We start from the raw sequence: 115343 nt of genomic DNA on the forward strand, positions 1-115343 counted from the left end.
AGTTCCGGTAGAACGAAGGTAATTGAGGCATTCGTTCTGTATAGCTCTGTATAAATAAGCGTTTAAAGACGTGTGAATATCGATGTTCTCACGCTTTTCCCAGAAGCGGAGGAAGACGTTTTGTAAGATGTCTTTTGCGTCTTCCGGGTCGGGGATAAATTTCCGGCAATGTATATAAAGTTGGAGATAAACAGACTTGAACAGGGTATTAAAGGCGGTTATATCTCCTTGTTTGATCAATTCGATTATTTTGTTGTCAGATGCCATTTTATTCCCGTGTATTATTAGAAAGGTGGAGCGTATAGGCAAGGAGAACATTCCTTGGGCCTATACGCTTACTACCTGTCAATTAATGCTAATCCCTATTATAAGATTTCGTTTGCGGTTTTATTGAAGTATTGGATACATTCTTTAATGTCTGGTACTGAGTTTTCCCAGTTGTATTCATACTCGATAGAGAATACTCCCTTGAAATTCTGGGATTTGAGTTCTTTCAACATTTCCTTTACATCTAGGATGCCTGTGCCCCAGATTACGTCGTGTTGCTCTTTCTCTCCTGCTTTTTTCGGAGCGATGTCCTTGAAATGCAAAGAGATGATCCGGCCTTTGAGCTGTTTTAAGCAATCGATCTGGTTTAATCCCTCCCGGCGCCAATGGCCTACGTCGGAACAAGAACCAAGCGATTGACTACGTCCGGAGATGGCTTTCAGCAGGTTCTCCGGTTTCCAGTAGTCGGAAGGCTGCGGGTGATTATGGACGGAGATCTTAATGTTGTATTGCTTAGACAATTTTTCTACCAAGTCCCAGTCACTTAAAGCAGGTTCGCAAGTAATGAACTCTAGGTCCATCGCTTTCGCGAACTTGAACATCTTTTCCCAATCGGATGACTTTTCGGCTACATACACCCCGGTTCCTACGATCTTGATGCCTTTGGATGTCGCTAGCTCCTTGATCTCTTTCTGGGTTTGTGCGTCAAGATTGAAATCGAATACTTTATCCCCCCATTTACCTCCGAGCTTATGGCCGGGATAGATCTCGATATACTTCAATCCGAGTTCTTGCGTCTTGTCGAGAGCTTCCGTCAAAGGAAACAGATGGAAACTATAGGATTGCATACCTAGACGCCATCCGTTCTTCTCGGCTTTCGTTTGCGCTTCGGTTGGAATAGCCAATAGGCAGCAAACGAGCGCTATCATTATTTTATAGATATGTCTTATCATATTCGGTTGTTATTAAAAGGTTTATCTTGGCATATCAGGCAAAGAGAAACCGTTGTTATACGTATGCTTGATCCATTCGTTGGCCATCTCCGCAGCGTTAAACTCGGCGAAGCGACGGTCGAAACGCGGATCTCCGTCAATTACCTTGAAATCATCCACCGTGACGATCTTGATCTTATCGTTCGGGGAGATGTTCGTAAACCGCATGTTCTCTCCATCCCATTGCAACTCACGATGCAAACCTTGCAGTCCGGAGAGGCGAACGGCCAAGACTCCCATCACGACCATCTCGTTGAACGGACCGGAGAACTGGAAGTTGGATGAGGCTTCCGTACGATTTTCCGGGGATTCCTTACATGCACGGATCCAGTCTTGCTCATGGGCGTTGGTAGACCATATGTCTCCATTGCCGCCTTTCACTCTCGGGATCGTAGGTTTGGGCTGGTTGAAATGCTCCATGTCGGAAACCGGTAATAAGGTCGGGTTCATTCCGTAACAGCCTGTCATGATCTTTCCTTTCGTTCCGATGAAGATGATACCGCCGTTCTCGTCGCCCATCATCTGCCCGTCTTTCAATTCTTCCGGACGGGGAGGCATCAAGCCACCATCGTACCAATAGACTTTTACTTCCGGCATCTTGACATTTCCTTTGGGCGGACGTGCGGGGAATGTATACGTTACGATCTGTGCGTGAGGTGGGGAGTACAGGTTACTCAAAGTCGAGCTGCCGATTACGCTGGTCGGATATTTTAAGTCGAGTGCCCAATACAACGGGTCCATGATATGGCAAGCCATATCGCCCAAGGCTCCGGTTCCGAAGTCCCACCATCCACGCCAGTTCCAAGGGGTATAGACCGGATTATAAGGCCGCTTTTGAGCCGGGCCGATCCATAAATCCCAATCCAGTGTCTTCGGGCACTTCGGGGTATCGTTTGGCTTCATCAAGCCTTGGGGCCAGATGGGGCGGTCTGTCCAACAATGTACCTCATATACATCGCCGATTACGCCAGACTGTATCCACTCTGCGATCTGCCGGCACCAGTCGAATGAGTTACCTTGGTTACCCATTTGGGTGGCTACCTTATATTTCTTCGCCAGTTTGGTAAGCAAACGTGATTCGTAAACGGAGTGGGTAAGCGGTTTTTGCGTATAACAATGCTTGCCTAGCGTGATTGCGTGGGCAGTCACGCCGGCATGTGTATGGTCCGGGGTGGCTACCATAATCGCGTCGATGGATTTACCCATCTCATCGAACATGACACGCCAGTCTTTAAAGCGTTTAGCCTTCGGATAGTCCTTGAAGGTCTTGTCCGCATAATGCCAATCCACATCGCATAAAGCTACGATATTCTCCGTGTTCATGTTGGCGAGGTTACGACGTCCCATACCGCCGACACCGATACCCGCGATATTCAGTTTGTCACTAGGAGCTGTATAGCCAAAGGATTTACCGAGCACGGAACCCGGAACGATCGTTAGTCCGGCTGCCGCTACGGCTCCGGTCTTGAGGAAACTTCTTCTCGAAATGTTTTTCATAACTATTAAATTTTAAGAAAACGATATACTATAATGTTTGTAAATGAAGGTTGCGCCAGAGAACCTTGATGCCGCCACCATCATGTATTTGTAATGCGATACGTCCTTGACCGGCTCCGATCTTTTCATCCCGGATGTTTACCATCTCCTCTCCGTTGAGCCAAGTTTGTACATTATCTCCTTGTACCCGGATACGCATCGTGTTCCACTCTCCTTGTTTTAGGATGTTCTCCTTCTCGTCCGGGATCTGTATCAACCATCCTCGTCCGTAGGATTCGTAGATACCGCCCGTGTCAAAGCCTTTGGGGGCGACTTCCACTTGCCAGCCGTTTACCTTTACGTCTTTTTCTTCTACAAAGGAACGAATAAATACGCCAGAATTACCATCTTTTTCCTGTTTAAATTCCACGGTAAGGTCAAAATCGTCGTAATATTCCCGGGTAGCTAGATAGCCGTATTGTTTATCCGGGCCACTTTCGCATACTAATAAACCATCTTTTACATACCATAATTCTGTACCGTATTTATCCCAGTTCGTAATGTCCTCGCCGTTGAATAAACGAGCCTCTCGTGTCTTGCGGGGAAGTTCCTTGATCTTGATATTACGGAACCATGCGGGATAACCGTGGTCTTGCAAACAAATCAAGCCTTTATGCGCTAATCCGTATTCGGGAGCGTTCGCCCATTTACCGCTGTTCTTGCGGGAGAACCAATCATCAGACCATGCATCGAACTCTACGGTTTTGTGCCCGTTCATAAAGTAGGTGACATGTCCGTTGTCAAAAATAATCTTAGAGTTGTTCCATTCGCCGGCCGGATGTACTTTTATCGTGTTGAAGTCCGGTAAATACATCGCGTAATCCACTCCGCAACGTTGCCAATCTTCCAATGGCTCCGCGAAATTGATATCATCAATCAATTGATACTCGGGACCGGTAACGTAGGGAACCGGGAATTGAGGACGTTCTACCACATGATATAATAAACCGCTATTTCCTCCTTTCGAGATTTTCCAGTCCCACGAAAGCTCAAAATTCTCATAAGCCTTGTCGGTGACGATGTATCCGCTGGCATCGCTACCTTGCCCGTCCGCTTGGATGGTTCCGTTTACAACTTCCCAAGGTCCGGTCAAGGCGGTTCCGTTATAATCCCGCCAGCCATCCAAGGTTTCCCCATCGAATAGAAGTTCCCAGCCTTCCGCTTTCTCTTGTTCGGTCAATGTGTTATGCTTCGTGTTATCACAGGAGATTAAACCGAAAGCGGCTACCATTGCGAACGATACGATTGTTATTTTCATGTACGTATAGCTTTATTGTTAATACAAATTTGTCGGTGTTTTATATATGAGACAACTCTGGGGCAAGGGATACGTAAGCTCTTTTCCCTTTTTTATTTATTTTAACGGAAGTGTATGGCAATCGGTCATTTATTAGTCGGCAAACGCAGTAGTACTGACTTTGCCAAGTAATATATACAAACATCGCCAACGCAGTATATCTGATTTGGATACACTAAATACATTATATGATGTAGCCAAATGTTGCTGTAATAGTTATGGTATCAGTTACAATAACTCTACTTTACAGAGCTTTGTCATAAAAGATATCGCCGACATTTATCGAGTGAGTAAGAAAAGGTTGAAATGTGATAGCAAAAGGCGTTGGGGTACCATGAAAATTTACTACCACCATTCTATATGTACACTGTAAGTCCGTATAATATATGGAATAGCGGTAGTAATTGTAACAAACGAGAGTAAAAACGCCCGTTGTTTTTGCTGGATTTATTTGATTTGCTTAAACGCTTTTCCGAGCATATCCGTGATGTCGCTGGCGATCATGCTCTCTTCCGAGCGGAAAGCGGCGGCGAGATCACCGGCTGTACCGTGCAAGAATACTCCGACTACAGCGGCAGTTTCCGGAGAATAGTCTTGCGCCAATAAGCTGAGGATGATGCCCGTCAGCACGTCTCCGCTACCGGCGGTTGCCATGCCCGGATTTCCGCAACTATTGAAATAAATGTTTCCTGCCGGAGAACAAATAGCGGTATAAGCACCTTTCAATACGATACAAATCTTATGTTCGGCGGCGAAAGATTGCGCTTTCATCAAACGGTCGTATGAGTTCGTGCTTTCACCCGCTATCCGATCGAACTCCTTCGGATGGGGAGTGAGGATGCTCCGTGGCGGGATCTTATTGAATAAGTCCTTGTTGGATGCCATTATATTAATAGCGTCCGCATCGATAACGACTGGTTTTGTGCTGGATTGCAGGATACGTTCGATCGCTGCTGCGGATTCTAAATGCTGTCCGAGTCCCGGTCCCATACCGACAGCGGAGTAACTACCTATCTCGGGAACCGTAGAGAAATAATCAGGATTTGCGTCTAGACTTAACATCGCTTCCGGGAAAGCGGTCTGGAAGATTGATTCGCCTCGGGTCGGGATATGCACGGTCAATAGTCCGGCTCCACTCCGTAAGCATGCCTTCGCGGATAATAGGGCGGCTCCCATTTTTCCTTTACTTCCGGCGATCAATAAAGCATGTCCGAACGTTCCCTTATGGGCGAAACGTTTGCGAGACTTTAACGAATAGGATATATCTTCTTCCGTAACCAATGAGTAAGGGGAAGCCGTCTCATAAATTGCGTCCGGATGGATTCCGATATCCAGTATTTTCCACTCGCCTACGTATTGTTCATTCTCCGGAAAAAGAAACGCCAGTTTCGGGAAGCCGAATGTCAAGGTTAAGCTGGCCTTGATGATCGCCTCCGAGTCATTCTTACGATTATCTTCCCCGAATAAGCCGGAAGGAATATCGATCGCTACGACTTCCGCCTCGGATTGGTTGATATAATTGACCATAGCGGCGAAACCTCCGGTGAGAGGACGGTTTAATCCCGAACCGAACAAGCCATCGATCACCACGTCTCGGTCGGTTAGCGTCGGCGGCTCAAAGTCACGGACCACTTCCGTAAATTCGATCCGTTCCATGTCGAGCAGACGCTGCTTGTTTTGCTCACACTCTACGGACAGATGCTCTGTCGGGTTGAATAAATACGTCTCTACCCGGTATGATTCCTCGTTCAAAAGGCGGGCGATGGCCAAAGCGTCGGCTCCGTTATTGCCTTGACCGGCGAAAATCACGATGCGGACCTGCTTGGAGTAGCGCCGGCAAAACTCATGGACGAACGTCGTAGCGGCACGCTCCACTAAGTCGATCGAACTAATTGGCTCGTGTTGAATCGTATATTGGTCGAGCTCCTTTACCTTGTCTGTAGCGAATATCTTAATCATAATTCTAGATGTCTGGGGTTTTATTCTGCTTACAAATGTATAACAAACTTTGGTATGTTGCTACACTTTTTTGTGCATCGCCGAAAAAGTTGTACATTTGTCCCCTCGAAAACCGAAAGATTTATGGACAGAATTCGTCTAAAAGACAAAGAATTTGAACTGTTTATTCCGGAGTCGGATATTCAGGCGGCTATCGCTAAAATGGCCGTTCAGATTAAAGCGGATGTGGAAGGGAAAAATCCTCTATTCGTGGGTGTGCTAAACGGGGCTTTTATGTTTGTCGCCGAGCTGATGCGTGAGCTGGATGTTCCGTATGAGCTGACATTCGCTCGTTATTCCTCGTATCAAGGAACTTCCAGTACGGGCATATTGAATGAGATCATGCCGGTGCAGGCTGATATTCGCGGACGTATGGTGATCTTATTGGAGGATATTATCGATACGGGCTTTACGATGAGCTACGTGATGGAGAAGCTTCGGAGCGAGGGTGCCGCCGATGTAAGATTGGCAACGATGCTTTTCAAGCCGGAATCCTTGAAATGCGAGTTGACTCCGGATTATGTAGGCTTACAGATACCCGCTGATTTTATCGTGGGACATGGTTTGGATTATGATGAGTTGGGCCGCTCATATAAGGATATCTACAAGGTTGTGGAATAAAATAGTATACATTATATATAATAAAGGAACAATAGTATGTTGAACGTGGTTATTTTTGGTGCTCCCGGTTCAGGTAAGGGAACACAAAGTGAGTTGATTATTAAAGAATACGGTTTGGATCATATCTCTACTGGCGATGTATTGCGTGGCGAGATGAAGGCTGAGACAGAACTGGGCAAGATCGCTAAGGATTATATCGAGAAGGGACAATTGGTTCCGGACGAGTTGATCGTTGATATGTTGGCGAATGTATTGGATAGCAAGAAGCCGGCTAAGGGCGTAATCTTCGATGGTTTCCCTCGTACGATCCCTCAAGCGAAAGCCTTGAAGAAGATGTTGAACGAGCGTGGAACAGACGTTTCCGTTATGTTGAACCTTCAAGTAGAGGAAGAGGAGTTGATCAAGCGTTTATTGGAGCGCGGTAAAGTATCCGGACGTTCTGACGATAACTTGGAGACGATCAAATCCAGACTGGATGTTTACCATACTCAAACAGCTCCTTTGGCAGACTACTATGTAGGTGAAGGCAAGCACGTGGCCATCAAAGGGATGGGAACAATCGAGGAAATCTTCGGTCGTATCAAAGAGGCGGTTAATAACGTAAAATAATTGAAATAAACCAATATGGCTGAATCGAACTTTGTAGATTATGTCAAGATCTATTGCCGCTCAGGAAAGGGTGGAAGAGGGTCTTCTCACTTCCGTCGTGAGAAATACATTCCGAAAGGAGGTCCCGACGGGGGCGATGGAGGGAGAGGAGGTCATGTGTATCTCCGTGGTAACCGGAATTACTGGACGCTCCTTCACTTGAAATATGAGCGTCATATCATGGCCACCAATGGTGAGAGTGGTAGCGCGAAGCGTAGCTCGGGTAAAGACGGGGAGGATCGAGTAATCGAGGTTCCTTGCGGTACGGTTGTTTACGATGCTGAGACCGGAGAGTTTATTTGCGACGTTACGGAAGACGGTCAGCAAGTGATGTTGCTGAAAGGCGGTCGTGGCGGTCTGGGGAATTTTAACTTCAAGACGGCTACCAATCAAGCGCCCCGTTATTCGCAACCGGGTGAGCCGGCATTGGAACGTACGGTGATTCTTCAGTTGAAATTGCTGGCCGATGTCGGTTTGGTAGGCTTCCCGAATGCGGGTAAATCTACCTTGCTTTCTGTCGTATCCGCCGCTAAACCGAAGATCGCTAATTATCCTTTTACTACGTTGGAGCCTAATTTAGGCATCGTGAGTTATCGCGATAACCGTTCGTTCGTAATGGCCGATATACCGGGTATTATCGAAGGAGCAAGCGAGGGAAAAGGTTTGGGACTTCGTTTCTTACGTCATATCGAACGTAATTCATTGTTATTGTTCATGGTTCCCGCAGAGGCGGATGATATCAAGAAAGAATACGAGATCTTGCATAATGAATTGGTGAAGTATAATCCGGAATTGCTGGATAAACGCCGTGTATTGGCGATTACCAAGAGCGATATGCTGGATGAGGAATTGATCGAGGCTTTGTCGCAAGACTTGCCGGAGGGAATTCCGTATGTCTTTATATCTTCTATCACGGGACTGGGTATTGTCGAGTTGAAAGACCTTTTATGGAAAGAGCTGAATAAGGAGAATTTCCATGAGGCAGAGCGAATTGTCCATAAGAATATAGATGTAAGCACGTTAGAATTTGAGGACGACGACGAATACATCTTCCCCGTGGACGAGGACGAGGATGACCCGGATGAGGAATACGAGGAATACTGGGACGATGATGAAGATGAAGATACAAGAAAATAAGCAAATAGAGGTGTCGCGGTTCTCCGGGTTAAGCGGATACCGCGACATTTCTCATTTTACGACAACACGTCATGGCGGCGTGAGTACGGGAACGTACGCTTCGATGAATCCGGGCGTTTATACCGAGGATGATCCGGGCTTCATCCGGAAGAACTTGGAACTTCTTTCGGATGCGGTCGGGATTTCCCTAGAGAATATGGTTATACCTCATCAGACCCATGAGGATCGAGTATTGGCGATCGACGCATCTTTCCTTTCGCTGAATGATAAAGAGCGGAAGCAGCGTTTGGAAGGCGTGGACGCTTTGGTGACGAATGTTCCGGATGTATGTATAGCCGTATCTACGGCGGATTGTGTCCCTGTCTTGTTATATGCGCCAGATCGTAAAGTGGTAGCTGCCGTCCATGCGGGTTGGCGGGGTACGGTTTTACACATAGCTCGTAAGGCGGCAAGCTTGATGATCGAGGCATACGATTGCGATCCTACTCAATTGGTTGCCGGAATAGGTCCCTCTATCAGTCAAGCGGCATTTGAGGTGGGAGAGGAAGTCGTAAAAGCTTTTCAAATGGCGGGCTTCCCAATGGAGCGGATTCTTCGACGTAATGCGGAGACTCAAAAAGCGCATATCGATCTATGGGAAACCAACCGTTTACAATTGTTAGAGGCAGGATTGCTCTCCGAGCATATAGAGATCGCTGGCATCTGTACTTATATTCGGTATGAGGATTATTTCTCCGCTCGTCGCCTCGGTGTCAAAAGCGGCCGGATCCTTACCGGGATATGCTTGAAAAAATCTTAGTTATATTGGCTCAAACTTATAATAGACATGATTTCAATCACTCTTTCATCTGAGATATCGGAGGCTTGCCCCGATCTTCACGTGTTGGCTATCGCCTGCCAAGTAAAGAACACGGAGCCCGATGAACGACTTTGGGAAGAAATAACCCGTGTTGAGGAGGACATCCGTTCTACCTGTAAGATAGAGGATATTAATAAGTGGACTCCTATTTTCGCTACCCGTCAGGCTTATAAACGTCTGGGGAAAGACCCGAATCGGTATCGCCCTTCCGCCGAGGCGTTAAGACGGCGGATACTTCGCGGGCTTCCTTTATATAAGATAGATACCTTGGTGGATATCGTCAATCTGGTTTCTATCCGTAGCGGTTATTCTATCGGAGGATTTGACGCGGATAAGATTGTAGGCGGATTGGAACTAGGTGTCGGAAAAGAGGGGGAAATTTATCACGGTATCGGACGTGGTAAATTGAATATCGCCGGTCTTCCAGTCTACAGGGATGGAGTAGCGGGTGTCGGAACGCCTACCAGCGATGAGGAACGTACCAAGATTGAAATGTCGACCACTTCATTGTTAATGATTCTGAATGGTTATTCCGGTAAGGAGGGCTTATTGGAAGCGGGTGGTTACTCGGTTGACTTATTAAAAAGATATGTCTCAGCGGTAAACGTGGAAGCGGAACTGATATGCCGAGAAAACAGAGGAAAAATAACGTTATAACCGTGTTAATATTGTTTACAAAGCGAAAAATGTCCATCTTTTATGCTAAAAAACATCTATAATCTTTTGTTTTAATCATTTAATCTATAAATTTGTCCCCAGTAATCAAATGTTATCATAAAATGATTGAATTAATTGGTACAAACGCCGGCCTTGTATGGAACGTTTTAAATGAAGGCGGTAAAATGAGTTTTAAGGCAGTGAAGAAAGCCACGAAGATTAAAGCGGAAAAAGATATGTACGCCGCTTTTGGTTGGTTGGCGAAAGAAGGTAAATTAGCTTTCGAGGAGATTGAAGGTGAAATGTATGTTTCTTTAGTGTAAACAAGAGGAACGTTTACAAGAATTAGGGAGGGCTGTTCGATTTTTTTGGACGGCCTTTTTATTTGTCCATACGTTTTCTGTCAAAATAATTAAGTCTACAGTTGGTTAATTCAATTCAAAAACTTACTTTTGTGTAGAATTTGGTGTGAAATGACCGAAGATCATAAGAGATTGTTAGCTGTATTTGAGGTTAGAGTTCGTGATTTGATGGCGTTATGCGATCAGCAGAAACGTAGAATTGACGAACTTACAGCTGCTTTGAGCCTTAAAGACGAGGAGTTGCGGCAGGCGAAGGATATGATTGAAGGATTGAATGCCAAATGTGATAACATGCTGACGGCGCGAATTGTTTCCACGAACGAGGAAGAGATGAAGAACGCCCGGATGCGGTTATCAAAATTAGTGCGGGAAGTAGACAAGTGCATCGCACTTTTAAATGAATAGAAGCGATGGACGAAGAATTTCTTATAAATATAGTGATAGCCGGAAAGAAATATCCGCTTACGATCAAACGTCATGAGGAAGAGTTGGCGCGTGCCGCCGCTGATCAGATCAACAGCAAGATTCTTCAATACAGGCAGCATTTCGCGGTCGAGGTGGATACGAAAGATTTGTTAGCCATGGTGGCTTTTCAACTCTCGATGCATAATCTGGAGTTGGAAAAACGGAATGATACAAATCCTTTTACGGATAAGATACAGGAGCTTACAACCGAGTTGGAAGGATATCTGAAGAAATAACATACATATTGTAAGAAGAGAGTTTCCGCACTGCTTTGCACGGTGAGACCGTGTGATGGTAGTGCTTTTTTTGTATATAAATAAATGAATCTTAAATTATTAGTTAAATGGTTGGAATGTATATAATCATACCGGTAGTAACCTTCATCATTGGTGGGTTGCTTGCGTGGCTGGGCATGCGTTTCCTTCTGAAGTCGAAGTACGACTCCGTGCTTCAAGAGGCGGAGAAGGAGGCCGAGGTGATAAAGAAGAACAAGATGCTGGAAGTAAAGGAGAAGTTTCTTCATTTGAAAGCGGACTTGGAAAAACAGGTATCACAGCGTAACGCTAAGATCCAGTCTGTCGAGACTAAATTGAAACAAAGAGAACTGACGATGAATCAACGTCAGGAAGAGTTACAGCGTAGGAATAACGAGGTAGAGGCTGTAAAGGAGAATTTATCTTCTCAGTTGGAGTTGGTGGAGAAGAAGAAGCAAGATTTGGATAAACTTCATCAGAAGGAAGTGGAGCATTTGGAGGCTATCTCCGGGTTGTCCGCCGAGGAAGCCAAAGAGCGTTTGATCGAGTCCTTAAAGGATGAGGCAAAGACGCAAGCCGCTTCTTACATCAACGAGATCGTCGAGGAGGCGAAGATGACCGCTAATAAGGAGGCGAAGAAGATCGTGATCCAGTCTATCCAACGGGTAGCGACGGAGACGGCTATCGAGAACTCTATTACCGTGTTCCATATTGAATCGGACGAGATCAAAGGCCGTATCATCGGTCGTGAGGGACGTAATATCCGTGCTTTGGAGGCCGCTACCGGTATTGAGATCGTGGTGGATGATACGCCTGAGGCTATCGTTCTTTCCGGATTCGATCCGGTTCGCCGTGAGATCGCTCGTTTGGCCTTGCATCAATTGGTACAGGACGGACGTATCCATCCGGCTCGTATCGAGGAGGTGGTAACGAAGGTGAAGAAGCAAGTGGAAGACGAGGTCGTAGAGACTGGTAAGCGTACCGTGATCGATTTGGGTGTGCACGGTTTGCATCCGGAATTGATCCGTATGATCGGTAAGATGAAGTATCGTTCTTCTTATGGACAAAACTTGTTGCAACATGCTCGTGAGACGGCCAACCTTTGTGCCGTGATGGCTTCCGAGTTGGGCTTGAACCCGAAGAAAGCGAAACGTGCCGGATTGTTACATGATATTGGTAAAGTGCCCGATGATGAGCCGGAATTGCCGCACGCTATCTTGGGTATGAAGCTTTGCGAGAAATATAAGGAGAAACCGGATATTTGCAACGCCGTAGGCGCTCACCACGATGAGGTGGAGATGCAGACGCTGTTGGCTCCGATCGTACAGGTTTGCGACGCTATTTCAGGTGCTCGTCCGGGAGCACGTCGTGAGATCGTAGAGGCTTATATCAAGCGTTTGAATGATTTGGAACAATTGGCTTTATCGTATCCGGGTGTCGTCAAGACTTACGCTATCCAAGCGGGTAGAGAGTTGCGCGTCATCGTTGGCGCTGATAAGATTGACGATAAGGACACCGAGAACTTGTCCGCTGAGATCGCTAAGAAGATTCAGGATGAGATGACTTATCCGGGACAGGTTAAGATCACGGTGATCCGTGAGACTCGTGCGGTAAGCTACGCTAAGTAAGAATATTATTAATATAAATAAAAAAGGCCGGCTTGTGTAAGTCGGCCTTTTTTATATCTGTCGTTATCGATTTCCCAGATCGTCGTATAAAGTTTGTAATAGGACTTTTCCTTTCTCCAAGCGGGTCTCGTTTCCGCTTTCAGGTTCTTCTACTAAAATCTTGTTCCCTTCATTGTCGTATACGGAAACACCGGATTCGTCTATAAAGCCAAATCCATTATTGAATGTATAAAAGGCGTAATGCGGGACGCAAGGATTCAATATATCTTTGCTGAATGAGAACTCATCTGTGGGGAGACCCATCTGATTTAATAAGGTGGCTGCCAAATCGGTCTGGTTTGCGTACGTATCGATCACTTTAGGTTCAGCGATCGCTCCACCTAGCCATAGCATAGGTATGTGGAAACGCAAAGGTCCGTACTCCTGCATGTTTTCAGGGTAACGGTATCCGTGGTCGGAGACAAAGATGACTACCGTATTTTTCCATGCCGGCAGTTCCTTGAACGTATCAATGAAATTGCCGATACAGCTGTCCGTAAATGCGACGGAGTTTAGATAGGGATGCTCCAAATGGTGAAACGGGACCTCGAAAGGCTCATGGCTACTTAATGTTAGGAATGTACTTAACCAAGGTTTGCCGTCGACTGGTCTTTGCTTGATATCCTCGTAAAGATGCGAGAACGTGATATCGTCGTTTGCTCCCCATTTACTCAGACGGCTACTCAAGGGAAAATCACGGTCTGCCGTTATCTTGCTGTAGCCGGAACTATAGAAATAACTTTGCATATTCGTGAAATTGATATCACCTCCATAGAGCATATCTGCCGTATATCCTTCTTTGTTAAGACTCTTTGCGATAGATGGAAGGGTCTGGCTTTTCACCGGATACTTCATGATGGAGGTGGTGGGTTGGGCTAAATAGCCGTTCAATACGGAGACTAAGCCTCGATCGGTACGGAACGAGTTGGCATATAGGTTCGTGAATAATACACCCTCTTTGCTCAGCCGATTCAAGTTCGGCGTAATTCCCGGCTCACCGCCAACAGCCTCGATAGCATTTGCCGTGAAACTCTCCATGATGATAATGAGAATATTGGGACGAGTCGTTGTCAATAGCTTGACAGGCTCTGTAGGTATGGAATCTCCCGGGCATAAGGAGTCTTGGGCTTGAATGAGCGTATCGAATAAGGCTTTCCGCTTTTCCTCCGGGTAGAAATCGAATTGCGAGGCAAAATCCTGTTGCTTACTCAATGAGGCTATCAGACTGAAACACGGGTTGATCGCCGAATGATTCAAGAACTGGTTCTGGCTGAAATAAACCATGCCGACATTCGCCGTAGACGTAGTTACGCCTCCCCGGATCGGAATAAACAATATTCCCCCCGCTAAGAGGATGGCGAAAGTACTTCCCAATTGTTCCAATCCCGTAGGTGGAAAGCTAGGCTTTACTGGTGCGAACCGGAGGATGAAGGTGAACCAAGCATAGATACCTAGCGCATATGCCACGAATACCAATAATTGGATAAAGAACAATCCCAACGGAACACTCGCCATCGCATCGGCAGGCGATTGCAGGTAGAAGAATAAAGTAGCGTCCAACCTGAATCCCCAAAAGCTGTATAAAGCCACATCTACGGAGAAGATCGCAGATACCAGAATTCCCATGATCAAGAAGTACCCTTTCAATACCTTCTTCAACCAAGCGCCCGGAAGCCAAACTGATACTAGAGTCAATAGGAGAGGGATGGCCGTAAGGTATCCCGCTATCGTACAATCCAGCTTCAGCCCATGAAGCATAACCTGTAGGAAGTCCGTGAAGGTACAAGCCTCGGACAACGCATGCTGATAAAACATAAATACCGGTTTTTGAATAACAAAAACCGGTAGCCATGCGATAAAAACGATTAGTATGAATAATAATCTTTTTTTCATTTCGAATATAACTTTTCCCGTAACTCCGCGATAGCCGGATCTGTGATGTAATCATCGTAATCCATCATCTTATCGATGATACCGTTAGGAGTCAGCTCGATGATACGGTTCGCCACGGTCTGTATGAACTCGTGGTCATGACTGGAGAACAGGATATTTCCCTTGAATGTCTTCAACGTATTATTGAAGGCTTGGATGGATTCCAAGTCCAAGTGGTTGGTCGGAGTATCCAAGATCAAGCAGTTGGCGTCGGTGAGCATCATACGTGAGATCATACAACGCATCTTCTCACCTCCGGAAAGTACGCTTACCTTTTTCATAAGCTCCTCGCCCGAGAACAACATACGTCCGAGGAAGCCTTTCAAGAATACCTCGTTAGTATCCGGCGAGAACTGGCATAACCAATCGAGCAGGTTGATATCTGTATTGAAATATTTGGAGTTATCGAGAGGAAGATAAGAGGTCGTGATCGTCTGTCCCCACTGATACGTACCGGCATCCGCTTTCTCCTCACCGTTGATGATCTGGAACAAGGCGGTCATGGCACGAGGGTCGTGACTGATAAATACGATCTTGTCATCCTTCTCCACGAAGAAGTTCAAGTCCTTGAACAATACCTGTCCGTCGATACTCTTCGACAATCCTTTCACCTCTAGGATCTGGTTGCCCGGTTCGCGGTTAGGCGTGAACAAGATTCCCGGATAGCGGCGTGAGGACGGTTTGATCTCCTCGATATTCAGCTTCTCCAACATCTTCTTGCGACTGGTGGTCTGCTTGGACTTCGCTACGTTGGCGCTGAAACGGCGGATAAATTCTTCCAACTCTTTCTTCTTCTCCTCGGCTTTCTTATTCTGGTTCTGCTGTTGACGAAGGGCTAACTGGCTAGACTCGTACCAGAAGCTATAGTTTCCGGCGAATAATTGTAATTTACCAAAGTCGATATCCACGGTATGCGTACAAACGGAGTCGAGGAAGTGACGGTCGTGGCTAACAACCAATACGGTATGCTCGAAATTAGAGAGATAATTCTCCAACCAAGAAACCGTCTCAAGGTCCAAGTCGTTCGTCGGCTCATCCAATAATAGGTTATCGGGCTGTCCGAACAAGGCACGGGCCAATAAGACACGTACTTTCTGCTTACCGCTCAAGTCCTTCATATACATATAATGCAAATCCTCCTTGATGCCTAGTCCGCTCAATAGGTTGGCGGCGTCGCTCTCTGCGTTCCAGCCTTCCATCTCTGCGAATTTCTCTTCCAGTTCCGATACGCGGATACCGTCGGCGTCGCTGAAATCAGGTTTCTCGTAAAGGGCGTTTTTCTCGCTCATCACCTCCCATAAGGTCGTGTGCCCCATCAATACGGTATCCATTACCGTATATTCATCGAACGCGAAGTGATCTTGGCTCAATACGGAAAGGCGTTCGCCCGGTCCTAGGTTAACGCTACCTCTGGTAGGGTCCAATTGCTTGCTGATTACACGAAGAAACGTAGATTTTCCGGCCCCGTTAGCACCGATAATACCGTAGCAATTGCCCGGTGTAAACTTCATGTTCACATCCTGAAAAAGGATGCGTTTTCCAAACTGTACGTCCAGATTGTTAACTGTTATCATATTTCGTATACCTATTAAATTGCGATTGAGGATGCAAAGGTACGAAAAATATTGTTTATCTTATCATTGGATGTCATACATCCCGCTCGTTCTCTCCCTTTTTTAGGCTAATTATCTTTTGGGCGTTGAGCGGTGAGATAACGCTTTTCCCGGTTTTGGCTTCCAGCTCTAATCGGGCGTTACGAGCCACCTCGCCTCCTTGTTGGGCGACATTTATGTGCTCGCTAAAGGTGTCTGGTTCCGATGCTTCTGATATTTCCTTGGTAGATAACTCGGCCAGCATGTTTAATACAAGCTCTTTGTTTGTCATATTATCTCGAAGATTCTCTTTTCTTAATCCTTTGAATCGTTTATATTCCTTGGAGGTCATGTCGGACCATGACTTATAGATTATGTCGGTTAATGTAGCGAAATGGAGGCCTTCTTCCAGTCCTCTCTTCTTCCATTCGTCTGTTAGATCTTTCCGTATCTCGATGGATTTCAATCGTTGGTTGATCCAATTATCCGAATAGCCCAATCGTTTATAATCGGCCATGGCTTGCTCGATAGACAATTCCGGGTCTTGCATTTGATCCAAACGTTCCTTCGCTACTTGGGCGATCCATAACTTAAAAGGTTCTGCTTTTGGAGATGGTACTGATTGGATAAGGCGGAAGAGTTGCTCGGTATTGGCTACGTCGGTTAAATATTTCTTGCCATCAGCGGCCTGCATTTTCAGTTGACTACAATTTGTAGTCAACTCGCTACCTTCTCTTTTCAATCTGGTTTTTAATACACTCCAGTATTTTCGAGGGTTGGGGCTATCTGTTAAAATAGATATAACATCAACGATCGAGAAATACCATTCCTCTTGTTCGTCATCCCATATGGCGCGAACTTTTCTTTCTTCGAATAAGCGGATAGATTCTTTTTGTGTCATTTGTAGTTGCTTTGAGTAGTTATAGACAAAGGTAAATGAGAATTTAGTATATCCATAGTTTAATAGTTTGATTAAAAGTTTATTTATCGCAAAGTAAGTATATTAATCTCATTTAAGCAAACGATACGCGGTTTAAATGAGAAGGTACGAAAAATATTGCTTATCTTTGCATTATACATTAATATCCAATTGTGTAATGAATAAACAATCTGTCATATCTCTTCTTCGGAAAGCAAAGCAGCCTTTGTCGCAGAGTTGCGGTGTAAAGCAGTTGGGGCTTTTTGGCTCTACTGTTCGTGAGAGCAATACGGAAAGTAGTGATGTGGATATATTGATCGACTTTGAGGATGATAAAGAGACTTATTCCAATTTCCTTTTGGCTTGTGAGATATTAGAGAAGCTTTTTGACAGATTGAAAGTGGACATAGTCACCCTTAAAGGGTTAAGCCCTTTTATTGGCCAGCAGATATTAAAGGAGGTAGAATATGTGTAAGACCCCTATCGCTTATTTGCTGCATAGTAGGGCTTTATGCGATTTTGGCTGTGTGCGACCTCTGTTTTATGGGAGAACCATGGTGCCGATACCTGCATAACGTGGGGATTATCGTGGGGTGCGTGTGCTTTATCAGCCTCACGGCGACCTGTTTGGAGCGAGGGCTTTGTCGGGTAAGCGGTTTTCTGGCGGGGAGCAGCTTCTTTGTTTATGCTTATCATGGGATGCCGTTGGCGTTGGCTATCAAGGTGGTGGTTCGGTATCTCCCTCCGGGGTCTGAGTTAGAGGTGATAGGCTTGTATTTGGGATCTGCCTGTGTGGTGATAGGGATCGGACTCGCTTTGTATGGCGGGATGAGGCGGTGTGTCCCTTCCTTTTTATTGCTGATTACTGGTGGACGATAGTTCTCATCACTAAAATGGCTTGTCTGCGTAATTCGCTTATTCGTGGCTTTTTGCTTGGGATGGGCGCTTTTCGCTGACAAGCCATTCCTTTGAATAGACTGAAATAGCGGGAATAGAGGGGAGAAAAGAGAGGATTTGGTTGTCTTTTCATGCTGCGGATAGGCATTGTAAGGTTGTTACGATCCAGTTGTAGGGTGTTTACGGCGGCGTTGTTAGTTGCTTTCGACTACGAATGCTATTGTTTTCGAGTGAAAAGTCTATTGTTTTCGAATAAGAAGTCTATTGTTTGTATGTTTGAGGGTGATAAGAGACGGGAATCCTCGCTAGAATAAAAGCTCCAAAAACGATATATCCTTGGAAGATAACTAATTGCGGATTTTTATTCTCAAATATGGAAACCGACTGTACTCTGGGGCGAAATATTCGATTCTCTGGAGCTTTAGAATACAAAATGTCAGAATGTCAAATTGGGCGATCTTCTATTATTAACAAAGGAAATCTCATTATCTTAGGGCAATGTCATATGTTGTAGAGACGGGGCGTGCCCCGTCTCCCGTATCATGTGCGATGGATTCATGTTTCTTTGGCTATGGATGAAATTTGGTATGGTTGCCTTGTTTTTATCTGAATAATAAGGCTGGATTGGAAATAAATATCTACTTTTGTGCTCTAAAACATTAAAGTAAACGAAAATAGAAAGATGGCTGCAACGAAACGAATGAAACGTGCCTTGGTCTCTGTGTTTCACAAAGACGGGCTGGACGAAATCCTAAAGAAATTGCATAGCGAGGGTGTGAGCTTTGTATCAACAGGTGGTACTCAATCATTTATCGAGTCATTGGGTTTGCCTTGTGATGCGGTAGAGGACTTGACTTCTTATCCGTCTATTTTGGGCGGTCGTGTGAAGACGCTTCATCCGAAGGTGTTCGGTGGTATCTTGGCTCGCCGCGAGAACGAGAATGACCAGAAACAATTAGCCGAATATGAGATCCCGGAGATCGACTTGGTTATCGTTGACCTATATCCTTTCGAGGAGACTGTCGCTTCCGGCGCTGAGGAACAAGCGATTATTGAGAAAATAGATATAGGCGGTATCTCTTTGATACGTGCCGCCGCGAAGAACTTCAAGGATGTGGTAATCGTAGCTTCCAAGGCTCAATACCAGCCGTTGATGGATCTTTTGAACGAGAAGGGCGCTGAGACAAGCATCGAGGATCGTAGATGGTTCGCCAAAGAGGCGTTCGCCGTTTCCTCGGGTTACGACTCCGCTATCTTCAATTATTTTGATGGCCGCGAAGGTTCCCATTTCCGTGCAACGGTAGATAGTCCGATGCATTTGCGTTATGGCGAGAATCCTCATCAAGCCGCTAAGTTCTATGGTAAGTTTAACGATATGTTCGATCAAATCCATGGAAAAGAGATTTCTTACAACAACTTATTGGATATCGACGCTGCCGTGAACTTGATCGATGAGTTCGACGAGCTGACGTTCGCTATCTTAAAACATAATAACGCTTGCGGTATCGCTTCCCGCGGTAATGTGGTTGAGGCTTGGAAAGAGGCTTTGGCCGGTGACCCGGTTTCCGCTTTCGGTGGCATCTTGATCACGAATACTACGATTAACAAGGAAGTGGCCGAGGAAATCAACAAGATTTTCTTCGAGGTGATTATCGCTCCGGCTTACGACGCTGACGCGCTGGAGGTACTTCAACAGAAGAAGAACCGTATCATCTTGATCCGTAAGGATTGCAAGACTTGCCCGATGCAGTTCCGTTCTTTATTGAATGGTGTCTTGATGCAGGAGAAGGACTTGAGCATCCAAGGTAAGGCTGATTTGGAGCCTATGACGGATAAGCAGCCGACAGCCTCGGAGGTTGAGGACCTGTTGTTCGCCAACAAAATCGTGAAGAACAGCAAGTCCAACGCGATCACCTTGGTGAAGAACAAGCAGCTTTGCGCCAGCGGTATCGGGCAGACCTCTCGTGTGGACTCTTTGAGACAAGCCATAGAGAAGGCTAAATCATTCGGCTTCGACTTGAATGGCGCCGTGATGGCTTCCGACGCTTTCTTCCCGTTCCCCGATTGCGTTGAGATCGCAGACCAAGCAGGTATCACGGCCGTAATCCAGCCGGGAGGCTCTATCAATGATAAGTTGTCTGTCGAGTACTGTAACCAACATGGTTTGGCTATGGTGAAGACAGGTGTTCGTCATTTTAAACATTAATAATAAGACTAATGGGATTGTTTTCTTTCACACAAGAAGTTGCCATAGATTTGGGTACCGCCAATACCATTATCACGTGTAATGATAAGATGGTGGTAGACGAACCTTCGGTGATTGCTTTGGATGCTCGCTCGGACAAGGTGCTGGCTGTCGGTAAGGTGGCCCGTGAGATGTACGAGAAGACGCACCCGAATATTCGTACCGTACGACCGCTTCGTGAGGGAGTTATCGCGGATTTTTACGCTGCCGAGCAAATGATTCGCGGCTTTATCAAGATGGCGAGCGGAAGGAAGCGCTGGTTCGCTCCGTCCTTACGTATGGTGATCGGTATCCCTTCAGGTAGTACGGAGGTAGAGATACGTGCCGTGCGAGACTCTGCCGAGCATGCCGGTGGACGTGATGTGTACATGGTTTTTGAGCCGATGGCTGCCGCTATCGGTGTCGGTATAGATGTCTTGGCCCCCGAGGGTAATATGATCGTGGATATAGGCGGTGGTACTACCGAGATCGCTGTCATCTCCTTAGGTGGTATCGTGTCGAATAAATCAATCCGTATGGCGGGTGACGATTTAACGGCTGATATCGTGGAGTATATGCGTCGCCAACACAACGTGAAGGTGAGTGAGCGTATGGCCGAGCGTATCAAGATCAACGTGGGTTCCGCGCTTACGGTATTGGAGGACGCTCCGGAGGATTACGTGGTTCACGGCCCGAATCAGATGACTGCCTTACCGATGGAGGTACCCGTCTCTTATCAGGAGATTGCCCACTGTTTGGATAAGTCTATCTCGAAGATAGAGGCGGCTATCTTGAGTGCCTTGGAGCAAACCCCTCCCGAGTTATATGCCGATATCGTGAAAAACGGTATCTATTTGGCTGGCGGTGGCGCTATGCTTCGCGGTTTGGATAAGCGCTTGCGGGATAAGATGAATATCCAGTTCCATATCGCCGAGGATCCGTTGCATGCCGTGGCGAAAGGTACGGGAGTCGCTTTGAAGAATATTGAGAAGTTTAATTTCTTAATCCGATAAGAGTAAATAATTGAGAATTGAGAATTGAAAGTTGAAAATTAGCAAGCCGATAGGTCTGGTTCTTTTCAATTTTCAATTCTCAACTTTCAGTTTTCAATTCCTATGCGTAAGTTACTAGAATTCCTGATCGGGAAGAGGCATTGGTTTTTGTTCATTCTGCTTGAGGCTGTTTCGTTGATGTTGGTCTATCGTAATAACGCGTACCAACGGAATATTATATTCAGCTCAGCGAATGTCGTGACAGGATATATCGCCTCGATATCCGGATCTGTCACTTCTTATTTGAATCTTCGGGATATCAATAAGGAGTTATTGGAGCGTAACGGACAGTTGGAATTGCAAATGCTGGATCTGCAAGATCAGTTAGATGCGCTGATTGCGGATACGGTTAGTTTTAAGGGATTTGCGCCGGATTCGACGGAGCAATTTCCTTATTCGTTTGTCGTGGCGGATGTAGTGAACAACAGTGTCACGCATTTGTCTAATTATATTACCGTGGATAAAGGGAAGCTGGACGGGATCATGCCCGATATGGGAGTTGTCTCGGAACGAGGTGTGGTGGGTATCGTATCGACGGTTTCCGATCATTTCTCCGTGATCATTCCGTTGCTGAATCCTAAGTTCCGGTTGAGTTGTAAGGTATTAGGTAGTAGTTATTTCGGGTCATTAAGCTGGAATGGACGCAATACGCTGTACGCCAACCTCGATGAGTTGCCGCGCCATGTGGAGTTCCAGAAAGGCGATACGATCGTGACGAGCGGTTACTCAGCCGTATTCCCCTCGGGTATTATCGTAGGTACGGTCGCTGATTTCGAGAAACAACACGATGATAATTTCTATTCATTACAGGTAGAGTTGGCTACGGATTTCCAAGCGTTGAACAACGTGCGTATTATCAAGAATTTCCGTCAGACGGAGCAAATTGGTGTAGAACAAGAGGCGAAAAGAAATGATTAATAATTTACTGCGTGGTTTCATATATTTCGTGGTGTTTGTGTTGATTCAGGTCTTGATCTTGAACAACATTCATTTCTTGCGGATCGCTACCCCGTTTCTGTATCTCTATTTCATTATTAAGATGCCGGTCGGTAGCTCACGGACGCAAGTCGTTTTCTTCTCTTTCATAGCCGGGGTGGTTATCGATACATTCAGCAACACACCGGGTATGCATGCGGCCGCCTGTACATTGGCGGGATTTTGCAGGGAGCCGTTAATCCGTGTATTCATGGGGAAAGATTTGCCGGAAGGTATTTACCCGTCTTATAAGACCTTTGGTTTCGGAGGCTTTTTCCGATATGTGTTATCGTTTGTGTTGATACAACATACGACTCTTTTCGCGATTGAGTCGTTGACTTTATTTGACCCGTTGTTTCTGGTTGTCCGTATCCTCTCGAGCGTGGTGATGACAACCTTATTGATTTGTACGGTAGAAGCATTCAATATAGAGTCTCAGAAAAGTGGAGAATAATACCAAGTATGAGTTTGAGAACAGGCGCTATGTCTTAGGTGGGGCGGTGATCCTGTTGGTTATCATCTTTATTATCCGTTTGTTCATCCTTCAGGTGGTCGACAACGATTATAAAGCTTGGGCGGATAGTAACGCTTTCTTGAAAAAGACCTTATATCCTTCCCGAGGCATGATGTACGACCGTAATGGTAAATTATTGGTCTATAACCAGCCCGCTTACGACGTGATGCTTATCATGCGTGAGATACAGCCTTTCGATACCCTCGATTTCTGCGATGTGCTGGGCATCACGAAAGAGCAATTCCTCAAACGTATAGCGGATATTAAGAACCGGCGGTTAAATCCCGGTTATTCTTCCTATGTCCCTCAAGTATTTATGAACCAGCTTTCCGCGCAGGAATATGGCGTGTTGCAGGAGAAGTTATACAAATTTCCCGGCTTCTATATACAGAATCGCACGATCCGCCAATACGAGTATCCCAATGCCGCTCTTGTGCTGGGAAATATCGGCGAGGTAAACCGGAAAGATATAGAGAGTGACTCTTATTATACACAAGGCGATTACTCCGGCAGGACCGGGATCGAACAATCGTACGAGGAATATTTGCGGGGCGTGAAGGGTGTCGAGATCCTGTTGCGTGACGCTCACGGACGTATCAAGGGGCGATACGAGGAAGGCCTGCACGATATCCAGCCGGAATCCGGCAAAAACTTGAAATTATCCTTGGATATGGACTTGCAGGCTTATGGGGAGAAGTTAATGCAGAATAAATTAGGGGGTATCGTGATGATAGAGCCGGAGACAGGGGAGGTGCTTTGTATGGTTTCCGCTCCTACATATGATCCGAGTATCTTGATCGGGCGCCAGCGGGGAAAGAACTACGTGGCTTTGCAGAAGGACCCGTTGAAACCTTTATTCAACCGCCCGCTCATGGCGCAATATCCTCCCGGATCTACATTTAAACCGACTCAAGGTTTGATCTTCTTGCAAGAAGGGGTGATTACTCCGGAAACTCAATATACCTGTGCGCATGGATATACCTTCCGGGGAGGTAAGCCGGCTTGTCACGGGCATCCGTCTCCTCTGAATCTGGTCGGGGCGTTGGCGACCTCTTGTAACTCTTTTTTCCCTTGGGGACTGCATGATATGATCGACAGCCGGAAGCGATATCCGTCGGTACAGGAGGCTTTTGAGGTTTGGAAGAATTATATGGTTTCTATGGGGTATGGCTATAAGCTGGGAATCGATCTTCCGGGGGAGAAGCGAGGGTTCATTCCGAATAGTAAGTTCTACGATAAGGTGTACCGGGGACGTTGGAATTCCAGTACGGTTATCTCGATCGCTATCGGTCAGGGTGAGATATTGGCTACGCCTTTGCAAATCTGTAATTTGGCGGCTACTGTCGCTAATCGGGGATATTATATTACTCCGCATGTCGTGAAAGAGATTCAAGACACTCCGCTGGATACATTATATAGTAAGAGGCATTATACATCGGTGGATACGCATTATTATAGTTATATTGCCGAGGGTATGCGAGGGGCTGTTACGGGAACCGCTTATGGTGGAACCTGTCGTGGGGCGGCTTTACCGGATATCGAGGTTTGTGGAAAGACGGGAACGTCGGAGAACCCGCATGGTAAGGACCATTCTATTTTTATGGGATTCGCTCCTTATCAAAAGCCGAAGGTCGCCATTGCCGTGTTTGTGGAAAACGCCGGATTCGGTGCTACCTATGCGGTGCCTATCGGTAAATTGATGTTGGAGAAATATTTGAAAGGAGAAATATCCGAGGCTAACAAGGCGACGGAGGAATATATTATGAATGCCGTAATACTACCGAACAATGCGCTATAGGAAAACGGAAATATGGAAGTCGGTAGACTGGATTACCATTTTGTTGTATTTGATTATGGTAATCGCCGGTTGGTTTAGTATTTGTGGGGCGAGCTACGAGTTTGATAACGTTGGCTTGTTCGACCCGTCGGGTCGTCCGGGGATGCAGATGATTTGGATCGGTACCTCACTCGCCCTTATTTTCGTCATATTGATGCTGGAAAGTGACTTCTTCGATATATTCGCCTATCTGATCTATGCGTGCGTGATCGTATTGTTGATCGCCACTATATTTTTAGCACCTAATATCAAGGGATCGCATTCTTGGCTCGTATTGGGACCTATCCGTTTGCAACCAGCGGAGTTGGCTAAGTTCGCTACCGCTTTGGCCGTGGCGAAGTTTATGAATGGCTATGGCTTTAAGCTAACGACGGTCAAGAATTTCTCAATCACTTTGTTCTTGATCTTCTTGCCGATGGTTTGTATTCTTTTACAGAAAGAGACGGGGTCGGCATTGGTTTACTTGGCATTCTTCCTGATGTTATACCGGGAAGGAATGACTGGATATATTTTGTTGATAGGAGTTTGTGCGGTCGTCTTTTTCGTTACGGGAATGAAATATTCAGAGGTGATGGTGGGTATTACCCCATTGGGTGAATTAATCGTCTCTTGCCTTGTCTTATTAATAACCATGGGATTAGTTGGGAGTGTCCGTAAGGATTATATAAGCGTTAAGATCATGCTTGGGGGAATTGCTTCGACATTCTTGATCGGGTATGTCGTTTCTTTGTTTGTCCCGGTAAACTTCGCTTGGATATCGATAGGCTTGGTAGGAGCCGCGTCAATCTATTTATTCTATTTATCCATTCGAAACTGGGTATGGCATTATGCGTTAATCGCTCTGTTCGCTTTAGGTTCTATCTGTTTCCTATTTTCTGTGGATTATGTGTTTAATGACATATTGGAACCTCACCAACAAATTCGTATTAAAGTCTCTTTAGGCTTGGAGGATGATCCAAGCGGGGCGGGGTATAATGTGAATCAGTCCAAGATCGCTATCGGTTCCGGAGGATTATCCGGAAAAGGATTCTTGAATGGGACGCAGACCAAATTGAAGTATGTGCCGGAACAGGATACGGATTTTATCTTTTGTACGGTAGGCGAGGAGCAAGGCTTTTTGGGAGCCTCTGCCGTATTGATCGTATTCGGACTTTTTATTCTTCGTCTGATTGTATTGGCGGAGCGGCAAGATAATGCTTTCGGGCGAGTCTATGGCTATAGCGTAGCCTCCATATTCTTTTTCCATCTGGCGATTAATGTCGGCATGGTGACGGGATTGACTCCGGTTATCGGCATTCCCTTGCCTTTCTTTAGCTATGGAGGTTCCTCGCTTTGGGGATTTACGATCTTATTGTTTATTTTTCTTCGTTTGGACGCTTCTCGGAAGGAGCGTTAGTGGAAGAAGGTAAGACCCGTAAGCCGATTTCCTGAATGCCCGGAAGTTGGTCGTTACGCATCCCCTGCCGGAAGCTAAAGGTATATTGCCCTTTAACGGGGAAATAGTAAGCAGACCGTATCGGGAAACTGGATTGAAACAGGGAGATCCCGTCCCCATACCATTTCCCAAACTCATCAGCTAACATACATTCGATCGTATCCCTTTTTAAAGGACCTATCGGAAGTTCCTCGCTGCAAAATACCCATAGGTTCTGATACGGATACATATTATTGTTCCGTACTTCCAAGGTTAGGTCGTACGGAACCGATATATCCTCAATCAAGAAAGTGAAATAGTACTCCTTATTCTTCTCCCACGAGGTGTTCTGGATAGCTTGATACTGATCGTATACAGCTTCATTCTCGCAAGAGAAGCATAAGAAGCATGTTACACAGGCGGCAATGAACTTTTTAAGCCTCAGGCTTTGTCTCTGGCCTATTCTCCGTTTTATCAGGTCTGGCCTGTTTGATCGGTTGCTGAGGTTTGTCATTATTCGCAGGCTTGTCATTGTTGGATTGCTTATCGTTATTAGCTCTCGGCCTTTGTTTCGGGCGATTGTTTCGGTTGCTCTCCCTGTTATTATCACGGTTGTTCTCCCGATTCTCCCGACTGTTTTCCCGGCTATTATCTTTGTTATTCTCCCGGTTATTCTCTCTGTCCCGGTTATTCTCACGATTGCTATTCCTATTATTTCCTCCGTTGCGGCGATTATTGCCACCGGCTCCGTTTCCTCCGTTGTTCTTATTCTCAGAAACAGGTGCGTCGGTGTTGGTAACTGCCGTCGCGGTGGTGTTAGCTCCGTTCCCGTTTCCATTGTTCTCGCCATTATTCTTGTTGGCAGGACGTTTTTTCTTTTTCTTTTTAACAGAGTCGAAACGTGTGACGCTTTCTTGCCCAAGAATATCTTGAGCGTCTCGTTTCGGTGGTTGTGGCTTCGTATCCGCCTCTAGAGATATCGGCTTCATGCCTTTCTTATTCATGTTAATGACATCGAAAGCACGGCTTGCCGGAATCGTGATAAGATTAGCCGCAAATGATTTATCCGTAGAATAGGTAATTTCCCGTTTGAAAATATCCGTCTTGAAATGATAGTAATTATTATCTTTGGTCTCCAAGACAATTTCCCGGGAAGGAAGGCGTTTCTGGGCTTCCACATATGTATCTACCTCATAATTGATACAACATTTCAATTTAGCGCATTGTCCGGCCAATTTCTGGGGATTCATGGAAATATCTTGATAACGGGCAGCTCCGGTAGCGACCGATACAAAACTTGTCATCCAACTGGAACAGCAAAGTTCTCTACCGCAAGGGCCGATACCACCGATACGTCCGGCTTCTTGACGAGCACCGATCTGCTTCATCTCGATACGAACACGAAAAGCCTCCGCTAGCACTTTAATTAGTTGACGGAAATCTACACGTTCATCCGCTATATAATAAAAGATCGCCTTATTACCGTCACCTTGATACTCTACATCACCGATTTTCATATTCAATCCTAAATCGGCCGCGATTTGCCGCGAGCGAATCATGGTGGCATGTTCCTTTGCTTTTGCTTCCTCATATTTCTCGATATCGGTCGGTTTTGCCTTTCGGTAAATCCGTTTAGGCTCGGCTTCCGTGCGCACATTGTTCTTCTTCATTTGCAGCAGAACCAATTTACCCGTTAAAGAAACCGTACCGATATCATGACCGGGACTTGCCTCTACGGCTACTATATCACCTTTTTCCAAAGGTATTTTAGCACTATTCAAGTAATACCCTTTGCGGGTATTTTTAAATTGAACCTCTACGAAATCAGTCGAGCCTTCCGCGTCGGGTACATCGCACAACCAATCATAGGTATTCAGTTTATTGTTTTGCCTTTTGCTGCAACCTTTGCAGCCCATGTGGCTACTTCCTTTATCTAATATGAAATCCATTTATTTTTAATTTGTAAGAGGGCCATCGACATAACCACCCAATTTATCTAAATATGCAAAAATAGTGATTTATTCCCATTCAAAATCATAGTTATGATTTTTTCAGTTATAAAAAAAGACCCGAAGATAGGTGTTATACCTAACCTTCGGGCCTTTTCTTATATATTTACACGATTAGTCTACCAACCCATGGCTCTTGAATACCTTGTGGATTGTCTCCAAAGCGTAATCTAGTTGCTCTTTCGTGTGGGTAGCCATAAGGGAGAAGCGGATCAGTGTATCCTCGGAAGCAACTGCGGGAGCTACTACCGGGTTTACGAAGATTCCGGCCTCAAATAATTCTTTTACGATAAGGAATGTCAAGTCGTTGTCACGGATAAACAACGGGATGATCGGGGTAGAAGTATGTCCGATCTCACAACCCATGTTACGGAAACCATCCAATGCGTAATGAGTCAAATCCCATAAATGTTGGATACGTTCCGGTTCGCTTAACATAATATCTAATGCCGCGTTCGCTGCGGCAGTAGCGGCAGGCGTATTGCTTGCGCTAAAGATATAGGAACGGGAGTGGTGACGTAAGTAATTGATAACCGGTTCGTCTGATGCGATAAAACCACCGATAGAAGCGAAAGACTTACTGAAAGTTCCCATGATCAAATCAACATCGTTCGTAACGCCGAAGTGATTACAAGTACCGCGGCCATGATCACCGAATACACCGATACCATGAGCCTCGTCAACCATTACACTTGCGTTATATTTCTTTGCGAGAGCTACGATTTCCGGTAATTTAGCGACATCACCTTCCATGCTGAAGACACCGTCGATAACGATAAGTTTCACCTTGTCTGGCTCGCATTTCTGGAGTTGTTTCTCCAAGGAGTCCATATCGTTATGCTTGAATTTCAATTTCGTGGAGAAAGAAAGACGATGTCCTTCGATAATGGATGCATGATCCAACTCATCCCAAAGGATATAGTCCTCACGTCCGGTGATACAGGATACAACACCTAGATTAACTTGGAAACCTGTAGAGTATACGATGGCGTCTTCTTTACCAACAAATTCTGCTAAACGTTTTTCCAACTGGAGGTGTAAGTCCAACGTTCCGTTTAAGAAACGTGAGCCGGCACAACCTGTACCATACTTTTTAATGGCCTCGATCGCTGCTTCTTTTACTTTAGGATGATTGGTTAATCCTAAGTACGCATTAGAACCAAACATCAAGACTTTCTTCCCGCTGATTAGAACTTCCGTGTCCTGATCGCTCTGGATTTCCCTGAAGTAAGGATAGATTCCCATTGCCATGGCTCTTTGAGGAGCGTCGTACTTTGCTAGTTTCTCTTGTAAAAGTTTCATATTATTATAAAAGAGAATGATTTATCTCGCTATTTATTTATTCTAATAAAGAACACAGGTTCGCCGCGTACATAATCCTATGTTTCGGCAAATCCAGCCGCAAAAGTAGTAAAAAAATAACTTATAGTAGTCGAAATGCTTTAAAAGTTTTATAAAAGCATTATTTTTGTCCTCTCAAATAAAAAAGAAGAAGTGAGGATGAGCGAACGGGATATAAAAGTACAAGCTATCATAAACCCTATATCAGGTGTAGGGTCGAAGCGCAAGATACCTAAGATGATCGAAGGGATCTGCTCGAAAAAGAACTGTTCGTTAAACATTTCTTTTACAGAGTATGCAGGCCATGCCAGCGAGTTGACTCGGCAAGCCATAGAGGAGGGAGCTGAATATATTTTGGCGGTAGGCGGTGACGGGACGGTGAATGAGATAGCGAGAGCTATGATCCATTCGAACGCGATCTTAGGTATCATCCCGAAAGGTTCGGGCAATGGCTTAGCTAGAGAATTGCACATACCGATGGACGTGAAAAGAGCTATCGATCTGATCGCGAAAGGGCATGTTACGACGATAGATTGCTGCCGGGCGAACGGACAGGTCTTTTTCTGTACCTGTGGAGTCGGTTTTGATGCCGCCGTCAGCCAGAAATTCGCGAATGAGAAACGGCGCGGCTCTCTTACTTATATAAAGAATACGATAGAGGAGTATCTGAGCTATAAGCCTGAGCCTTATGAATTGGTGGTGGATAATCAGACGATCAAGGAGAAGGCGTTTCTAGTCGCTTGCGCGAATGCTTCGCAATATGGTAATAATGCGTTTATCGCTCCGCACGCGAATATACAGGACGGACGGATGGACGTTACGATCTTATCCCCTTTTATGCCATTGGATATCGCTCCTTTGGCCATTCAATTGTTTACCAAACAGATTGATCGGAATAGTAAGATTAAGACGATGAAAGCCCAGCAAGTCACGATTATTCGCCAACATCCGGGCGTGATGCACTTGGATGGAGAACCGATCATGGCAGATCGCCGTATCGATATTACGGTGGAACCAAAAGCCTTACATGTGCTGACTCCGGAGGTTGTGTCTTTCACCAAGGAGGTACATAATTTATTTGACGAGGTAACTCGCTTCTTCGATAAAAAGCTTCCTTACATTTTCAAGTAAAAGTCTTTAGCTATAGCGGTGAATTCTTCGCTATATCGATGTCGCTCGATTTCTAGGGTCAGATGAGACGACTTGGGCTTTGCTACCGGCGTCGCTGAGAGTTCTATTAATAAACGCTTAGGAGGGGCGTCCGGTATGGGAGAAACGTGGGCTTCTCTCGATGGAGACAAAGACTCTTCTCGAGCGATGTCTATTAAAGACTCCCGTTGCTCGAAGGGAAGCACCAAGGCGATATTTCCTTCGGGTGCCAACAGTTTGCGGCTATCACGCAATAAATCCGGGAGAGATAGAGTATCCGTATGCCGGGCTAGATTACGTTTAGTATCCGGGCATTTCAATGAATCAATAAAATAGGGTGGGTTGGATACGATCAAGTCATATTTGATATTCTCATCCGGCATATATTCGGAGAGCGAGGTTTGATAGACTTGTATCCGGTTGGCGAAAGGCGATTTTGCGATGTTTTCCCGAGCTTGTAAACATGCGTCTAAATCTATATCGATAGCGTCTAGGATCGCGGTGCTACGCTGCGCCAGCATGAGGGCGATCAGTCCGGTTCCGGTTCCCACATCCAAAATCCTCTGACATCTCTCTGTGCTAGCCCATGCCCCAAGCAAAACGCCATCCGTTCCGACTTTCATGGCACATTTATCGTGCCATACCGTAAATTTCTTGAATTGAAAATAAGGATTTGCCATATCTCTATCGATTGTATGCCGCGAAATTAGTAAGAATTGAATGAAAAGCTGTAACTTTGGCACGTTTATTGTATTAACATATACAATGATGAATGTATATATGAAAGAAAAGACGAGAGTATTTTGCCAGAATTCGTTTGATGACTTGGATGACAATATTGGTATCGTAATGCCAATTCTTACAGAATGCGATGTAGATGAGGATTTCACAGAAGGAATAGAGAAAGTTGGAGACACTATACCCATTCTTCCGTTAAGGAATATGGTACTCTTTCCGGGTGTTGCCTTGCCGGTGATTATCGGGCGTCCTAAATCGATGCGCCTGATTAAAGAGGCTGTACATAAAAAGAGTTTGATCGGAGTTGTTTGCCAGAAAGAGATGGGTACGGAAGATCCTATCTTAGAGGATTTATATACAACCGGGGTAATCGCTGACATCGTTCGTGTCTTAGAGATGCCGGACGGTAGTACTACTGTTATTCTTCAAGGTAAGAAACGCTTTGAATTGAATGAGTTGACCGAGACAGATCCGTATCTTTCCGGTAAGATCACCGTGTTGGAGGACACGAAGCCGGACAAGACAGACCGCGAGTTCGAGGCTTTGATCTCAACGATCAAGGATTTGACCATCAAGATGCTTGGGGCCGTGGCTGAACCTCCCCGGGATTTGATCTTCTCGATCAAGAATAATAAGAATGTCTTGTATGTGGTCAATTTCTCTTGTAGCAATATACCGAGTGGATCGGCCGAGAAACAGCAATTGTTATTGATCGGGGACTTAAAAGAGCGTGCGTATCGGTTACTTTTTATCTTGAACCGCGAGTATCAGCTGGTGGAGTTGAAAGCTTCCATCCAGATGAAGACACATGAGGATATCAATCAACAACAAAAAGAATATTTCCTTCAACAGCAAATCAAGACCATTCAAGAGGAATTGGGCGGGAATATCAATGAGTTGGAGATAAAAGAATTACGGGAGAAAGCCAGTCGTAAGAAATGGCCTGCCGAGGTAGCGCAGGTCTTTGAGAAGGAATTGCGAAAATTGGAACGATTACATCCGCAATCTCCGGATTATTCCGTACAGACGCAATATGTCCAGAATATCGTTAACTTGCCGTGGAACGAGTATAGTAAGGACAATTTCAACTTATCTCATGCCCAGAAGGTCTTAGATCGTGATCATTATGGTTTGGAGAAGGTGAAAGAGCGTATTATCGAGCATCTGGCGGTATTGAAGCTGAAAGGGGATATGAAATCTCCGATTATCTGTTTGTACGGTCCTCCGGGAGTCGGCAAGACTTCATTGGGGCGTTCCATCGCAGAGGCTTTGCGCCGTAAATATGTACGTGTTTCTTTAGGTGGATTGCACGATGAGGCCGAGATCCGCGGACATCGTCGTACCTATATCGGCGCTATGTGCGGACGTATCATCCAGAATATACAGAAGGCGGGAACATCGAACCCTGTCTTTATCTTAGATGAGATCGATAAGATCACGAATGATTTCAAGGGGGATCCGGCATCCGCTTTATTGGAGGTCTTGGACCCGGAGCAGAATAATGCGTTTCACGATAATTATCTGGATATCGATTACGATTTAAGCAAGGTGATGTTTATCGCTACCGCTAATAATTTGAATACGATTTCCCAGCCATTGCTGGATCGTATGGAACTGATCGAGGTGAGCGGTTATATCATGGAGGAGAAGGTAGAGATCGCAGCGAAGCATCTCGTGCCTAAGCAGATGGATGTACATGGCTTGAAGAAAGGTTCCGTGAAATTCCTCAAGAAAACCTTACAAGTGATCGTTGAAGCCTATACACGCGAGAGCGGTGTCCGGGAATTGGATAAGAAAATCGCCAAAATCATGCGTAAGCTAGCCCGTAAGGTCGCTAGCGACGAGCCTATCCCGACGAGCATTAAGCCGGAGGATTTGTATGAATATCTAGGGGCGGTCGAATATTCCCGCGATAAATATCAAGGGAATGACTATGCCGGCGTGGTTACGGGATTAGCTTGGACGGCTGTTGGTGGTGAGATTCTTTTCGTGGAGTCGAGCTTAAGTAAAGGTAAGGGGTCAAAGCTTACTTTGACCGGGAATCTGGGAGATGTGATGAAAGAGTCTGCCATGTTGGCACTTGAGTATATCCATGCGCATGCGGCTCAGTTTAATATCAACGAGGAGTTGTTCGAGAACTGGAATGTGCATGTCCACGTACCGGAGGGGGCGATCCCGAAAGACGGACCGAGTGCCGGAATAACGATGGTGACTTCTCTTGTCTCCGCCTTTACTCAGCGTAAGGTGAAAAAGAACTTGGCTATGACCGGCGAGATCACGTTGCGTGGCAAAGTGCTTCCCGTAGGTGGTATCAAGGAGAAGATCTTGGCGGCTAAACGTGCCGGGATCAAGGAGTTGATTCTTTGCAAGGAGAATGAGAAGGATATCAATGAGATTAAACCGGAGTATTTGAAAGGCTTGGTGTTCCATTATGTGAGTGACATTCAACAGGTGGTGGATCTGGCGTTGCTGAGAGAAAAGGTGGATAATCCCTTGTTCTGATAACGACTTTTTAGGCATATATAGGTGTGGGCTTATACGTATATACGTGTAGGCCCATATTAGTATCGGCGTAAGCCTATACGTATATACGCGTGGGCCTACGCCGATATAGGTGTTTTTAAGGGAAGCGTATACTTCTATTTAGAGTATTTCCGTAGGAATTCCAAGCTGTTGCGTATCTCTTGGATATCGGATTTGAAATCATCGTATTCAATGGAGATAAGCCCGTTGAAATGCTGACGCTTCAGCTCGTTGACGAACGCTTTTACCGGTAAGATCCCGGTTCCCCATGTGGCGTCTTCCATCTTGTCGGTGAGGTCTTTCAAATGCGCCACCTTGATGCGTCCGGATAATTTCTGGAGATTCTTGAGCGGATCTTCACCCACCCGTTTCCAATGGCCGATATCGGCGCATACTCCCATCAAGGGAGAACGGCCTTTCAGCGCTTTCTCTACCACCTCGGCACTTGCGTAAATGCATGGACTCGGATGGTTATGGATCGCTACCTCCATATCGTACTTCTTGGCGAGGGATTCGATGTAGTCCAACTGGTTTAACTCCGGTTCGACAGTCACGATATGTGCGCCTATTTTATGAGCGAATGCGAAGAACTTATCCCATTCCTCGTTAGTCCCATAAGAGGCTACACCAAAGGCGATCGGCTTGATTCCCCTTTTCTTGAACTCATGGCGTAATAAAGCGCAGTCATCATCGCTCAAGTCGTAATTCAGATAGGTCTCTTTTGGGAACGGAGCACCCAATTCTTGGAAAAAGAAAGCTTCCGCATACCCCATGCCCAGTTGTTGAGTCTTATCCAAGGTCTCCATCAACGTAAGATTGTGGAAAGTCCAAGTCTGTATACCCACCTTCCAGTCCGCTTTTTGCGCCGCCAGCTGTACGGCCTGCCCAAGGAGCATGACCGTACATAGTGCTAATATAATATATCGTTTCATACTTATACCGGCATTTCCGGAAGGCTCCAGCCTTCACGATAGGTATGTCTGATATATTCGTTGGCAGCCTCTAGCGCATTGAACTCCGCGTATTTCGTATCGAAATAGGGGTGACCGTCTATCACCTTGAAATCATCGCTGGTTACGATCTTCAATACGTCGGAAGAGGATATGTTGGTGAAACGCATGTTTTGGGCGTCCCACATCAATTTCTTGTTCAAGCCTTGCAGACGGATCGCCAATACGCCTAATAACACCATCTCGTTGAATGGTCCGGAATAAGCGAAGTTGGAAGTTCCTTCCACACGGTTCTCAGGAGATTCTTTACAAGCACGGATCCAGTCTTGCTCATGGAAACCGTCGAAGTATCCGGTAGCGTTCGGGATACGGCGCAAATAAGGGGTTACTTGAGGTACACGGCCGGATAATAACCGGGAGTTGAAACCTCCGCAATCGCAGATCAACGTATCTTTAGTACCTACGAAGATACATCCACCCAAACCGTCACGCATCATATCTACGCCATCCGGTAATAAGTCCGGACGCTGAGGAAGCATACCGCCATCGTACCAATATACTTTCACTTCCGGCAAGGCTACCTTTGGAAGATTGTCACGAGCCGGGAAGCGGAATTCTACCACCTCCGATTGAGGAGCGGATTCCGTATTGATCTGGGTAGAACGGCCTTGTACGCGATCCGGATAACCTAACTTCAAGGATTGATAAACCGGGTCGAGCACGTGGCAAGCCATATCTCCGAAAGCTCCGGTTCCGAAATCCCACCATCCACGCCAGTTCCAAGGGGTATAGATCTCATGGAACGGACGCATGGCGGCCGGGCCGATAAATAAGTCCCAATTCATCGTCTTCGGACAACGTTGTTTTTCGGTTGGGCGCTGTAATCCTTGCGGCCAGATCGGACGGTTGGTCCATGCGTGTACTTCTTTTACTTCACCGATCTCTCCGTTCCAGATCCATTCGCATAATTGACGTACACCATCGCCGGAGTTCCCTTGGTTACCCATCTGGGTCGCTACCTTATATTTAGCGGCGAGTTTTGTCAATAAACGGCTCTCGTAAACGGAGTGGGTAAGCGGCTTTTGGCAATATACGTGCTTCCCCATTGTCAAGGCGGTGGCTGCGATCGTGGCATGAGTATGGTCCGGAGTAGCTACCATGACACCGTCGATTTGGTCGCCCAACTCATCGAACATCTTTCGCCAGTCCCAATAACGTTTAGCGTCCGGGAATTCCTCGAAGCAGTTCTTCGCGTATTTCCAGTCGATATCGCAAAGCCCGATGATGTTCTCGGTTTTCATGCCGACCAAGTTCGGGTGGCCTTTACCACCGATACCGATACCGACAATATTCATTGTATCACTTGGTGCCTTATGGCCTAATCCAGCGATCGTTTTAGAGGGGACGATTGTTAGACCAGCTGCCGCTACGGCTGCTTTTTTCAGAAAATCTCTTCTTGATTCCATGTTGTATAATTTGTTTTTTAGTAGTTACTGTTAGAAATTGAAACAGGAGGTTACCATTCTATGATCCGAAGGGTAAGGGGAGACTACCACGTCCGAGGTGGCCTCGCTTTCGCCTGTGATAAATGAGTCTGTTACCTTACATCCGGAATATAGTACGAAATCCAGACGGTCTAGTATTTCTTGTTCGCTAGGAACGGGAGTCCATGTATAGCCGGGTGTGGAGACCTCGTCCGGATGGATTGTCCGGTAGGAGTCGTTCATCCCGATCTCAGAGAAAGCCTTGGTTGCCGGCCACTCCACCTTGATCTTGTGGATACCGGCATCGGCGGCCCGTTGTGTCCAGTCCAAGAAAGAAGGCTCATTAAAATCTCCTGTTAAAAAGACAGGATAACCTTCTTTCATGACTTGCTGTATATCCTTTTGATAACGAGTTACTTCTTCACGCCGGGCCTCGTTGGCGAACCAGACAGCTTCCTCCTCGGTATCGATAAACGGATAATCGCCATAAGGAATCCCATTCAATTGATAAGGCTGATACGGGATATAATATAGATGGCAATTAAACATCCAGCAGAATTTGTCTTTGCCTACCTGTATCTTCACCCCGTAGCGGGAAGCCGTACTGTCGACGACCGGATAACGAGATAAGATATAATGTCCCTCCCCTTGGTTGAAAAGGTGGAAACCTAGGGATTCCGCGATTTCCGGCACATGATCGTGCTTGATGCCGTCTTCTTCATAGATATGCCCTTCTTGGATTCCTACGATATCCGTCTGGCTAGCCTCGATCACTTTCGCTGTCTGGCTAGGGGGAAGCTTTCCCCCTAGGGTATTCAACCAAATATTGAAACTACTGACTTTTACCGTTGCCGGCTTGTCGCTACATGCGCTCAATGCACAACAAAGTATGGCTACGCAGCATAAAATTTCACTTATCTTCCTCATGTTTCTCTGGTATTTACAGGAACAAATATATTAAATGTCCCGTTCTTTTCACTACTAAGACTTCTTAATTTATTTTACCATCGGCCAAGGAAACTTCGATACAAGTTGGATGCGTTGACCTGTAGCTTGTGATTTTCGGGCGGCCTCGATAATCTCTAATACGTGTAACGCATGCTCGACATTTATACGTGGTTCCGTGTTTAATGCCATGTGTTTGCTGATATCGGAAGCACCTTCTTGCCAAACATAGCCATTGGTGTCCGGAACGAAACGCTGGGGTACCGGATGATCCATCGTCGATAAGTCCACCCCGTTCGGTGCCCAGTCGTAACCTACCATATGCATATTGCCGTGTGAACCGTATAAGGAGATCGTCGCTTTCTCCTGTCCTTTACCTAAATGTCCGTATGGATCGAAATAGTTGAAACCACACTCGATATGAGAAAGGACTCCCTTTTCGTGTTCCATGATAATCATGGCATTATCTTCTTCTCGAACTTTGATTTTGCCCTTATCGTCTACGGTTCTCTCCGGGGTTACGATTGTAGTCATGGCAACAACGGATTTAGCCGGTCCCAATAATCCGGTTAGGGTAGCGATGTTATAGACTCCTAAGTCGGGCATACTGCCACCTAGCGGTTCGTAGAAGAAAGCGGACCAAGAAGGGCCTTCATGTCCGTAATGTCCGTGCGCACATGCCAGATTACCTAGGGTTCCTTTATTGATTTGTTCGGCCATAAAGGCAAATTGAGGACTGTTTACAACAGCGGGCGCACCCCAGATACGAAGTCCCTTGCTCGTAGCGAGATCGTATAATTCTTTGCCTTCCTTATAGGAATTCGCCAAAGGTTTCTCGCTCCAGACATTTCTTCCCGCCATCAAAGCCTTACGGTTCAACTCTCCGTGAACCTGCATATCGGTCAATGTAAGCATCAAGTCGAACTTGGAACCACTAAGCATATCATCGATATGCTTGTACCATTTAGGTATATTATATTGCTTGGCCGCCTTTTGAGCACGATCCGGTTTGATATCGCAACAAGCTACGATTTCTACATACGGGCACTTCGATATATGGGGAAAATATTGGGTAGATACACTTCCGCAACCGATAACGGCTACTTTCACCTTTTTACCTTCCGATTCGAATTTCTCCGCATAGGCGAAAAGGGGTGATAGTAGTGACGCGAGACTTGCCGCGGCCGATACTTTAAAGAATTCTTTTCTATTCATGGCATTGATTTCTTAATACAATTAGTCTAAATCCTTAATCTTCACATTCTTGAAATATACTTTACTTCCATGGTCCTGAAAACAAAGTTTACCGGTGGTAGAGATACCGTAATCGGGGAAAGCTTCCCATTTACCGCTATAACGACGCATCTTCCAATCTTCGGACCCTTCTTGGAAAGAGAAAAGTTTTTCTCCGTTCAGCCAGTGCTCAACATATCCATCCTTGTAAAGTACCATAGAGGAGTTCCATTCTCCCGGAGGGTTCACCTGTTTGGTTTCCGGTACATACATAGCGTAGTTGCAACCCGTTTTCTGCCAGTCTTCCAATCCCTCTTTTCCGGTCTCGCTGACCCAAGGATAGTTATCGTCATCGATCAACTGGTATTCCGGGCCGGTTTCAAAAGGAGCTTTGTACTTAGGCCCTTCTTGTACGTGATATAAGAATCCTGAGTTTCCTTGCGCCCCGATTTTCCAATCCCATTTGATCTGGAAGTTATGGTAATTCTTAACGGTAACGATATCGGTACTTACCTTGATCGTGGTATCCGCTATCACGTCACCACCGTTTCCGTAGCCGACGATCACCCCGTCTTCTACCTGCCATCCCTTGACATCACCCCCGTTGAACATTTTCCAACCGGTAAAATCCTTGCCATTGAATAACAAGGTGTAGCCTTCCGCTTTTTCCTCCTCAGTCAATACATTATCTTTTACTTCCGTGGATGAGGAACGACTTCCACATGCAACCATACACATCCCGTAAATGGTTACTAGAAAAATAGATACGATCTTTTTCATATATTAGAATATTTAGTTTAATTATCTCCTTATGATAACGCCATTTGATATGGTTTATTTGTTCATTGGCAAAAATACTGTACATAAAGGATTTGGATAATAGAGTATCTAGCTAAAAAAAATGGATTATCTTTGCGTTATTCAGTAACCATCTAAAAGTTCTGGTTTATGGCGAAAATAAAGCATGGTTTTTCCGGTCAGCGGTTGATTGTCTATCCTTTCTACGTTATAGAACAAGCGTTGAACAACCCGTTAGTCGCGGACTTGGTCGTACACTCTATGGGGTATTTTCCGAAGGCGGAAAGCCATTATATTGATCGTGCGTCCGGTTGTGGAGAGTACCTTTTAATTTATTGCACCAAAGGAGAGGGCTGGTACGTGTTGGATGGAAAACGATATGTCGTACCCGAGAATCATTTTTTCATCCTCCCGGCAGAGAAGCCCCATCAATATGGTTCGAGCGAGCATGATCCTTGGTATATTTATTGGGCACATTTTAAAGGGAAAAAGGCGAAGTATATCAGCGATCAACTGCAAGGGGTGATCCCGATCGACATGGATGATAATTCCCGTATCGGCGATCGTATCGCCTTCTTCGATGAACTATTGAATGTGTTGGAGAGTGGGACGGATGAGGCTACGGTTAATTACGTCAATTTAAGTTTCAATCATTTGATCGCCTCTTTCCTCTATGTGAAGACGTATAGGGAGGCTAAATTCTCCAAAAGCAAGGCGGAGAATACGTTCTTTATTAGTTTGGCGACCCACTTCATGACGGAGAATCTGGAGAATAAATTGACATTAAAGGAATTGGCCTCTCATTTCGGCTATTCGGAATCTTATATGTACAGGCTTTTCTTCAAGGAAACCGGTTATGCTCCGATGAATTATTTCTTGCATATGAAAATAGACCGGGCTTGCCAGCTATTATTACATACGAATATGAAGATCAATCAAGTCGCCTTGAAACTGGGCTTTGACGATCCCTACTATTTCAGCCGTATCTTTAAGAAGATAGTAGGTACATCGCCCAAGGATTACCGGCACTCGTTGCCGAAGTGAGATATTTACGATGAACCTAAACGGGAATTTAGGGCTGCCCTAAACGAGGGCTTAGGGATACCCTAAACGGGAGCTTAGGGCTGGCGGTATTTATTCCGGTCGGCTTCCGTTATTTCCCGGATTACACGGCAGGGATTGCCGGCGGCTATGACATTGGCCGGAATATCTTTGGTTACGACGCTTCCTCCGGCGATTACCGTGTTATCGCCAATGGTCACCCCCGGAAGGATACAGGCTTGCGCACCGATCCATACGTTATCGCCGATAGTCACGGGAAAAGCGTATTCCAGACCTTCATTACGTTGCTTTACGTCAAAAGGGTGGCCGGCGGTATAGATGCCTACGTTCGGGGCGATGAACGCGTTATTGCCGATACGAACTTTCGCTCCATCCAAGATAACGAGATTCACGTTGGCGAAGAAATTATCCCCAATCTCGATATTATAGCCATAATCGCATTGGAAAGGGGATAGGATAACGGTGTTCTTCCCTTTCTTGCCTAGAAAAGAGGTTAGGATCCGATCTTTTTCTTCCTCTTGGTCGGGGGGCAATTGGTTGTATTTGAAAAGGACGCATTTCGCTCTTTTCATCTCATCTTGAAGCTCACTATCATGATTCGCATTGTATAATAGACCTTCCGCCGCTTTTTCTTTTTCTGTTTTCATATGTCTCTTACTAAGATTTATAAAACGATGATTTGCGCGAAGATACTATTTTATTGGGAGGAGTTTATCCTCCGATTCGTATTTCCAAACCCATTTTTTCCCCCATCTCCTTAAAGGGGAACAGCTCTTCTTTGGCTAGCATTTGCTCGCAGGGATAAGGATAGGTGAGACCTAATTGCTCGTATTTATCTTTTCCCAATGTATGGTAGGGAAGCAGGTGTACGCATTTGATACGATTTTCTTTCGCCAGCATGAATATTTCCCGAAGCGTATTCTCATTGAAATTGAAACCGGGGATTACCGGTACACGGATCGTTACTTTATTAGCGCTCTTACTGGATATATACCGTAAATTCGTGAGGATCGTATCCAAGTTCGCTCCGGTTTCTTTCTGAAGTAAATCCTTGTCCGTATGTTTGATATCGAACAAGAACAAATCGATAAGCGGAAGCGCTTGCTTTATCTTATCAAGATTCACTTGCCCGCAAGTCTCCACGGAGGTATGCAGTTTCTCGTTCTTGCATTGGATCAGCAAATCCATCAATCCCTCGAATTGCGTGAAAGCTTCGCCACCGGAAAACGTAACCCCTCCACCGGAATTCAGGTAATAATCCCGGTCACGTAAAAGGATTTCCATGATCTCGGATGAGGTAATAGATTCACCGACAAACTTAATGGCGTTCTGCGGGCATATACGCTCGCAAGCCTTGCAGGCTACACAGGCCTGACGATTAAACACCGGAAAATGGTCTTGGATGGCGATATTGCCCCGTGGACAAATCGCCTCGCAACGTCCGCATCCGATACATTTATTCTTGACATGGAGCAGATGCGGTTTCCTTTTCTGGGATTCCGGATTGGAGCACCATGGACAATGTAAAGGACACCCTTGAAGGAAAACGACGGTCCGGATGCCCGGGCCGTCGTGAACGGCGAACCGTTCGATCTCCATGATTGATAACCTATTCTCGCTAACCTTATATTTATTTATCATACAATACCCTGCTTAAAAGTTCCTGTTGAATATTGGGAGATAAATCGACGAATACCGCGGAGAACCCGCTTACCCGGACGATTAGGTCCGGGTAATTTTCCGGGTGCTCTACCGCGTCTTCTAAAACTCCCTTATCTACTACAGTCACCATCAAGTGGCAACCCCCTTTCGCAAAATAAGTCTTGAACAGGCTCTTGATGACAGCCCTGTTCTCGTTGAACATGGAAGGAGAAAACTTAATGTTTTGTACCGAGCCTCCATGATACTTGGCGTCGAACTTCGCCAAGGAATTCAGCATGGCCGTGGGGCCGCTTTTATTCGCTCCCCCTTGCGGATTATTGGCAGGATTCATATACATGCACGATAATCGTCCGTCGGGTGAGGCGGCGGTCCGGTTTCCCCATTCCGTGTTTAATTGATTATTGCTGATAACGATCAAGAAGTATTGCATACCGATGGCGATACCGCGATTGCGTACGCCTTTCGCTACGAACTCGTACAAATCGTTGGCCATCGTATCAGCAGTCTCAAGGTCGTTACCATATTTATCACAGTTCAGGCAATCTTTTCGTAAAGCCTCATAGCCGTTGAAATTAGCTAGCATGGCATCATTCAATTGCCGTAACGTGTATTTTTTTTGATTGAATACCAGATCCCGGATTACCCACAGGGAATCGGAAGTGTTGATATTGCCATACGTCTCGTTTGTCCCGCCTAGATAACGTACGCCTCCGTCCAAAAGCGCTTTTCCCCGTGCGATGCAATCATCGGTCAATAGGCTGGTAAACAAGAAACTTACGTGCTGGTTCATCACCTCATACGAATGGTATTGGGCTTTGACAGACAGATCCAGATAATAATCGAGTAAAGCCTTGTAACCGTCATAGAATTCCTCGAATGTCTGATACTCCTCTAATTTCTTTAGAGGTACCGGCCCGGATTTACGTTTACCGTCAATCGGGTCAATACCATCATTCATATAAATCGTAAGTAGTTTTAGTAAATTGATGCAGATGTTGGGCGTACCCGTACTCTGTCCTTGTATCACGAACTCGGTACAACCGAAAGGCACGTATTGTTCCGCCGTTTTCTCGTCTACACGCATTCCGTACATGACGGCCGGGACGTTTACATCATCATTGTAAAGGGTCGGGTAAGTAGCTCCCGCACCCAAAGCGTCCAACGCTTCGTCCCAGATTTCCTCGGAGGTCTCTTTATCGAAGCGCAAGGTGAATTGCGGCTCTACATATCTGCAATTTTTCGCTACTTTCATGGCGATATGCAGGAATACGTCGGCCTCTTTCGGGTGTTTGCGTCCTTTACCGCCTACGATGATACGTCCGTTTACGGTGGTACGGCGATTCTCAATCATGGTCCAAAGCGAGTGGATATATCGGTATGCCTCTTCGTCGGTCAATCGCCCGGACTCAAGGTCGGCTACTAAATAAGGGCCTAGATAATCATCCAGACGACCGTAGTTTATAACACCGGCCAACAAGGCGAATAACCAGAATAACTGCATCGCTTCATGGAACGTACCGGGTTTCTTCTCCTTGATGTTCTCTAGGGCTTGGCAGATACGCTCTAATTCTTTTTGCCTTTTCTCGTCGGCTGAAGCCATTTGATCTCTAGCGTCTTGCTGGAGATGAGAAGCACAATCTACAAAAATATCCAGACATTGGATGCCTGCTTTGTAAAAGTTATTATCGGGTTGCTCTTTGAGTTTCTCCTGTAAATCAGAGCGAAGGCCACCGATGCCCTTATCCAATAGTTTCGGGTAATCCAGCATCATTCCAGATAGACGTGCGGTAGCGATCATCGGGTACTCGCAGTCGATGAACATACCCAATGTATCCTCGGTGAGGACCTCCTTGTTGAATTGGGTCTTTAAATCGTGATCCAACCAATAATCATATAACGCATCCACCCGTTTTCGTTCAGTTTCATCCAGTTGTAGCTGGAAGGCACGGAGTTTCTTGAATACGCAATAATGCCCGACACCCCCTAATGAGGTTACGCATCCGAACCCGATCGGTAGGAAGTCCGTACGTCCGGCGATCAAGTCTTGATTCGTGATCTTGCGAAATAGCGTGGGGTATAAAACTTTTAGGCATTCCACTTCACGTATCTCTTTAGGTAGGGCGGCACAGGCTTTATGGACTGCCGTATACCGCTCCATGATCTCCAGTTGTACGATCAGAGGTTTCTCGCAAGGTATTTTCTTGCTGATCTCTACGTTTTGCGCCCCTTCTACATTGAAATTTGCCATATGATTATTGTTATTAATATTGTGTAGAGACGGGGCATGCCCTATCTCTACAAGCAGATGATTTTTTAATGTTTGCTTCTTTCGGCTTCCCGCCAGTTATTTTGGTAACCGGTTAGTAAGTCCGTAAAACGTTTCGTGATCAAGTGCGGACGGGTGATCGCGCTGCCTACTACTACGGAGTGAGCTCCGAGGAAGATACATTTCATGGCATCTTCCGGCGAGTAGATATGCCCCTCCATAATGACATAGGCTTTATCTTTAAAGTCACGGCACATACGGGCGAATTCCCGTAAATCCGGTTGCTCGATATGCTTGGTTGCTTCCGTATATCCATATAAGGTAGGGCCAACGATATCGGCTCCCATTTCTACGGCACGTACGGCTTCCTCATAATTAGAGACATCCGCAAAAATGATAGCTTCCGGTATCTCTTTCTTGACGATTGGTAGCAATTCGTATGCAGGGCGGCCTTCATGGGTTATTTGGCTCGTACAGTCCAAGGCGATAATCTCGGCTCCGGCTTCCCATACGGCTTTAGCGGCCTCTAAGGTTGGGGTGATAAACACATCCGTGTCATCGTGCCAGATTTTCCAAAGCCCGATTACTGGTAAATCCACTTCTTTTTTAATCGCCTTGATCTGCTCTGGGTCGTTGGCACGGATACCCACGGCTCCTCCCCATTGGGCGGCTTTTGCCATTTTTACGACAAAGTCTACTGAAAAAGTCGGATCATCGTGTTGTACTTGACAGGATACGATCAGTCCTCCCTTGAATGAATCTAAAAGTTCTTTCTTATTTGTTTTCATATTTTTTTTCGTTACATCGTTTTCTCTAAAAGCGCGGCGCCGATTATTCCGGCGTCATTTCCTAATTCCGCACGGATGACTTGAGGGATACCTATTTCCTCGGCGGCGAAGGTACAAGTATGTAGTTTCTCGTTTAAAGGTTTCAACAGCAGGTCACCTGCATGTGCGATACCCCCCCTAAGATGATTACTTGCGGACGGAAGATGGTTATGAACGTGGAGATTCCGGCGGCCAGTTTACTGATATAGTCATCGACGATCTGTTTAGCGAGGGAATCCCCTTGTTTAGCGGCCTCGAAAAGGATTTCTCCATTGACTTTATTTTCGTCTTCGCCGCAAAGTTTCCATATCAAGGTGTCCTTATTCTCTTGTAAGGCCTCTTTCATGATGCGGATTAATGCGGTAGATGAGCAATAAGCTTCCAAACAGCCTTTTTGCCCGCATGTGCAACGTTCGCCATTGTATACCAATTTGGTATGTCCAAGCTCTGCTCCCATATTATCGGCTCCGGAATAAATCCTCTTACCCATGATAATTCCGCCTCCGACTCCCGTTCCTAGCGTTAACATGATGGCATCGGTATATTGGCTGGCCGATCCGGCCAAGACCTCTCCATAGGTCGCGCAATTGGCGTCGTTGGCTATATAAGTAGGCAATGAGATATGCTTCTTTAAATAGTCGTAGATGGGGACATTCTTCCATCCGAAACAATTGGCATGTACCAAAAGGTTCGTCTTTGGATTTACGTAACTGGGCATGCCGATGCCCCAAGAAGAGATGTCTTCCATTTGCAAGCCTGCTTTGAGAACCGCTTTTTTGCTGACTTCCGCCATGTCGGTGGTGATCTCCTCGATCGTGCGTCCGGCTTGTGTCGGTATACTCTCCTTTGCGATAATCTGGTGATTCTCATCTACTACGCCAGCGACCATATTGGTACCGCCAACGTCCAGACCGAGATAATACTTGGTGCTTTCCATCTTTGCTCTTTATTTTATGAGGTCAATAGAGTGAATTATTTGTTGGCAAAGATAGAGGAGTTGTCTGCCCTAGACAATGTGAGGTTTAGCCTAAAATAATGGACTATTTTTGCATAAGTGCTCTTGTTGGTTAATGTGGCAATATAAAAAAAGGACCGGACGATGGGTATCGAACGGTCCTTTCTTTAATCTTTATGTCGTATGCTGTTATTCAGCTTCTTTTTCAGCAGCTTCCTTTTCTGCCGGAGCATCTTCCGGGGTGAAGTCAGTGATACCTGCGTTGATCAAGATGTTATACCAAGAGAGTAGTTTCTTGATGTCGCTTGGATAAACACGCTCACGATCATAGCTAGGCAATACCTCGGCAAAGTACGCACGCAATTGGTCTGTCGTGGCTTTGGAAGGTACCAAAGAGGCGGTTTTTCCCTCTTCCTTGTTCTTTACGCTAGTCAATACCTCATGCAAAGGCACTTCTGTTTCATCCGTATAGATTGCGATATCGCCTAATGAGATTACTTTATCTTTTGCGTATGCGGGTACTCTCTTGTTATCAGTCAGCGATTCAACGATCAACATGTTTTTTCCATGGGAAACCAGTTTATACAGACCGGGTTTTCCCGAAATAGACAAAATAGTCTTCAACATAATGTTTTTATTTTCTATTAGTGTTAAACTTCGAGGTGGCAAAGGTAATAAGAAAAAGTGGAATTCTTCCGTCATGAGGACAGTTAACTTCGTTGGAGAAGTATCTTAGGTGCATCGACAAAGTATCTTAGGTTCGTTGACGAAGTATCTTAGGTTCATTGGATGATGAAGGTAAGATACTGTAAAAGCCACTCGTCCCGCTATCGGTGATTATTGGGATTGAAGCCAACATAACAGTTTGCCTACTTGCGGTATAAGGGCCTGTCTGTTGTCATTATAGATAACGTAATCGGAGCGATCTTTCTTTTCCTCGTCCGACATTTGGCTGTTGATTCTGCGTTCGATTTCTTCTCTCGAGGCTGAGTCCCTCCCCAAGGCTCTTTCGATGCGGAGTTCTCTTGGGGCATAGACCATCAAGCTTATGTCTACCACTTTGTAGAAACCGGATTCGAATAATATGGCGGATTCGATGGCACATAAAGGGGAAGTCTGTCTCTCTACCCAAGCCGAGAAATGACGGTTTACCTCAGGATGAATGATCTGGTTGACCTGTTGTAATTGTTCCGGATTATTAAAGATGTGGGAGGCTAGAAGTTTCTTGTTCAATCCCTCATTCGTATAAATCTCCGGACCGAAAAGGGCTGTTAATTTCTCACGGATAACCGGGGAGTTATTTGTCAGCCATTTACTTTCCTCGTCCGCTATGTATACGGGTACACCGGATAACGCTAATAAAGAGGCTACGACGGATTTGCCGCTCCCGATCCCTCCTGTAATACCTATTTTAATCATGCTTATTGTTGTGTTCCAAAATAAATTCTACCTTATCTGGCAATAAGGTTGCCGTATGCACCCAGTCTGGTTTCTTGGTGAGTTTGACGGGTAGGGTACCAGATACGTTTTGCTCCAGATCCTCAAAAGGTATATGAATCGAGAACATATCTTCCGAAAGTCCTTTGAATCGGGACAAGGGCACACTGCAAGTCACTTTTACGACCGCCGGAAACATACGTACCGTATAATGTGGCGGTATATGACTGCAAGAGACAGGTATTTCCAATGTCTTCTCCGTGTACTCCTCTATCGGAATCGTGATGGATACACTTTCCGGATCGAAGTTAACGCCGTCTACCTTGATCAGTTGTACGGTTCTCGTAATGTTTTTATTCGCCTTTTTAACCTCGGTGAAGACCGTCTTAACCGAGGTCAGTGTATCCAAGATCGCCGCGGTGGCATAAGCGTTGATCTTTTGAGGGGTGATTCGGATATCCCCGGATAGTTGAAAGCCGGCTTCCAGATGAATATCGCCATTAAAGACGACCGGTATTTCCTTATGGACCCGCTGACTGAAATCCATATCTATTTGTTGCGGATCAAAACTTTGTAATGCCGTAGTGGCTATCAATTGTTTTTGAATATCGTTCTCGATCTGCCTTTTACTTACTTGAACCGAACCATTTTTCTCCTTCGTATTCTTCATGTTCACTTCAATCGGAGCAAACGATCTTCCAAAAGTATAGTTGAGTAAAACGCTACCCTTGTCTTTTACCTTTGCGGTAATCGTTTCCACCTCAGGGACATTAAACGCTATATCGACAGGTACGTTCTTATACTTAACCGGAAAAACAAGTTCTATCTCATATTCCTGCTGCAAGCTTTGGAGTAGCCAGAAACCGAAAGCCAAAAGGGCGAAAAAGAAAAAGACCAAGACCTCTTTCCATCTGTCTCCGTGGAAAAAAGCCTTAGTCTTTGCTTGGATAGACTTGAAGGAATTTTGTATGTTCTCAAGTCGTGACATATTCTGTAGTTAGATTATTTCTGCTGCTGAGCGTCTTCCGCTGAAGCGAAAATAGAAGTTTTATCTACACGGATACGTACTCCATCCGCTACCTCGATTAGCATATAAGTATCACCGATCTCTTTGATCTTTCCATAGATACCTCCGGCGGTAATCACTTTATCGCCTGTTTTCAACGCCTCACGTGATTTCTGGATTTCTTTTTGTTTCTTTTGTTGCGGACGGATCATGAAGAAATAGAAGATAGCTACGATAACTACCATCATCAAAATACCGGACCACTGACTTCCTCCAGCTGGAGCTTGAAGTAAAATACTGAGTAAGTTCATACTATAATAATCGTTTTACAAGTTAATATCAATAATGATATGCACAAATGTAATGATAATAATTAATCTTTGAGCAATAACTTCTCTTTTTTTAATTCGTTGACTATTGAATCCAGAATTCCGTTAATGAATGTTCCGCTTTTAGGTGTACTATAATACTTTGCGGCATCGATATATTCATTTAAGGTAACGTTGATGGGAATGGTCGGGAACGATAAAATCTCGGCTAAGGCGACTTGCATGATGATCAAGTCCATATTGGCGATACGTTCGGTTTCCCAATTCTTCATATGTTTGTCGATGCGTTCACGATATTCCTTACCTTTCAACAAACTTTGACGGAATAACTTGATTGCGAAAGCCTTGTCTTCCAAATCCTTGAACATTGGCAATAAGGCTTGTTTACTACCTTTCTTCTCCTCGAATTTCTTGATAGTCTTCAAGGCGAAAGTCTCTACGATCTCGATATCGTCGTTCCAGTAGATGCTTTTGTCTTCCAGATATTCCTCTATCATCTCGTTCCCACAGATTACTTTCTTGAAGATCTGGCGCCAGAACTCACGATCCGTCTCGTACGAGTCTTCTTCGTTTTTCAAGTATTCGGCGTAAATTTCAGAGCTTAAGATCGTATCCAATACGTTTTTAACAAACTCCTCGTCGTTACTCCATGAGAGACCTTGCTCGTCCACATACTTTTTCAACGTATCGTTTTCCGCTAATTGAGCGACAAAACGATTGTCTACGAAGCGTGTATTCGGGTTTAACTCCTCATCGGTAGGCATGTATTTGCACTTCCGGGTGTCAAGGATCCTTCTTTGCAGGTTGGTAACTTCGATAATTAGGAGTAAGAAATAATAATATAAGTCATATGACTTCTGAAGGCTGAAAAGCAATTCGTTTTCCGCAACTTTGAGGTCACCGTTTCCGTTTTGATAGTAAGAGTATACTATCTGTAAAACTTTAATGCGGATTAAAATTCTGTTGATCATCGTTTGAAGGAACTTCTTATTATAAATTAGGCTGCAAAGGTAGTCGTTTTTTCCATAAAAGAATCCGGATTTACTTAATTTTATATGTGTTAGATGATATTTTACAAATTTAGCCTCAATGGGCGTATTTTCGATCGTTAAAATAGTTGCTAATTAAAAAAAAATGCACATATTTGAAGCAAGTTCTATAAAGTGGGTGGGTTTTTAACGAATGTTAGCTGTCATGGAAGAATCAAGGAATAAAAAACATGTTGAAGGTGGCGACAGGGAGATTCTATACTCTAAAGCCATTAAAGCGGGAAAACGGATTTATTATCTGGATGTGAAGAGGAATTTGAAAGATGACCTATTCGTTGCCGTTACGGAAAGTAAGAAAATTCAATCAAAGGATGGTTTGCAAATCTCATTTGAGAAGCATAAGATTTTCCTTTATAAGGAGGACTTTGAGAAGTTCATGGAGGGAATGCAAGATGTAATCAGTTATATCAAGAACTCAAATCTGAAGAAATCCGCGGAAGACGTGGTGGAACCTGAAGAGGAGGAAACGATTCATGGCGATTCCCCAGAGGAGGATATGGCTTCCGGTGCTATAAAGTTGGATATTGAGTTTTAATGTAACACGAAGAGAAAAAGATAACGGGCTGTTTTACTCATGGAGAGAAACAGCCCGTTATGTGTTAGGAGCTTTCCGCAAAGGAAAATCCTATTCTTTGCTGCGAATTATTCAGCCGGGTGGATAGCCTCTGTAGGACATGCGTCAGCGCAAGTTCCACAATCTGTACACATTTCAGGGTTGATGCTGTATTTATCACCTTCTGAAATTGCTCCTACCGGACACTCATCAATACAAGTTCCGCATGCAATACAATCATCGCTAATTACGTAAGCCATTTTTTTAAACGTTTAAATTGATAACTATTAGTAGGTGCAAAAATATAGCTTTCTTTCTATTTAAAAAATATCTACTGGCTTATTTTCTTCAAAAATCTTCTTTTTTGCAATATCTTTGTCGGGTTTTCGTTATTAAACAAAATAGGTTGAGATTTGAGACGATTATTACTTATATTATATGTGGTAAGCTTGGCTACCATGGGAGCCATGGCTCAAAAGGAAAGGGTGAGGAATCAGCCGTACGCTGATTTGAAATGGCTTCATCTGGGGTTTCATGTGGGTATTCACTCGCAGGATTTGTTATTGACCCATACCGGTGTCATGACCAATGGAGAGACTTGGTTCGCGGAGATTCCTTCTTACTCACCCGGCTTTAGTGTCGGGGTGATCGGAGATATGTATATGAATCCTTATTTCAATTTACGTTTCACGCCTTCTATCCATTTCGGAGATAAGAAATTTAAGTTTCGGGAACAGGCTACGGGAGAGGAATTCATCACGAACGTTCGTTCCAGTTATCTGAATTTCCCCTTAGACGTTAAATATACGGCTTTACGCTTGAATAATTATCGTCCTTATTTGATCGGCGGTATCTATGGCTCCGTGGATATAGGCCGTAAGAAAGGTAATCCGATTTTATTGAAAAGCACGGACTTCGGATTTGAGTTTGGCTTGGGATGTGATATCTATCTACCCTACTTTAAGTTATGCCCGGAGCTGAAATTCTGTTTCGGATTGGTTAACCTATTGGAGAAAGATCGTCCGGACTTGGTAGATCAAGCAAATATCAAATATACGGATGCCTTATCGAAAGCTACATCCCGTATGGTGATCCTGACATTTAATTTCGAATAAATAACTCGATATAGATATAAGCGGCCGGAATAGCCATCATTACGCTATCGAAGCGATCCAGCATGCCTCCATGTCCGGGTAATACATGCCCGGAATCTTTCACGCCTAACGTACGTTTCATCAAAGATTCGATCAAGTCGCCCCAAGTCCCGAATACTACGATCGTGCCGGCTAATCCAAGCCATGTGTACCAGTTCGTGGCCGGCATGAACCAAGCGAATATTTGGGAGGTTATTAATACGAATGCCAACCCTCCGTAAAAACCTTCCCAGGACTTCTTGGGAGAGATACGTTCGAACAATCTTCTTTTTCCAAGCATAGATCCCACTAGATAAGCTCCCGTATCATTTACCCATACGAAAACGAAAATAGCCAAGGCAAAATAGGGGATATGTACGATCTCGCCCGGCGTATTAGGTACCGATGTAATAAAGTTTAGCAGAGAGAAAGAGCCTGCGCAATAGATTTGACCGAATAAGGTCAATGCCCAGTTATTGATTGGATTACTGGCTTTATCGTAAAGCTCGGTGATCATGGTATACATTAAGAATAAAAGATAGGGGAGAAATATATTGCCTCCAACCAAGCCATTGGCGTAACCGAATGTGGCGGCGAAGAGGTAGGCTCCCCCCAAGGAACTGACAAATCGTTTGATGGCGGCATTCTCATAATGTTTGACCAATCCGTAGAACTCCCATAGAGAAAGTCCGGTAATGAGTCCAAATACCGTAAGAAAATAATAGGAGTGGAAATAGATCGCACCGACCAATACCGCGACGAAAATAATGCCAGTCAATGCACGTGTAATCAGATTTTTCAAAACAATAGTGTTTTTGCTTGTTTGTAATTTTGGCTGCAAATATAACTAATAAATTGATAATACAGCAATAAGGAAGGCTGGATAGTAACTTTTGATCAAAGATACGCCCCAGCCTTACTTGTTATGAATGTCTTGACTTTGGTCAAGCTATTTTCCCTGTCTTGTTTTCTTCGGTAGGAGTATCGGTTACGTTTTCCATTGTTGCGTCCGCTTTCGCCTCCTTATCCGCATTCTCCTTGTTCTTTCCGTTAGCCTTTTCCTGCAACTCCAGAATCTCTTGGGAACGGGAGATCCAGGCTCGTTTCCCGAAGATATGCTCTACATCTTCCGAGTAGATTACCTCACGATCCAATAATACCTGCGCAAGTTTACTATGTCCTTCCTTATTCTCGGATAATATCCGTTTTGCCCTGTCGTATTGCTCATTGATGATCTTCTGTACTTCCGTATCGATCAATTTCGCAGTCTCCTCACTATAAGGCTTGGTGAATCCCCAATCCTGTCCGGTGGAGTCGTAATAGTTCAAGTTTGGAAGTTTATCGCTCATACCGAAGTAAACGACCATCGCATATGCTTGTTTCGTGACACGTTCCAAATCGTTGGATGCGCCTGTGGATATTTTTCCCAAGACTAATTCCTCTGCGGCACGTCCTCCTAAAGTAGCGCACATCTCGTCCTGCAATTGCTCGCGGGTGGTGATCTGTCTCTCTTCCGGCAAATACCATGCCGCACCTAATGCCTTACCACGGGGAACGATTGTCACCTTAACCAGCGGATTGGCATGTTCCAACAACCAACTTAACGTAGCGTGACCGGCCTCATGGTTCGCGATACATTTACGTTCTTCCTCCGTCGTGATCTTTGAACGTTTTTCAAGACCACCGACAATGCGGTCTACCGCATTCATGAAGTCTTCTTTCTGTACGAATTTCTTTCCGTTACGGGCGGCGATCAAAGCGGCTTCATTACAAACATTAGCGATATCAGCACCCGAGAAGCCCGGAGTCTGCCTTGCTAGGAACTCAGCATCTACGCTTTCATCTATCTTGATCGGACGCAAATGCACCCCGAATATCTCTTTACGTTCATTCAAATCCGGTAATTCAACATGGATTTGTCGGTCAAAACGTCCGGCACGCAACAACGCTTTATCCAAAATGTCCGCACGGTTTGTAGCGGCTAAGATAATAACACCACTGTTAGAGCCGAAACCATCCATTTCGGTCAACAACTGGTTCAACGTGTTCTCACGCTCATCGTTGCTATTCATATTCGCGTTCTTCCCACGGGCACGACCTACCGCATCGATCTCATCAATAAAGACGATGCAAGGAGATTTTTCCTTCGCTTGGCGGAATAAGTCACGCACACGGGAGGCGCCTACACCGACAAACATCTCCACGAAATCAGAACCAGACAAGGAGAAAAACGGCACATTAGCTTCTCCGGCAACAGCCTTCGCCAATAATGTCTTACCGGTTCCCGGAGGGCCTACCAATAATGCACCTTTGGGTATCTTACCTCCTAATTCGGTATATTTTTCCGGATTCTTTAAGAAAGAGACGATTTCCTCTACCTCTTGTTTCGCTTCCGCCAATCCGGCGACATCCTTGAATGTCACCTTACGGTCATTATCTTTATCAAAAAGCTGAGCTTTTGCCTTACCAACGCTGAACACGCCACCCGGACCTGCGCCGGTACCACCGGACATACGTCTCATCAAGAACATCCATACACCGATCAATAAGATAATCGGGCCGAATGAAACCAAGAAATTCCAGATAGCGTCATCGCCTTCCTCGAACCGGACTTGTGTATCGATATGACTATCGGCTACCGCTTTGTCATAGAAATCGGAAAACTTGTCGGCTGACGGGATCTTTACGTATACTTTCGGAGAAACCCCGATTTTAGAAACGTCCATATTCCCAAAGACCTGTTCTGTCTTTCCATTTTTCACTGTAGCCTCCACCAAGTTCTTCTTGTTGTAGACTGTCATTTTATCGAATACGTTTTCCTGCGCTAGTTTCTGGAACTCTGTCCAGCCTAGCTCTTTCGTTCCCGAAGAATCATTTGTCATGTATAGGGCAACAAGCATGATGAAGATCAACCCGTACATCCAATACAAATTAAAGCGGAACATCTTAGGTTTCCCGCTCTTCGGTGTTTTATTAAACATGTCGTTTTTATTTTCCATAAGAGATTATCATCAAATATTTAGACCGGCTTAATCAATGTTAGGTACTTGTATAACCTTCGAGTCTGCCCAAAGGTTCTCCAAGTTATAAAATGCACGTTGTTCCGGCAAGAATATATGTACAAGAACCGTGCCATAATCCATGCCGATCCATTGAGCGCCCTGTGTACCGTCAATAGACAAAGGCTTCTCATTTGCATTCTTGCGTGCGAAATCCCATACGGAATCGGATAAAGCAGAAACTTGGGTAGGAGTGTTTCCCTCACAAATAACCATATATTGACAAATGGCACCAGAAGTCTGGCTTAAATCTACTGTTACAATATTTTTGCCTCTTTTTTCTTGAAGGCCTTCAACAATCGTTTTTACTAATTCTTTTGTTTGATCCATTTATTTCTATTGATATAATTTTCCAAGTCGCAAATATACTTCTTAATTCGTTACATACGTCTTTTTCTTTCATTAATATATGTGTAATAGCTTGTTTGAGACTATCTCCTCGATTGTTATAAGCTTTTAAAAAAACACGTACGTCTTTTTGAGAAAACATGTACGTGTTTTATCCGAAAGACGTACGTGTTTTTTCTGGACATTTTTTTCGAAGGTTTATTTGCAAATTTTGAAAAAGTATATACCTTTGCACTCGCTAACAAGAGAGTTGGTAATTTGTTAAATATTGTTCTATGGTGTAATGGTAGCACAACAGATTCTGGTCCTGTTTGTCCTGGTTCGAATCCAGGTAGAACAACGTTTAAAGTTTACTTGACAATCTTGTAGAGATTGTTCTATGGTGTAATGGTAGCACAACAGATTCTGGTCCTGTTTGTCCTGGTTCGAATCCAGGTAGAACAACATAAAAAAGCCTCGTTATTCGATAAGAGTAGCGAGGCTTTTTTGTTGTAGATATCATGTTTTTATTTGTAACGAAGCCATTTGGACATCTCCTTTATACTGGGTTTCTTACCATACATGAGAATGCCTACACGGTATATTTTGGCGGAAAACCAAGTGAAACCGATGGATGATATATACAAAAATCCAATGGAAAGTAGTATTTCCCACAAAGGCACCTCGAATGGCACCCGGACCATCATCACGATCGGAGAGGTGAAGGGGATCATGGAGCACCAGAAAGCTAATGGTCCGTCAGGGTTTTCCATGCTATAGATTCCCGCATAGAGGGCGAAAACTAAAAGGAGCGTGACTGGTAGCATGAATTGTTGCGTGTCTTCTTGGCCGTCTACAGCTGATCCGATAGCGGCGAATAAGGAAGAATATAATAAGTAGCCGCCTATGAAATAAGCGATAAACAAGATGCCTATCTCGGTGAAGTTAATCGTATGAAGCATTTCTATCCATTCATTTCCCGGCTGCTGGGCTGCGATAACCGTCATGTTAGGGGTTGTGTTAAGTGCCATGCTTGATTGCAAGATCTCGCTTTCCATACCTCCTCCCAAAAAGAAAGTTCCCCCGGTGATGAGAATAAAGGTCATAACCGCCCAAAGGAATACTTGCGTAAGCCCGACAAAACCGATTCCTATAATTTTACCCATCATTAAGTCGAAAGGTTTGACGGACGAGATCATAATCTCGATGATCCGGTTCGTCTTTTCTTCCATAACCCCTTGCATGACCATTCCTCCATAGATTAGGATGAACATATAGATAAGCATGGTGAAAATTACTCCGGTTATGGATGCCACTACGGACGAGGATTGCTTTTCGCTTCCGTCATCCCCCCATTTGATCGTTTGTATGTTGAAATCTACTTTACTTTCTTTTATGATCTCTTGTAGATTGGGGATATTGAATGTTGCCAGTTTGTCACTCTCTATCTGCTTCTTTAATGTCATATTGACGAGTCGGCTCAAATCCGCCGGGATTTGTTTCTTGGAATAGAGGGTTGCGTTTTTCGGATTTTTCTGCAAGTCGTCGGAGATGTTGAGAAATGCGAATATCTCCTTTTCCGACATTTGCCTGTACTTATCCATATCTTTGTCGCCGTTGATAAAACGATAGCTTTCCGTATCCTCGAACAACGGGGCGTATTTGCCGGTGGCGTCGAGTATGGCGACTGTATGAACCTCATCTCCCTTGATGGAAGAGAGCCATAGGGGGACGAACGCAAGTGCAGCGAATAGAAACGGTGTGAGGAACGTGAGCAGGATAAATGACTTTTTACTTACTCTCCGGAGATATTCCCGTTTGATGATTAATCCAATTTTGCTCATACTTTTGATGTGTTTGTACCGGAAACGGTGTTGATAAAAATGTCATTCATAGAAGGGATCTCCTCCGTGAAGGAAAGAATCTCATATTGGGACGCCAGCCGGGTAAGCCAATCGGAGTTACTGATATTTTCTTCCTTGCGTATCCTTAACTCCTCAATACCTCCAGTCTCCTTGCGTACATTTAATATATAGGTATTACTCTTAAACCGTTCCCGTACCTCCTTGACATTGCCGGACAGGACGACCTCAGAGCGATTGATTAAAGCAATCTCGTCACAAATCTCCTCAACGGAGGACATGTTGTGAGTTGAGAATATAATGGTATGTCCGGTCGCCTTCAACTCCAATATCTCTTGTTTAAGGCGATCGGCGTTGACCGGATCGAATCCGCTAAATGGCTCGTCAAAGATCAATAGCTCGGGTTCGTGTATCACGGTAATGATGAACTGCACTTTCTGCTGCATACCTTTCGACAGCTCTTCCAGTTTGCGATTCCACCAAGGCATGATGTCAAATTTCTCGAACCAACGGGTCAAACGACTGCGTGCCTCTGGGTAGGAGAGACCTTTCAATTGTGCCAGATAGATCGCCTGCTCCCCGACTTTCATCTTTTTATACAACCCTCTCTCTTCCGGCAAGTAACCGATCTGGTAGATGTCTTCCGGGCTGGATTCATGGCCGTTGAAGCGAACGATTCCGCTATCCGGTGCCGTAATCCGGTTGATGATCCGGATCAAGGTCGTCTTGCCCGCCCCGTTAGGCCCCAGTAATCCAAAGATTGTTCCTTGAGGAACTTGGATACTTACCTTGTTTAGCGCCAGATGTCCGGCGTACTGTTTTACCACGTTTTCTGTCTCAAGGAAATTCATAGATGTTTTTTTATTACATTTTTAATACGATACGCTCACCTAGCTCTTTGCAGAGCACGTTCTTGATCTCGTTGAGGTGGGCGTTCTGTTTCATTAAATCAAAGATCTGTTCCATGTCACCCTTGTTTTGAGCCTCTTTGATTTTCGCTTGGATATCCTTTATCTTATAGAGGATATAGGCATCTTTCATGGAATAGATTTCCCGGGGTACCAAGTAATCCAATTTATCTTCTTCTTGCTCCAGTTCCCTGAACTTCGTATGATATTTACTAAGCTGGTACTTATCGCTGATAAGGTTGGCGGCAAGCCGGCTGATGTTCGGGTCCGGATGGGCAAGGAAATAACGACTGGCCATAAAGCCCTCGTTTTGACAATGTTCAGCAGCTTCGTCCAGCATTTGTTTGAAGGCTGGCGTATAAAACGTAAGGTCATCACGTTCCAGATCGAAACGGATATAATCGGCGACCCTCATGATGACATGCTCGTTGGTCTCCTCATCTACGTAGTCATAGAGGACACGTTCGCCATATCGTACGATATAGCGCAGAAGAGCCAACTCATAAGCCTCAAAAGGAGAACGTTTCGGTTGGACCTGTATGTTGGGAGCCGTCGGAACCTCGTAGGGAGGAGTAGGGGGCGGACCCGCTTCCTTTTCCGGAATATAGTCCTCGGGCGGTGGAGGCGGAATATTTTCCGGAGGAAGGGTATTCGCCTCTTCCTGTGTATACGGTTGGTAGCCGGGGAAATCCGGATACTCCGGAATCGTATTGACGGGAGATTGAACGGGCGGTGTATTCCTTACGGATTTAGCCGCTTGGTTCTCTTCCTTGTTGAGACGGATCTTATTGACCTCGTTGAGTAAGACTTGCTCGTCTATCTCCATGGTCGTACTACATTCCCGGATATACACGGAGCGAGCGATATTATCAGGTATGATCGCTACCGTACGGATAATATCCGAGATCAGGGCGGAACGTTTGATCGGATCGCTCCCCGCTTCCGCCAATAGTAACTTTGTCTTGAAACGGATGAAATCCGTCTCGTTCTGGCTGATAAACTCGGCGAACTCGCTCGCGCTATGGCTACGGGCAAACGAGTCCGGATCTTCTCCCGCCGGAAGAAGCACGACCTTGACGTTCATCCCTTCTTCCAATAACATATCGATACCCCGGAGAGCCGCTTTGATTCCGGCGGCGTCTCCATCGTATAATACCGTGATATTATTCGTGAAACGATGTATGAGCCGGATTTGCCCTTGCGTGAGCGCCGTACCCGAGGAGGCAACCACGTTTTCTACGCCCACTTGGTGCATACCGATCACGTCCATATATCCTTCCACCAAGAAACAGCGATCCTGTTTCATGATTGCTTGCTTGGCGAAATAGATGCCGTAAAGCTCGTTGCTTTTATGATAAATCTCGCTTTCGGGGGAGTTTACGTACTTCGCGGTCTTCTCGTCCTTTTTCAATACACGTCCGCCGAATGCCACGACCTTTCCGCTTAACGTATGGACGGGAAAGATAACACGTCCTCGAAAACGATCGTTCACGTTTCCGTTATCATAAGCGATAACTAAACCGGTTTTCTCGAGGAATTCCTTTTTATAACCTGCTTTTATAGCGGTTTTGTATAAAGCATCCCGCTGGTCCAAGCTATACCCAAGTTGGAATTTACGGATGATATCTTCCCTCAATCCTCGCTCGGCAAAGTAACGCATACCTACGCTTTTCCCTTCAACATGCTCATGTAATAAAGTAGAGAAGTATTGTCCCGCCCAACTATTGACGATAAGCATACTTTCCCGGTCGCTACGGATTTGTTTCTCTTTCTCGGTAAGTTCCCGTTCCTGTATCTCTATATTGTATTTTTTCGCCAAAAAGCGTAAAGCGTCGAAATAGCTGAGTTGCTCATGCTTCATGATGAAGTGAACGGCGGTTCCACCTTCTCCGCAAGCGAAACACTTACAGATATTCTTTGAGGGGGATACGTAAAAAGACGGTGATTTGTCCGAATGAAATGGGCATAATCCTACATAGTTGATCCCTCGTTTCCGAAGAGTCACGAATTCAGAGACAACATCCACGATGTTCGCCGCGTCCAATATCCGGTCTATGGTAGGTTGATCGATCATTTTAAATTACTCCTTTTTTAGCGAACACAAATGTAGTGAAAAATAACTAAACACAAACAAGGCTTGATGTTTGCTTGTGTTTAGTTATTTTTCACTATATTTGCAGCGTGAAACGAATGCTACTCGCCAAGTACGCCTTCCAACTTATAAGACTATATTTTGTAACTGATTGGATATTAATAGAATATACATCCTTTCAGGACTAGAAGAATTATCCATCATCCTGTGGAACATCCTTTGACAGACAATTGGTTCGTATTGCGAGACCTGACCCGTCCCAATAAACGCCCGGCCTATAGGTTGCTAGAGGAAAAGGGTATTGAGATTTTCACTCCTATGCGTTGGCGGTTGGTCGAGAGGAAGGGTAAGCGGATTCGTGAGGAGGTTCCTCTTCTGCACGATTTACTTTTTGCCCATACGACCTGTGCGTGTATGGATCCAATCGTAGAAGAGATCAGTACTCTCCAATATCGTTATTTGCGTGGTGGCTACCGTAAGCCGATGACGGTAGGCCATGCGGAGATGAACCGTTTTATCCGTGCTGTCCATTCCGATGATTCCCCGCGTTATTTCTTGGTTGAAGAATTAACTCCAGCGATGTACGGTCGCATGATCCGCATCGAGGGTGGCCCATTGGATGGCTACGAGGGACGCTTACTTTCTATACGGGGTTCCCGAGTGAAACGTTTGATAGTGGAGATCCCCGGTCTGTTGGTCGCCGCTGTGGAGGTCGATCCTGTATATATTCGATTACTATAACATAGATCCCCTATATTCTACGGGAACGCATTGGGTGGCGTTTGAGCGGTCTGTTTATCAGCTGTTGCGTTTGTCACCCCAAAATCATAGGGCAATTTCAATTAGTTGACTTGGAGGATTCAATTATTCTTTATATTTTTGTCTTTAGAACAAAAAGAATGAGCCTATGAAGTCTACAGAGGAATACTTAAGTATATTAAGGAGCGAAAAAGAATCGTTGTTTCGTAAATATCAGATAAGTAATCTTGGTTTGTTTGGCTCGGTGGCTCGTTATGAACAAAGGGAAGATAGTGATATTGATATATATTACGAGAGTTCTCATATGAGTTTGTTTACATTATGTCGCCTAAAGTCAGAACTTGAGAAACTTCTAGGTTGTTCTGTTGATTTATTCCGTAAAAGAGAGTCATTTGCAGGAACTCGTATGGAAAAATCCATAAATAAAGATTTGATTTATGTATAAATGGAAAGATTCGGGACGAATTTTGGATTTAATAGACATGATGATTGATTCAATTCATGTTATATAAGTCCGTACATCTCATATTAAGGATGGCAATGATTTCTTATTGACTCCTGATGATATGTTCGTTTTGGATGGTGTTTGTATGAAATTGATTTTTATTGGTGAAAGTGTAAAAACTATAGATAAACTTTCAGAAGGAGAACTTTTCCCTTTATATCCTGTAATTCCTTGGAAGGAGATTATGAAGTTGCGGGATGTGATACTCATCATTATCTTAAAATAGATGTTGATATTGTTTATTCAACAATGAAGGAGGACTTACCCCTTTTGCAGGCAACCTTATTATCGATGAAGCAAGCTATTCTATCATAAACCATTCATCAATAATCCGTTCTCCACATGGGTCAGCAGGATACGCTCATTGAGTACTTCTGCCCCGCTGACAATTATGGGAAAGGTCTCTTGTATCATTGTTGTCTAGGTTTAAAAGAGAGAGACGCAAGAAGATATACCCAAAGCCGTCAAAGCGGCGATTAATGAGGAAAGATGTTTGGAGATTTTTTGAATAGGGGTAAACACGGACAGCTTGACTTTGAGAATATAGATGACTTGGAGGACGGAACTCCGATCGTTGCTAGATATAATAATAGGGAATTTCAGTTTGGTATTTACGGGGAAGGTTATGTTATCTATCAAGATTGCTGGCAGACGAAAGCCGGAGTTCTTGTGTTCAGTTTGGAACAAAGTTCCATTGAAGGGTTTTTCGAGGATTCAACAGTCTATGAATATACGCCCGATTTTGAATTTGATAAAAAGAAAGCGTATTATAATGCAAGACGCAATTTCTCGGAGCCGGGAAATAGTGTATGGGGATGATTTCACGCTCATGTGTATGCTCGACAGCATCGAAACTCATCACTTTCGTCACTTGGTTCTTGCATATGCTTGTTCCTTTGCGATCTCATGCCTGAAATGATCCGAAAATAACCCCCGAGGAGATGGTCAAAGAGCGTTTCATCCGTACCCGTATCAACGATGCGTGAAGCAGTCGTCTCAGACACCGCTCAACTGGCCGTTTTTGAGAAGATATACTGCATGTGCCCGAGGATATATACTGCGTTAGGCAATTAATATATACTTCACAGGGCAATTAATATATATTTCGTCTTCCATATCTACGGTTGCAATGTGCAGATCGTGCCCAATGCAACCCATGCGATCCAAATCATCCACCATGGTGATGGTACGATCTTGCGGACGGAAAGCTGTATTACGCCCGCCGCTTCGGGACGCCACGAGTCACAGGCACCGCCGTTGGGAAAAGTTAGGGCATTGAATATAAAACAAACAAAATACAAATGATGGATTTTCATAAGGGCAGATGGCGATTGGCCTTAGGCCGTCTAGTGAATTTGCGGTATATCAACCGTTGGATCATTTTTAGTGCGGACCTTTTCGTCTCGCTCTCCGTATCGTTGCTGGGCGTACTAGGAATGTTCTCCATTCTGCATATACGTATTGGAGAGTCTGATGTGCTGAAAGTGGGCCTCTCCTCATTTGTGGCCAGTATCGTTTCGTTCTTGCTGTTCAAAGCATATCATGGGGTTATTCGCCATTCCACGCTGCGTGGCTTGTGGCGGATCGGTGGTGCTGCGATCGGCAAGTCGCTCTTGATGTTCCTGCTGCTTTGGCTGTTGAAAGCCCGTTTCAGCCCTTCTATCTATTGGTTGGGTGGAATCATGGACAGTACGTTGACGATCGTGATGTTGGTCACGTTGCGTGTCTTCGTGATCAATGTCTATAACAGCGTCCTCCTGCAACTCGGCAAGAAACGCAAGCGGGTACTGGTCTTTGGCACGGAGGAGGAAAGCGTGATGATCGCTACCTCGGCGAACCGTCAGGTATTCATGCAGAATTATAGCATCATGGGCTTCCTTTCCTTTGGTAATTCCAAGAAAAGCATCCGGATTGCGGAGTTGCCAGTCTACCAGATCGAGAACGTGGAGGATCTGTATCGCTTGATCCCTCGCAACAGCTTGGATGGCGTTCTCTTCCCGAATATAAAGGTTGCCCATCAGGAGCGTGACCGTTTGATCCGCTATTGCGAGCAGGCCTCATTGAAGACGTTGGTAGTTCCGGAGATGGAGGAGCTACGTGGAGGTGAGGTGAAGCGTTCGGTCCGTGAGATCCGTATCGAGGATTTGTTGGGTCGTGAGGAGATCCATATTAATCTGGACGAAATCGGCAATCTGTTGGAAGGGAAGACCGTGCTTGTCACGGGAGCCGCCGGCAGTATCGGTAGCGAGATCTGTCGCCAGCTGGCTCATTTCCCGATTAAGAAGTTGGTTTGCTTCGACTCCGCTGAGACCCCGATGCATAATCTCCGTCTGGAATTGGAAGAGAAATACAAGGGACTAAACTTTGTCCCAGTAATCGGCGATGTCCGTAGTCCGGACCGTGTGGATTATGTGTTCCGCAACTGGCACCCCCAAGTAGTGTTCCATGCGGCGGCCTACAAGCATGTCCCTTTAATGGAGGAGAACCCCTGCGAGGCGATCCGAACAAACGTGTTCGGTACTCGTGTGATGGCGGATGCCGCTGTAAGCTATGGTGTGGAGAAATTTGTGATGATCAGTACGGATAAGGCGGTGAACCCCACGAACATCATGGGCTGTAGCAAGCGCTTGGCCGAAATCTATGTACAGAGTCTGAGCCTTGCGATCGAGCGAGGAGAGGTGAAAGGCGAGACGCGTTTCATTACGACCCGCTTTGGCAATGTTCTAGGTAGCAATGGGTCGGTTATCCCCCGTTTCCGTGAACAAATCGCTCAAGGAGGCCCCGTGACGGTTACCCATCCCGATATCATCCGTTACTTCATGACCATTCCTGAGGCTTGCCGTCTGGTATTAGAGGCCGGTACGATGGGCAAGGGTGGTGAGATCTTCATCTTCGACATGGGAGAGCCGGTGAAGATAGCGGATTTGGCGAAGCGCATGATTGAACTGTCCGGGTTGCAGGTAGACAAGGATATCGAGATCAAGTATACTGGTCTTCGCCCCGGCGAGAAACTATATGAGGAGCTATTGAACAACAAGGAGAATACGAAAGAGACTCCTCACGAAAAGATCCGGGTAGCGGCGGTTCGTGAGTATGACTATAAGGATGTAGTAGAGCACATCCGTGTATTGACCGAATTATCCCTCCGTGTTCAGATCCTCTCGATGGTGAGGGAGATGAAATCCTTCGTGCCTGAGTTCAAGAGCCAGAACTCCCGGTTTGAGGAGTTGGATTGAATGTATTGTTATAATTGAATATTTATTTGTTTCTTTGCCATTATCCTTAGCAAGACAGATCGTCTGAAAAGCAATCAATAGGAGGAAGGAGGTATGGTAATAGAAAAGATTGGTTACATAGTGATGCTTATCACAGAGTTTGCCAAACCTTATCATTTGACACCGCAGCAGGCATATCGTTATATCGCTAGATATAAGGAATAGAGGTCTGTTTTGAGCATTATGGTATAATGCATACTTTGTCGTTGGATGATAATTTGATTAGCTTCGCTCTTTTTGGAAAAAAACTATTTCTAAGCTTCAAGTAATTTAAATGATGGAAACTGCAGATGTTGAATTTATGATGAATTGCCTCTGTGTGATATACTGAGTACTCTTGTTGAGGAACGAGGAATGGTAATTACAGTGGCTTTTGAGATACTATACAATTCTGATACTTATCAAAAACTGCTGAATCCTACTTCTGACCTTTATTTCCAAAGTCCACGCCATGTCTTGTTTTATTTGGATAAAGAATTCACTCAGGGGAAATTGGAAAGTGCTTAACGATAGGACGGTTAATTTGATAAACATTGTAAACACTCAAATTAGGGCTCAATATTAGAAGACTTATCTTTGCTGCGTAAATTTTAAATTTAGAATTATGTGCAGTAGCGAAGATTTAGAAGAGTCTTTAATTTGATACAGTTCCATTTCCCTTAATATATGTAAGAGCAGAGTTTATGGCAAGATGGATTTAGGGATTCAGATAAGTTCTAAAGTGATTACTTGCAGTTTAAAATCCCGATTGCTTTGTTCTATTAGTCTAAAGAAAACGTTTATGTTCGATTGATATGTCTTCTCCTTCGATAAAAAAGAACTTTATTTATAAAAGTATACTGACCCTATCTACTTACTTAATTAATCTTATGATATTCCCTTATGTATCAAGAGTATTAGGTGTGGAATATGTTGGCTTGGTTAATTTCGTGGATAATACAGTGAATTATTTTCTGTTATTTGCGACCATGGGTATGAGTATATTAGGGATACGTGAGATAGCTGCGGTAAAAAATGATTACCAAAGGAAAAGTCAGGTATTTTCCAATTTGATGGGTATGAACATCGTGTTTACATTATTTACATTAATCGTTTATCTAATCTGCATAGCTGTTGTACCTAAATTCAACCAATATGAAGAATTGTTTTATATAGGAGCAGGTAAGATACTATTTTCCGCATTTCTGATAGAATGGTTTTTTACCGGAATTGAGAACTTTCATTATATAACTTTGCGTAGTTTGTTTATTAAATGTATATATATCATATCCATATTGTTCTTGATTAAATCTCCTGCTGATTATCGGCTCTATTTTATCTTGACTGTGGGTGTTGTAGTGATAAATGCGTTGATTAATACCGTATATGTATATCGTTTTATTGATTTTCAGTTCAAGGATTTATTTTCCACACGGTTTTATAGGCAAAACTGTATGCTAGGACTTTATGCGATCATGACATCTATGTATCTTACGTTCAATGTGATGTATTTAGGTCTTGTGTCTGATAATGTGGAAGTAGGTTATTATACCACGGCGTTTAAGCTCTATTATGTAATATTGGGTTTGTTCTCAGCTTTTACCAATGTGATGCTGCCACGAATGAGCGCATTGATTTCAGAAGGAGAGGGACAGCGTTTTCATGAACTGATTGGTCGTTCGTTTATGGTAATAACGATGTTTAGTATTCCGATGATAGCCTGTAGTATAGCCTTGGCTCCTCAGATGATTTTTATTTTGGCGGGAGCAGGATATGAGGGAGCTATATTGCCTATGCGAATCATAATGCCCGCGATATTATTTGTAGGGATTGCGCAAGTGTTGGCTATTCAGGTTCTAATTCCTATGAAGAAAGACAAGATACTGTTGAAAGCTTCTGTTATAGGTGCTTTAGTTGCTTTATTAGTAAACTTAACAGTGGTATATCGGTTGGAAAGCGTAGGATCTGCTTTGGTATTGGTGGCATCTGAGACGGTGGTGACATTATTTTATATTTTATATACATTTCATCATAAGTTAGTTCATTTACCTTTGAAATACCTTGGACAAAGTATAGTTTGTGCTATACCAAGTCTCTTAGTTTGTTTATTATGTGGTAATATGATAGAAAATCCATCCCTGTCTTTTTTAGTAGCTCTTTTTGCTGGGGGGACTTGTTGGTTAGTGTCCTTTTATTTTATGAAAGGAAGAAATATTATAAGATATAAACCTTAATATATCCTCTGATGATTTATGCGTTTATTGTATTCCTGATGATTTTGTGTATCTACATTTATGATATACATAATAGCACTCGCTATAAATATACTTCTTTTTATTCGATTATATTCATCCTTATCCTGCTGAATGTGTTGAGTTATAAGATTGGTGGAGACACAGAAGTGTATATGTATCGTTGGAAGTATGATTATAGATCAATTTTTAATGTACCTTTGGCAGATGAAATAGATATTCGTTCAAAAGAAAGGCTTGGCTGGATATTATTGACATCATTTCTAAAAGGAATATGGGATAATTTTATCCTGTTAAGAATTGTCCTAGCTTGTTGGATAAATATGGTAGTGGCTTATTTTATTAAGAAAAACACTCGGTATATATTTACTGTGTTGCTGATCTATTTTGTAGTTTCTTATTTTAATTATAATTTTGAAATATTGCGTGAAAGCATTTCTATATCGTTTTTCTTGTTGTCATTCTCTTATTATCTAAATAAGTCATGGTTGAAGTATTTTTTGTGTTTCTTAGTTGCCTTCATGTTTCATGAGTCATCTTTGGTTTTACTGCTTCTTCCATTTTTTTATCTTGTTAATAAATTGAACTCTAGTAGTTTGTTTCTTCTTGTGTCTGTTCTGTATATATTTTTGAGTTCTTTGGATCTTGTAAATATATTGCTCTCTATAGTAGGATCTGATTTCGCTTTTTATGAAAAGTTGATAATTTATATGAATTCGGATATATATGGAGAAAATACAAGGGTTAATCCTTATGCATTCATTGTTGCTTCTGTTTTAACTCCTTTTATATCGTTGTTTATTTTAAAAAAACAACGAGGAAAAGAGTATTTAGTGATTTTTATATTGATGTCGATACTATTTAATATTTTGACATCAAGAGTGTATATATTTTATAGATTTACCAATTATATACTTTTGCCACTTGCAGTGGCTTATGCGGAAGTAATACATGCATTTTCTTCAAGATTTGTTGTTGGGAAACGGAAGAATATATTTGTTATACCTGTTTTGCTGTTCTATTTGTCATATAAAGTGTATAATATTTATATGGGCGATGGAGGAACAGATGGTAAATTTTATGATAGATATTTCCCCTATAGTTCTATAATCGATAAAAATGTTTCCAGTTATAGAACTCATATCTTAGATCAAATATCTGCTCGTCAGATGTGATAATTATGAATTATTTGCGAATTAAATAAAATTTATGGAATATCAAAATAGAAAAGCTCGTGTTATAGCCTTTTATCTTCCTCAATTTCATCCTATACCAGAAAATGATAAATGGTGGGGTAAGGGATTCACTGAATGGACGAATGTAGGAAAAGCTAAGCCCTTGTTTAAAGGTCATTATCAGCCACGTGTGCCTGCTGATTTAGGGTATTATGATCTTCGGATGCCGGAGGTACGTGAGGCTCAGGCGGAGATGGCTCGTGAAGCAGGGATCGAGGGCTTTTGTTATTGGCATTATTGGTTTGGTAATGGAAAACAATTATTGGAGCGTCCATTCAATGAGGTTCTTGAAAGTGGAAAGCCTAATTTTCCTTTTTGTTTGGGGTGGGCAAATCATACTTGGACAACTAAAACGTGGGCAAATGGAAGGATGGGTCAATCTACAGGAATGATTGCTGAACAAAAGTATTTAGGAAAGGAGGATTATATGATGCATTTCGAATATGTACTGAAAGCATTTAGGGATCCTCGATATATTTGTGTGGATGGAAAGCCTTTATTTGTTGTGTTTGATCCCTATGCTTTACCTAATGATTTTATCCCATTATGGCGTGAGTTAGCGCAAAAAAACGGACTTAAAGATATTCATTTTGTTGGATATACTCAAAATACGAGTGCTCATGGATTAAAAGATGAGCTAGGTAATGATATAGCCAAAGGATATTTCTCCCTTGATGAAGCAGGAATATATTACCAATATTTAATCGATAAATTAGGTTTCGATGCAGTTGCTTCTTTTGGCACTTGGCGTGCTGAAGTGCAACTTAAAAATAGAATATGGTTTATTATTCATAGAGTATTATCTTCTAGGTTTCATATTTCTTCATTAGATAAGTATGACTATTTAAAAATTATTAAACATTACTATGTTCCTGAGGATAAGTGGGATAATGTGTATCCTTCGCTTCTGCCTCAGTGGGATCGAAGCCCTCGTTCAGGAGTAAATGGCATTTATGTTAATTCCACACCGGTGAATTTTAAGAAAATGATTTACGAGGCTTTGAATCTTCTAAATAATAAGCAAGATGAACATAGAATTTTATTTCTTAAATCATGGAATGAATGGGCTGAAGGTAATTATGTTGAGCCTGACTTAAAATATGGTCATGGCTATTTAGACGTATTACGAGAATGTCTAGTAAATGATAAATAGGATTATGTTTATAGCATTAATATCTCGTGGTGTTCCTTCTAAACGTGATCCTCAATGGGGTTGTTTTGAAAAAGATCAAGCGGAAGCTCTTGTGGCAGTCGGGCATAAGGTTGCCGTGATTAGTGTGGATAGCCGTTTCCGGCTCTATTGGCGAAAACCTGGTATTTCTCATTATCGCTTGAATGGCATTGATTATTATGATTGTTTTTGGGTACCAGGAATTATCACCCATAGATTATTTGGAAAAAAAGTTGATTTTTCAATTAAAAGAATTCAACTTAAGAGGTTGTTTAATCGAGTGATTCGGGAACATAGCCTGCCGGATGTACTTTATTCTCATTATTTGACAAACTCATATGCTGCACTTATTTTGAAAAAGATGTATAATTTGCCATTGGTGGCAATTGAGCATTGGAGTCAGCTTAATAAGGATGTTTTATCGGATTATGCTGTTTGGTTAGGACGGGCAACTTATTCAGATTGTGATGCCGTGATTTCTGTTTCAGAATCTTTGAGGCAGCGTTTACTTCAACATTTTCAGATAAACAGTATTGTTGTGCATAATATGGTTGGATCAGAGTTTTGCTATAATTGTTCGAGAGGTAGCAAGGATGGTAAGATTCGTTTTGTTTCAACAGGTAGTTTGATTCATCGTAAAGGATATGATTTGTTAATCTCTGCTTTTGGTCAGCTCAAACTTCCTTTGGATAAATGGGAGTTGGTTATTATAGGTGAGGGGGAGGAGCGTGTGAATTTGGAACAGCAGATTGATCGGGCAGGCTTGAATAGTAATGTTTATTTGTTAGGAAGGAAAGGGAAAAAAGAGATTGGCTCTATATTATGTAATAGTGATGTTTTTGTCTTGCCGTCGCGATCTGAAACTTTTGGTGTTGTTTATGTAGAAGCAATGATGATGGGATTACCCGTTATAGCTACAGTTTGTGGAGGTCCTGAAGAATTTGTGCAAAAAACAGATGGCTTACTTGTTCCTTGTGATGATGTTGAGGCGCTTTCTTCTGCAATAAAGGATATGTATGAGAATTGTCATCAATATGATCACAAAAAGATTTCAGCTGATAGTCGTGCTCGATTTTCTCCAAATGTAATAGCTTCTCAACTAATCAACGTATTTCAAGAAGTAATGTGTAAATAATGAAGGATATTGCTATTTATGGGGCTGGTGGTTTTGGTCGTGAAGTAGCCTCATTGATAAAACGAATAAATCGTATAGAAAATCAATGGAATTTTGTTGGTTTTTTTGATGATGATTTTAGGAATAAACCAAAAGGAAGTTCAAATGAATATGGATCTTTATTGGGTGGTATTGATGATTTGAATACTTATCCGTCAAATTTATCCTTGATTCTTGCTTTTGGAAATCCTAAAATATCGTATAGAGCTTATTCGAATATAAATAATCCTTTAATTGATTTTCCTAACATTGTTGCGCCCGAAGCTTATGTTTTAGATTGGGATAATTTTTTGATGGGAAAGGGTAATATTATCTGTAGTTTCGCTTCAATGAGTTGTAATGTTAGATTAGGAGATTTTAATGTTTTCAATAACAGGGTTTCTTTAGGACATGATGCTAAAGTTGGAGATTTCAATTCTTTTATGACAGCCGCTAGAATTAGTGGAGATACTCAAATTGGAACATTGAATTTTTTTGGTGTATCTTCTGTGGTTTTACAAGGTGTCAAGATAGGAACAGGTACGACTATTGGTGCAAATAGTGTTATAATGCGAAAAACAAAGGATAATAGTGTTTATGTGGGTAATCCCGCAAAAAAGTTTGATTTTATTTAAATATAATAATATATGGAATTACAAGATTTTATCAACAAGTTTTCTGAACAATTTGACGATACAGAGATATCTGTATTTAAGCCTGATACTCATTTTAAGGAGTTGGAAGACTGGTCATCGTTAGTAGCCTTATCCGTAATTGCTATGATTGATGAGGAATATGATGTATCTTTAAAAGGGGATGACTTGCTAAAGTCTGATACTATACAGGAATTGTTTGAACGTATAAAGAAGTGATAGATGGCGACTAATTTGGAAAAATTACAAACCGCTTTCTTTAAGGGTTTAAATCTGTCTTCTATAGACCAAATTCCTGCTCTTAAGTTAAAAGAATCTCCGAATTGGGATTCTGTTGGACATATTACGCTTATTTCAGAAATAGAGGATGCTTTTGACTTAGATTTGGAAGCGGATGATATGTTTGAGATCGATACGTTTGACTCGGCCATTAAGGTCTTAGAAAGTAAATATAATCAAAGATTCTAATGTTTGATTTCTCCTCTTTTCTATCGAATAAGGCTTTTATTACAGAGGATCATCATGTGTATACGTATGCTGATTTGCTGGGATTGTCTGAACGATTTTCTGAGCATCTAGTGCCACGATCATTGATTTTTATCGGCTGTGAGAACTCATTGGAGTCAATTGTGGCTTATGTCTCGTGTTTGCGATCGGGGGTAGTTCCTTTGCTGCTGAGTCGGGATGTTCCGGATGAGACCTTGTATCATTTGGAGGCTATTTATCACCCTCGATATTGTTGGTTCCCTAGTAGAAGAGATCTGCTTGTTAAGGGGAAGGAAAAATATTCATTGGGGGGATATTCTTTGATTCAATATGACGGAGATTCTCCTGTTTTACCTGAGGGGTTAGCTTTGCTATTAACTACATCGGGTAGTACAGGATCTCCTAAACTTGTTCGCTTATCGCATGACAATTTAAAAAGTAACGCATGTTCTATCATTGAATATTTGAAAATAACCTCTTCCGAGAAAGCGATCACATCTTTACCGATGTATTATTCTTATGGTTTATCTGTACTGAATAGCCATTTATTGGCAGGTGCTACCTTGTTGCTGACTGATAAATCGTATGTGCAGCGAGAGTTTTGGAAATTTGTTTTAGAAGAGAAGGCGACATCTTTTGCAGGTGTTCCCTTTACGTATGAAATTCTTAAGAAAATGCGTTTTGAGAAATTCTTGCCTTCATCTGTTAAGGTTATGACGCAAGCTGGTGGTAAATTGAATTCTTCTTTAATTAAGTATTTTTCGGAATATGCACGTTTGCACGATATACGTTTTTATGTAATGTATGGGCAGACAGAGGCCACCGCAAGAATGAGCTACTTACCTGCTGAGTATACTTTGAATAAAGTAGGGAGTGTAGGGGTCGCAATACCGGGTGGGCATTTTTCTTTGATTGACGAGGATGGTATGCGGATAGTGTCTCCTAATGTGGAAGGCGAATTAGTATATGAAGGCTCTAATGTTTTTTGGGGATATGCCGAATCATTAGATGATCTGTTTAAAGGTGATGAGAATAAAGGGATACTTTATACTGGCGATTTAGCTTATGTTGACTCGGAGGGATTTTATTATATATCAGGGAGAAAGAAACGTTTCTTGAAATTATATGGAAACCGAATAAGTTTAGATTTTGTCGAATCTATCGTGAAAGATCATTGCCAAGAATGTGCTTGTGTTGGTAGCGATGATAAACTAATTGTTTATGTTACAGATTTGGATAAAATTGATTCTATAAAATCGGTTTTGTCAAACCGAGTATTAATAAATCCTTCAGCTTATGAGGTTCGATTTATTGGCAAGATACCAAGGACTGATTCGGGTAAGATTATCTATTCTGATTTATCAATTATCTAATAGGGAAAATGAGTCATTTAAAAATCTCAAATGTAAAGATTGCGGGAATTACGTCATGTGTTCCTAAAATGATTGAGGAAAATAAGGAATTGTCTTTTTTTAAAAAGGGTGAGGCTGAAAAAGTGATAGCTTCTACAGGCATTGAGCGTAGACGTATTGCGGATGTGGATACGACTTCTGCGGATTTATGTTATGACGCAGCTGAAGATTTGCTCATGGGGCTGAACTGGAGACGGGATGAGATTGATTGCCTGATATTCGTGACCCAAACTCCGGATTATATATTACCCTCAAATGCTTGTATTATGCAAGGACGTTTAGGCCTAAAAACGGAATGTTATACATTAAATTCTTATCAATTTGATGGATTAATTTGAAAGACAAACGCTTATGGAAGTTCTGAAAAGTCTAAGGTAACGATTTGGAGATTGTGCTAATTTCAGTATTTTACAGTCTCATACTCGTGAAACAACTATTCTTTAAACAAAGGTAAGAATATTTTTTGATTAAAGAAAAAATCTCGAAGGAAAAATAAAAAATGTTTGGGAAGAGGATTGGAAAAAATTCAAGAAAGGGAGGTTGAGGGATTAAGTGAGGGAAATTGCATAATCAATTTGTGGTTACCGAAAAAAGGTATATTCGGAATGCCTGCATATTGCTTCTACCAGCGATTGCACGACCAGTAATTATATTAAAAAATTACCCCAATCAAGAAGAATTTTACGTTTCTCGGTTGGGGTATAAAGGTTATTTGAATTGTAACCATACCTCATATATTCAAGCTGGCTTCATTCAAAAGAAAGTCGAAGATGTTTATTATTATTCCTCCATTATTTTGACAGACAAAAGTCAGGGCACTGATAATAATTATCTTTGGAGAACCGTTATTTATATGCAGTGACGATTTCATTCCAAAAAGATTTCAGTCATCTTGTCCTTGTCGCAATACCGGTACAATTGATGGCGGATCGTATGGATGTAATTTTTACCCAAAATGGATTTGATGATGGAAGCCCGCACCAAGGACGTGAACTCTCCTTCAACGGTAGTGTGTAATGTTTCCCAAAGGGATTGCTCTTCTTCAGTTCTTAGACCGATTCTTCGTGAGGAACATAACAGGTTTTCCAAACGTTCCTTCTCTTTAGTCGTATATCTTTTCTCGGCAGACAATATGGACAAAGCGTCTTTGAGCATCATGTTTAGCAGCCCGTTCCAACTGATATCAATGCTGCTGTCGCTCCCTAAATTGATTCCGGCACCTACAAACAGGACAATCTTTTTTTTGTCCTTCAGATCCTGTCTTAAGGATTCGATATTCGCCTGATAAGTATCGTGTTCGAATATCAGGTGTTTGGATTTGTCTATCTGTCGTTCCATATCCATTCAAAACGTTCTACATCTGATTCCACAAGTAGCTCTCCTGACTGTACCTCGATGAATGTCAAGTCGGAGATAGCCCTGACTGTATGTTTAACACCTTTCTTGATCGTAACCGTATCGCCTCTGCTAACAACCGACCTGATATCATCGAGTACCAGTACTCCTTCGCCGTCGATAAACGTCCAGACTTCATTGCGATGGCGGTGTAACTGATAGCTGATACCCTTACCGGATTTGATTTTCAGTTGCTTGGTAAGGGATTTGTAACCGTCGGAAAACTCGGCGGTATTGACTACTTTGTATTCACCCCAACGACGTTCCTCGAACATCGGCCGATATTGCAGAAGGTCGGCGTAGGTCTTGATGTTCTCGCTTTTATTCTTGTCCGAAATCAGGATTCCGTCATTCGATGCCGCAATGACCAGATTCCGTGTGCCAATACACATGATTGGCAGTCCAAGTTCGTTGATGACGTGGGTATTCTCGGATTCTTCATCCATGATAACATTGCCCATGGTGTGTTCCGATAGTTCATCAGTCAACGTATTCCATGTACCAAGGTCTTTCCACTCTCCGGCAAAAGGTACGACGGCTACCGACTGCGCTTTTTCAGCGACTTCGTAGTCAAAACTGATTTTCGGAAATTCCACATAGCGAGAACGGATCTCCGCAAATGTGTCGGCTTCAATGTACCGGGCTACGATATCCGTCATATATCCCAACCTGAAAGCGAATACGCCTCCGTTCCAGAAAGCACCCTCCGAAATAAGTTTCTCAGCAGTCATCATATCTGGTTTTTCCGTAAAGCGTGATACTTGAAATGTTCCTTTGTTTTGTACATCATTGGCTGGCACTACATATCCGTATTTTGCTGACGGATATGTGGGTTTAATTCCCATCAATACCAGTTCGGCTACATTGTTTTTCACTGCATCCGCTATCCTGCGAATCGTATCAAAATAACCAGCTTCAGTATAAGGGTCGCAAGGCATGATGATTACAATCTCATCGGTGGAACATTTTCGTTCGTAGGCCAAATACGAGCTTGCGAGAGCGATAGCTGGGAATGTATCACGACGCTCCGGTTCCGTAACTACAGGAATCTCTTCTCCAAGCTGGTTGATGATGACATCCCGCTGCAACTGGCTTGTTGCCACGGTAATCGAATCACAGATGCCGGTTTCCCGTAATTGCCGTACCACCCGTTGCACCATCGACTCTTTCGAGCCATCGGGCGCAGTCAGCAGTTTAATGAATTGCTTTGACCGTGTATTATTGGAAAGCGGCCACAGGCGTTTGCCCGAGCCGCCGGATAACAGTATGATTTGCATATAGATCTTTGAAAGCTATATCAGTAAATGAAAAATGAAGGATTTTTTTGGTGGGATCCTTCAAACCCACTGGAAGATTAGATTTTCCAAACCTCAAGTAGTTCATCCTGTTCTCGCTTACTTTTTAAGTTATCGTATAATCCATATACATTCAACTGTGCAGCGAACCGCTCTGTTTCATCCTATGCGACATAGGACTAATAGACATCATAAGACATCTATACAGTAGCAAGGGTAAGAAGTATTGCTACCATCCATTCTGACAGCCTCGTCCTCCAACGTGAGAGGCTGCCCTAATTACTAAAAATATTTTTCATATTTCAGATACTTTACTATTAATAAAAAAGAATTATCTCTCTTTGGCGATTACCTACTCTTCCACTAAATGTAGTACCATCGGCGCAAATAGTCTTCACTTCTCTGTTCGGAATGGGAAGAGGTGTATTCCCTACCGCTATAGTCACCACTTTATGTTATTTTTTATCTCTCCGCCCGCATCGGATTATTCAAAAAATCCTCGTAGGCAAGACGTATGCCGTTTTCCAATTCAGTTTTGTAAGTCCAACCTAAAGCGGTTGCCTTTGACACATCGAGTAACTTTCTCGGTGTTCCATTCGGACGGGTCGTATCCCAACGTATTTCACCACTGTAACCGATAATTTTGGCCACAAGTTCAGTAAGGGCTTTAATAGTCAGTTCCTTTCCTGTTCCTGCGTTTACGGTCTCATTACCGCTGTAGTTATTCATCAAGAACACGCACAAGTTGGCAAGGTCGTCCACATACAGAAACTCACGAAGTGGACTGCCATCACCCCAACAGATCACATAGGGAAGCCTCTGTTCTTTAGCCTCATGGAAACGGCGGATCAAGGCCGGTAATACATGACTATGTTCGGGATGATAGTTGTCGTTAGGCCCGTAAAGGTTAGTGGGCATTACACTGATGTAGTCCGTATCATATTGACGGTTCAAGAACTCACAATATTTCAGGCCGGATATTTTGGCTAGTGCGTATGCCTCGTTGGTCTTTTCCAGTTCGCTTGTCAGCAGACAACTTTCCGTCATGGGCTGCGGAGCCATACGGGGGTAGATACATGACGAACCGAGAAATTCCAACTTTTTGCAACCGTTTTTCCAAGCTGCATGAATGACGTTCATTTCCAGAATCATGTTCTCATACATGAAGTCCGCCAATGCAGATTGGTTGGCTATGATACCTCCCACCTTGGCCGCGGCAAGAAACACATATTCTGGCTTTTCCTCAGCAAAGAAACGCTCTACTGCTTCTTGGCGTGTCAGGTCAAGTTCCTTGTGCGTCCGGGTGATGATGTTCGTGTATTCCTGAAGTTCCAGTTCACGTACAATGGCAGAGCCGACCATTCCCCGGTGGCCTGCCACATAGATTTTTGCGTTCTTTTCCATCATTTTACGATTCCTTTCTCCAGATATTCTTCCAAGTTGGTGCGTACATGTTCTCCGGCACGCTCCACGGCCACCTTGGCCATGTCCGCATCTACCATGATTTTAACAAGTTGCTCGAAAGTAGTCTTTTGCGGATTCCACCCCAATTCTCGTTTAGCTTTTGCCGGATTCCCCCATAAATTCACTACATCGGTTGGACGGTAAAAGTCGGGAGACACTTCTACCAGCACCTTGCCGGTTTTCGTATCTATGCCTTTTTCGTTCTCTCCCTCTCCTTCAAAACGCAGTTCTATTCCGGCATGCCGGAAAGCCAATTGACAGAACTCGCGCACGGAATGCTGCTCACCGGTAGCTATCACGAAGTCCTCCGGCTTTTCGTTTTGAAGAATCAGCCACATGCACTCTACATAGTCTTTGGCATATCCCCAGTCGCGCAATGAAGAGAGGTTTCCCAAATACAATTTCTCTTGCTTGCCTTGCGCGATACGTGCGGCAGCGAGGGTGATTTTCCGGGTGACGAAAGTCTCTCCACGGCGTTCGCTCTCATGGTTGAACAGGATGCCCGAACAACAAAACATATTGTAAGCCTCCCGATATTCTTTCACAATCCAGTAACCATAGAGCTTGGCCACGGCATACGGGCTATAAGGGTGGAAGGGGGTGTTCTCATTTTGAGGGACTTCCTCCACCTTGCCGTAAAGTTCTGACGTTGAAGCCTGATAAATTCGGCAAGTATCAGTCAGGTCGCATTGGCGCACAGCTTCCAAGATACGCAATACACCAGTCGCATCCACATCCGCTGTAAATTCCGGTGAGTCAAACGACACCTGCACATGGCTTTGTGCGGCCAGATTATAGATTTCATTCGGTCTTACTTTTTTCACTACTTGCAGAATACTCATGGAGTCGCCTAAGTCTGCATAATGCAGGTGAAAATTGGGATGTCCTTCCAAATGGGCGATACGCTCACGGAAGTCTACCGACGAACGCCGTATCGTGCCGTGCACGTCATAACCTTTTGCTAAAAGAAACTCGGCCAAGAAGGAACCATCCTGGCCGGTGATGCCTGTAATAAGAGCTTTCATTTTAAATTATATCGAAATATGTTATTTATTTTCGTTACAACGATTTCACACACCTTGTAAGGATAACGCATACACAGGAATAGAGGATTAGAAAACACCCTATTTTGCTTCAAGGCTCTTAAATGATCACGCATGATTTGCCTATGGCTATGAAAGCCAGAAGAAGATGCACCTCCTATACGCATAGTTACAAAATCTTTGGCTATATAGCGGGTGCGGATGTGGTGTATGAATATCAGGCGCAACAGATTTTCAAAATCGGCAGCGACTTTATACGATAAGTCGAAAGTTCCAAATTCCTCATATATTGAACGTCGGCAGTAGAAAGACGGATGTGCCGGCATGAAACCAAACCGCATCCAACTTCGATGGAATGGCCGGGATGTGTAATAACGGACGCATTTATTCAAATCACAATCGTTCACATAATGAACATCTCCAAATACGGCATCTAAATTTGTATCAGACATTGCTCTTGCTACCATTGCCAAAACATCAGAAGAAGTGTAAAAGTCATCACTATTAAGTATGCCCACAATGTCACCTGTAGCCATTGCAATACCTTTGTTCATAGCGTCATAGATGCCACGATCATGTTCACTAATCCATCGTAACCTTCCTTTATAGATTGGCTCATACTCTCGTACTATGTCAATCGTGTTGTCGTTTGATCCTCCGTCAATTATCAGATGCTCAAAATCCATATAAGTTTGTCCTAAAACACTTTCAATGGTGTTACGGAGGGTGGAACTGCTATTGAATGTAGCAGTTATAATGCTGATTTTCATAAAGGATATATATTGATTTAAAAAACCGTTCTTATTCTGATTTTTTTAGCAGGATTTCCTTGATAAATAGAATAAGATTCCATGTCGTGATTGGCAACCGAAGCCACTCCTAAGACAGAATGCGAGTGCAAAGTAACACCAGGACAAACAATGGAGTGTGCCCCAATCCAAGTGCCGTTTTCCAATGTGATATTTCCAATGATTAAATCAAAAGTAGTTTTCTTGTAATTGTGATTTCCGCAAAGTAACATAGCTCCTTGACTTATGCAAACATTATTTCCAATTTTTACATTTGCCAAATTGTCTATCCACGCGTTTTCACCGATCCATGTGTAGTTCCCGACTTCCAATCTCCACGGGTATTTTATGTTTACTTTAGGCTTAATAACTACTCCTTTTCCGATTTTCGCACCAAATAATCGCAACAGTCTTACTTTTATGCAGGAAAATGGATTCAGAGGGTTTATAAAAAACAGGACGTTTATAAAATACCAGACAATTCGTATGAATCCTCCTTTTCCCGGATTATACCAAGAATTATCATAGTGGGATAAATCAGTATTCATACACAAAATTGGGTTTTTCTGATATATGGAGAATATATTGATATAATTGGCTCATTTTATCTCCGAGTACAGTTACAGAATAATTTTCTTGAATCATTCTTTTACCATTGAGGCCCATTTGTAGACGTTCATTAGGTGGCGTTTGGATAGCCTTGAGTAATGTTTGGTTTATAGTTTCTTGGTCATTACTAATCCACCAACCACAATGGTATTTTTCCAGTTCTTGCCATGGCATACCTTTGGAAGCAATGACTGGTATTCCTCTCACTAAAGCCTCTGTGACAATATTTCCAAAATTTTCAAAGTCGCTTGGTACTGCCAAATAAGTTAATGAACTTATTGCGTTGTCTTTTTCTACACCCGCCAAAAAACCTGTAAAGCGGACATTTGTCAATTTAAGTCTTTTGACTTCATCTTTCAAGAATTGCTCATATTGTTCATCATCAGCACCAATGATAAGTAATTCGGTATCTTGCATCTCTTTTCGTAATATGCTGAATGCGTAAATCAATCTTTCAATACGTTTGCGTGGATGTACTCGTCCTAAATACCCGATTCTTATTTTATCACTTTGGACAATAGGGCGTTCAATAATTCCGTCTGTTTCTATTGGATTGGGTAAAACTGCTACAGGGTTAGTGAAACCCATATTACGGTAATGGTGCATTTCTTCAAGACAAGTAGCTTGTATGCAGGCTGCTTTTTGTAAATCTTCCCGTTGATACAACAACAAAGACAGTTGTTTTATCTGTTTAGAGTGCGCTAAGGCCTGCGGATAAAGCATCCCCCTTAATGTAATGACATAAGGCTTTTTCTTTTTTCGGGCAAAATTTGCAACTCCGTGTCCAAGATATAACCATAGCCCTTGTATATGGTATAAATCATATAAGGGCATATTTTCCAATGAGGTCTTTAGATATGGAATGTATCCAAAGCGAGTTTCCAAAGTAGGTGAAGTATAATGTATCTTCACATCATTGGCTATTAAATCTTTCTTGTTGGTTAGAGGGGCCATAAGCATTTCTGCATTTACCTGATTAGCGTGTAATCCTTTTATGGTCAGATATGTGCTTAATGCTGGCCCTCCGTATTTTATATCAAGAGTTCCTGAATGAAGTATTTTCATCATATGCTTAAGAGAGAAAAAATATTAATCTAACTGCGAATGGCAAAAGAATACAAAGGAGGCAAGTAGTGAACCTTGGAGTTTACAGAGATAGAGAAAGAATAGATCTTTCTTAAAAGGCGATGAAACAAGCATATCTAAAGGATCAACTTAGTCCTCATATTCTGTATTATAATGGTATGATTGAAATGCAATGCCTATAAAAGGAAGCATACCTATCAGGATACTTCCTCCCATCATTGAATACATGAAATTTCCAATCATTGTGCAGCAGCCTATGACTATAAAATAGAATGATATATCATTGGATTTGGATTTCTTATATAAAGTATATACTTGATATAGCAAATAAAAGAAAAACAAATATCCAATGAGGCCAAAATCCACTAAGTTCAGGACCAATCCCGATTGAACTGGAATATATCCGCCACTGAATGTTAGATTTTTGCTATGGAAAGAATATTGTCCCGGCCCATATCCGAATAAATAGTAAATAGGATTATTGGATTCTATAAAATCTTTTGTTATTAAAACCTCTGACCGTCCATCCTCGATTTCATTTTGGGCACGTCCAAAAGAGCGTTCATAAAAAGAATTAATAAAAGAGATTTCGGTTTTAGCATTAGTTGGTTGCGTTTTTTGAATTTCTGAAAGGAATAGTCCGAAAGAGCCTATCACTAATACGGTACTGATAGTCAGTATTGCAACTAACTTATTAGTTCTTGATAATATTAAAATCACTACACCAATTAGTCCAATCGCAAATTCAATAAAAGCGGCAGAAGAAAACGTGTTTAATAAAATAAATAATCCCAAAGCCAATATAGTTGCCGCTTTCAGATCCAATTTCTTTTTGTAGAGGAAATTTGTTATTAGAAAAAGTACAAATGGAGTTAATGCGAAAGCCATATTCTTAGGTTCTCCACAAAGGCCATATATGCGAAAGACTGTATCACCTCCAAAAAAAGTGGCTGCAACAGCATTGGACGTACCTACATCGCGAATGATGGGAGCAAATGGAATGCCTGCTTTAAGAAAGAAATAATGTACAAACCCTATTCCTATCAGTGTACAGATGGCATACGTGTACCACTTTATGACCCTTTGATCAAAATCTCTTGGAAGCCGGTTCATGAATAATAATGGAACGACTCCTAATATGTAAGTGGCATCTTGAACCAATAGGCGAATCAAAGTGCGTGTTCCAACATTTTCAGGAGGCATGAGTAACGAAAACAGATTACTAAGTAATAGCATGATAAAAAAGTATGCAACAATCCTTTTAAGTACATCCGAAGTCCGACTGTTTGCTGGGTGAAACAGTATGCAAAAAAGCATACCTATGGCAACGACCTTGTACGGATTCCATGTAGTTATAAGATAAAAGGCACAGTTTTGAAATGGAAATGTAAAGAAATACAACCATAAAAGATACTCATGTTTCTGCCTATATACAAAGAAGCATGTCAGACATAAAAACAAGGCAAATATTCCATAACGTATAATTTCCCAAATCATACCATTTTATTTATCAATTTATTATAGGCTTCTGCGGCTTTCTTATATGTAAATTGCCGGGCATACTGGATCAACAAAGGTGAATTGCTTTCTTTGTTAAAATTCAATAGATGAAGAAAAGCCTCTTTGATTTCTATTCGATTATTCGGGTCAAATAGAAAGCTGAAGCCATTTGCAATTTCGGGCAAGGAAGTTACATTAGAACAAGCGACAGGAACACCTTGTGAGTATGCTTCAATGACAGGTAATCCAAATCCTTCGTAAAAAGAGGGAAATATAAGTCCTTTACTGTTTTTTACTAATGTTTTGAGCACATATTCTTCCTGGAAAGGCAAATGGATAATCTTGGCATTTCGTTCCATTAGGGGAGTTATCTCTTTTTTAAGATGCTCCGCTATATTTCCGATGATAAGCATATCTGGAACCTCACATTTCTCTTTCACCAATTCCTCATACGCTAATAACATATTGATCAAATTTTTTCTGCGGGACATGAATCCCCACCAAATAAAATAGGCTCGATTCTGGTATTGATTGGTAAGACTGTTTTCGATATAGTGATTGTCAAACCAAAAATCATCAATACCATTATAAATTACATTGATACGGGTATTTACTCTCTTGAAATATCTATGAATATCCTGCTTCGTGTATTCAGATATAGAAACCACATTCAAATCTTTCAATCTGAAATAGAAAGATTTTGCAAATTTGTTTTGTAACTTCCATATTTTTGCATGTGGAATAGATGCTTGGGAATGGAGTATGGACAAATCTGTTATATTGGCTATTTGTACACCTTTGAACGCTCGGACATATTCCAAATAGCTTGGATTTATAAAAATATCGTAACTGTTATCTATTGGAAAATAGTTTGATAGAGTAAGGAAACGCTGTAAACCTACGACATATCTATTCCATTTAAAATAGCGTGTTTTTACATTTGGGAGTGCATGTAATTGCTCAAAAAAAGACTTTAACATTTTAGGTCTTGGCCTTTGAGTATAAAATATGATAAATAAATCATCTTGACGTTGTTTTATTAGTTCAAGCAGCATACCTCTGACAGGATATGCACTAGTAAAAACACTCAAGCAATCTCCAGATATTGCGATTTTCATTTTTGTTTCTATTTGGGGGTTATCTTACAAGTTTCATTTATCTTCCACCATTGAGTAAACTACAGAATTGTGGGCATAATTTTTTTAACACGTAATAAGTAATAAGACTCAATATAATGGTTGTTAATATACTTAGCATATAAGTCATAACAGCTACGGTATTTGATGTCGGTTGTAAAGCGAGACAAAGTCCCTTTCTCAAAGGTGCTACAAACAGGCCATGCAAGGCATATACAAAAAATGTTGTCGAAGCGAAATGTTCTATTAAAATCGTAGATTTTCCGATGCTTAGTCTTAGGATTAAATCAGCACATATAAACATTACAATCATGCCTGTTAAAATGGTGATATTATGTAGCAAATAATGATAAGTTTCCCCACGGGTAATCATATCTGCTATAATTACAATGACAAAAAGAAACATAGTTGATATTTTTGCTTTTCTTGATTTAAAAATATCAGCTAAATCAACCTTGTTCATAGAAAAATAACCGCCTAATGTGAAAAAGAAAAATCCAGTCATATCTATGCCACAAAACTCAGGGTTAAAGCTCAGCCAAATACCCCCGATTAATCCTACTAATAATCTGCCACACTTAATGAGCCTGTATAATAGAGGTGAACAAAGTACTACAATCATCAAATCTCTTACATACCACAAGGGGAAATCTATAGGCATGGATTTAGATTCTCCTAATCCTTCAAATCGAAATTCCCAAAATGATTTTAGAAAATTTTCAAACGAAATTGGAATTTCCGTGATTCCTTGAAAAACGGGACATAGGGGGGGTAATGCTTCGCTATGAAAAATAAAAAGGCTATCAGATTCCATAAAAGATAGGGTATAAGAAGTGTGTATAGTCGATGATGTAATTTAGATGCATACTCATTGTGTGTTAGTGTTCCATTCCGATAGAATAAAAATCCTGAAATTAAAAAAAACATTGGTACACTAAATCGACCTATTATATTGCTAAAGAAATACATTACATCTTGTGCCCATTGCCCACGTAACTCAGGCACAAGCTGGTCGGATATGTCGCAATGAATCATCACCACACCCACCATTAGTGGAAACCGAAGTAAAGTAAAAAACTTTAATGTATTTGTAGTCATTTCTGTATGTAAAAAGATTATTTTAGATTCAGTCGAGTTTTAAACTTTCTGCCTAACAATGCGGTGGCTATTTTAAATATTGCATCTTGAATGGCAGGTGTGAAATGTAAATAGCAGAATAAAAACAATTTTCCATTTAAAGAATTAGGAACGTAAAATTGTTTGAATATTTCGACATGTTTTTTTATCATTCGTAATACATCTAAACGATGTTTTTTAGTGAACGATGAAAAATAGAGTGAAAACACACCCATTACCATTTGGTTTAGACCAAATTTTTGAATACAGAAGCGTTTATATTCGTTATCTGAAACTGTGATGTCATATTGGTAATAGTCCAATAATAATTCTGATGCAAGAAAATAGGCATCAGTTGACTGTAATCTTCGAGAAAGGGATTGTTCTCCATAATGCATATAGTGATAACCCGCATATGAGGAAAAATCAAACTGCCTTGCATATTTCAAGCATTCATAATAAAATACATGGTCTTCGTGCAAACGTAACCGCTCATCAAATCGAATATTATGCAACTTAATGATTGGTGTAGCAAACATTTTTCCCAAAATAGCCCCTAAGTGTAAAATTCGGCCTTGTTTAGGGATTTCCTTTGTTGACTCCTTCGCTACTGCTCCTACATAGTCCATGAAATACCCTTGAAAGACTATTTGGTCATCTGCATATGGAAATTCCATAAAGCGTAAAAGATAGCTAGGTTCTACCCAATCATCGGAATCAATAAATGTAACATAGTCGCCTGAAATTTTGTCTAATGCCTTGTTGCGAGCTACAGATACTCCGCCGTTTTTTTGATGATATACTTTGATTCTAGTATCTTTCTGTGCATATTCATCACAGACATCTCCACTTCTGTCGGTAGAACCGTCATCCACAAGTATCAACTCCCAGTGGGAATATTCTTGTTCGATAATTGATTCTATCATTTTGCAAAGATGTTTCTCTGAATTATAGACAGGAACGATAATGCTTATTTTCCGCTGACTTAGTTGTTGCATAATTTACTCTTTTGATATAATCCTTCGTATAGCCATTAAATTTTCAAAACCTAAAATTTTGCTTACGAACCTTATCCGGGGCGATTTTTTCCTCAATTGAAATCCAACCCCTAAGTTCTCCACTTGGTCTTTCGCTTTCTTATATAGGGCTGGATATTTGTTGCCATATAGATAAATAAAATACGTGAAGTTATAACTCAATGCTTTACGTACTCGTAAATTATCTTTATGAATGAGTGCGTTTTCTTTATAACTGATATAGCTATCAAGTAATGACACTAATTTATTCTCACTGTTTGCTTTGCTTACTGTGGAGTATTCGCCTATACGATAATAAACTTTAGCATTGGATATAAAATATGCTTTTGAGGCTATCATTAATATGCGCGAAAAAAAATCACCATCTTGGTTCATGAGTAGATTTTCTTTCCAACCTCCTGATTCGTAGACAAGCTGTCGGGATACCATGTAGCATGATGTTTGTAACATACTACCTGTCTCCCATAAATCAATCAAAAGTTGGAAAGGGTCTATATAGTCTTTATAAAAATGCCGAGATGGGAATGTCGTTTCTGCTATAGAAGATCTAAATTTATCCCATTTCCCAAAACTTATACATCTTTCATTTGCATCGCATAGGCGTATGATATGTTCCTCTACAAAGGAAGGATTAATAATATCATCAGCATCTAAATAAACGATATACTCACCGGAACTTTTACGGAAAGCATAATTACGTGCAGCACAAGCACCGGAATTATCTTGTCGATACACTTTAATGATATTGGATTCAAAACTTTTTGCGATTGCAAATGAGTTGTCGGTTGAGCCATCATCAACGACAATTATTTCGATGTTGCGATAAGTTTGAGCGAGACAACTATCAAGAGTTTCTGCAACAAATCGCTCTGAATTGTAACAGGGAATAAGTATTGAAACTTTTGGTGACATGTAATAATTTATATGATAGATAATTCTATTTTTTGTACTACTGTTTTATTCGTTGGAATATGTTTCCCCACTAATGTTGTATTGTATCCGACTATCACATTGTTACCGAGTGATGTACCTTTCAATATGGATGATTTTTCACCAATCCAAACATCATCACCTATTATAACAGGTGCTGTTTTGGGCTTTTCATATTCAGCGCCAAAATTTGGGAACTTCTCACGTGTTAATTTTCTTCTTTTTTCAGAAGGATAGATGCAGTGTGTATTTGTATCCCAAATCCTAAGATTATAAGAAAGCATACAATAACTACCTATTTCTACTCGCTCATCGGAACGGATTTCACTGCCGTTATTTATATTTGTATATTGTCCGATGTGAATAAATCCCCCAAAACGGATCCACAGTCTTTGAAGTCGTAAATAAACATGATGATCCACTATTAGTTTCCCTTGGCTAATTGTGTACAATGGACATGCAATATTATTTCCCTGACTTAGGCAAGAATACTCACTGATATGAACATGCGATCCTTTTGTTACAAAAATTTTTACGCCAATTAATTGAACATGACTATCTAAAATTAATTCAGAAGTACTGTCTACATAAATGGTACTCTTTTGAATCCTTACATTTTTTCCGACCCGGAAAATTCCTCCTGTTTGTATTCTTACTTGTGAATGTTTTTTTCTATAGGACCAATGAGTTTCCACAAGTTTGCGATAAATTTTGCAAAGTAGATTCATCATTTCTTATTTTTAGCCACTGTGTTTTTGATTAAAGTTTGGCAGATTACATATCCATTGTTTTTCGCCCACATATTATATCCTACATATGTGCATAAAAAATAAATGGATTTCAAAAAAATGTCAATAAAATGATTCCTACTTGAATAGTCTATAATCTGCCATAGTAATATAGCAAAAATGAAAGGTGCCACATATCGTACAATAGTGTATATTTGTGATGCTACAGGTAATTGTATGCAGGTGTTTGCTGCAAAAAAGTAAGGAATTAAATTAATTCCTGATGCAATTGATACACTCCATATATAAGCATGAAAACCATAAATAATCCCAAAGGGTATGGCTATTAATAAAATCATATTCCGAATAATTCCTATCCATAAATATAAACTCATACGATTTACTACTGAAATAATAGCATCATAGACTACAGGGAGGCAAATTGTAATAGAAAACAAGCCTAAAATCTTAAATATCTCAATTGCTCCTTCCCATTTATTTCCATAAAGTATTATAATTAAATCGTCAGCGCACATATACATAAGACCTGCAAATAAAAAGGTCAGGAATGAAATCACATGAATGAGCTTTATAATGCTATTACGTAACAATTCCACATCATTTTGAAGTTTGCTGAATGTTGGTAACATTGTACTCCGGATAGCAGAAAAAGAACATTCTATAACCAAATTATTTAAAGACTTAGCCCGATTGAATAGACCCAAAGAGGCCGCACTGTATAATTTACCAATGATAAATGTGTCTAATTGTCTAAATACTCTATTTATAATAGTGGTCAATGTCATTTTCCATCCAAAATTCCAAAGTTCTTTGACTTGAGAAGGTTGAAAAAGCATTTTGGGATGCCAAGAAGAGATTATCCATAGTATGGTCGAATTAAAAAGCCAACCTGCGGTATTTGAAAAAACTAATGCCCATACGCCAAAATCTAATAAGGCCAATATTATACCTCCAATTCCTGAAATAAGGCCAGAAATTAGTTTTGCAATAAAGGGGGCTTTAAAGTTTAACTTTTTCTGAAAAAGGGCTGTTTGTAAAGTTCCAAATGAACTGATAAGGAAAGAAAAGGAAGTAATTCTTACAATATTACCTAATTGTGGCATTTCAAAAAAGTACTCAAAGAGAGGGGCTGAAAGAAAAACAGTCAATGTACAAAATCCTCCTAACAGAATATTAATCCAAAAGACTGTGGATAATTCCGTTTCCGTAATTTTCTCTTTGCGTATAACTGCATTCCCTAATCCAAAATCAACGATAGAGTCAAGTATGGTATTTAAGACCAACGCCATACTAATCAAACCGAAATCAGAAGGCATTAGTAATCTGGCGAGAACCAATGAAACAATAAAGTTTCTCGTTTGGTTGACAGCCATATTCAAGAAATTCCAAGCACTACCTTTGAGTCCTTCTTTTTTTAAAACGGAAATGTCGCTCATGCTAAAAGTTTTTCATCCCACACATCAAAACTTATCAATCCCTGCTAAAAATATCTCTTGTATATACTTTCTTTTTTGCACTATTCAAACAATCATCGTATCTATTGGCTATAATAACCTGAGATTTTGATTTAAATAGTTCAATATCATTCACGACTTTACTTCCAAAGAAAGTACTACCGTCCTCCAGCGTGGGTTCATAAATAATGACTTCTGCTCCTTTTGCCTTAATACGTTTCATTACTCCCTGAATGCTGCTTTGTCGAAAATTGTCACTGTTGGACTTCATCGTTAGGCGATAGACTCCAATAACGCATCGTTTCTCGTCATTAGGATTAAAATCTCCACGGTTATAGTAGTCATAGTAACCTGCCATATGTAACACACGGTCAGCAATGAAATCCTTGCGGGTACGGTTGCTCTCTACAATGGCTTGTATCAGGTTCTCTGGTACATCTGCATAATTGGCAAGTAGTTGTTTGGTGTCTTTGGGAAGGCAATAACCTCCATAACCGAATGACGGGTTGTTGTAATGAGTACCGATTCGTGGGTCAAGGCTTACCCCGTTGATGATGGCCTGCGTATCCAGCCCTTTTATCTCGGCGTATGTATCCAGTTCATTGAAATAACTTACACGCAAGGCCAAATAAGTATTGGCAAACAGCTTTACCGCTTCCGCTTCGGTAAGTCCCATGAAAAGGGTGTCTATATTTTCTTTGATTGCGCCTTCTTGTAACAAAGCAGCAAAAGTATGGGCTGCTTCGTCCAAGCGTTTATCTCCTTCCGGTCGACCGACAATGATACGGCTGGGATACAGATTGTCATACAAAGCCTTGCTTTCGCGCAGGAACTCCGGTGAGAATATCACATTTTCCGTATCCAGTTTCTTGCGTATATTCTCGGTATAGCCAACCGGGATTGTACTTTTGATAACCATAATGGCACGAGGATTCACGCTTTTCACCAGTTCTATGACTTCTTCCACATGGCTGGTATCAAAATAGTTTTTCACTGGGTCGTAATTGGTCGGAGCGGCTATTACCACAAAGTCTGCATCTTGATAGGCTGTTTTACCATCAAGGGTAGCTGTCAGGTATAATTCCTTTTCAGCCAAGTATTTCTCTATATAGTCATCCTGTATAGGTGATTTTCTCTGGTTGATAAGGGCTACCTTCTCCGGAATGACATCTACCGCCGTTACATGATGATGCTGGCTTAATAGCGTAGCAATACTTAATCCGACATAGCCTGTTCCAGCTACTGCAATCTTATAAGTTTTCATATATTCTATTATTTAGAAAGGTCTTTCAATCGTTCCAAGATATTTTTTTGCATTTTCTTTCTTATCATTTCTTCGTAAAGAGCAAGGCGATGTATATCGCTACCCATTAAATTATAAAAATCGTTTTTCAACAACCATTCGGCTTTCTTTTTTGTTTCCACGCCGTATGCACCGACTAAAGAAAAGAGATTGAGTTGAAACTTCACCCCTATGCCTTTTAATTGTCGATAATCCGATTCACCCATATAAACATACCGCTCCGGATGAGCGAGAATGGGATAGTAGCCTTTGGCCTTGATGCGGAGCAGAATGTTGTTTAATCCCATTGGAGGGCTGAAGTAAGAGGTTTCCACCAGCAGACGGTCGCCGCTCTCACCCAAAGGCAGCAGGTCGTTCTTTTCCAACCGTTCCTCGAAGAGGTTGTCGAGCATATTCTCGGAGGCAAGATGTAGTTTTATCCGTCCGCTATAGGCGGCTTGAAGTTCAGCGTAACGCTCCCTGAGATGCGTTGTGGTGTTGGGCATATCTTCCATGATATGCGGTGTAAGCCATATGGATTTTATGCCCAACTCTTCATACAGGCGCAGTATTTCCAACGCTTCTTCCACAGTCCGCACCCCGTCGTCCACACCCGGCAGGATGTGCGAGTGCCAGTCGGTAAAACCCTCGAATATGCCGCTATCTTTCAGCGGGATGCGTTTTCTGAAAGGCCACACAATGATATGAAGATTTTATTTGAAATACTTATTTGATAATTATTTGACAACCAACTGTTTATCACCCAACACCAACACGTTTCTCATCGGAGCCGTAGTGGTATCCCGAGCCGTAGCCGTAGTGGTAACCATACCGATAGCCGTAACGGTATCCGTAGCGGCCACCGCTTCCCTCGGTTCCATTCAGGATCAGGGACATGTTCTTGTATTTTTTCTCCCCGTAGATCTTCTCCAATTCAGCAAGCATACTCCGTTCAAGTAATCCTGCACGAACTACGAAAATGGTACGGTCTGCCAGCTTCTCGATAATCTGCGTGTCTGCCACTAATTCGATGGGCGGACAGTCGATCAGCACATAGTCGTATTGCCCCCTTACGGTATCTATCACCTGCTTCAGGCGTTCGTCGAACAATAGTTCCGTTGGGTTGGGAGGAATCGTTCCCACGGGTAGTATATCCATAGATTTATGCCTAGGATCGGGTACGATAATCTCATCCAGATTGTCGATACGACCTCCCAGATAGTCGCTCAATCCCTTGGCAGGAGAGTCGATATAGGATGACGCAGATCCGTGGCGCAGGTCACCGTCGATTACCAACACTTTCTTCCCTTTGATGGCAAAGCTCACGGCGATGTTCATGGTCAGGAACGATTTGCCACTGCCCGGATTGAACGAGGTCATGATGATGACATTCGATGTCTTGTCCTTGCCGGTCATAAACTCCAGATTGGTACGCAATACACGGAACGCCTCGTTGATGATGTCACGGCTGCCCTCCTTGACGACAACGGTCTTGACTTCCTGCGGCTTTTTCCCGAATATTCTTTTCTTCTTTCTTGTAAACAGCGGAATTTCACCGATGAACGGCACGGTCACACTCTCCAGGTCTTTCCTTCCCCGTACACGGGTATTCATATTCTCGCGCATGAAGATAATGACTATCGGAATGAGCAGCCCCAGAGCAAACGCGGCCATAAAGATGTTTTTGCGTACAGGAGATGTCGGCAACATGCTACCGTGCGGCGGGGTGACAATGCGGGTATTGTAAGCCGTGAATGCCTGCGAGAGTTCATTTTCTTCACGTTTTTGCAGTAAGAACAAATAAAGAGCCTCCTTTACCTTCTGCTGGCGTTCCACCGAAAGCAGGTATTTGGCCTGTGTAGGGTTGGCCGCTATACGTGATGTTGTCTGTTGCTCCGTCTGCCGCAAACTTTTTATCTGCGAATTCAAGGTTACTATCTGATTGTCGATAGACCTGATTATCGCCCCACGCATGGATGCCAGAGCCTGATCCATATCCATGACCAGCGGATTTTCTGCGCTGCTGTTCGCAACCAGGCTGTTACGCTGCAACAGTTGTTTGTTGTATTCGGCAATCTGCGATTCGATGTTGGCACTCTCTATACCGGAATTGGCCGGAAGCAGTTGGGTACGGTTGGCATCGTTGGCTAAATAGTTCCGGATGTAACGGGTCATGTAAAGCTGGTTGTTCAAGGCCAGGATCTGTGCGTTGGTCGCACTGCTTTGGGCCATGTACATGCTCGATGCCGCCTGCACGTCGGGTAACAGGTGTTCTGACTTGTAGGAGGAAATATCCTCGTCCACGTTCCCCAACTCCTGTTCGATTACGCCCAGACGCTCATTGATGAACATTGAGGTACTGACAGCGATCTGGTTCTTATCCTTCACCCAGTTCTCGTTATAAACGGAAATCAACATGCTCAATACATCTTCAGCCCGCTGTGTGGAGTTATCCTTGAATGACAAGTCTATAACCGACGCTTTCTCGTTATTCAATGAAACGGACAGATTGGATGAGCAGGAGTTTACAGCGTTATACAAATTGGATTTGCCTACATATAATGTATATGCCTTGCCTTTCACGTAATTGGGTGTTGTATTGATAATGATTTTTCCCAATGGTGTAGGAATGGAGTCGAACAAGCTTCCCTTTATATCCTTTTCGTCAAGATCCGTCCCGTTACGTATAAAGTCAGACAGGAATAATGTGCCGTCCGGCTGCACTTCCAACGTAAAACCGGCTGATTCATTTTCAGGCAAGTCATTTATCGTTACATCCACTGGTAATGTCAGCCCATAGGCCACCTGACGGTGGAATTTTCCCGGAACGAAGTAATTCATATCCAAACGCAACCGTTTAACTACCTCGGTCATTAAAGCCGGTGACTGAAAGGTGATGAGCTCATTATTCACATTTGTACCGGATTGGAACAACCCGAACTCCGAGAAGGATTCCAAATCCGAGGAAACCGACTTGCCTTTGGAATCCTCCTTGATCAATACCGAAGCGGTGCGTGTATATACAGCAGGAGTACGCAACAGATAGACGGTAGCGACACCGATCGTTGCCACTAAAGACAAGACGAACCACTTCCACCTTGCGAGACACAGATACAACAGATCCTGTATCCGCAGGAAATCATCCTGCTGTCCCGGTTTTATATTCTTTTGATTTATGGCCATATCTGATTTTATATTTATTTCACAATTAACACGGTAATGGTAGTCAGCAGCGAGGCCAACGACATCCAGAAAGAAGCAGAACGGACGTTATTGCCGTTGACAGTCGCCTGCCGTGCTTTCATTGAGTTAGGTTCCACATAAACTATATCGTTCTGCTGTAAATAATACACGGGAGAGGCATAAAGGTCGTATCCTGAATTCAGGTTAACCTGATACAAGGTCTGTTTACCGTTTTCCTCCCGTTGTACCAGCACATTCTCCCGTTTCCCGTAGACGGTAAGGTCTCCGGCCATGCTTAAAGCATCCAAAAGCGTCAGCTTGTCCTTATCAATATTGAAGCGTCCGGGGCTAGCAACCTCACCCAACACGGAAACGGTCAGGTTCATGAACTCAACTGTAACGACAGGGTCTTTCACGAGATTCTTCGAAACCAGTTCCTCTTTTATATACGAGGCGATTTCCTCGCGTGTCATTCCCGCCACATGGATATGCCCCAACACTGGAAAATCGATATCTCCATCCTTGTTGATCGTATATCCTGATATCCCCTGGCTATTGGATGTTCCCGATGTCGTACCGATCTGTCTGGATATGATCGGAAGGTTGAAAAGGTTCATCAACAAGGGGTCCTTGCTGTTGACCAGTATTGAGATCTTGTCTTCGGGACGCACCCGGATTTCCAGCGGGTTCAAGACTTGTTCTGCGGTACCCCGTTTCAGGTCCGTGAAATAAGCGACTTTCGGCGTGGCACATGATCCCAGCAGGAAAGCCACGGTCAATAAGAATAAAATGTATCTGATTTTCATATTTCATTGATTTTTATTTGTTGGTTTTCTGTTCCGATTGAAGTTGTCCGATAGATTTCGTCAGCCTGATGTTGGCAAGAGTCCATATCAGGATATCGCCCAGCACGATCCAGTTCACATTGAGATAAAGGGACAGAAGAATATTGAGCAGTATGAATATTGTTGATACGGAAACAATGATAATCATGGCATTGCGCTGCTTTATTCCGAGAGCAAGCAGCTTATGGTGGATGTGGTTCTTGTCCGGCAGGAACGGGTTCTTCCCGTTGCGTACCCGATACAGGTAGACCCGGACCACATCGCAGCATGGAACCAGCAAGGGTGAGAAGGCCAGCACCATCGGATGTACATTTCCTGTATTATCGTCTAGACCGCACATGGTCAGTTTGAGACTGAGGAAACAGAGCATCATGCCAACGGTCAAACTACCTGTGTCACCCATGAAGATCTTCCTTCCGTGCTCGGCGTTCCCGAAAACATTGTAATAGAAGAACGGTACCAACACTCCCAATGTGGCGAACGCCAGCATGGCATAGACATGCTGGTGGAGCATGAAAAAAGTCAGACCGTAAAACAGGCAGACGACACTGCATAGCCCGGAAGCCAACCCGTCAATGCCGTCGATCAGGTTGATGGCATTGATGATGAAGACCACGATTAAAATGGTCAAAGGATACCCCAGCCATAACGGAACCGCATGAATACCTAGGATGCCGTGCAGGTTATTGATATATATTCCACCGGCGATAAGCATCACGCCACACAGGATCTGGATGACAAACTTGGCACGATAACGGATACCAATTAGGTCATCGGCCATGCCGACCAGATACAGTACCATGATGGAGCAGAAAGCAAAAGCTAAAGGCCGTACATTGTTTCCGATTTCAGACAACATTTCCGAATGCCCCAGTGCCATATTGATTCCCAGCAACAAAGCTATGGTGAAAAACACGACCGGTTTGAACGCGATACCACCCAATCGTGGCACCGCACAATGATGTATCTTCCGTTCATCGGGAAGGTCGAACAGCTGTTTGCGAAAAGCGATCAGCAGAATCTGGGGAATGACGATACCCGCACAGAGAACACAAAGCAAAAATGCCAGTGAACAATTTACAATCCAAAAATACATATATTCAGATATTGTTTTTTATTTGCGTAAAACCGTGAATAAGGATTCCAGACTTTTCCATATCAGGAAATGACTTCAATCAAATCGGGATGAACCTCAGCCGATATCCCCATAATCCCCTCAAGCATCACGACCACCCGGCGGTTGCGTTTCCCTTTTACCCGCATAAACACACCCTTAACTCCATCAAGCTTGCCGCCGTGGATACATACACGGGTACCTTTCCGTACGTCGATTTCATCCGGCTTATAATAGGCCGTATCCTTCTCATACAGGGAAGCTATTTGGATGAAACTGTCCATCTGGTCGTCTGGCACGGTGATATATTCCATACCCGTGCTTTTTTTCCACATGGCGAATTGCAGGAAGTTGTACCGTTTCTTGAATTCGGTGATCTGCGAGTGGCTGGCGTGGACGAAAACCAGACTCGGTATGACCGGCACCAGCCTTGTCGACTTCATCCCGTGATAGGTCTTTACGGCGTAATGTTTCGGAATGAAATATTCCAGACCGTATTCTTTGTCCTTCAGCCTGTCCTCCGCCATTTTCTCATTCTTGTAGGCGCGCATGACGAACCAGCGGACCTGCTTTTTTTCTTCCACCGTAGAAAAACTCATACCCATATTGCCGGGATTATTTTATAGGTGAGGATATACCCCTAGTTCATGCCAATTCGTATATTGGTATGTATTACAACGGATTACATTTCCTTTATTCATAATATCCACTATCAGTCCCATACTTTTGACAAAGTGTACAGACCTCATTTCCGAGGCTTCTGCCGCTACTTCTCTTGGCAAGAGAAATATTACAATGCGCAAAATTACGTAAAATATTGAAAAAACAATAGAAAACGGGTGATAAAATTAACCAAAACATTCATACAGAGTGTATTTGCTTAACATATGTTGGATAAGTACCATAATGCCGTTCCGTATTTCTATCTGTTCGTCAACCAGTTACGTGAAATATGATCCCCGGATATTTCTCTTGCCAAGAAAACGAGCCATATGCTCAACAATTTTTATTGTATTACAAAACGCCTTCAAAAATCCTTTTTTAAAAACATCCGGTTTTAAATTGTCAATAAGAATATCTCCAACGGTATCCTGCCGCTATATTGACAGTTCATGGATCTTTTCTGGTACTTTTCTTTTTAAGAGAAATACCGGAAAGGGATAGTTCTGATAATCAGATGCTATATATGAAACCTGACGAGGATTTGTTTGACAATTAAACCGGAATTTGAAACATTTTCTTTCGAAGAAAACTGTTTTTTATCATACAAGTGGATATTTTCCTATATTTTACCTATCTTTGCAATGTGTAATATTTCTCTTAAAAAGAGAAGCAGGAACGGCACAGCCTTTTGTCCGATATTCTGCGTGCCGCATCCGTTCCCGTTATAAGGATTTGAGTATGATGTCGTTTGCCTTGTCCACCTGTGAAGTGTCCAGCGAGGCGAGGTAGATTCTGGTCGTGTTTTCCGAATCATGTCCCATTGCCTCGCTGATGGTTGCCAGCGGCACATTCTTGCTTCTGGCAATACTCGCCCAGGCATGGCGCGCTACATACATGGTGAGCGGCATACCGAGCCCGAGCCGTTTCCCGAGTTCCTTGAGTTTTCCGTTGATGAAATGCGCTGCGCTCCTGTACTGCCGCACGGCATCCTTGGCCGTATCCCTGATGACCGGAAAAAGGTAGGGGCTGTCATTGTGGCCATACCTGTCCAGGATCTCCTGCATGGGCTTCTCCCATTTAATGGACAGACACCGGCCGGTCTTCCGCCTGCGGTAGGTCAGCACGCCGCCCTTCAGATCAGCCTTTTTCAGGTAGGCGATGTCGACGAACGACATGCCCCGGGTATAAAAGCTCAGCATGAACATGTCCCTGGCGTATTCCATGCCCGGGGAAAGGCGCAGGTCCAGGTCACGTATCATGCGGACCGCTTTCAATGGAACAGCACGTTTTACGGTCTTGTCTATTCCGGTGTAGACATGCTTGAAAGGGCTGCGCTGTACCGTCAGTTCCCTGTCCACCGCACGGTTGTAGACGGCACGCAGGTTCCGCATGTAATAGGAGGTGCTGTTCGGACATATCCCCTTGTCCTTCAGCCATGCCTCGTATTCCAGCATGAGGGTGGAGCCGATATCCTCCAGCGGGATGTCGCCGTCCCTGCCCCGAAAGTGCGTGAAGCTGTTCAGTACGGTGGTGTACCTCTCGGCGGTGCGCTTCTTGCCGACACGCTCCAGTTCCTCCACGAGCCTCTTTCCGAAGGCCATGAAATTATGGCTGTCCTCAGGGGGCGGGTTGTGAAAAAGTTCGACAACCCTGCCGGCGGGATAGGTACCGCCGGAACGTTCCAGTCCGGCAATGATACTTTCCAGACGGCGGATGTCTTTTTCCATCCGCTCCTTTAACGCAAGCAGGAGGCTTCTTCTGGAATCACCGGATACCGGCAGTATGATTTCCGACGTGCGTCCGTCCCATTCCGAAGGGAACAGCCTGTAACCGGTGTTTATCTGGCGCGCCATCCTTTCGTGGATGACCTGGAAATAGAGCGTCCCCTCCCTGCCTTCCACGGACGAGGACCTGAATTTGGTTTTGATTGTTGCCATAGTGCAGTCATTTTGAATTAGGATTGTCCAGTTGCTTCCTGATTTCCTGTGCCTCCTTGAACAGCCGGTGCGCCAGACTGTCCTTGTAGGCCGCCATTTCATGGTTACGGATGCGGTTCCTGACCGAGTCCTCAAAAGCGGTCACCAGCCTTTCCACACGCCGGATCTTTTCCTCGTCCCGCTCGATGGTGAAATGCTTCTCCAGGAAGGCGATGTCGGGATCATCTCCCGGCAGGCAGATCCTGATGGCTCGGTATTTCAAATCGGCATCCTTCAAAAGCCGGTTCGTGCGGTACTGGTTGCAGTTGGTCCAGACGGAAACGACCAGTGCCAGGATCAGTGCTGAAGCTGTCGTTACCACCGCCTTGGATGCGCTTTCCAGACGGTAGGTTACCAGTTTGTGCTCCGGTTCCTTTTTTAACAGGACCATTCTCTCATCCAGCCGTCTTACCGTTTCCTTTACCGCCTGGCTGTCCTGCTGCAGGCAGTCCCTTGTCTTTTCCATTTCCCCGGCAAACGTTTCGGCAGACAACGGCCTGCCTTCCGACAACCGGGCGGTATGGCTACGTACCGCTGCTATTTCCGAACTGTTTTTCTCCACAGCGGATTGCAGGCGTTCCAGACGGATTTTCAGTTCCGCAATCCCTTCCGGGGAACTGGTTCGGTTTTCAACTGCGGGGCTTATGCCTTCCACGGGCAGCGCCTCCACTTTCTTCTCGATCCTTTCAAGACATCCGTAGATGCCTTCCAGATAGTTTTCCTGTTTCATCTTTCAAAGTTTTTTCGTTATACATACTAGTTTACAAACTCCTTCCTTTCCTGCGCTTCTTCTTTCTCCGCAGGCGTTCCGCCTCTTTCTCGTCCTCCGTCGGTGGCACCGACGGCATGAACACGCCACCCGTACCGGTGACTTCGACCAGGTTATCAATAACAGAACCATGACTTTGTTCATGGTACGGTTGCTTTCGGGAAACGTCATTTTCCAGGGACGTGACATGGTTATGCTCCAATGCCGCATCCAGCCTTGACCAGCTGAAACTGCGGTCAATCTCACTTCCCTTGAATGACAGACCGTCCTTTATAAAGCGGATGCCCTGCACGTCATTAGTGTTTCCCTTGTACTTGAATTCCATTTCCACGCCCATTTTTAAGAGCCTATTTTGAAATTCTTTCCATGTATCTGCACTCCTCAAAGCTTCCTTGACCGCACGGTATATCTCGTATTTCACCCTCTCGGAAGCGTGCAGCTTTTCCGTTTTAACGGACTGTTTGCCTTCGGAATAGGTGAGTGAATACTTGTCCTTGAGCATTTTTGTCACCCTCTCGTTACGCCTGAAATCGTTGCTGTCGGAAATCACCTTCCCGTCGAAGTCCACCCGGTTGAAGACGATGTGGCAGTGCGGGTTGTCCGTCCCGTGATGCCTCACCACGATGAACTGCGTGTTCCGTATCCCCATCAGTTCCAGGTATTCCTCCGCCAGACTTGCCATAAAGGCGTCGGTCAGCCTCGGCGTGTCCTCCGGCTTGAAGCTGAGCGCGATGTGCCCCACCGGTTTCGTCACGTCCGGATTCAGCAGGCATTGCCACCGGAAACTTCGCGCCATCTCTTCTGCCGTTCCCAGCAGCACACCTTCCGAGGCGATGATTTTCGCGTCGTCCTTCTGCGTCACGTAGCGTATGCAGCCGCCGAACGAGCGGCCTTTCCTGATCTTCCCTATCATGAGGCTATCCTTCCTTAGGTCTGTAATCATCCATGATCCGCTTCAGCTTTTCCAGCAGCCCCTCTATCAGCAACCTTGTCCTGTAAAAACCTGTCTGGTGCGAGAGCTTTGTCAGCCGGTTCAGGTTGTTTGCCATTCCCGCCAGGCTGCGCAGCAGCGCGTTCTCTTCAGGCGTATGCCTTGCCGTCACGGTGGCCGCCAGTGCCGCCTCCCTGATATAGACCGCCAGACTCCGGCCGGACTTCCCTGCCCTGAACCTGAGAGCCTCGTAGCTGACAGGGGAGAACTTCACCGTCACGCCTTTGGTCAGCTTCCGCGTCCTGCCCAGTGCCGGACGGCCGCATTTTTTCTTCATCCCATTCACATCCTTTGTCATATGTTTTTTCTTTTTCGTCCGTACTTCTTTCATTCCAGAATCTGCGACCGGCGGGAGTGGATTTGCCCTCCCTGCAACCGCCGGGAGCGGGGAGCAAGGGTTTTCGGGAATCCGGAAACATACCCTTGCTCCCCCCACAGAAAAATCCCCCCGCATTTTTCACATTGAAGCGGGTACACAGGGGACGGTGCATACATCGGGTACACTCCACGCCCGGTTACAGGCTGTCAGATTTTTCTCCACTGCTCGATGTCCCCACGGTAGGCGGCAAGATGCTCCCTGGCAAGGTTCTCCAGCAGTCCGGAAACGCTCATGCCACGCCCGCCGAGCCTGCGGACGACGGCGTCCAGTTCGTCCCTCACATCCTCACTGACGAACACCGTCTTGCGGTTCCTGATCTTCGGGACGGTGAGGTATGTTTCCCGGTACTCCTCCAGCGAGGCCCTGCGCTGCCTGCCGCTCGTCCTTCTTCTCACGGGGTCTTCCGGTTCCGGCGGGGTGTCCTTTCTTCCCGCCTCCCCGGACACCTCCTCCGCATCAGTCCCGGATGGAATCACCGGTTCCGCATCCATACCGGTGGATTCCCCCGGACCGGGTTCCATCATGAGTCTTTCCCACCACCCGTCGTGGCCGGGGCTAGGACTACGACCGTTCTTTCTGTCTGTGGTTTCGGATGCCGCCGTTTTCTTTCCTCTTGGTTTTTCAGTCGGTTCACTTTTCATTGTACATGGATTTTAGATGGTTGATACTGTGGGCACGGTCTACCCGTTTGCCCGGTTGTCGGAAGCAAATAAAACGATAATAACAAGTGCTGTGAAACGGACGGGTCCGATTGGCGGGGTTTGCCGTGTTATTCATATTGTTGGATCGGTCTGACGGTGATGACTTCACAAATATACGCACCAGAAATTCCAAAATTCCCCGGGAACGGATCTGAACGTAGTACTTCTTAGCTTACTGAAAAGTGATGCGAAAGTTTACCAAAAAGTGATTAATCAACTTTACCAAAAATGCTGTTTTTAAATTTGCCTATTACATCTGAACGCTTGTTTACTGAAAGCAAATGAATGTTAAAATCAGATTCCAATGACATCTGATGACATATAATGACATCTGATGAAGGGCCGGAACCATATCCGGGAACAATCATTTACTTTGCGGATGAAACAAGTACGCATATGGTGTCAAAGGTAGTCATCCTGTCTTGAAATTCAGGATGTTCCGCCGGAATTCACTAAATTGCGGCACGGAATCCGGATCCGAAAAGAGAATGAAACAGATGTCAAACCTGAAATTACATTAATTATGGAAATAGTGAACATTGAAGCAAGGACCTTCGAGGCGATGCTCTCGGCCTTCCGGACGTTCGCGGACCGGCTGGACACCCTTTGCCGGCTGTACGGTGACATGGAAGAGAAGAAATGGCTGGACAACCAGGAGGTGTGCCTGCTGCTGAAGGTCAGCCCGAGAACCCTGCAGACCCTGCGTGACAACGGCACGCTGGCATATACACAGATCTGCCACAAGACTTATTACAAGCCCGGGGACGTGGAAAGCATTATCCGGATAGTGGAAGAGCGCCGCAAGCGGGCTGAAAGCATGGGAAAATCAATTTGAGAAGCCATGGGAAACGAAAGGATGATACTTTCTCCCGACAGTCTGGCAGGCGGCTGGGAAAGTCTGGACGGCAGTCCCGATTTCTACATCTTCAGGGATTCCAGCGGGGACTACCGCCTGCTGGCCTACAGCCTTGACGCGGAGTACGGGCGTGGAAGCTTCTCGCTCTACAGGATAGACGGGGACGGGGAGGGATGCCATATCCGTATCGGTACGAAAGAGTGCCGGTTCATGTCGGAGGGATGCCCCCACACCCTCCATGTCATGGGGTGGGGCCGATATATGAGAAACTGAAAGAGTAAATGTCAAACCAACAAACAGATGAGATTTATGATGAACACCGATAACCGTCTGCTCACCCGTGAGAGCAGCGAGCATATAAGAGAGTTCTTCTCCACCGTCGAACGTCTCTCCGTTTCCATGGAGCGTCTCTTTGCCGGCAGGTCACCGGCGATGGCGGGCGAGAACTTCTATACGGACCGCGAACTGGCTGAAAAGCTGAAAGTGAGCCGCCGCAGCCTGCAACAGTACCGTGACAGCGGCCTGCTTGCCTTCACCCGGCTGGGCGGCAAGATACTGTACCGTTCCTCCGACATCGAGAAGCTGCTTGACAGCTGCTACCGGGAGGCGAGAACCAGGCCGGAGGAACTTTAGGAAAGTTCCGTACGGGATCGTGAACGAAGGGGCGACCGGTATGACAACCGACCGCCCCTTCGTTTTCTTTCCACCGGATGAACGACTTTAATTTGCTCGTAAAGTATTTATACACAGATCGTTTTTCTTTACGAATTATGATCCGGTGACAACATTGGCATAACATGGCGGGACATGGAAACATTTTTCCGGTATGGCAATAAGATACGGGGATTCCATTATAAAAAAAGACCCTTGTTTTATTATGTCATTATGTTATTCTGAATTGGGGCGGGCTGTCCGTATACCGGTAGAACGGTCCGTTCCCGTAATGGTGACACATCCCGTACCGGTATCATTATCCGCCGGCAATGCCGCTTCCCGGTCTTGCCGGAGTGACCTTATGCCGGCCGGTGACAACCGCATGTCCGTGCGTAAACATGGCGGCGCATAAAAACAGGCACATCCCCCGGGCTCCTGTCCCGTCGGATGCGCCTGTCTCCGTCATGTCATATACAGCCGGACTCCTCCGGCCCATGCCTCTATCTCAGTATCGGGTTCGAGAGCAGTATCTTGTAATAGGCCACCCCGCCAATCTCTACCGGCATCCTCGCCATCATGAACTGCACGCTCTTCCTCTCCACCTTCGCCTGCCGCATGAGCCTCTGCACGATAAACCCCGCCGAGAACCTTGCGCATCTTTTGTCCTTCCAGACGATGAACCCCTCGCTGTCGTCGGCCCGGCAGATATACCAGTCACCCGTCTCGTCGTCGTGGGCGAAGTTCACCCGTCCGCCGCCGAGGATTCCCAATTCGATTGACATCGTCTTTGACAGATAGACAGTCCCCCTGCTGTCAAGGTTGATGGTCCGCTTACCCTTGTATGTGACTTCCTGCGGACGAGAGTTTTCCCTGTTGTATACTATCAGTGCCATAACTTTCTTACTTTTCCGTTAAACAATTTTTTCAATACATGAAGCTTTCCACCGCCAGCATCTGACTTCTCCATGCGAAACCGCTGTGGGTACGTACCGCGTCCACTATCCTGCATACTTTCTGCGATATGGCCGATGCCGAGATACCCATGCATTCCGCCAGTGCCTTGAACGAGAACTGTGCCTCATAGAACCTGAGCATGAACATCCGGTATTCCTCGTAGGAGAACTTCTGCCTTACGAAACGCAGTATGTCTCTTACCAGCCGCTCGCACCCGTTCAGGTCATCCTCGGAAAGGAATTTTGCCTCCTCGCCACATCGGAGAAAGAAATCATCTTCAGGGTGTGCATACCGGTTCTCCCTTTTAATCTTTACCAGGGCCGCCTTTTTGTAGCATCCGATGAAATACGCGTCATAGTCCGTTATGTCCTTTCCGGGAACCAGCACCTGCCTTCTTACGAAAAGGTAGGTGTCATGGAAATTGTCCTCGTCCAGCATTCCGTACCGGCGTAACGTCCCTCTCAGCCTGTCATAGGATTTTGTGAACCACTCGTTGAACAGTCTTTCCTTTTCTGCGCTCTTGTCTGCCATAGCCTTATATTTTTTTGAGTTATACATGGCCTACACGGGTAGGCATTCTTATTTCTTGTGCTTCCTCCAGTTTGTTTTTCGGCGGTCTCCGGCAAGGCTTGCCGTGAAAAAATACGCTCACGCAAAGCGTGAGGAAGATTTTTTCACGAGCAACCAGCCCGAAGGGCCGCCTTGCGGGACCGGCCTGAAAAACAACTATTTTTGCCGCAAGAAATGAGGATGACGGATTACTTCCTTCTATCTATTGTCTGTCCGGTGAGAATTTAAAATTCCATGCAGCTTTTCTGTCTTCGGCATGTTTGGAGAAATATTCAAGGATGTGGAATGAGAACGGCAATATGTGATATTGCGGAAGGTGCGGAAATGGGATTGGAAACAGGAAGCGTGCCCGGGCTTTCATGCAGTTTATACGGCGGTGTTGATTTTGGGGAGGATTACAGGGAAGTGACAGGCAGGTTGGCCGTTCCGGAGAAATTGTATGTGTACGTTGTTCCTTCCGAAATACGGAGTCCTTTAAAATCATGGAAGACCTCATTCGGGAGTGTGTCTCGATATTTGCCTGAGACAAAATTATAAGTCGCCTATTCATGGATAAGTATTTGGAATATATCAACGACATGCTACGATGCGATAAAGAGCATCGGAATGACAGACTGAAACTCGCAATCAGCTGATAATGCGGACTATTCTAAAACAAGTGTGGAAAACTTGAAGGCATCCGCCGGAAAACCTTGGAAAAAGAAGAACCGGACAAAGTCCCCGCCTTCAAAATAATGCTCTATTATGCCACAGGTGCGGCATTACTTGTCATTCCGGATTGGCTGCCCATGAAATCCACCGCCCGCCATCAAGAAAACGGCCGGTGCCATATGGCAGGCAATCGTAGCGGTAGCCCGTCTTGGGAACCCGTTGTCACCCCAAAGGATTTTACTGATATATTATTATGTCAGTCCTTTTTCAAATCAAAATACAGCAAACGGGTTTTCAAAGGTTCATCTTGCGGAATATCATAATATTGCTTTTCTATCACGTCTGTCTTATAGAGTGGAACGAAACCGTTTCTTTCATAATACCTGAGAATCTTTTCCTCATTGTATGCATCCACCACGATAAAACGGCATCCTGTCTTGTTGTCCTCATGACGGAACCAGTCTTTTATGAAAGCCATCAGTTGCCGTCCTACGTGGCTTGATGTACCCTGATATTCCAGGTTGACCCCCAGTCTTCCTATCAGTACGGCCGGATAGCTGCGTCCACGTTTAGGATTTACAATATTGCGTTGCAGCCTGTTTTTATCATTGGGGGATATTAATCTGGTCTTGATACTGTCATTGGACAAGGTAAACAAGGCCACAATACGATGCGGGATTTCAGCCGTCACCCAACAATATGTTTTTCCAAGGAGTTCATCCGCATACAGATCGGCATCATTGAGAAAAAAATCATCAAGGTCATTCTCGCCACAAGTGAAAGGAAGGCAATTCCTCCGTACTTCCTTGTTATAGGCAAGCATGACACAATCATCATATAAAGAAATACCGTCCATTGCTGTTAATTGAACCGGAATGAACGGGATTTCTCCAATACTTTTCTCAACCGTTTCTTTGCCTCCACTGATAACCGGGGTGTTACCTTTGCGGCGTTCTTGTCTGCACTGCGTACGAAATCTTCCGCCGTAGTGCCCTCCAAAACCGGAATGTTCTTGATAGTTATAGCCATGATATTATTTTTTGCAAAAATACAACTTTGTTGTTATACAGCCAAATAATAGCCCGTCTTCCACTCTTTTTTCCGGAATGTTCCTCCATATCCGGAAAAGTTTGTGTCACGCCGCCTGTTGCGACAAGCCGTTTCTACCAAGGAAAGGGCAGGCAATACCGGCTGACGTGGATACAGGCAAAACAACCCGCATATGCAATGCAGAGGGAGCAGGAGAGCCTTCACCACAGCCGGAGAGGAAAGCGGTCTCATGCCGGGGTACGGCATGAAAAGGGGCGCCTAGACAGTTCTTTTCCTTGTCGCACATGCACTACGTCGGTCGCAGTTTTCGCCTTCTGAATCCCCCTCACGTTCGTCCCTGCGCTTTCGGAGCGTTTTTCCGGTAGAAAATTTCACCATGCGGAAATTTTCTACCGGAAACCGGAGGGAAAACGCGGAGTCCCGCAGGGACGGACGAACTTTGATGAGGAAGGGGAAAATCGTCCGTTTCGTAAATACCATTTCCTCAGATGGCATCGCATATCTCCTTCTCCATCTTTTCCAGCTTGTGGGACAGGATTTCCATGTCGCTGCTGATCTTCTGGTTGGTTATCCGGGCATATATCTGGGTGGTTTTCAAATCTGTATGCCCCAAAAGACGGCTTACGGTCTCGATGGGTACACCGTGCGAGAGCAGCACGGTGGTGGCGTTCGTATGCCGGGCCACATGATAGGTCAGCCGTATCTTGAAACCGCACTGCCTGCCAAGTTCCTTCAATATGGTGTTGCATCTGCCGTTGCTCGGTACCGGAAATACATGGTCGTCCTTGGACAGCCCCTTGTACTTCTCTATGATGCGCCTGGGAACGTCCAGCAGGCGGATGTTGGACTCGGTGTTCGTCTTGCGCCGGCGGGTGATGATCCAGAGGTTGCCGTCGAAGAAGGTCTGGAGCCGGTCGGTCGTCAGCGCCTTCACGTCCGCGTATGCCAGTCCGGTGAACACGGAGAAGATGAAGAGGTCGCGTACCAGTTCGCAGGTCCTGCTTTTCACCGGGGCCTCCATCAGCGTCTGTATCTCACGCTCCGTCAGGTAGCCCCGGTCAACGCTCTCGGGGGAGTTGATGTACCCGGCGAAGGGGTTGAAGGGAAGCGCACCGCTGTTGCGGGCGATGGAGATGACGTGCTTGAGCCCGATCATGTAACCCCATACGGTATTGGTGCGGCATTTCTTCTCCGTACGCAAGAAATACTCGAAGTTGTTGATGAACGTCAGGTTGAGTTCCTTCAGGGGGATGTCGTCACGGCGGTATACTTTCGGGACGAACTCGCAAAGGTGCCTGTATATGGTACGGTAGCGGTTGTATGTCCCCTGCACGCGGCTGTGTCCCACTTTCTTGATGAACTCCTCATTGTGCTGCTCGAAGAGCTTCAGCAGCGTCTCGCGTTTCACGCCCAGCCCGAGGCAGGCGTCCCTCAGCCTAGCGGCGGTGACATAGCCGTCGGACTGCATCAGTTCCTGGTAACGGCGGTTCACGTCCACGCGTATCCGGTCAACCGCCGCATTGATTTTTTGCGCCTCGGCGCTCTTGCCCGTGGCACGTGCTGTTTTCACGTCCCAAAGTTTCGGGGGCACGTCCAGCTTGCAGCTGAACTGCTTGATTTCTCCGTCCACCGTAAGACGGCACATCAGGGGGAGATAGCCGTTGGCTCTCTCGCTGCCCTTCTTCACATAGAAGAGGATTTTGAAGGTCGATCTGCTCATACTCGTTTTCATACTTTTTTGTTCGTTACAAAGTTAATATCAAGCGAGTTGTCCTCAGGTATGAAAAACTGTGCAAATTACTGAAATAGAACCCGTTGTGCCGTTTCTTGTTCCTGTTATATCAGTAACGATATGGGAACTGAAGTCTTTCGCAGCTTTTATCGGACTTCCTTTTTCAGCTTATGCAGTATTATGAGTTAAACACCTAACTGCTTAATAGACTGCATTTTTGCTGTATTATCATCAACCTTGCTTTTTCTTGCTGCGTTTACATTAGATATATCTTATGGTTGTCCGGGTTGGGTTTATGGAATGAGTGTTGTTGCTTCTCTTTTATCATCTGGGTATATGAAGAAGGCTTTGTTGCTGGTTGGTGATACGCCTACGAAATTCAAATCAAGGAATGATAAGACCGCTTGGCCTTTATTTGGAGATGCGGGAACAGCAACGGCCTTAGAGTATTCGGAAGAATCGGATGATATGTTTTTTACGTTTGCGACAGAAGGGAAATCTTACCGTTCAATTATTGTTAAAGATGGTGGAGCACGGAATCCTGTAACTGAAAATTCATTGAAAGAAGTGGTTTATGGGGAAGGCATTGCTCGGCGACCATTAGATAGTGAAATGGATGGAATGTCTGTTTTTGCATTTGGGTTAAAAAGAGCACCGGAGTCGGTTTTGGATATTCTTAGCTTTGCTTCTTTAGAGGTGAATGAGATAGACTATTTTATATTTCATCAGGCCAATTTATTTATGAATGAGAAGATTCGTAAGAAATTGAAAATTCCGGAGGAAAAGGTTCCTTATTCGTTACGAGATTATGGAAATACAAGTTGTGCTACAATTCCATTGACATTAACCGCTTCGTGTAATGATATGCTTAAGAAAAAACAAAAAGTAATTGCGACAGCTTTTGGAGTAGGATTATCATGGGGTAGCATTTATTTTTCGACAGATTTACGTTATTTATCTTTGATAGAGTATGAGGGAAAACTATAATCCTTTTTCTCTTAAAGGAAAAAGAATTTTGGTAACCGGAGCTTCTTCCGGTATTGGAAAAAGTATAGCCTTAGAATGCAGTCGGATGGGAGCGGACTTGATATTAGTCGCAAGAAATGAAGAACGCTTAATTCGGGCTTTTACAGAGTTAGAGGATGGAGATCATTCTTATTTTAGCTGTGATATAGCGGATTCTCAGTCCATAGAGGACTTGTGTAATCATGTCGGTGTGATTGATGGCTTAGTGCATTCCGCAGGTATGGGATTGACATTGCCGTTTAAGTTTACAACGTATGAGATTTTGAGGAAGATGATGAGTTTGAATTTTGAATCTCCCGTACTATTAACTCAGAAACTGTTGAAATATAAACGAATAAATAAAGGAGCTTCTATTGTGTATCTATCTTCTATCGATGGACCGATTACAGGACATATCGGGAACTCTATTTATGCAGCGTCAAAGTCTGCGATACAGGGAATAGCGAAAGTTCAAGCGGTAGAATTAGCTGCTCAACGAATTCGTGTGAATTGTATACTTCCTGCAAGGGTAGAAACACCCTTTATTCATAGAGATAATATTTCAGAAGAACAGGTTAGTAAGAATCAATTGTCTTATCCTTTGAAGCGCTATGCGAAACCAGAAGAAATCGCTTACTATGCGATTTATCTGCTTTCTAATGCAAGTACTTTTACAACAGGTTCTAGTTTAGCGATAGATGGTGGATATACTTTATTATAATCTTGTTTTGAATTTTTATTCATAAACATATAAATGTCTTCTCATTTGCTATATCCCCGTTCTCCCAAGTCTATCGAAATGTTCTTAGCGGATTATAATATCAATCGTGAAACAGATATAGATTATTTCTTGATTCATCAAGCGAACAAGATGATTGTGGAGCGTATTGTGAAAAAACTGAAGTTGCCCAAAACGAAAGTGCCTTGCAATTTGGAAGAGTTTGAAAACTTAGGAGGTGCTTCGATTCCTTCATTGATGGTAACAAGGATCGCAGATCAACTTAGGACTAAAGAAACGACACTGTTAATGTCTTCGTTTGGACTGGAATTGAGTTGGGGGGCCATGTGGATGAAGACAAAACCGATGGTGGTTTCACAATTAGTAATATTGAAATAAAGGTAATAAAATGAATAAAACAGCTTTGATAACAGGAATAACCGGGCAGGATGGTTCTTTCCTTGCTGAGTTTTTATTGGATAAAGGTTATGATGTACATGGAACGATTCGTCGGTCATCGGTTGATTATCGTGAAAGGATAGCTCATCTTGAGGGGTTGCCCCATTTTCATTTGCACTATGCGGATTTGGGAGATTCAATGAGTATTTTGCAGGTTGTTAAACTTGTTCAACCCAATGAGATTTATAATCTTGCGGCTCAATCTCATGTGCAAGTCTCTTTTGATTCACCAGAGTTTACGGCGAATGTAGATGCGACAGGGGTACTTAGAGTCTTAGAGGCGGTGAGACATTGTGACTTAATAGGTAAATGTCGGATTTATCAAGCCTCTACATCAGAGTTGTATGGAAAAGTTGAGGAAGTTCCTCAGAACGAGAATACCCCTTTTCACCCCTATAGTCCATATGCGGTAGCAAAGCAATATGGATTTTGGATTGTGAAAGAGTATCGTGAGGCTTATAACATGTTTTGTTGCTCGGGTATCCTTTTTAACCATGAGTCAGAACGACGGGGGGAAACGTTTGTAACCCGAAAGATCACGTTAGCAGCAGCTCGCATAGCTCAAGGAAAGCAGGATAAATTGTATTTAGGCAATCTTTCCTCATTGCGCGATTGGGGATATGCCAAGGACTATGTGGAATGTATGTGGCTTATCTTACAGCAAGATACACCTGAGGATTTTGTGATAGCTACAGGAGAACAACATTCTGTCCGAGAGTTTTGCTATGAGGCTTTCAAGGCTGTTGGCATAGATCTGGAATTTAAGGGTGAGGGAGCTAATGAGATAGGAGTGGATAAGTCAACAGGGCGGATATTGATAGAAGTTTCCTCTGATTTTTATAGGCCTACGGATGTGGTGAATTTGTGGGGAGACCCAACAAAGGCAAAGCAAAAATTAGGCTGGGATCCAGCAAGGATGACCTCGTTTAAGGATTTGGTGAGAATCATGGTTGAGGCGGATATGGCAAAAGTAGCTGCTGAACGTGCGGGTGAGCAGGTTAAGTTAAATCTAGCGGAGTATTTGGAAAAGGGTATTGTGAAGTGATATGGAAAAGAACGCTAAGATATTTGTCGCAGGCCATCGAGGAATGGTGGGAAGTGCGATCGTTAGAGAATTGAAACGACAGGGATATACCAATATAATTACTCGCACGCATGCGGAGTTAGATCTTCTTCGGCAGGTAGATGTGGAGAATTTTTTTGAGGCTGAGTGCCCGGAATATGTTTTTCTTGCGGCAGCTAAAGTGGGAGGGATTATGGCTAATCAGAACTCGCTTGCTGATTTCATGTATGAGAATATGATGCTTGAAATGAATGTAATTCATTCCGCATGGAATACAGGGTGTAAAAAATTGGAATTTCTTGGTTCTTCGTGTATCTACCCGAGGTTAGCCCCTCAACCAATGAAAGAAAGCTGTTTGTTAACTTCGGAATTGGAGAAAACAAATGAGGCGTATGCGCTTGCAAAAATATCAGGATTGAAATATTGTGAGTTTCTCAATAGACAATATGGTACAGACTTTATTAGTGTGATGCCGACCAATTTATATGGTCCAAATGACAATTATCATCCAACCCATAGCCATGTTCTACCCGCTTTAATTCGTCGTTTTCATGAGGCTAAGGAAAAGAAACTTCCTTCTGTGGTGTGTTGGGGTGATGGAAGTCCTTTGAGAGAGTTCTTATATGTGGATGATTTGGCGAATCTATGTGTTTTCCTGATGAATCATTACAGCGGTAATGAAACAGTAAATGCAGGAACAGGAAAAGAATTGACCATAAAAGAGTTGACTGAGTTAGTGGCAAGAGTGGTTGGATATGATGGTATGATAGAATGGGATTTAACAAAACCGAATGGAACCCCTCGTAAGTTGCTTGATGTGTCGAAGGCGGAAGGTCTTGGCTGGAAATATAAGACAGAACTAGAGGAAGGGATTCGTTTGTCGTATATTGATTTTTTGACAAATCCTATGCGTGCGGAATGTTAGAAATGGTATAAAGACAAAGCATAGTTTAGGAAACAAGCAAATAGCAAGATTAAGGTGTGTCTTCCAAAATTAGGGATTATATGTCGATTATGAAAAAGAGGATAGTTCTAGTTAATCAAAGTTCAGGTTTCTTGGTTGTAGATGATTTGAATGCGTATTGTACTAAATATGATTGTGTGAGTATTCTTTGTGCAGGAATAAAGGAAGGCGTACGTTCAATTAACCCTAAAGTGCAAATAGATAAGATATGTAAATATAATAAAGCTAGTACTTTAAGAAGATTATTGACTTGGTCTTTGGGGACTATTCAGGTTTTATTTAAACTCCTTTTCAAATATAGAAATTTTGAAGTTGTATATTATACAAACCCTCCTATGGCATGTTTCTCCGCATTATTGTTGAGAAATAAGTTTAGGATTGTAGAGTATGATATATATCCCAATGCCCTTGAAGCTATAGGAATCTCAGATAGGCATATTATATATAGGATTTGGAAATCAATAAAAAAGAAGCTATATGCAAAAGCAGATGCTATTTATACTCTTAGTGAGGGAATGAAAGAGATATTGCTTGAGTATGGTGAGGCTGAAAAGATAAAGGTGGTACCATTGTGGTCTGCATCTGATGATTTTAAGCCTATATGCAAAGAACAGAATCCATTTGTTAAAGAACATCATCTTGAAAATAAATTTGTGGTGATGTATTCAGGAAACATTGGTTATACACACAGTGTGGAATGTCTTATTGAAGTAGCTAAAAATATGCAAACTGATAATGATGTTAAATTCTTAATGATAGGTGAGGGGAAAAAGAAAACGGATTTAGTGGCTCAAGCCGAAGAGTTAAATCTTCGTAATATAACTTTTTTGCCTCTTCAGGATTTTAATGTATTACCATATTCGTTAGCTTCTGCAGATTTGGGTATAATTACCCTTGATGAAAATGTATCAAGGGTCAGTGTTCCAAGTAAGACTTTTAACTTAATGGCTGTAGGTGTTCCTCTTCTTGCCATTTCTAATAATGATACAGAGATGTTTCGTTTGATTAGTAAGTACCAGAATGGTCGTTGTATTTCGAAGTCAAATGTGGATGATATTGTTGCTTATATCCGAGAATTAAAATCGGACAAAATGCTAAAACAAAAGTATTGTAATAATTCATTATTGGCTTCAAAGGATTTTACGTTTAAAAATTCAGAATTATATCTGTGATGTATTACTGCGATTTTTAATTTAGATCAGCTAGAGGCACAATCCTTTGCTTTAATGGGAATGTCCTAAATTGTTATATTTTGTATGTTATGTATTTGAAATTTAAGCGTTTATTTGACTTTTTTATTTCCTTCGCTATATTGTTGCTTTTATTTCCTCTTTTTATCATAGTTGCTGTTTTAATAAAGTTGGATTCGAAAGGCCCTATTTTTTATTTGCAAAGTAGAGTTGGTGAAAATGGGCGTGTTTTTAGGATTTATAAATTGCGTACGATGACAAATAAGGAGAGAGATCCTAATGTGAAACAAACGTATTTGCAAGATCCGGATATTACAAGAATAGGGGGACTTTTAAGGCGTTTTAAGATTGACGAGTTGCCTCAAATATGGAATGTGTTTATTGGTGATATGTCTTTAGTTGGCCCTCGCCCTGCGTTACCGAGTTTATATGAGAAATTTGGAGAAATTGCAAAGAAACGATGTGAAGTTAGGCCGGGAATGACAGGTTGGGCGCAAGTTAATGGTAATATCTATCTTCCTTGGGAAGAGCGTTTATGCTTGGATCGTGAGTATGTTGACCGTATGTCGTTTATGTTGGATTTGAGGATTCTTGTCAAGACCGTGGCGATTGTTTTGTTTGGAGAAGAAAAATATATTAAGAAATGAGGGTTGGATTGATTGGTAGTGTTGGCAGTAGTTTGCTGACGTTACAAAAGTTGGTGGAATATTCATTTAATGTTGTTGGAGTTTGGGGGTATGAACCTCACTCGACTTTAAATGTAAGTGGTTATTGTTCGATGCGTAGATTTGCGGAAGATAATCATCTTTCTTATTATCCTTTCATAAAAATAAATTCGAACGATATCAAGGAGCAAATTAGGAACGCTTCGGTTGATATTCTTTTTGTGGTTGGTGTCTCTCAGTTGGTTGATGAAGATATTATAAGATTACCTCGATTGGCTTGTGTAGGATTTCATCCAACGAAGTTGCCAAAAGGACGGGGTCGGGCTCCTATGGCTTGGCTGATATTGGACAAGGGAGAAGGTGCGGCAACTTTTTTTAAAATAGACACAAATGCTGATGAAGGGGATATTTTTGTGCAGGAACCTTTTTCTATAAGGGAAGATGATGATGTTACTTCTATTGGTGTTAAGTTGAAAGAGGCTATGGTTCGGGCTTTGGATCGTTGGCTTCCTTCTTTGTCTTCTGTCGGATTAAAAGGGATTCCTCAAGATGGGAAGGCGGCTACTTTCTATGCTAGGCGGGCTCCTTTGGATGGTTGTATAGATTGGTCGAACACGGCAAAAGATATTGATCGTTTGATAAAGGCTAGTACATCGCCTCATCCCGGGGCTTTCTCTTTCTATGGTAATAATAAGGTTCTGGTATGGAAATCAAATTATTATGCTTCTGGATATGCGAAAGGTGTTATTGGTCGTGTAGTGAATTTCAATAATGATAATCCTGTTGTTCAAACAGCTGATGGTTATGTTGAATTGGTGAAATATAACATGGTTGATTATTTGGATAGACCTGTCGATGAGCATTTGGTTGTAGGTTCTAGATTAGGCTATTATGATCAATATGAGATTTTCCGTTTGCGGAATGAGATAGAAATGATAAAGCAAGATTTAACGTTGTTGAAAAATGAAAAATAATGTTTTGTTTATCGCACCTCATGCGGATGATGAAATATTGGGCTGTGGGGCAACTATTTATAAGATGATACAAGAAGGTCATAATGTGTATGTGCTGATTATGACAAATGCCAGTAAATCTGATCCAAATATTTTTTCCGAAAAAGGTATTCAGCGTGTTAGAACAGAGGCACTGGAGGCTCATCGTTTACTAGGTGTAAAACAGACCTTTTTCTTTGATTTTCCGGCTCCTGCATTAGATCAATATCCAGGTTATATCATGTCTCGTGAAGTTTCAAAATGTATATCCGAAAATCAAATAGATACAGTGTTTATTCCCCATAGAGGAGATATACATAAAGATCATCGGATGGTCTTTGACAGTGTATTAGTCGCTTGTCGTCCTGTTGGAGATTATACGGTTAAGCGAGTTTATACCTATGAAACGTTATCTGAAACTGAATGGGCTGCTCCTTATGCGGATGATGCTTTTATTCCCACGGTATTCATTCCTTGTAGTCAAGATGGAATGAAAATGAAATTGAGAGCGATGGAGTGTTATCAATCTCAACTAAGGCGGTTCCCTAGTTCTCGTTCTTTAGAGGCTTTGGAAGCTTTGGCGAAATATAGAGGTGCTACAATTAGCGTAGAAAGAGCTGAGGCTTTTATGCTGATCCGAAGTATTTTCTAAAATCACAATAATAATGAATAAACGAATTTATCTTTGCCTTGCTCACATGAGCGGCAAAGAACAAATGTATATCAAAGAAGCCTTTGATACGAACTGGGTCGTGCCTCTAGGTCCGAACGTGAATGGATTTGAGAAAGATTTGGAGGAATTCGTGGGTGAAGGTAAACATGTGGTGGCTCTGTCTGCCGGTACTGCTGCGGTGCATTTGGCGTTGCTTGCCTGTGGCGTGAAGCCGGGGGATGAGGTGCTGGTACAGAGCTTTACCTTCTGTGCTTCCTCGCATCCGATCACTTATTTGGGGGCTACGCCTGTGTTCGTGGACTCGGAGGTGGATACTTGGAATATGGATCCTGTGTTGTTGGAAGAGGCGATTCAAGATCGTATCGAGAAGACGGGAAAAACACCGAAAGCGATTGTCCCGGTGGCCTTATATGGGATGCCTTATAAGGTGGATGAGATTATGGCGGTCGCTGATCGGTATGGGATTCCGGTCATTGAGGATGCGGCGGAGGGTTTTGGCTCTCGTTATGATGGACGTATGCTGGGTACGTTTGGAAAATATGGGGTGTTGTCGTTCAATGGGAATAAGATGATTACGACCAGTGGTGGTGGTGCGTTGATTTGTCCGGACGGGGAGGCTAAGCGGGAGATCATGTTCTACGCTACGCAGGCTCGGGAGGCTTATCCGTATTACCAGCATGAGCGGATCGGGTATAATTATCGGATGTCGAATATTTGTGCGGGTATCGGGCGTGGTCAGATGACGGTGGCTGATGCTCATGTGGCTCATCATAAGCATACGTGTGATTTATACCGGGAACTGTTGAAGGATGTGAGAGGGATCACCTTGCATGAGAATCCTTCCGGTCGTTTTGATAGTAATTATTGGTTGAATACGATTGTCTTGGATCCTTTATTGAGGGTGAAAGGGCAGGAGAATGCTTATCAAGCGACGGTACAAGGTGCTGTT

At 43.6% G+C, this 115343-nt stretch carries 116 protein-coding genes, 2 tRNA genes, 1 rRNA gene and 2 pseudogenes (1 of these 121 only partly in view); 51 read left to right on the top strand and 70 right to left on the bottom strand.

Annotation, left to right across the window (positions count from 1 at the left end; translation table 11 throughout):
- The 5 genes from HMPREF0999_RS09655 to HMPREF0999_RS09675 form a co-directional block, all read right to left on the bottom strand.
- On the bottom strand, positions 1-267 hold a 267-nt coding region (locus HMPREF0999_RS09655; RefSeq protein WP_009275816.1), incomplete at its 3' end, for an RNA polymerase sigma factor.
- Positions 268-365: 98 nt separating this feature from the next.
- A complete protein-coding gene (locus tag HMPREF0999_RS09660; RefSeq protein ID WP_009275817.1) occupies positions 366-1220 on the bottom strand; it encodes a sugar phosphate isomerase/epimerase family protein in 855 nt (284 codons plus the stop codon).
- 21 nt (positions 1221-1241) lie between these two features.
- The gene (locus tag HMPREF0999_RS09665; RefSeq protein ID WP_005854795.1) at positions 1242-2756 is read right to left on the bottom strand and encodes a Gfo/Idh/MocA family oxidoreductase; all 1515 of its coding nucleotides are present in this window, start codon (positions 2754-2756) and stop codon (positions 1242-1244) included.
- Positions 2757-2784: 28 nt separating this feature from the next.
- Complete coding sequence (locus tag HMPREF0999_RS09670; protein WP_009275818.1) at positions 2785-4053, bottom strand: DUF1080 domain-containing protein; 1269 nt, start codon at positions 4051-4053, stop codon at positions 2785-2787.
- Between the two features lie 486 nt (positions 4054-4539).
- Complete coding sequence (locus tag HMPREF0999_RS09675; RefSeq protein ID WP_005854801.1) at positions 4540-6051, bottom strand: bifunctional ADP-dependent NAD(P)H-hydrate dehydratase/NAD(P)H-hydrate epimerase; 1512 nt, start codon at positions 6049-6051, stop codon at positions 4540-4542.
- Positions 6052-6174: 123 nt separating this feature from the next.
- Here HMPREF0999_RS09675 and hpt point away from each other — a divergent pair, with 123 nt between their 5' ends.
- The 9 genes from hpt to rny all read left to right on the top strand — a co-directional run bounded on the left by hpt (position 6175) and on the right by rny (position 12721).
- Entirely contained in the window at positions 6175-6711 is a 537-nt protein-coding gene (gene hpt / locus HMPREF0999_RS09680) for a hypoxanthine phosphoribosyltransferase (RefSeq protein WP_010183721.1), read from the top strand.
- 36 nt (positions 6712-6747) lie between these two features.
- Positions 6748-7320: an adenylate kinase gene (locus HMPREF0999_RS09685; RefSeq protein WP_005854805.1), complete on the top strand. Its 573-nt coding sequence runs from the start codon at positions 6748-6750 to the stop codon at positions 7318-7320.
- A gap of 15 nt (positions 7321-7335) precedes the next feature.
- Positions 7336-8496, top strand: coding sequence for a GTPase ObgE (gene obgE, locus HMPREF0999_RS09690; protein WP_005854807.1), 1161 nt, complete (start codon positions 7336-7338; stop codon positions 8494-8496).
- A complete protein-coding gene (gene pgeF / locus HMPREF0999_RS09695; RefSeq protein ID WP_009275819.1) occupies positions 8468-9295 on the top strand; it encodes a peptidoglycan editing factor PgeF in 828 nt (275 codons plus the stop codon). The genes obgE and pgeF overlap by 29 nt, the downstream gene beginning before the upstream one ends.
- Positions 9296-9322: 27 nt before the next feature.
- Positions 9323-10012, top strand: coding sequence for a B3/4 domain-containing protein (locus tag HMPREF0999_RS09700; protein ID WP_009275820.1), 690 nt, complete (start codon positions 9323-9325; stop codon positions 10010-10012).
- Positions 10013-10134: 122 nt separating this feature from the next.
- Positions 10135-10335: a winged helix-turn-helix domain-containing protein gene (locus HMPREF0999_RS09705; protein WP_005854813.1), complete on the top strand. Its 201-nt coding sequence runs from the start codon at positions 10135-10137 to the stop codon at positions 10333-10335.
- Positions 10336-10485: 150 nt separating this feature from the next.
- Positions 10486-10779: a hypothetical protein gene (locus HMPREF0999_RS09710; RefSeq protein WP_005864886.1), complete on the top strand. Its 294-nt coding sequence runs from the start codon at positions 10486-10488 to the stop codon at positions 10777-10779.
- 5 nt (positions 10780-10784) lie between these two features.
- Positions 10785-11075 carry a cell division protein ZapA gene (locus HMPREF0999_RS09715; RefSeq protein ID WP_005864888.1) on the top strand — a complete coding sequence of 97 codons (291 nt, stop codon included), beginning with the start codon at positions 10785-10787 and terminating at the stop codon, positions 11073-11075.
- Between the two features lie 107 nt (positions 11076-11182).
- Positions 11183-12721, top strand: coding sequence for a ribonuclease Y (gene rny / locus HMPREF0999_RS09720; protein ID WP_009275821.1), 1539 nt, complete (start codon positions 11183-11185; stop codon positions 12719-12721).
- 63 nt (positions 12722-12784) lie between these two features.
- On the opposite strand, the gene HMPREF0999_RS09725 is transcribed toward rny, so the two are convergent.
- The 3 genes from HMPREF0999_RS09725 to HMPREF0999_RS09735 all read right to left on the bottom strand — a co-directional run bounded on the left by HMPREF0999_RS09725 (position 12785) and on the right by HMPREF0999_RS09735 (position 17185).
- Positions 12785-14653 (bottom strand): LTA synthase family protein, encoded by a 1869-nt coding sequence (locus HMPREF0999_RS09725; RefSeq protein ID WP_008780187.1) that lies wholly within the window; start codon positions 14651-14653, stop codon positions 12785-12787.
- A complete protein-coding gene (locus tag HMPREF0999_RS09730) occupies positions 14650-16266 on the bottom strand; it encodes an ABC-F family ATP-binding cassette domain-containing protein (protein WP_005864892.1) in 1617 nt (538 codons plus the stop codon). Before HMPREF0999_RS09730 ends, HMPREF0999_RS09725 begins: the two co-directional genes overlap by 4 nt.
- A 73-nt stretch (positions 16267-16339) precedes the next feature.
- A complete protein-coding gene (locus HMPREF0999_RS09735) occupies positions 16340-17185 on the bottom strand; it encodes a Bro-N domain-containing protein (protein WP_008773381.1) in 846 nt (281 codons plus the stop codon).
- A 196-nt stretch (positions 17186-17381) separates the two neighbouring features.
- Between HMPREF0999_RS09735 and HMPREF0999_RS09740 the strand changes: the two genes are divergently transcribed.
- The 8 genes from HMPREF0999_RS09740 (at position 17382) to rodA (ending at position 26098) form a co-directional block, all read left to right on the top strand.
- Positions 17382-17678 (top strand): nucleotidyltransferase family protein, encoded by a 297-nt coding sequence (locus HMPREF0999_RS09740; RefSeq protein ID WP_005854828.1) that lies wholly within the window; start codon positions 17382-17384, stop codon positions 17676-17678.
- Between the two features lie 68 nt (positions 17679-17746).
- Positions 17747-18082, top strand: a complete 336-nt coding sequence (locus HMPREF0999_RS21865; protein WP_008780188.1) for a hypothetical protein — start codon at positions 17747-17749, stop codon at positions 18080-18082.
- 700 nt (positions 18083-18782) lie between these two features.
- Positions 18783-20306 (top strand): bifunctional phosphoribosylaminoimidazolecarboxamide formyltransferase/IMP cyclohydrolase, encoded by a 1524-nt coding sequence (gene purH / locus HMPREF0999_RS09745; RefSeq protein ID WP_005854829.1) that lies wholly within the window; start codon positions 18783-18785, stop codon positions 20304-20306.
- Positions 20307-20317: 11 nt separating this feature from the next.
- A complete protein-coding gene (locus tag HMPREF0999_RS09750) occupies positions 20318-21337 on the top strand; it encodes a rod shape-determining protein (protein ID WP_005854830.1) in 1020 nt (339 codons plus the stop codon).
- Between the two features lie 102 nt (positions 21338-21439).
- Positions 21440-22294 (top strand): rod shape-determining protein MreC, encoded by an 855-nt coding sequence (mreC, locus tag HMPREF0999_RS09755; protein ID WP_005864901.1) that lies wholly within the window; start codon positions 21440-21442, stop codon positions 22292-22294.
- The gene (gene mreD, locus HMPREF0999_RS09760; RefSeq protein WP_009275822.1) at positions 22287-22805 is read left to right on the top strand and encodes a rod shape-determining protein MreD; all 519 of its coding nucleotides are present in this window, start codon (positions 22287-22289) and stop codon (positions 22803-22805) included. Before mreC ends, mreD begins: the two co-directional genes overlap by 8 nt.
- The gene (gene mrdA, locus HMPREF0999_RS09765) at positions 22795-24663 is read left to right on the top strand and encodes a penicillin-binding protein 2 (RefSeq protein WP_009275823.1); all 1869 of its coding nucleotides are present in this window, start codon (positions 22795-22797) and stop codon (positions 24661-24663) included. The genes mreD and mrdA overlap by 11 nt, the downstream gene beginning before the upstream one ends.
- Complete coding sequence (gene rodA / locus HMPREF0999_RS09770) at positions 24653-26098, top strand: rod shape-determining protein RodA (RefSeq protein WP_005854836.1); 1446 nt, start codon at positions 24653-24655, stop codon at positions 26096-26098. The genes mrdA and rodA overlap by 11 nt, the downstream gene beginning before the upstream one ends.
- Here rodA and HMPREF0999_RS09775 read toward each other — a convergent pair.
- The 3 genes from HMPREF0999_RS09775 to spt form a co-directional block, all read right to left on the bottom strand.
- On the bottom strand, positions 26058-26630 hold the full coding sequence (locus tag HMPREF0999_RS09775; protein ID WP_029257204.1) for a gliding motility lipoprotein GldH: 573 nt from the start codon (positions 26628-26630) through the stop codon (positions 26058-26060). The genes rodA and HMPREF0999_RS09775 overlap by 41 nt on opposite strands.
- The gene (locus HMPREF0999_RS09780) at positions 26551-28065 is read right to left on the bottom strand and encodes a stage 0 sporulation family protein (protein WP_010183701.1); all 1515 of its coding nucleotides are present in this window, start codon (positions 28063-28065) and stop codon (positions 26551-26553) included. The genes HMPREF0999_RS09775 and HMPREF0999_RS09780 overlap by 80 nt, the downstream gene beginning before the upstream one ends.
- 174 nt (positions 28066-28239) lie before the next feature.
- Positions 28240-29427 (bottom strand): serine palmitoyltransferase, encoded by a 1188-nt coding sequence (gene spt / locus HMPREF0999_RS09785; protein ID WP_005854840.1) that lies wholly within the window; start codon positions 29425-29427, stop codon positions 28240-28242.
- 198 nt (positions 29428-29625) lie between these two features.
- On the opposite strand from spt, the gene HMPREF0999_RS09790 reads away from it, so the two are divergent.
- Entirely contained in the window at positions 29626-30597 is a 972-nt protein-coding gene (locus HMPREF0999_RS09790) for a diacylglycerol/lipid kinase family protein (protein WP_005854843.1), read from the top strand.
- On the opposite strand, the gene HMPREF0999_RS09795 is transcribed toward HMPREF0999_RS09790, so the two are convergent.
- A complete protein-coding gene (locus HMPREF0999_RS09795) occupies positions 30582-31295 on the bottom strand; it encodes a tRNA1(Val) (adenine(37)-N6)-methyltransferase (RefSeq protein ID WP_010183696.1) in 714 nt (237 codons plus the stop codon). The genes HMPREF0999_RS09790 and HMPREF0999_RS09795 overlap by 16 nt on opposite strands.
- A gap of 88 nt (positions 31296-31383) precedes the next feature.
- Between HMPREF0999_RS09795 and lon the strand changes: the two genes are divergently transcribed.
- A complete protein-coding gene (gene lon / locus HMPREF0999_RS09800; protein ID WP_009275824.1) occupies positions 31384-33855 on the top strand; it encodes an endopeptidase La in 2472 nt (823 codons plus the stop codon).
- 137 nt (positions 33856-33992) lie between these two features.
- On the opposite strand, the gene HMPREF0999_RS09805 is transcribed toward lon, so the two are convergent.
- From HMPREF0999_RS09805 to HMPREF0999_RS09825, 5 genes are all read right to left on the bottom strand, one after another.
- Entirely contained in the window at positions 33993-34808 is an 816-nt protein-coding gene (locus tag HMPREF0999_RS09805) for a sugar phosphate isomerase/epimerase family protein (protein ID WP_010183691.1), read from the bottom strand.
- Between the two features lie 2 nt (positions 34809-34810).
- On the bottom strand, positions 34811-36292 hold the full coding sequence (locus tag HMPREF0999_RS09810) for a Gfo/Idh/MocA family oxidoreductase (protein WP_005864916.1): 1482 nt from the start codon (positions 36290-36292) through the stop codon (positions 34811-34813).
- Positions 36293-36322: 30 nt separating this feature from the next.
- The gene (locus HMPREF0999_RS09815; RefSeq protein ID WP_008773368.1) at positions 36323-37237 is read right to left on the bottom strand and encodes an endonuclease/exonuclease/phosphatase family protein; all 915 of its coding nucleotides are present in this window, start codon (positions 37235-37237) and stop codon (positions 36323-36325) included.
- Positions 37238-37306: 69 nt separating this feature from the next.
- Positions 37307-38470, bottom strand: a complete 1164-nt coding sequence (locus tag HMPREF0999_RS09820) for a Gfo/Idh/MocA family protein (protein ID WP_009275826.1) — start codon at positions 38468-38470, stop codon at positions 37307-37309.
- A gap of 21 nt (positions 38471-38491) precedes the next feature.
- A complete protein-coding gene (locus tag HMPREF0999_RS09825; protein WP_005854859.1) occupies positions 38492-39268 on the bottom strand; it encodes a DUF1080 domain-containing protein in 777 nt (258 codons plus the stop codon).
- A 168-nt stretch (positions 39269-39436) separates the two neighbouring features.
- On the opposite strand from HMPREF0999_RS09825, the gene HMPREF0999_RS09830 reads away from it, so the two are divergent.
- On the top strand, positions 39437-40330 hold the full coding sequence (locus HMPREF0999_RS09830) for an AraC family transcriptional regulator (protein WP_005854860.1): 894 nt from the start codon (positions 39437-39439) through the stop codon (positions 40328-40330).
- 74 nt (positions 40331-40404) lie between these two features.
- On the opposite strand, the gene HMPREF0999_RS09835 is transcribed toward HMPREF0999_RS09830, so the two are convergent.
- The 11 genes from HMPREF0999_RS09835 to nusB all read right to left on the bottom strand — a co-directional run bounded on the left by HMPREF0999_RS09835 (position 40405) and on the right by nusB (position 49801).
- Positions 40405-40995: a sugar O-acetyltransferase gene (locus tag HMPREF0999_RS09835; protein WP_005854862.1), complete on the bottom strand. Its 591-nt coding sequence runs from the start codon at positions 40993-40995 to the stop codon at positions 40405-40407.
- 64 nt (positions 40996-41059) lie between these two features.
- Positions 41060-41989, bottom strand: a complete 930-nt coding sequence (locus HMPREF0999_RS09840) for a glycyl-radical enzyme activating protein (RefSeq protein ID WP_009018228.1) — start codon at positions 41987-41989, stop codon at positions 41060-41062.
- Positions 41979-44258, bottom strand: a complete 2280-nt coding sequence (locus HMPREF0999_RS09845; RefSeq protein WP_009018229.1) for a pyruvate formate lyase family protein — start codon at positions 44256-44258, stop codon at positions 41979-41981. The genes HMPREF0999_RS09840 and HMPREF0999_RS09845 overlap by 11 nt, the downstream gene beginning before the upstream one ends.
- 65 nt (positions 44259-44323) lie before the next feature.
- Positions 44324-45064: an N-acetylmannosamine-6-phosphate 2-epimerase gene (locus tag HMPREF0999_RS09850; protein WP_005854869.1), complete on the bottom strand. Its 741-nt coding sequence runs from the start codon at positions 45062-45064 to the stop codon at positions 44324-44326.
- An 11-nt stretch (positions 45065-45075) separates the two neighbouring features.
- Positions 45076-45210, bottom strand: coding sequence for a hypothetical protein (locus HMPREF0999_RS22920; protein ID WP_010183684.1), 135 nt, complete (start codon positions 45208-45210; stop codon positions 45076-45078).
- Positions 45207-46040, bottom strand: a complete 834-nt coding sequence (locus HMPREF0999_RS09855; protein ID WP_009275827.1) for an ROK family protein — start codon at positions 46038-46040, stop codon at positions 45207-45209. Before HMPREF0999_RS09855 ends, HMPREF0999_RS22920 begins: the two co-directional genes overlap by 4 nt.
- A gap of 207 nt (positions 46041-46247) precedes the next feature.
- A complete protein-coding gene (locus HMPREF0999_RS09860; protein WP_005864934.1) occupies positions 46248-46685 on the bottom strand; it encodes a DUF5606 domain-containing protein in 438 nt (145 codons plus the stop codon).
- Positions 46686-46895: 210 nt separating this feature from the next.
- Positions 46896-47477, bottom strand: a complete 582-nt coding sequence (gene coaE / locus HMPREF0999_RS09865; RefSeq protein WP_009018231.1) for a dephospho-CoA kinase — start codon at positions 47475-47477, stop codon at positions 46896-46898.
- Positions 47470-48483, bottom strand: a complete 1014-nt coding sequence (locus HMPREF0999_RS09870) for a YbbR-like domain-containing protein (protein ID WP_009018232.1) — start codon at positions 48481-48483, stop codon at positions 47470-47472. The genes coaE and HMPREF0999_RS09870 overlap by 8 nt, the downstream gene beginning before the upstream one ends.
- 14 nt (positions 48484-48497) lie before the next feature.
- Positions 48498-48812 (bottom strand): preprotein translocase subunit YajC, encoded by a 315-nt coding sequence (gene yajC, locus HMPREF0999_RS09875; protein WP_005864940.1) that lies wholly within the window; start codon positions 48810-48812, stop codon positions 48498-48500.
- Between the two features lie 62 nt (positions 48813-48874).
- Positions 48875-49801: a transcription antitermination factor NusB gene (gene nusB / locus HMPREF0999_RS09880; protein WP_005864942.1), complete on the bottom strand. Its 927-nt coding sequence runs from the start codon at positions 49799-49801 to the stop codon at positions 48875-48877.
- Positions 49802-50024: 223 nt separating this feature from the next.
- Between nusB and HMPREF0999_RS09885 the strand changes: the two genes are divergently transcribed.
- Positions 50025-50414 carry a DUF3276 family protein gene (locus HMPREF0999_RS09885; RefSeq protein ID WP_005864945.1) on the top strand — a complete coding sequence of 130 codons (390 nt, stop codon included), beginning with the start codon at positions 50025-50027 and terminating at the stop codon, positions 50412-50414.
- Positions 50415-50521: 107 nt separating this feature from the next.
- Here HMPREF0999_RS09885 and HMPREF0999_RS21870 read toward each other — a convergent pair whose 3' ends face one another.
- Positions 50522-50692, bottom strand: coding sequence for a DUF362 domain-containing protein (locus HMPREF0999_RS21870; protein ID WP_005854886.1), 171 nt, complete (start codon positions 50690-50692; stop codon positions 50522-50524).
- Between the two features lie 153 nt (positions 50693-50845).
- Between HMPREF0999_RS21870 and HMPREF0999_RS09890 the strand changes: the two genes are divergently transcribed.
- A complete protein-coding gene (locus HMPREF0999_RS09890; protein WP_008778155.1) occupies positions 50846-51547 on the top strand; it encodes a porin family protein in 702 nt (233 codons plus the stop codon).
- Here HMPREF0999_RS09890 and HMPREF0999_RS09895 read toward each other — a convergent pair.
- The 3 genes from HMPREF0999_RS09895 to rsfS form a co-directional block, all read right to left on the bottom strand.
- A complete protein-coding gene (locus tag HMPREF0999_RS09895; RefSeq protein ID WP_005854890.1) occupies positions 51534-52367 on the bottom strand; it encodes a phosphatidate cytidylyltransferase in 834 nt (277 codons plus the stop codon). The genes HMPREF0999_RS09890 and HMPREF0999_RS09895 overlap by 14 nt on opposite strands.
- A gap of 142 nt (positions 52368-52509) precedes the next feature.
- Complete coding sequence (gene ftsH, locus HMPREF0999_RS09900; protein WP_009018234.1) at positions 52510-54564, bottom strand: ATP-dependent zinc metalloprotease FtsH; 2055 nt, start codon at positions 54562-54564, stop codon at positions 52510-52512.
- Positions 54565-54594: 30 nt separating this feature from the next.
- A complete protein-coding gene (rsfS, locus tag HMPREF0999_RS09905; RefSeq protein WP_005854895.1) occupies positions 54595-54954 on the bottom strand; it encodes a ribosome silencing factor in 360 nt (119 codons plus the stop codon).
- 287 nt (positions 54955-55241) lie between these two features.
- Between rsfS and HMPREF0999_RS09910 the strand changes: the two genes are divergently transcribed.
- Together HMPREF0999_RS09910 and HMPREF0999_RS09915 are read left to right on the top strand one after the other, a co-directional pair.
- Positions 55242-55312 (top strand) — tRNA-Gln (locus HMPREF0999_RS09910).
- Between the two features lie 33 nt (positions 55313-55345).
- A tRNA-Gln gene (locus HMPREF0999_RS09915) sits at positions 55346-55416 on the top strand.
- Between the two features lie 62 nt (positions 55417-55478).
- On the opposite strand, the gene HMPREF0999_RS09920 is transcribed toward HMPREF0999_RS09915, so the two are convergent.
- From HMPREF0999_RS09920 to dnaG, 3 genes are read right to left on the bottom strand one after another with little or no spacing between them, the layout of a single operon-like run.
- Positions 55479-56795 (bottom strand): ABC transporter permease, encoded by a 1317-nt coding sequence (locus tag HMPREF0999_RS09920; RefSeq protein WP_009275828.1) that lies wholly within the window; start codon positions 56793-56795, stop codon positions 55479-55481.
- Complete coding sequence (locus HMPREF0999_RS09925) at positions 56792-57664, bottom strand: ABC transporter ATP-binding protein (protein ID WP_009018236.1); 873 nt, start codon at positions 57662-57664, stop codon at positions 56792-56794. The genes HMPREF0999_RS09920 and HMPREF0999_RS09925 overlap by 4 nt, the downstream gene beginning before the upstream one ends.
- A 13-nt stretch (positions 57665-57677) precedes the next feature.
- Positions 57678-59795 carry a DNA primase gene (gene dnaG / locus HMPREF0999_RS09930; protein WP_009275829.1) on the bottom strand — a complete coding sequence of 706 codons (2118 nt, stop codon included), beginning with the start codon at positions 59793-59795 and terminating at the stop codon, positions 57678-57680.
- 225 nt (positions 59796-60020) lie between these two features.
- On the opposite strand from dnaG, the gene HMPREF0999_RS09935 reads away from it, so the two are divergent.
- The 14 genes from HMPREF0999_RS09935 to HMPREF0999_RS10000 all read left to right on the top strand — a co-directional run bounded on the left by HMPREF0999_RS09935 (position 60021) and on the right by HMPREF0999_RS10000 (position 73031).
- On the top strand, positions 60021-60554 hold the full coding sequence (locus tag HMPREF0999_RS09935) for a UpxY family transcription antiterminator (RefSeq protein WP_009275830.1): 534 nt from the start codon (positions 60021-60023) through the stop codon (positions 60552-60554).
- A gap of 166 nt (positions 60555-60720) precedes the next feature.
- Complete coding sequence (locus HMPREF0999_RS09940; RefSeq protein WP_009275831.1) at positions 60721-61017, top strand: nucleotidyltransferase family protein; 297 nt, start codon at positions 60721-60723, stop codon at positions 61015-61017.
- A gap of 549 nt (positions 61018-61566) precedes the next feature.
- Positions 61567-61896 (top strand): hypothetical protein, encoded by a 330-nt coding sequence (locus tag HMPREF0999_RS09950; protein WP_005864966.1) that lies wholly within the window; start codon positions 61567-61569, stop codon positions 61894-61896.
- 482 nt (positions 61897-62378) lie between these two features.
- Positions 62379-64313, top strand: coding sequence for a polysaccharide biosynthesis protein (locus tag HMPREF0999_RS09955; RefSeq protein ID WP_009275833.1), 1935 nt, complete (start codon positions 62379-62381; stop codon positions 64311-64313).
- Between the two features lie 123 nt (positions 64314-64436).
- A complete protein-coding gene (locus tag HMPREF0999_RS22925) occupies positions 64437-64517 on the top strand; it encodes a hypothetical protein (protein ID WP_226769914.1) in 81 nt (26 codons plus the stop codon).
- 629 nt (positions 64518-65146) lie between these two features.
- The gene (locus HMPREF0999_RS09960; protein ID WP_010183668.1) at positions 65147-66565 is read left to right on the top strand and encodes a flippase; all 1419 of its coding nucleotides are present in this window, start codon (positions 65147-65149) and stop codon (positions 66563-66565) included.
- Positions 66566-66603: 38 nt separating this feature from the next.
- On the top strand, positions 66604-67758 hold the full coding sequence (locus tag HMPREF0999_RS09965) for an EpsG family protein (protein WP_226769915.1): 1155 nt from the start codon (positions 66604-66606) through the stop codon (positions 67756-67758).
- Between the two features lie 34 nt (positions 67759-67792).
- Positions 67793-68971 carry a glycoside hydrolase family 99-like domain-containing protein gene (locus HMPREF0999_RS09970; RefSeq protein WP_009275836.1) on the top strand — a complete coding sequence of 393 codons (1179 nt, stop codon included), beginning with the start codon at positions 67793-67795 and terminating at the stop codon, positions 68969-68971.
- 4 nt (positions 68972-68975) lie between these two features.
- Positions 68976-70124 carry a glycosyltransferase gene (locus tag HMPREF0999_RS09975; RefSeq protein ID WP_009275837.1) on the top strand — a complete coding sequence of 383 codons (1149 nt, stop codon included), beginning with the start codon at positions 68976-68978 and terminating at the stop codon, positions 70122-70124.
- Positions 70124-70777: an acetyltransferase gene (locus HMPREF0999_RS09980; protein ID WP_008773341.1), complete on the top strand. Its 654-nt coding sequence runs from the start codon at positions 70124-70126 to the stop codon at positions 70775-70777. Before HMPREF0999_RS09975 ends, HMPREF0999_RS09980 begins: the two co-directional genes overlap by 1 nt.
- 12 nt (positions 70778-70789) lie before the next feature.
- The gene (locus HMPREF0999_RS09985) at positions 70790-71014 is read left to right on the top strand and encodes a phosphopantetheine-binding protein (protein WP_008773340.1); all 225 of its coding nucleotides are present in this window, start codon (positions 70790-70792) and stop codon (positions 71012-71014) included.
- Positions 71015-71017: 3 nt separating this feature from the next.
- Positions 71018-71263 (top strand): acyl carrier protein, encoded by a 246-nt coding sequence (locus tag HMPREF0999_RS09990; RefSeq protein WP_009275838.1) that lies wholly within the window; start codon positions 71018-71020, stop codon positions 71261-71263.
- Positions 71263-72654, top strand: coding sequence for an AMP-binding protein (locus tag HMPREF0999_RS09995; RefSeq protein WP_009275839.1), 1392 nt, complete (start codon positions 71263-71265; stop codon positions 72652-72654). The genes HMPREF0999_RS09990 and HMPREF0999_RS09995 overlap by 1 nt, the downstream gene beginning before the upstream one ends.
- A gap of 8 nt (positions 72655-72662) precedes the next feature.
- Positions 72663-73031 (top strand): 3-oxoacyl-ACP synthase, encoded by a 369-nt coding sequence (locus HMPREF0999_RS10000; RefSeq protein ID WP_009275840.1) that lies wholly within the window; start codon positions 72663-72665, stop codon positions 73029-73031.
- A 529-nt stretch (positions 73032-73560) separates the two neighbouring features.
- On the opposite strand, the gene HMPREF0999_RS10005 is transcribed toward HMPREF0999_RS10000, so the two are convergent.
- The 27 genes from HMPREF0999_RS10005 to HMPREF0999_RS10135 form a co-directional block, all read right to left on the bottom strand.
- Entirely contained in the window at positions 73561-74031 is a 471-nt protein-coding gene (locus HMPREF0999_RS10005; RefSeq protein WP_009275842.1) for a hypothetical protein, read from the bottom strand.
- Positions 74016-75365 carry a sugar phosphate nucleotidyltransferase gene (locus tag HMPREF0999_RS10010; RefSeq protein ID WP_009275843.1) on the bottom strand — a complete coding sequence of 450 codons (1350 nt, stop codon included), beginning with the start codon at positions 75363-75365 and terminating at the stop codon, positions 74016-74018. The genes HMPREF0999_RS10005 and HMPREF0999_RS10010 overlap by 16 nt, the downstream gene beginning before the upstream one ends.
- Positions 75366-75722: 357 nt before the next feature.
- Positions 75723-75833: ribosomal RNA gene (gene rrf, locus HMPREF0999_RS10015) — 5S ribosomal RNA — on the bottom strand.
- Between the two features lie 12 nt (positions 75834-75845).
- Positions 75846-76790 (bottom strand): GDP-L-fucose synthase family protein, encoded by a 945-nt coding sequence (locus tag HMPREF0999_RS10020; RefSeq protein ID WP_009275845.1) that lies wholly within the window; start codon positions 76788-76790, stop codon positions 75846-75848.
- Complete coding sequence (gene gmd / locus HMPREF0999_RS10025; RefSeq protein WP_009275846.1) at positions 76787-77872, bottom strand: GDP-mannose 4,6-dehydratase; 1086 nt, start codon at positions 77870-77872, stop codon at positions 76787-76789. Before gmd (HMPREF0999_RS10025) ends, HMPREF0999_RS10020 begins: the two co-directional genes overlap by 4 nt.
- Positions 77869-78660 carry a glycosyltransferase family 2 protein gene (locus tag HMPREF0999_RS10030; RefSeq protein ID WP_009275847.1) on the bottom strand — a complete coding sequence of 264 codons (792 nt, stop codon included), beginning with the start codon at positions 78658-78660 and terminating at the stop codon, positions 77869-77871. The genes gmd (HMPREF0999_RS10025) and HMPREF0999_RS10030 overlap by 4 nt, the downstream gene beginning before the upstream one ends.
- Before the next feature lie 17 nt (positions 78661-78677).
- Entirely contained in the window at positions 78678-79226 is a 549-nt protein-coding gene (locus HMPREF0999_RS10035) for a WcaF family extracellular polysaccharide biosynthesis acetyltransferase (protein ID WP_009275848.1), read from the bottom strand.
- Entirely contained in the window at positions 79216-80355 is a 1140-nt protein-coding gene (locus HMPREF0999_RS10040; protein WP_009275849.1) for a glycosyltransferase, read from the bottom strand. The genes HMPREF0999_RS10035 and HMPREF0999_RS10040 overlap by 11 nt, the downstream gene beginning before the upstream one ends.
- A 147-nt stretch (positions 80356-80502) precedes the next feature.
- The gene (locus HMPREF0999_RS10045) at positions 80503-81609 is read right to left on the bottom strand and encodes a hypothetical protein (protein ID WP_229034699.1); all 1107 of its coding nucleotides are present in this window, start codon (positions 81607-81609) and stop codon (positions 80503-80505) included.
- Between the two features lie 257 nt (positions 81610-81866).
- Positions 81867-82991, bottom strand: a complete 1125-nt coding sequence (locus HMPREF0999_RS10050) for a glycosyltransferase family 4 protein (protein ID WP_009275851.1) — start codon at positions 82989-82991, stop codon at positions 81867-81869.
- 37 nt (positions 82992-83028) lie between these two features.
- A complete protein-coding gene (locus tag HMPREF0999_RS10055) occupies positions 83029-83823 on the bottom strand; it encodes an acyltransferase family protein (RefSeq protein WP_010183650.1) in 795 nt (264 codons plus the stop codon).
- Positions 83718-84107, bottom strand: a complete 390-nt coding sequence (locus HMPREF0999_RS23320; protein ID WP_029257201.1) for an acyltransferase family protein — start codon at positions 84105-84107, stop codon at positions 83718-83720. Before HMPREF0999_RS23320 ends, HMPREF0999_RS10055 begins: the two co-directional genes overlap by 106 nt.
- Positions 84108-84124: 17 nt before the next feature.
- Positions 84125-85123, bottom strand: a complete 999-nt coding sequence (locus HMPREF0999_RS10065) for a glycosyltransferase family 2 protein (protein ID WP_009275853.1) — start codon at positions 85121-85123, stop codon at positions 84125-84127.
- Between the two features lie 3 nt (positions 85124-85126).
- Positions 85127-86074, bottom strand: coding sequence for a glycosyltransferase family 2 protein (locus HMPREF0999_RS10070; protein ID WP_009275854.1), 948 nt, complete (start codon positions 86072-86074; stop codon positions 85127-85129).
- An 8-nt stretch (positions 86075-86082) separates the two neighbouring features.
- Positions 86083-86823 carry an acyltransferase gene (locus HMPREF0999_RS10075; protein ID WP_009275855.1) on the bottom strand — a complete coding sequence of 247 codons (741 nt, stop codon included), beginning with the start codon at positions 86821-86823 and terminating at the stop codon, positions 86083-86085.
- Entirely contained in the window at positions 86820-88277 is a 1458-nt protein-coding gene (locus HMPREF0999_RS10080; RefSeq protein WP_009275856.1) for a lipopolysaccharide biosynthesis protein, read from the bottom strand. The genes HMPREF0999_RS10075 and HMPREF0999_RS10080 overlap by 4 nt, the downstream gene beginning before the upstream one ends.
- Before the next feature lie 34 nt (positions 88278-88311).
- Positions 88312-89559, bottom strand: coding sequence for a nucleotide sugar dehydrogenase (locus HMPREF0999_RS10085; RefSeq protein ID WP_009275857.1), 1248 nt, complete (start codon positions 89557-89559; stop codon positions 88312-88314).
- An 8-nt stretch (positions 89560-89567) separates the two neighbouring features.
- Positions 89568-90275, bottom strand: coding sequence for a tyrosine-protein phosphatase (locus tag HMPREF0999_RS10090; protein WP_009275858.1), 708 nt, complete (start codon positions 90273-90275; stop codon positions 89568-89570).
- A 61-nt stretch (positions 90276-90336) separates the two neighbouring features.
- Positions 90337-92760, bottom strand: a complete 2424-nt coding sequence (locus tag HMPREF0999_RS10095; protein ID WP_009275859.1) for a GumC family protein — start codon at positions 92758-92760, stop codon at positions 90337-90339.
- A 14-nt stretch (positions 92761-92774) separates the two neighbouring features.
- Positions 92775-93566, bottom strand: a complete 792-nt coding sequence (locus HMPREF0999_RS10100) for a polysaccharide biosynthesis/export family protein (protein WP_007844516.1) — start codon at positions 93564-93566, stop codon at positions 92775-92777.
- A gap of 13 nt (positions 93567-93579) precedes the next feature.
- The gene (locus HMPREF0999_RS10105) at positions 93580-94701 is read right to left on the bottom strand and encodes an MraY family glycosyltransferase (protein WP_009275860.1); all 1122 of its coding nucleotides are present in this window, start codon (positions 94699-94701) and stop codon (positions 93580-93582) included.
- 62 nt (positions 94702-94763) lie between these two features.
- Positions 94764-95324 (bottom strand): UpxY family transcription antiterminator, encoded by a 561-nt coding sequence (locus HMPREF0999_RS10110; protein WP_009275861.1) that lies wholly within the window; start codon positions 95322-95324, stop codon positions 94764-94766.
- A gap of 780 nt (positions 95325-96104) precedes the next feature.
- The gene (locus HMPREF0999_RS10115; RefSeq protein ID WP_009275862.1) at positions 96105-97319 is read right to left on the bottom strand and encodes a tyrosine-type recombinase/integrase; all 1215 of its coding nucleotides are present in this window, start codon (positions 97317-97319) and stop codon (positions 96105-96107) included.
- A gap of 7 nt (positions 97320-97326) precedes the next feature.
- On the bottom strand, positions 97327-98088 hold the full coding sequence (locus tag HMPREF0999_RS10120) for a hypothetical protein (protein WP_009275863.1): 762 nt from the start codon (positions 98086-98088) through the stop codon (positions 97327-97329).
- 31 nt (positions 98089-98119) lie between these two features.
- Positions 98120-99040 (bottom strand): relaxase/mobilization nuclease domain-containing protein, encoded by a 921-nt coding sequence (locus HMPREF0999_RS10125; RefSeq protein WP_009275864.1) that lies wholly within the window; start codon positions 99038-99040, stop codon positions 98120-98122.
- A 4-nt stretch (positions 99041-99044) separates the two neighbouring features.
- Positions 99045-99416 carry a plasmid mobilization protein gene (locus HMPREF0999_RS10130; protein WP_009275865.1) on the bottom strand — a complete coding sequence of 124 codons (372 nt, stop codon included), beginning with the start codon at positions 99414-99416 and terminating at the stop codon, positions 99045-99047.
- A 227-nt stretch (positions 99417-99643) separates the two neighbouring features.
- Positions 99644-100138, bottom strand: coding sequence for a DUF3408 domain-containing protein (locus HMPREF0999_RS10135; protein ID WP_009275866.1), 495 nt, complete (start codon positions 100136-100138; stop codon positions 99644-99646).
- Positions 100139-100721: 583 nt separating this feature from the next.
- Between HMPREF0999_RS10135 and HMPREF0999_RS10140 the strand changes: the two genes are divergently transcribed.
- The gene (locus tag HMPREF0999_RS10140) at positions 100722-101033 is read left to right on the top strand and encodes a helix-turn-helix domain-containing protein (protein ID WP_008666975.1); all 312 of its coding nucleotides are present in this window, start codon (positions 100722-100724) and stop codon (positions 101031-101033) included.
- Here the strand turns inward: HMPREF0999_RS10140 and HMPREF0999_RS22670 are convergent.
- A complete protein-coding gene (locus HMPREF0999_RS22670; RefSeq protein WP_182289298.1) occupies positions 101025-101234 on the bottom strand; it encodes a hypothetical protein in 210 nt (69 codons plus the stop codon). The genes HMPREF0999_RS10140 and HMPREF0999_RS22670 overlap by 9 nt on opposite strands.
- Before the next feature lie 129 nt (positions 101235-101363).
- Here HMPREF0999_RS22670 and HMPREF0999_RS10150 point away from each other — a divergent pair, with 129 nt between their 5' ends.
- On the top strand, positions 101364-101687 hold the full coding sequence (locus HMPREF0999_RS10150; protein WP_007853013.1) for a helix-turn-helix domain-containing protein: 324 nt from the start codon (positions 101364-101366) through the stop codon (positions 101685-101687).
- A 337-nt stretch (positions 101688-102024) separates the two neighbouring features.
- Here the strand turns inward: HMPREF0999_RS10150 and HMPREF0999_RS22675 are convergent, their stop codons facing one another.
- From HMPREF0999_RS22675 to HMPREF0999_RS10165, 3 genes are read right to left on the bottom strand one after another with little or no spacing between them, the layout of a single operon-like run.
- The gene (locus HMPREF0999_RS22675; RefSeq protein WP_083865952.1) at positions 102025-102204 is read right to left on the bottom strand and encodes a hypothetical protein; all 180 of its coding nucleotides are present in this window, start codon (positions 102202-102204) and stop codon (positions 102025-102027) included.
- 4 nt (positions 102205-102208) lie between these two features.
- Positions 102209-102601: a hypothetical protein gene (locus tag HMPREF0999_RS22680; RefSeq protein ID WP_004320820.1), complete on the bottom strand. Its 393-nt coding sequence runs from the start codon at positions 102599-102601 to the stop codon at positions 102209-102211.
- A gap of 31 nt (positions 102602-102632) precedes the next feature.
- Positions 102633-103193, bottom strand: coding sequence for a sigma-70 family RNA polymerase sigma factor (locus HMPREF0999_RS10165; RefSeq protein WP_009275869.1), 561 nt, complete (start codon positions 103191-103193; stop codon positions 102633-102635).
- Between the two features lie 324 nt (positions 103194-103517).
- Between HMPREF0999_RS10165 and HMPREF0999_RS22685 the strand changes: the two genes are divergently transcribed.
- The gene (locus tag HMPREF0999_RS22685; RefSeq protein ID WP_227195601.1) at positions 103518-103769 is read left to right on the top strand and encodes a hypothetical protein; all 252 of its coding nucleotides are present in this window, start codon (positions 103518-103520) and stop codon (positions 103767-103769) included.
- Positions 103770-104139: 370 nt separating this feature from the next.
- Here the strand turns inward: HMPREF0999_RS22685 and HMPREF0999_RS10170 are convergent, their stop codons facing one another.
- The 4 genes and pseudogenes from HMPREF0999_RS10170 to HMPREF0999_RS10180 all read right to left on the bottom strand — a co-directional run bounded on the left by HMPREF0999_RS10170 (position 104140) and on the right by HMPREF0999_RS10180 (position 106665).
- Positions 104140-104739, bottom strand: a complete 600-nt coding sequence (locus HMPREF0999_RS10170) for a GNAT family N-acetyltransferase (RefSeq protein WP_009275870.1) — start codon at positions 104737-104739, stop codon at positions 104140-104142.
- Positions 104740-104744: 5 nt separating this feature from the next.
- Positions 104745-104912 (bottom strand): hypothetical protein, encoded by a 168-nt coding sequence (locus tag HMPREF0999_RS22690; protein WP_009275871.1) that lies wholly within the window; start codon positions 104910-104912, stop codon positions 104745-104747.
- A 33-nt stretch (positions 104913-104945) separates the two neighbouring features.
- A pseudogene (locus HMPREF0999_RS23235) lies at positions 104946-105428 on the bottom strand (hypothetical protein).
- Positions 105418-106665: a site-specific integrase gene (locus HMPREF0999_RS10180; RefSeq protein WP_010183606.1), complete on the bottom strand. Its 1248-nt coding sequence runs from the start codon at positions 106663-106665 to the stop codon at positions 105418-105420. Before HMPREF0999_RS10180 ends, HMPREF0999_RS23235 begins: the two are co-directional and overlap by 11 nt.
- 237 nt (positions 106666-106902) lie before the next feature.
- On the opposite strand from HMPREF0999_RS10180, the gene HMPREF0999_RS10185 reads away from it, so the two are divergent.
- From HMPREF0999_RS10185 to HMPREF0999_RS10230, 10 genes and pseudogenes are all read left to right on the top strand, one after another.
- On the top strand, positions 106903-107652 hold the full coding sequence (locus HMPREF0999_RS10185; protein WP_410510703.1) for a 3-oxoacyl-ACP synthase III family protein: 750 nt from the start codon (positions 106903-106905) through the stop codon (positions 107650-107652).
- Complete coding sequence (locus HMPREF0999_RS10190) at positions 107636-108391, top strand: SDR family NAD(P)-dependent oxidoreductase (protein ID WP_010183603.1); 756 nt, start codon at positions 107636-107638, stop codon at positions 108389-108391. The genes HMPREF0999_RS10185 and HMPREF0999_RS10190 overlap by 17 nt, the downstream gene beginning before the upstream one ends.
- A gap of 29 nt (positions 108392-108420) precedes the next feature.
- A pseudogene (locus HMPREF0999_RS10195) lies at positions 108421-108787 on the top strand (3-oxoacyl-[acyl-carrier-protein] synthase III C-terminal domain-containing protein); the annotation flags it as partial.
- A 10-nt stretch (positions 108788-108797) separates the two neighbouring features.
- Positions 108798-109892 (top strand): GDP-mannose 4,6-dehydratase, encoded by a 1095-nt coding sequence (gene gmd, locus HMPREF0999_RS10200; protein ID WP_009275876.1) that lies wholly within the window; start codon positions 108798-108800, stop codon positions 109890-109892.
- Between the two features lies 1 nt (position 109893).
- Complete coding sequence (locus tag HMPREF0999_RS10205; protein ID WP_009275877.1) at positions 109894-110835, top strand: GDP-L-fucose synthase family protein; 942 nt, start codon at positions 109894-109896, stop codon at positions 110833-110835.
- Between the two features lie 89 nt (positions 110836-110924).
- Positions 110925-112046 carry a glycosyltransferase family 4 protein gene (locus HMPREF0999_RS10210; RefSeq protein WP_226769911.1) on the top strand — a complete coding sequence of 374 codons (1122 nt, stop codon included), beginning with the start codon at positions 110925-110927 and terminating at the stop codon, positions 112044-112046.
- An 89-nt stretch (positions 112047-112135) separates the two neighbouring features.
- Complete coding sequence (locus HMPREF0999_RS10215; RefSeq protein ID WP_009275879.1) at positions 112136-112711, top strand: sugar transferase; 576 nt, start codon at positions 112136-112138, stop codon at positions 112709-112711.
- Positions 112708-113703, top strand: coding sequence for a formyltransferase family protein (locus HMPREF0999_RS10220; protein ID WP_008773334.1), 996 nt, complete (start codon positions 112708-112710; stop codon positions 113701-113703). Before HMPREF0999_RS10215 ends, HMPREF0999_RS10220 begins: the two co-directional genes overlap by 4 nt.
- Complete coding sequence (locus tag HMPREF0999_RS10225; RefSeq protein WP_009275880.1) at positions 113693-114373, top strand: PIG-L deacetylase family protein; 681 nt, start codon at positions 113693-113695, stop codon at positions 114371-114373. The genes HMPREF0999_RS10220 and HMPREF0999_RS10225 overlap by 11 nt, the downstream gene beginning before the upstream one ends.
- A gap of 13 nt (positions 114374-114386) precedes the next feature.
- Positions 114387-115343, top strand: partial view of a DegT/DnrJ/EryC1/StrS family aminotransferase gene (locus HMPREF0999_RS10230; protein WP_009275881.1) — the 5' portion only. The gene runs 291 nt beyond the window's last position; the window shows 957 of its 1248 coding nt (coding positions 1-957); the start codon lies at positions 114387-114389; the stop codon falls past the right edge of the window.

The organism is Parabacteroides sp. D25, assembly GCF_000307475.1.
Lineage (GTDB): Bacteria > Bacteroidota > Bacteroidia > Bacteroidales > Tannerellaceae > Parabacteroides > Parabacteroides distasonis.

Excerpts from the sequence above, each read along its gene's own strand:
- HMPREF0999_RS09970 (WP_009275836.1), top strand. The coding sequence starts at position 67,793 with ATGGAATATCAAAATAGAAAAGCTCGTGTTATAGCCTTTTATCTTCCT.
- HMPREF0999_RS09795 (WP_010183696.1), bottom strand. The coding sequence starts at position 31,295 with ATGGCAAATCCTTATTTTCAATTCAAGAAATTTACGGTATGGCACGAT.
- HMPREF0999_RS09950 (WP_005864966.1), top strand. The coding sequence starts at position 61,567 with ATGTTTGGAGATTTTTTGAATAGGGGTAAACACGGACAGCTTGACTTT.
- HMPREF0999_RS09995 (WP_009275839.1), top strand. The coding sequence starts at position 71,263 with ATGTTTGATTTCTCCTCTTTTCTATCGAATAAGGCTTTTATTACAGAG.
- HMPREF0999_RS09705 (WP_005854813.1), top strand. The coding sequence starts at position 10,135 with ATGATTGAATTAATTGGTACAAACGCCGGCCTTGTATGGAACGTTTTA.
- HMPREF0999_RS09805 (WP_010183691.1), bottom strand. The coding sequence starts at position 34,808 with ATGAAACGATATATTATATTAGCACTATGTACGGTCATGCTCCTTGGG.
- HMPREF0999_RS09860 (WP_005864934.1), bottom strand. The coding sequence starts at position 46,685 with ATGTTGAAGACTATTTTGTCTATTTCGGGAAAACCCGGTCTGTATAAA.
- HMPREF0999_RS10115 (WP_009275862.1), bottom strand. The coding sequence starts at position 97,319 with ATGGCAACAATCAAAACCAAATTCAGGTCCTCGTCCGTGGAAGGCAGG.
- yajC (WP_005864940.1), bottom strand. The coding sequence starts at position 48,812 with ATGAACTTACTCAGTATTTTACTTCAAGCTCCAGCTGGAGGAAGTCAG.
- HMPREF0999_RS09725 (WP_008780187.1), bottom strand. The coding sequence starts at position 14,653 with ATGAAAAAAAGATTATTATTCATACTAATCGTTTTTATCGCATGGCTA.
- HMPREF0999_RS10035 (WP_009275848.1), bottom strand. The coding sequence starts at position 79,226 with ATGAATACTGATTTATCCCACTATGATAATTCTTGGTATAATCCGGGA.
- HMPREF0999_RS09660 (WP_009275817.1), bottom strand. The coding sequence starts at position 1,220 with ATGATAAGACATATCTATAAAATAATGATAGCGCTCGTTTGCTGCCTA.
- HMPREF0999_RS22670 (WP_182289298.1), bottom strand. The coding sequence starts at position 101,234 with ATGGCATCCCTCCCCGTCCCCGTCTATCCTGTAGAGCGAGAAGCTTCC.
- HMPREF0999_RS09920 (WP_009275828.1), bottom strand. The coding sequence starts at position 56,795 with ATGAGCAAAATTGGATTAATCATCAAACGGGAATATCTCCGGAGAGTA.
- HMPREF0999_RS10055 (WP_010183650.1), bottom strand. The coding sequence starts at position 83,823 with ATGGAATCTGATAGCCTTTTTATTTTTCATAGCGAAGCATTACCCCCC.
- HMPREF0999_RS10220 (WP_008773334.1), top strand. The coding sequence starts at position 112,708 with ATGAGGGTTGGATTGATTGGTAGTGTTGGCAGTAGTTTGCTGACGTTA.
- dnaG (WP_009275829.1), bottom strand. The coding sequence starts at position 59,795 with ATGATCGATCAACCTACCATAGACCGGATATTGGACGCGGCGAACATC.
- HMPREF0999_RS09980 (WP_008773341.1), top strand. The coding sequence starts at position 70,124 with ATGAAGGATATTGCTATTTATGGGGCTGGTGGTTTTGGTCGTGAAGTA.
- spt (WP_005854840.1), bottom strand. The coding sequence starts at position 29,427 with ATGAAACTTTTACAAGAGAAACTAGCAAAGTACGACGCTCCTCAAAGA.
- HMPREF0999_RS09710 (WP_005864886.1), top strand. The coding sequence starts at position 10,486 with ATGACCGAAGATCATAAGAGATTGTTAGCTGTATTTGAGGTTAGAGTT.
- HMPREF0999_RS09820 (WP_009275826.1), bottom strand. The coding sequence starts at position 38,470 with ATGAATAGAAAAGAATTCTTTAAAGTATCGGCCGCGGCAAGTCTCGCG.
- rodA (WP_005854836.1), top strand. The coding sequence starts at position 24,653 with ATGCGCTATAGGAAAACGGAAATATGGAAGTCGGTAGACTGGATTACC.
- HMPREF0999_RS10130 (WP_009275865.1), bottom strand. The coding sequence starts at position 99,416 with ATGACAAAGGATGTGAATGGGATGAAGAAAAAATGCGGCCGTCCGGCA.
- HMPREF0999_RS10085 (WP_009275857.1), bottom strand. The coding sequence starts at position 89,559 with ATGAAAACTTATAAGATTGCAGTAGCTGGAACAGGCTATGTCGGATTA.
- gmd (WP_009275876.1), top strand. The coding sequence starts at position 108,798 with ATGAATAAAACAGCTTTGATAACAGGAATAACCGGGCAGGATGGTTCT.
- HMPREF0999_RS09965 (WP_226769915.1), top strand. The coding sequence starts at position 66,604 with ATGATTTTGTGTATCTACATTTATGATATACATAATAGCACTCGCTAT.
- HMPREF0999_RS10105 (WP_009275860.1), bottom strand. The coding sequence starts at position 94,701 with ATGTATTTTTGGATTGTAAATTGTTCACTGGCATTTTTGCTTTGTGTT.
- HMPREF0999_RS10045 (WP_229034699.1), bottom strand. The coding sequence starts at position 81,609 with ATGCTATTACTTAGTAATCTGTTTTCGTTACTCATGCCTCCTGAAAAT.
- HMPREF0999_RS10180 (WP_010183606.1), bottom strand. The coding sequence starts at position 106,665 with ATGAAAACGAGTATGAGCAGATCGACCTTCAAAATCCTCTTCTATGTG.
- HMPREF0999_RS10150 (WP_007853013.1), top strand. The coding sequence starts at position 101,364 with ATGATGAACACCGATAACCGTCTGCTCACCCGTGAGAGCAGCGAGCAT.
- HMPREF0999_RS09925 (WP_009018236.1), bottom strand. The coding sequence starts at position 57,664 with ATGAATTTCCTTGAGACAGAAAACGTGGTAAAACAGTACGCCGGACAT.
- rny (WP_009275821.1), top strand. The coding sequence starts at position 11,183 with ATGGTTGGAATGTATATAATCATACCGGTAGTAACCTTCATCATTGGT.
- HMPREF0999_RS10050 (WP_009275851.1), bottom strand. The coding sequence starts at position 82,991 with ATGAAAATCGCAATATCTGGAGATTGCTTGAGTGTTTTTACTAGTGCA.
- HMPREF0999_RS09665 (WP_005854795.1), bottom strand. The coding sequence starts at position 2,756 with ATGAAAAACATTTCGAGAAGAAGTTTCCTCAAGACCGGAGCCGTAGCG.
- HMPREF0999_RS09715 (WP_005864888.1), top strand. The coding sequence starts at position 10,785 with ATGGACGAAGAATTTCTTATAAATATAGTGATAGCCGGAAAGAAATAT.
- HMPREF0999_RS09990 (WP_009275838.1), top strand. The coding sequence starts at position 71,018 with ATGGCGACTAATTTGGAAAAATTACAAACCGCTTTCTTTAAGGGTTTA.
- HMPREF0999_RS09850 (WP_005854869.1), bottom strand. The coding sequence starts at position 45,064 with ATGAAAACAAATAAGAAAGAACTTTTAGATTCATTCAAGGGAGGACTG.
- HMPREF0999_RS09815 (WP_008773368.1), bottom strand. The coding sequence starts at position 37,237 with ATGAGGAAGATAAGTGAAATTTTATGCTGCGTAGCCATACTTTGTTGT.
- HMPREF0999_RS22690 (WP_009275871.1), bottom strand. The coding sequence starts at position 104,912 with ATGGCTATAACTATCAAGAACATTCCGGTTTTGGAGGGCACTACGGCG.
- rsfS (WP_005854895.1), bottom strand. The coding sequence starts at position 54,954 with ATGGATCAAACAAAAGAATTAGTAAAAACGATTGTTGAAGGCCTTCAA.
- obgE (WP_005854807.1), top strand. The coding sequence starts at position 7,336 with ATGGCTGAATCGAACTTTGTAGATTATGTCAAGATCTATTGCCGCTCA.
- HMPREF0999_RS10120 (WP_009275863.1), bottom strand. The coding sequence starts at position 98,088 with ATGAAACAGGAAAACTATCTGGAAGGCATCTACGGATGTCTTGAAAGG.
- HMPREF0999_RS10095 (WP_009275859.1), bottom strand. The coding sequence starts at position 92,760 with ATGGCCATAAATCAAAAGAATATAAAACCGGGACAGCAGGATGATTTC.
- HMPREF0999_RS09855 (WP_009275827.1), bottom strand. The coding sequence starts at position 46,040 with ATGGAAAGCACCAAGTATTATCTCGGTCTGGACGTTGGCGGTACCAAT.
- pgeF (WP_009275819.1), top strand. The coding sequence starts at position 8,468 with ATGATGAAGATGAAGATACAAGAAAATAAGCAAATAGAGGTGTCGCGG.
- HMPREF0999_RS10225 (WP_009275880.1), top strand. The coding sequence starts at position 113,693 with ATGAAAAATAATGTTTTGTTTATCGCACCTCATGCGGATGATGAAATA.
- HMPREF0999_RS22680 (WP_004320820.1), bottom strand. The coding sequence starts at position 102,601 with ATGGCACTGATAGTATACAACAGGGAAAACTCTCGTCCGCAGGAAGTC.
- HMPREF0999_RS09835 (WP_005854862.1), bottom strand. The coding sequence starts at position 40,995 with ATGAAAACAGAAAAAGAAAAAGCGGCGGAAGGTCTATTATACAATGCG.
- ftsH (WP_009018234.1), bottom strand. The coding sequence starts at position 54,564 with ATGGAAAATAAAAACGACATGTTTAATAAAACACCGAAGAGCGGGAAA.
- HMPREF0999_RS10075 (WP_009275855.1), bottom strand. The coding sequence starts at position 86,823 with ATGATGAATCTACTTTGCAAAATTTATCGCAAACTTGTGGAAACTCAT.
- HMPREF0999_RS10125 (WP_009275864.1), bottom strand. The coding sequence starts at position 99,040 with ATGATAGGGAAGATCAGGAAAGGCCGCTCGTTCGGCGGCTGCATACGC.
- HMPREF0999_RS09740 (WP_005854828.1), top strand. The coding sequence starts at position 17,382 with ATGAATAAACAATCTGTCATATCTCTTCTTCGGAAAGCAAAGCAGCCT.
- HMPREF0999_RS09780 (WP_010183701.1), bottom strand. The coding sequence starts at position 28,065 with ATGGATTTCATATTAGATAAAGGAAGTAGCCACATGGGCTGCAAAGGT.
- HMPREF0999_RS10080 (WP_009275856.1), bottom strand. The coding sequence starts at position 88,277 with ATGAGCGACATTTCCGTTTTAAAAAAAGAAGGACTCAAAGGTAGTGCT.
- HMPREF0999_RS22925 (WP_226769914.1), top strand. The coding sequence starts at position 64,437 with ATGCTTATCACAGAGTTTGCCAAACCTTATCATTTGACACCGCAGCAG.
- HMPREF0999_RS10000 (WP_009275840.1), top strand. The coding sequence starts at position 72,663 with ATGAGTCATTTAAAAATCTCAAATGTAAAGATTGCGGGAATTACGTCA.
- HMPREF0999_RS09825 (WP_005854859.1), bottom strand. The coding sequence starts at position 39,268 with ATGAAAAAGATCGTATCTATTTTTCTAGTAACCATTTACGGGATGTGT.
- gmd (WP_009275846.1), bottom strand. The coding sequence starts at position 77,872 with ATGAAAGCTCTTATTACAGGCATCACCGGCCAGGATGGTTCCTTCTTG.
- hpt (WP_010183721.1), top strand. The coding sequence starts at position 6,175 with ATGGACAGAATTCGTCTAAAAGACAAAGAATTTGAACTGTTTATTCCG.
- HMPREF0999_RS21865 (WP_008780188.1), top strand. The coding sequence starts at position 17,747 with ATGGGAGAACCATGGTGCCGATACCTGCATAACGTGGGGATTATCGTG.
- HMPREF0999_RS10100 (WP_007844516.1), bottom strand. The coding sequence starts at position 93,566 with ATGAAAATCAGATACATTTTATTCTTATTGACCGTGGCTTTCCTGCTG.
- HMPREF0999_RS10215 (WP_009275879.1), top strand. The coding sequence starts at position 112,136 with ATGTATTTGAAATTTAAGCGTTTATTTGACTTTTTTATTTCCTTCGCT.
- HMPREF0999_RS10205 (WP_009275877.1), top strand. The coding sequence starts at position 109,894 with ATGGAAAAGAACGCTAAGATATTTGTCGCAGGCCATCGAGGAATGGTG.
- HMPREF0999_RS23320 (WP_029257201.1), bottom strand. The coding sequence starts at position 84,107 with ATGACTACAAATACATTAAAGTTTTTTACTTTACTTCGGTTTCCACTA.
- HMPREF0999_RS09830 (WP_005854860.1), top strand. The coding sequence starts at position 39,437 with ATGGCGAAAATAAAGCATGGTTTTTCCGGTCAGCGGTTGATTGTCTAT.
- HMPREF0999_RS09775 (WP_029257204.1), bottom strand. The coding sequence starts at position 26,630 with ATGACAAACCTCAGCAACCGATCAAACAGGCCAGACCTGATAAAACGG.
- nusB (WP_005864942.1), bottom strand. The coding sequence starts at position 49,801 with ATGATCAACAGAATTTTAATCCGCATTAAAGTTTTACAGATAGTATAC.
- HMPREF0999_RS22675 (WP_083865952.1), bottom strand. The coding sequence starts at position 102,204 with ATGGGCCGGAGGAGTCCGGCTGTATATGACATGACGGAGACAGGCGCA.
- HMPREF0999_RS10210 (WP_226769911.1), top strand. The coding sequence starts at position 110,925 with ATGAAAAAGAGGATAGTTCTAGTTAATCAAAGTTCAGGTTTCTTGGTT.
- HMPREF0999_RS09845 (WP_009018229.1), bottom strand. The coding sequence starts at position 44,258 with ATGGCAAATTTCAATGTAGAAGGGGCGCAAAACGTAGAGATCAGCAAG.
- purH (WP_005854829.1), top strand. The coding sequence starts at position 18,783 with ATGGCTGCAACGAAACGAATGAAACGTGCCTTGGTCTCTGTGTTTCAC.
- HMPREF0999_RS10020 (WP_009275845.1), bottom strand. The coding sequence starts at position 76,790 with ATGATGGAAAAGAACGCAAAAATCTATGTGGCAGGCCACCGGGGAATG.
- HMPREF0999_RS10040 (WP_009275849.1), bottom strand. The coding sequence starts at position 80,355 with ATGATGAAAATACTTCATTCAGGAACTCTTGATATAAAATACGGAGGG.
- HMPREF0999_RS09960 (WP_010183668.1), top strand. The coding sequence starts at position 65,147 with ATGTCTTCTCCTTCGATAAAAAAGAACTTTATTTATAAAAGTATACTG.
- HMPREF0999_RS09790 (WP_005854843.1), top strand. The coding sequence starts at position 29,626 with ATGAGCGAACGGGATATAAAAGTACAAGCTATCATAAACCCTATATCA.
- mreD (WP_009275822.1), top strand. The coding sequence starts at position 22,287 with ATGATTAATAATTTACTGCGTGGTTTCATATATTTCGTGGTGTTTGTG.
- lon (WP_009275824.1), top strand. The coding sequence starts at position 31,384 with ATGAATGTATATATGAAAGAAAAGACGAGAGTATTTTGCCAGAATTCG.
- HMPREF0999_RS10190 (WP_010183603.1), top strand. The coding sequence starts at position 107,636 with ATGAGGGAAAACTATAATCCTTTTTCTCTTAAAGGAAAAAGAATTTTG.
- HMPREF0999_RS09810 (WP_005864916.1), bottom strand. The coding sequence starts at position 36,292 with ATGGAATCAAGAAGAGATTTTCTGAAAAAAGCAGCCGTAGCGGCAGCT.
- coaE (WP_009018231.1), bottom strand. The coding sequence starts at position 47,477 with ATGATTAAAATAGGTATTACAGGAGGGATCGGGAGCGGCAAATCCGTC.
- HMPREF0999_RS10140 (WP_008666975.1), top strand. The coding sequence starts at position 100,722 with ATGGAAATAGTGAACATTGAAGCAAGGACCTTCGAGGCGATGCTCTCG.
- HMPREF0999_RS09985 (WP_008773340.1), top strand. The coding sequence starts at position 70,790 with ATGGAATTACAAGATTTTATCAACAAGTTTTCTGAACAATTTGACGAT.
- HMPREF0999_RS10005 (WP_009275842.1), bottom strand. The coding sequence starts at position 74,031 with ATGGAACGACAGATAGACAAATCCAAACACCTGATATTCGAACACGAT.
- HMPREF0999_RS09940 (WP_009275831.1), top strand. The coding sequence starts at position 60,721 with ATGAAGTCTACAGAGGAATACTTAAGTATATTAAGGAGCGAAAAAGAA.
- HMPREF0999_RS09685 (WP_005854805.1), top strand. The coding sequence starts at position 6,748 with ATGTTGAACGTGGTTATTTTTGGTGCTCCCGGTTCAGGTAAGGGAACA.
- HMPREF0999_RS10065 (WP_009275853.1), bottom strand. The coding sequence starts at position 85,123 with ATGCAACAACTAAGTCAGCGGAAAATAAGCATTATCGTTCCTGTCTAT.
- HMPREF0999_RS09750 (WP_005854830.1), top strand. The coding sequence starts at position 20,318 with ATGGGATTGTTTTCTTTCACACAAGAAGTTGCCATAGATTTGGGTACC.
- HMPREF0999_RS09675 (WP_005854801.1), bottom strand. The coding sequence starts at position 6,051 with ATGATTAAGATATTCGCTACAGACAAGGTAAAGGAGCTCGACCAATAT.
- HMPREF0999_RS22685 (WP_227195601.1), top strand. The coding sequence starts at position 103,518 with ATGAGAACGGCAATATGTGATATTGCGGAAGGTGCGGAAATGGGATTG.
- HMPREF0999_RS10135 (WP_009275866.1), bottom strand. The coding sequence starts at position 100,138 with ATGAAAAGTGAACCGACTGAAAAACCAAGAGGAAAGAAAACGGCGGCA.
- HMPREF0999_RS10010 (WP_009275843.1), bottom strand. The coding sequence starts at position 75,365 with ATGCAAATCATACTGTTATCCGGCGGCTCGGGCAAACGCCTGTGGCCG.
- mreC (WP_005864901.1), top strand. The coding sequence starts at position 21,440 with ATGCGTAAGTTACTAGAATTCCTGATCGGGAAGAGGCATTGGTTTTTG.
- HMPREF0999_RS21870 (WP_005854886.1), bottom strand. The coding sequence starts at position 50,692 with ATGGCTTACGTAATTAGCGATGATTGTATTGCATGCGGAACTTGTATT.
- HMPREF0999_RS10070 (WP_009275854.1), bottom strand. The coding sequence starts at position 86,074 with ATGTCACCAAAAGTTTCAATACTTATTCCCTGTTACAATTCAGAGCGA.
- HMPREF0999_RS10030 (WP_009275847.1), bottom strand. The coding sequence starts at position 78,660 with ATGAAAATCAGCATTATAACTGCTACATTCAATAGCAGTTCCACCCTC.
- HMPREF0999_RS09670 (WP_009275818.1), bottom strand. The coding sequence starts at position 4,053 with ATGAAAATAACAATCGTATCGTTCGCAATGGTAGCCGCTTTCGGTTTA.
- HMPREF0999_RS10165 (WP_009275869.1), bottom strand. The coding sequence starts at position 103,193 with ATGGCAGACAAGAGCGCAGAAAAGGAAAGACTGTTCAACGAGTGGTTC.
- HMPREF0999_RS09730 (WP_005864892.1), bottom strand. The coding sequence starts at position 16,266 with ATGATAACAGTTAACAATCTGGACGTACAGTTTGGAAAACGCATCCTT.
- HMPREF0999_RS09735 (WP_008773381.1), bottom strand. The coding sequence starts at position 17,185 with ATGACACAAAAAGAATCTATCCGCTTATTCGAAGAAAGAAAAGTTCGC.
- HMPREF0999_RS09700 (WP_009275820.1), top strand. The coding sequence starts at position 9,323 with ATGATTTCAATCACTCTTTCATCTGAGATATCGGAGGCTTGCCCCGAT.
- HMPREF0999_RS09955 (WP_009275833.1), top strand. The coding sequence starts at position 62,379 with ATGATGGATTTTCATAAGGGCAGATGGCGATTGGCCTTAGGCCGTCTA.
- HMPREF0999_RS10110 (WP_009275861.1), bottom strand. The coding sequence starts at position 95,324 with ATGGGTATGAGTTTTTCTACGGTGGAAGAAAAAAAGCAGGTCCGCTGG.
- HMPREF0999_RS10170 (WP_009275870.1), bottom strand. The coding sequence starts at position 104,739 with ATGGACGGTATTTCTTTATATGATGATTGTGTCATGCTTGCCTATAAC.
- HMPREF0999_RS09870 (WP_009018232.1), bottom strand. The coding sequence starts at position 48,483 with ATGTCACGACTTGAGAACATACAAAATTCCTTCAAGTCTATCCAAGCA.
- HMPREF0999_RS09885 (WP_005864945.1), top strand. The coding sequence starts at position 50,025 with ATGGAAGAATCAAGGAATAAAAAACATGTTGAAGGTGGCGACAGGGAG.
- HMPREF0999_RS09975 (WP_009275837.1), top strand. The coding sequence starts at position 68,976 with ATGTTTATAGCATTAATATCTCGTGGTGTTCCTTCTAAACGTGATCCT.
- HMPREF0999_RS09840 (WP_009018228.1), bottom strand. The coding sequence starts at position 41,989 with ATGATAAATAAATATAAGGTTAGCGAGAATAGGTTATCAATCATGGAG.